Source organism: Cryobacterium sp. MP_3.1, assembly GCF_035984795.1.
GTDB lineage: Bacteria > Actinomycetota > Actinomycetes > Actinomycetales > Microbacteriaceae > Cryobacterium > Cryobacterium zongtaii.
Window position 1 is genome coordinate 229,550 of the sequence record NZ_JAXCHV010000001.1, and the last position, 112,905, is coordinate 342,454.

At 67.5% G+C, this 112,905-nt stretch carries 105 protein-coding genes, 8 tRNA genes and 3 pseudogenes (1 of these 116 running past the window's edge); 29 read left to right on the forward strand and 87 right to left on the reverse strand.

Annotated elements, in window-relative coordinates; translation table 11 throughout:
• Together RCH12_RS01050 and pyrR are read right to left on the reverse strand one after the other, a co-directional pair.
• Window positions 1-142, reverse strand: partial view of an aspartate carbamoyltransferase catalytic subunit gene (locus tag RCH12_RS01050; RefSeq protein WP_103431893.1) — the start only. It extends 809 nt beyond the left edge of the window; 142 of the gene's 951 nt are visible here — the first part of the coding sequence; it begins with the start codon at window positions 140-142; the stop codon falls past the left edge of the window.
• Window positions 139-684 (reverse strand): bifunctional pyr operon transcriptional regulator/uracil phosphoribosyltransferase PyrR, encoded by a 546-nt coding sequence (pyrR, locus tag RCH12_RS01055; protein ID WP_088456286.1) that lies wholly within the window; start codon window positions 682-684, stop codon window positions 139-141. The genes RCH12_RS01050 and pyrR overlap by 4 nt, the downstream gene beginning before the upstream one ends.
• Before the next feature lie 246 nt (window positions 685-930).
• Between pyrR and RCH12_RS01060 the strand changes: the two genes are divergently transcribed.
• Together RCH12_RS01060 and RCH12_RS01065 are read left to right on the forward strand one after the other, a co-directional pair.
• Window positions 931-2,490 carry an HNH endonuclease signature motif containing protein gene (locus RCH12_RS01060; RefSeq protein WP_327015786.1) on the forward strand — a complete coding sequence of 520 codons (1,560 nt, stop codon included), beginning with the start codon at window positions 931-933 and terminating at the stop codon, window positions 2,488-2,490.
• Between the two features lie 143 nt (window positions 2,491-2,633).
• The gene (locus tag RCH12_RS01065) at window positions 2,634-3,725 is read left to right on the forward strand and encodes a hypothetical protein (protein WP_327015787.1); all 1,092 of its coding nucleotides are present in this window, start codon (window positions 2,634-2,636) and stop codon (window positions 3,723-3,725) included.
• Between the two features lie 24 nt (window positions 3,726-3,749).
• Here the strand turns inward: RCH12_RS01065 and RCH12_RS01070 are convergent, their stop codons facing one another.
• The 8 genes from RCH12_RS01070 to deoD form a co-directional block, all read right to left on the reverse strand.
• Window positions 3,750-4,748, reverse strand: coding sequence for a DUF4190 domain-containing protein (locus RCH12_RS01070; RefSeq protein WP_327015788.1), 999 nt, complete (start codon window positions 4,746-4,748; stop codon window positions 3,750-3,752).
• A gap of 82 nt (window positions 4,749-4,830) precedes the next feature.
• The gene (gene nusB, locus RCH12_RS01075; protein ID WP_327015789.1) at window positions 4,831-5,250 is read right to left on the reverse strand and encodes a transcription antitermination factor NusB; all 420 of its coding nucleotides are present in this window, start codon (window positions 5,248-5,250) and stop codon (window positions 4,831-4,833) included.
• On the reverse strand, window positions 5,250-5,810 hold the full coding sequence (efp, locus tag RCH12_RS01080) for an elongation factor P (protein WP_088456291.1): 561 nt from the start codon (window positions 5,808-5,810) through the stop codon (window positions 5,250-5,252). The genes nusB and efp overlap by 1 nt, the downstream gene beginning before the upstream one ends.
• A gap of 114 nt (window positions 5,811-5,924) precedes the next feature.
• Complete coding sequence (aroQ, locus tag RCH12_RS01085) at window positions 5,925-6,362, reverse strand: type II 3-dehydroquinate dehydratase (protein WP_088456292.1); 438 nt, start codon at window positions 6,360-6,362, stop codon at window positions 5,925-5,927.
• Window positions 6,363-6,440: 78 nt separating this feature from the next.
• Complete coding sequence (locus RCH12_RS01090) at window positions 6,441-6,770, reverse strand: GNAT family N-acetyltransferase (RefSeq protein WP_327015790.1); 330 nt, start codon at window positions 6,768-6,770, stop codon at window positions 6,441-6,443.
• A complete protein-coding gene (gene murJ / locus RCH12_RS01095; protein WP_327015791.1) occupies window positions 6,767-8,398 on the reverse strand; it encodes a murein biosynthesis integral membrane protein MurJ in 1,632 nt (543 codons plus the stop codon). The genes RCH12_RS01090 and murJ overlap by 4 nt, the downstream gene beginning before the upstream one ends.
• Before the next feature lie 81 nt (window positions 8,399-8,479).
• Entirely contained in the window at window positions 8,480-9,895 is a 1,416-nt protein-coding gene (locus RCH12_RS01100) for an MFS transporter (RefSeq protein WP_327015792.1), read from the reverse strand.
• A complete protein-coding gene (gene deoD, locus RCH12_RS01105; protein WP_103431901.1) occupies window positions 9,895-10,614 on the reverse strand; it encodes a purine-nucleoside phosphorylase in 720 nt (239 codons plus the stop codon). Before deoD ends, RCH12_RS01100 begins: the two co-directional genes overlap by 1 nt.
• A 174-nt stretch (window positions 10,615-10,788) precedes the next feature.
• On the opposite strand from deoD, the gene RCH12_RS01110 reads away from it, so the two are divergent.
• Together RCH12_RS01110 and RCH12_RS01115 are read left to right on the forward strand one after the other, a co-directional pair.
• Window positions 10,789-11,580: a GntR family transcriptional regulator gene (locus RCH12_RS01110; RefSeq protein WP_194088219.1), complete on the forward strand. Its 792-nt coding sequence runs from the start codon at window positions 10,789-10,791 to the stop codon at window positions 11,578-11,580.
• 78 nt (window positions 11,581-11,658) lie between these two features.
• The gene (locus RCH12_RS01115; protein ID WP_327015793.1) at window positions 11,659-12,258 is read left to right on the forward strand and encodes a hypothetical protein; all 600 of its coding nucleotides are present in this window, start codon (window positions 11,659-11,661) and stop codon (window positions 12,256-12,258) included.
• Window positions 12,259-12,289: 31 nt separating this feature from the next.
• Here the strand turns inward: RCH12_RS01115 and RCH12_RS01120 are convergent, their stop codons facing one another.
• Together RCH12_RS01120 and exaC are read right to left on the reverse strand one after the other, a co-directional pair.
• Window positions 12,290-12,751 carry a DUF779 domain-containing protein gene (locus RCH12_RS01120; RefSeq protein ID WP_327015794.1) on the reverse strand — a complete coding sequence of 154 codons (462 nt, stop codon included), beginning with the start codon at window positions 12,749-12,751 and terminating at the stop codon, window positions 12,290-12,292.
• A 104-nt stretch (window positions 12,752-12,855) separates the two neighbouring features.
• Window positions 12,856-14,379 carry an acetaldehyde dehydrogenase ExaC gene (gene exaC / locus RCH12_RS01125; protein ID WP_327015795.1) on the reverse strand — a complete coding sequence of 508 codons (1,524 nt, stop codon included), beginning with the start codon at window positions 14,377-14,379 and terminating at the stop codon, window positions 12,856-12,858.
• Window positions 14,380-14,574: 195 nt separating this feature from the next.
• Here exaC and RCH12_RS01130 point away from each other — a divergent pair, with 195 nt between their 5' ends.
• Complete coding sequence (locus tag RCH12_RS01130; protein ID WP_103431905.1) at window positions 14,575-15,261, forward strand: DUF6518 family protein; 687 nt, start codon at window positions 14,575-14,577, stop codon at window positions 15,259-15,261.
• Between the two features lie 15 nt (window positions 15,262-15,276).
• Here RCH12_RS01130 and RCH12_RS01135 read toward each other — a convergent pair whose 3' ends face one another.
• From RCH12_RS01135 to RCH12_RS01190, 12 genes are all read right to left on the reverse strand, one after another.
• The gene (locus tag RCH12_RS01135; RefSeq protein ID WP_327015796.1) at window positions 15,277-16,602 is read right to left on the reverse strand and encodes a transcriptional regulator; all 1,326 of its coding nucleotides are present in this window, start codon (window positions 16,600-16,602) and stop codon (window positions 15,277-15,279) included.
• 129 nt (window positions 16,603-16,731) lie between these two features.
• Window positions 16,732-17,820 (reverse strand): 3-dehydroquinate synthase, encoded by a 1,089-nt coding sequence (aroB, locus tag RCH12_RS01140; protein ID WP_103432137.1) that lies wholly within the window; start codon window positions 17,818-17,820, stop codon window positions 16,732-16,734.
• Window positions 17,821-17,825: 5 nt separating this feature from the next.
• Entirely contained in the window at window positions 17,826-18,452 is a 627-nt protein-coding gene (locus tag RCH12_RS01145; RefSeq protein WP_327015797.1) for a shikimate kinase, read from the reverse strand.
• A 1-nt stretch (window position 18,453) separates the two neighbouring features.
• Entirely contained in the window at window positions 18,454-19,662 is a 1,209-nt protein-coding gene (gene aroC / locus RCH12_RS01150) for a chorismate synthase (RefSeq protein ID WP_088456302.1), read from the reverse strand.
• A gap of 5 nt (window positions 19,663-19,667) precedes the next feature.
• Window positions 19,668-20,630 carry a shikimate dehydrogenase family protein gene (locus RCH12_RS01155; protein WP_327015798.1) on the reverse strand — a complete coding sequence of 321 codons (963 nt, stop codon included), beginning with the start codon at window positions 20,628-20,630 and terminating at the stop codon, window positions 19,668-19,670.
• A complete protein-coding gene (gene mltG / locus RCH12_RS01160; protein WP_327015799.1) occupies window positions 20,608-22,095 on the reverse strand; it encodes an endolytic transglycosylase MltG in 1,488 nt (495 codons plus the stop codon). The genes RCH12_RS01155 and mltG overlap by 23 nt, the downstream gene beginning before the upstream one ends.
• Before the next feature lie 2 nt (window positions 22,096-22,097).
• Entirely contained in the window at window positions 22,098-22,565 is a 468-nt protein-coding gene (gene ruvX / locus RCH12_RS01165) for a Holliday junction resolvase RuvX (RefSeq protein ID WP_207795526.1), read from the reverse strand.
• A 3-nt stretch (window positions 22,566-22,568) separates the two neighbouring features.
• Window positions 22,569-25,223 (reverse strand): alanine--tRNA ligase, encoded by a 2,655-nt coding sequence (gene alaS / locus RCH12_RS01170; RefSeq protein ID WP_327015800.1) that lies wholly within the window; start codon window positions 25,221-25,223, stop codon window positions 22,569-22,571.
• A 64-nt stretch (window positions 25,224-25,287) separates the two neighbouring features.
• Window positions 25,288-25,509: a hypothetical protein gene (locus RCH12_RS01175; RefSeq protein WP_088456305.1), complete on the reverse strand. Its 222-nt coding sequence runs from the start codon at window positions 25,507-25,509 to the stop codon at window positions 25,288-25,290.
• A gap of 102 nt (window positions 25,510-25,611) precedes the next feature.
• Window positions 25,612-25,977: a DUF948 domain-containing protein gene (locus RCH12_RS01180; RefSeq protein WP_103431909.1), complete on the reverse strand. Its 366-nt coding sequence runs from the start codon at window positions 25,975-25,977 to the stop codon at window positions 25,612-25,614.
• A 109-nt stretch (window positions 25,978-26,086) separates the two neighbouring features.
• Window positions 26,087-26,716 (reverse strand): 30S ribosomal protein S4, encoded by a 630-nt coding sequence (rpsD, locus tag RCH12_RS01185; RefSeq protein WP_088456307.1) that lies wholly within the window; start codon window positions 26,714-26,716, stop codon window positions 26,087-26,089.
• A gap of 232 nt (window positions 26,717-26,948) precedes the next feature.
• Window positions 26,949-28,286, reverse strand: a complete 1,338-nt coding sequence (locus tag RCH12_RS01190) for a replication-associated recombination protein A (RefSeq protein WP_103431910.1) — start codon at window positions 28,284-28,286, stop codon at window positions 26,949-26,951.
• A 132-nt stretch (window positions 28,287-28,418) separates the two neighbouring features.
• Here RCH12_RS01190 and RCH12_RS01195 point away from each other — a divergent pair, with 132 nt between their 5' ends.
• The 3 genes from RCH12_RS01195 to RCH12_RS01205 all read left to right on the forward strand — a co-directional run bounded on the left by RCH12_RS01195 (window position 28,419) and on the right by RCH12_RS01205 (window position 31,311).
• Window positions 28,419-29,225, forward strand: coding sequence for a peptidylprolyl isomerase (locus tag RCH12_RS01195; RefSeq protein ID WP_327015801.1), 807 nt, complete (start codon window positions 28,419-28,421; stop codon window positions 29,223-29,225).
• Between the two features lie 174 nt (window positions 29,226-29,399).
• Window positions 29,400-30,632 carry a DUF349 domain-containing protein gene (locus tag RCH12_RS01200; protein ID WP_327015802.1) on the forward strand — a complete coding sequence of 411 codons (1,233 nt, stop codon included), beginning with the start codon at window positions 29,400-29,402 and terminating at the stop codon, window positions 30,630-30,632.
• Window positions 30,633-30,741: 109 nt separating this feature from the next.
• Window positions 30,742-31,311 (forward strand): hypothetical protein, encoded by a 570-nt coding sequence (locus RCH12_RS01205; protein ID WP_327015803.1) that lies wholly within the window; start codon window positions 30,742-30,744, stop codon window positions 31,309-31,311.
• Here RCH12_RS01205 and RCH12_RS01210 read toward each other — a convergent pair.
• The 19 genes from RCH12_RS01210 to RCH12_RS01300 all read right to left on the reverse strand — a co-directional run bounded on the left by RCH12_RS01210 (window position 31,298) and on the right by RCH12_RS01300 (window position 46,183).
• Complete coding sequence (locus RCH12_RS01210) at window positions 31,298-33,550, reverse strand: RelA/SpoT family protein (protein WP_088456312.1); 2,253 nt, start codon at window positions 33,548-33,550, stop codon at window positions 31,298-31,300. The genes RCH12_RS01205 and RCH12_RS01210 overlap by 14 nt on opposite strands.
• 96 nt (window positions 33,551-33,646) lie before the next feature.
• Window positions 33,647-34,681, reverse strand: a complete 1,035-nt coding sequence (gene secF / locus RCH12_RS01215) for a protein translocase subunit SecF (protein WP_327015804.1) — start codon at window positions 34,679-34,681, stop codon at window positions 33,647-33,649.
• The gene (gene secD, locus RCH12_RS01220; RefSeq protein ID WP_327015805.1) at window positions 34,681-36,456 is read right to left on the reverse strand and encodes a protein translocase subunit SecD; all 1,776 of its coding nucleotides are present in this window, start codon (window positions 36,454-36,456) and stop codon (window positions 34,681-34,683) included. Before secD ends, secF begins: the two co-directional genes overlap by 1 nt.
• A 65-nt stretch (window positions 36,457-36,521) precedes the next feature.
• Window positions 36,522-36,923, reverse strand: a complete 402-nt coding sequence (yajC, locus tag RCH12_RS01225) for a preprotein translocase subunit YajC (RefSeq protein WP_327015806.1) — start codon at window positions 36,921-36,923, stop codon at window positions 36,522-36,524.
• Between the two features lie 123 nt (window positions 36,924-37,046).
• Window positions 37,047-38,081: a Holliday junction branch migration DNA helicase RuvB gene (ruvB, locus tag RCH12_RS01230; protein WP_103431917.1), complete on the reverse strand. Its 1,035-nt coding sequence runs from the start codon at window positions 38,079-38,081 to the stop codon at window positions 37,047-37,049.
• Window positions 38,078-38,731 (reverse strand): Holliday junction branch migration protein RuvA, encoded by a 654-nt coding sequence (gene ruvA / locus RCH12_RS01235; RefSeq protein WP_103431918.1) that lies wholly within the window; start codon window positions 38,729-38,731, stop codon window positions 38,078-38,080. The genes ruvB and ruvA overlap by 4 nt, the downstream gene beginning before the upstream one ends.
• Window positions 38,728-39,381 carry a crossover junction endodeoxyribonuclease RuvC gene (gene ruvC / locus RCH12_RS01240; protein WP_088456318.1) on the reverse strand — a complete coding sequence of 218 codons (654 nt, stop codon included), beginning with the start codon at window positions 39,379-39,381 and terminating at the stop codon, window positions 38,728-38,730. The genes ruvA and ruvC overlap by 4 nt, the downstream gene beginning before the upstream one ends.
• 7 nt (window positions 39,382-39,388) lie before the next feature.
• Window positions 39,389-40,150, reverse strand: a complete 762-nt coding sequence (locus RCH12_RS01245; RefSeq protein ID WP_327015807.1) for a YebC/PmpR family DNA-binding transcriptional regulator — start codon at window positions 40,148-40,150, stop codon at window positions 39,389-39,391.
• A 139-nt stretch (window positions 40,151-40,289) separates the two neighbouring features.
• On the reverse strand, window positions 40,290-40,826 hold the full coding sequence (locus RCH12_RS01250) for a DUF1697 domain-containing protein (RefSeq protein ID WP_103431920.1): 537 nt from the start codon (window positions 40,824-40,826) through the stop codon (window positions 40,290-40,292).
• Between the two features lie 52 nt (window positions 40,827-40,878).
• Window positions 40,879-41,526, reverse strand: a complete 648-nt coding sequence (gene pdxT, locus RCH12_RS01255; protein WP_442784544.1) for a pyridoxal 5'-phosphate synthase glutaminase subunit PdxT — start codon at window positions 41,524-41,526, stop codon at window positions 40,879-40,881.
• The gene (pdxS, locus tag RCH12_RS01260) at window positions 41,483-42,403 is read right to left on the reverse strand and encodes a pyridoxal 5'-phosphate synthase lyase subunit PdxS (protein WP_327015809.1); all 921 of its coding nucleotides are present in this window, start codon (window positions 42,401-42,403) and stop codon (window positions 41,483-41,485) included. The genes pdxT and pdxS overlap by 44 nt, the downstream gene beginning before the upstream one ends.
• A 121-nt stretch (window positions 42,404-42,524) precedes the next feature.
• Window positions 42,525-43,160, reverse strand: a complete 636-nt coding sequence (locus RCH12_RS01265) for an HIT family protein (protein WP_103431922.1) — start codon at window positions 43,158-43,160, stop codon at window positions 42,525-42,527.
• Between the two features lie 2 nt (window positions 43,161-43,162).
• Entirely contained in the window at window positions 43,163-45,208 is a 2,046-nt protein-coding gene (thrS, locus tag RCH12_RS01270; RefSeq protein ID WP_442784541.1) for a threonine--tRNA ligase, read from the reverse strand.
• 147 nt (window positions 45,209-45,355) lie between these two features.
• Window positions 45,356-45,430, reverse strand: a tRNA-Val gene (locus RCH12_RS01275).
• A gap of 25 nt (window positions 45,431-45,455) precedes the next feature.
• Window positions 45,456-45,529 (reverse strand) — tRNA-Cys (locus tag RCH12_RS01280).
• A gap of 57 nt (window positions 45,530-45,586) precedes the next feature.
• Window positions 45,587-45,658, reverse strand: a tRNA-Gly gene (locus tag RCH12_RS01285).
• A gap of 197 nt (window positions 45,659-45,855) precedes the next feature.
• Window positions 45,856-45,927: transfer RNA gene (locus tag RCH12_RS01290), tRNA-Val, on the reverse strand.
• A 36-nt stretch (window positions 45,928-45,963) separates the two neighbouring features.
• Window positions 45,964-46,037: transfer RNA gene (locus tag RCH12_RS01295), tRNA-Cys, on the reverse strand.
• A 74-nt stretch (window positions 46,038-46,111) separates the two neighbouring features.
• Window positions 46,112-46,183, reverse strand: a tRNA-Gly gene (locus RCH12_RS01300).
• A 159-nt stretch (window positions 46,184-46,342) separates the two neighbouring features.
• On the opposite strand from RCH12_RS01300, the gene RCH12_RS01305 reads away from it, so the two are divergent.
• Window positions 46,343-46,415: transfer RNA gene (locus RCH12_RS01305), tRNA-Val, on the forward strand.
• Between the two features lie 111 nt (window positions 46,416-46,526).
• Here the strand turns inward: RCH12_RS01305 and glpX are convergent.
• Window positions 46,527-47,456, reverse strand: a complete 930-nt coding sequence (gene glpX, locus RCH12_RS01310) for a class II fructose-bisphosphatase (protein WP_327015810.1) — start codon at window positions 47,454-47,456, stop codon at window positions 46,527-46,529.
• A 53-nt stretch (window positions 47,457-47,509) separates the two neighbouring features.
• Here glpX and RCH12_RS01315 point away from each other — a divergent pair, with 53 nt between their 5' ends.
• The 4 genes from RCH12_RS01315 (at window position 47,510) to RCH12_RS01330 (ending at window position 49,674) form a co-directional block, all read left to right on the forward strand.
• Window positions 47,510-47,800 (forward strand): antibiotic biosynthesis monooxygenase family protein, encoded by a 291-nt coding sequence (locus RCH12_RS01315; protein WP_103431925.1) that lies wholly within the window; start codon window positions 47,510-47,512, stop codon window positions 47,798-47,800.
• 17 nt (window positions 47,801-47,817) lie between these two features.
• Window positions 47,818-48,057: a hypothetical protein gene (locus tag RCH12_RS01320; protein ID WP_327015811.1), complete on the forward strand. Its 240-nt coding sequence runs from the start codon at window positions 47,818-47,820 to the stop codon at window positions 48,055-48,057.
• Entirely contained in the window at window positions 48,054-48,422 is a 369-nt protein-coding gene (locus tag RCH12_RS01325) for an HNH endonuclease signature motif containing protein (RefSeq protein WP_442784542.1), read from the forward strand. The genes RCH12_RS01320 and RCH12_RS01325 overlap by 4 nt, the downstream gene beginning before the upstream one ends.
• A 97-nt stretch (window positions 48,423-48,519) precedes the next feature.
• Window positions 48,520-49,674, forward strand: coding sequence for an NAD(P)/FAD-dependent oxidoreductase (locus RCH12_RS01330; RefSeq protein WP_327015812.1), 1,155 nt, complete (start codon window positions 48,520-48,522; stop codon window positions 49,672-49,674).
• Between the two features lie 50 nt (window positions 49,675-49,724).
• Here the strand turns inward: RCH12_RS01330 and RCH12_RS01335 are convergent, their stop codons facing one another.
• The 8 genes and pseudogenes from RCH12_RS01335 to zapE all read right to left on the reverse strand — a co-directional run bounded on the left by RCH12_RS01335 (window position 49,725) and on the right by zapE (window position 59,025).
• Window positions 49,725-50,453 carry a YqjF family protein gene (locus RCH12_RS01335; protein WP_327015813.1) on the reverse strand — a complete coding sequence of 243 codons (729 nt, stop codon included), beginning with the start codon at window positions 50,451-50,453 and terminating at the stop codon, window positions 49,725-49,727.
• A 7-nt stretch (window positions 50,454-50,460) separates the two neighbouring features.
• Complete coding sequence (locus RCH12_RS01340) at window positions 50,461-51,930, reverse strand: flotillin family protein (RefSeq protein WP_103431929.1); 1,470 nt, start codon at window positions 51,928-51,930, stop codon at window positions 50,461-50,463.
• Between the two features lie 122 nt (window positions 51,931-52,052).
• A complete protein-coding gene (locus RCH12_RS01345; protein WP_103431930.1) occupies window positions 52,053-52,373 on the reverse strand; it encodes an SHOCT domain-containing protein in 321 nt (106 codons plus the stop codon).
• Between the two features lie 102 nt (window positions 52,374-52,475).
• A complete protein-coding gene (locus tag RCH12_RS01350; protein WP_103431931.1) occupies window positions 52,476-52,898 on the reverse strand; it encodes a DUF6325 family protein in 423 nt (140 codons plus the stop codon).
• A gap of 117 nt (window positions 52,899-53,015) precedes the next feature.
• Window positions 53,016-55,652 (reverse strand): LuxR C-terminal-related transcriptional regulator, encoded by a 2,637-nt coding sequence (locus tag RCH12_RS01355; protein WP_327015814.1) that lies wholly within the window; start codon window positions 55,650-55,652, stop codon window positions 53,016-53,018.
• A 343-nt stretch (window positions 55,653-55,995) separates the two neighbouring features.
• Window positions 55,996-56,502 (reverse strand): type II toxin-antitoxin system PemK/MazF family toxin, encoded by a 507-nt coding sequence (locus RCH12_RS01360; RefSeq protein WP_327015815.1) that lies wholly within the window; start codon window positions 56,500-56,502, stop codon window positions 55,996-55,998.
• Window positions 56,503-56,576: 74 nt separating this feature from the next.
• Window positions 56,577-57,796: pseudogene (locus tag RCH12_RS01365) on the reverse strand (ammonium transporter).
• Window positions 57,797-57,978: 182 nt separating this feature from the next.
• Window positions 57,979-59,025 (reverse strand): cell division protein ZapE, encoded by a 1,047-nt coding sequence (zapE, locus tag RCH12_RS01370; protein WP_442784545.1) that lies wholly within the window; start codon window positions 59,023-59,025, stop codon window positions 57,979-57,981.
• Between the two features lie 164 nt (window positions 59,026-59,189).
• Between zapE and RCH12_RS01375 the strand changes: the two genes are divergently transcribed.
• Together RCH12_RS01375 and RCH12_RS01380 are read left to right on the forward strand one after the other, a co-directional pair.
• Window positions 59,190-60,092: a sulfurtransferase gene (locus RCH12_RS01375; RefSeq protein WP_327015817.1), complete on the forward strand. Its 903-nt coding sequence runs from the start codon at window positions 59,190-59,192 to the stop codon at window positions 60,090-60,092.
• Window positions 60,089-60,535 carry a SufE family protein gene (locus RCH12_RS01380; RefSeq protein ID WP_088456336.1) on the forward strand — a complete coding sequence of 149 codons (447 nt, stop codon included), beginning with the start codon at window positions 60,089-60,091 and terminating at the stop codon, window positions 60,533-60,535. The genes RCH12_RS01375 and RCH12_RS01380 overlap by 4 nt, the downstream gene beginning before the upstream one ends.
• Window positions 60,536-60,564: 29 nt before the next feature.
• Here the strand turns inward: RCH12_RS01380 and RCH12_RS01385 are convergent, their stop codons facing one another.
• Complete coding sequence (locus tag RCH12_RS01385) at window positions 60,565-61,800, reverse strand: alpha/beta hydrolase family protein (RefSeq protein WP_327015818.1); 1,236 nt, start codon at window positions 61,798-61,800, stop codon at window positions 60,565-60,567.
• A gap of 65 nt (window positions 61,801-61,865) precedes the next feature.
• Here RCH12_RS01385 and RCH12_RS01390 point away from each other — a divergent pair.
• From RCH12_RS01390 to RCH12_RS01405, 4 genes and pseudogenes are all read left to right on the forward strand, one after another.
• Window positions 61,866-62,420, forward strand: a pseudogene (locus tag RCH12_RS01390) (DUF3000 domain-containing protein); the annotation flags it as partial.
• A 547-nt stretch (window positions 62,421-62,967) separates the two neighbouring features.
• Entirely contained in the window at window positions 62,968-64,179 is a 1,212-nt protein-coding gene (locus RCH12_RS01395; protein WP_442784543.1) for an HRDC domain-containing protein, read from the forward strand.
• 77 nt (window positions 64,180-64,256) lie between these two features.
• Window positions 64,257-65,462 carry a thiolase family protein gene (locus RCH12_RS01400; RefSeq protein ID WP_103431937.1) on the forward strand — a complete coding sequence of 402 codons (1,206 nt, stop codon included), beginning with the start codon at window positions 64,257-64,259 and terminating at the stop codon, window positions 65,460-65,462.
• On the forward strand, window positions 65,459-67,651 hold the full coding sequence (locus RCH12_RS01405) for a 3-hydroxyacyl-CoA dehydrogenase NAD-binding domain-containing protein (protein ID WP_103431938.1): 2,193 nt from the start codon (window positions 65,459-65,461) through the stop codon (window positions 67,649-67,651). Before RCH12_RS01400 ends, RCH12_RS01405 begins: the two co-directional genes overlap by 4 nt.
• Before the next feature lie 87 nt (window positions 67,652-67,738).
• Here the strand turns inward: RCH12_RS01405 and RCH12_RS01410 are convergent, their stop codons facing one another.
• From RCH12_RS01410 to dut, 7 genes are all read right to left on the reverse strand, one after another.
• Window positions 67,739-68,719, reverse strand: a complete 981-nt coding sequence (locus RCH12_RS01410) for an aldo/keto reductase (protein ID WP_103431939.1) — start codon at window positions 68,717-68,719, stop codon at window positions 67,739-67,741.
• A complete protein-coding gene (locus tag RCH12_RS01415; protein WP_327015819.1) occupies window positions 68,716-69,096 on the reverse strand; it encodes a MerR family transcriptional regulator in 381 nt (126 codons plus the stop codon). The genes RCH12_RS01410 and RCH12_RS01415 overlap by 4 nt, the downstream gene beginning before the upstream one ends.
• An 86-nt stretch (window positions 69,097-69,182) precedes the next feature.
• Window positions 69,183-71,144 carry a 1-deoxy-D-xylulose-5-phosphate synthase gene (gene dxs / locus RCH12_RS01420; RefSeq protein WP_103431941.1) on the reverse strand — a complete coding sequence of 654 codons (1,962 nt, stop codon included), beginning with the start codon at window positions 71,142-71,144 and terminating at the stop codon, window positions 69,183-69,185.
• Window positions 71,145-71,259: 115 nt separating this feature from the next.
• A complete protein-coding gene (gene acnA / locus RCH12_RS01425) occupies window positions 71,260-74,079 on the reverse strand; it encodes an aconitate hydratase AcnA (protein ID WP_103431942.1) in 2,820 nt (939 codons plus the stop codon).
• A 121-nt stretch (window positions 74,080-74,200) separates the two neighbouring features.
• Window positions 74,201-74,998: a DUF3159 domain-containing protein gene (locus tag RCH12_RS01430; protein ID WP_327015820.1), complete on the reverse strand. Its 798-nt coding sequence runs from the start codon at window positions 74,996-74,998 to the stop codon at window positions 74,201-74,203.
• Window positions 74,999-75,029: 31 nt separating this feature from the next.
• On the reverse strand, window positions 75,030-75,623 hold the full coding sequence (locus tag RCH12_RS01435; protein ID WP_103432142.1) for a DUF3710 domain-containing protein: 594 nt from the start codon (window positions 75,621-75,623) through the stop codon (window positions 75,030-75,032).
• 95 nt (window positions 75,624-75,718) lie between these two features.
• Complete coding sequence (dut, locus tag RCH12_RS01440) at window positions 75,719-76,231, reverse strand: dUTP diphosphatase (RefSeq protein ID WP_327015821.1); 513 nt, start codon at window positions 76,229-76,231, stop codon at window positions 75,719-75,721.
• A 38-nt stretch (window positions 76,232-76,269) separates the two neighbouring features.
• Here dut and RCH12_RS01445 point away from each other — a divergent pair, with 38 nt between their 5' ends.
• A complete protein-coding gene (locus RCH12_RS01445; RefSeq protein WP_088456346.1) occupies window positions 76,270-76,725 on the forward strand; it encodes a DUF3093 domain-containing protein in 456 nt (151 codons plus the stop codon).
• A 6-nt stretch (window positions 76,726-76,731) separates the two neighbouring features.
• On the opposite strand, the gene RCH12_RS01450 is transcribed toward RCH12_RS01445, so the two are convergent.
• Window positions 76,732-77,025 carry a DUF4193 domain-containing protein gene (locus RCH12_RS01450; RefSeq protein ID WP_066599570.1) on the reverse strand — a complete coding sequence of 98 codons (294 nt, stop codon included), beginning with the start codon at window positions 77,023-77,025 and terminating at the stop codon, window positions 76,732-76,734.
• Window positions 77,026-77,221: 196 nt separating this feature from the next.
• On the opposite strand from RCH12_RS01450, the gene sepH reads away from it, so the two are divergent.
• The 4 genes from sepH to RCH12_RS01470 are packed head-to-tail and all read left to right on the forward strand — an operon-like array spanning window position 77,222 to window position 81,297.
• On the forward strand, window positions 77,222-78,337 hold the full coding sequence (gene sepH / locus RCH12_RS01455) for a septation protein SepH (RefSeq protein ID WP_103431945.1): 1,116 nt from the start codon (window positions 77,222-77,224) through the stop codon (window positions 78,335-78,337).
• Window positions 78,338-78,366: 29 nt separating this feature from the next.
• Window positions 78,367-79,500, forward strand: coding sequence for a winged helix DNA-binding domain-containing protein (locus tag RCH12_RS01460; RefSeq protein WP_327015822.1), 1,134 nt, complete (start codon window positions 78,367-78,369; stop codon window positions 79,498-79,500).
• A gap of 51 nt (window positions 79,501-79,551) precedes the next feature.
• Entirely contained in the window at window positions 79,552-80,595 is a 1,044-nt protein-coding gene (locus tag RCH12_RS01465) for an FUSC family protein (RefSeq protein ID WP_327015823.1), read from the forward strand.
• 9 nt (window positions 80,596-80,604) lie between these two features.
• Entirely contained in the window at window positions 80,605-81,297 is a 693-nt protein-coding gene (locus RCH12_RS01470) for a TMEM175 family protein (RefSeq protein ID WP_327015824.1), read from the forward strand.
• Between the two features lie 88 nt (window positions 81,298-81,385).
• Here the strand turns inward: RCH12_RS01470 and RCH12_RS01475 are convergent, their stop codons facing one another.
• A complete protein-coding gene (locus tag RCH12_RS01475) occupies window positions 81,386-81,946 on the reverse strand; it encodes a YceI family protein (RefSeq protein WP_103431948.1) in 561 nt (186 codons plus the stop codon).
• 174 nt (window positions 81,947-82,120) lie between these two features.
• Between RCH12_RS01475 and RCH12_RS01480 the strand changes: the two genes are divergently transcribed.
• Complete coding sequence (locus RCH12_RS01480) at window positions 82,121-82,957, forward strand: oxygenase MpaB family protein (RefSeq protein ID WP_327015825.1); 837 nt, start codon at window positions 82,121-82,123, stop codon at window positions 82,955-82,957.
• A gap of 36 nt (window positions 82,958-82,993) precedes the next feature.
• Here the strand turns inward: RCH12_RS01480 and RCH12_RS01485 are convergent, their stop codons facing one another.
• The 11 genes from RCH12_RS01485 to RCH12_RS01535 all read right to left on the reverse strand — a co-directional run bounded on the left by RCH12_RS01485 (window position 82,994) and on the right by RCH12_RS01535 (window position 96,466).
• On the reverse strand, window positions 82,994-83,566 hold the full coding sequence (locus RCH12_RS01485) for a hypothetical protein (protein ID WP_327015826.1): 573 nt from the start codon (window positions 83,564-83,566) through the stop codon (window positions 82,994-82,996).
• A gap of 70 nt (window positions 83,567-83,636) precedes the next feature.
• Window positions 83,637-84,161: a hypothetical protein gene (locus RCH12_RS01490; protein ID WP_103431951.1), complete on the reverse strand. Its 525-nt coding sequence runs from the start codon at window positions 84,159-84,161 to the stop codon at window positions 83,637-83,639.
• 81 nt (window positions 84,162-84,242) lie between these two features.
• Window positions 84,243-86,009 carry a malto-oligosyltrehalose trehalohydrolase gene (treZ, locus tag RCH12_RS01495; RefSeq protein ID WP_327015827.1) on the reverse strand — a complete coding sequence of 589 codons (1,767 nt, stop codon included), beginning with the start codon at window positions 86,007-86,009 and terminating at the stop codon, window positions 84,243-84,245.
• Window positions 86,006-88,327, reverse strand: a complete 2,322-nt coding sequence (gene treY, locus RCH12_RS01500) for a malto-oligosyltrehalose synthase (protein WP_327015828.1) — start codon at window positions 88,325-88,327, stop codon at window positions 86,006-86,008. The genes treZ and treY overlap by 4 nt, the downstream gene beginning before the upstream one ends.
• Before the next feature lie 5 nt (window positions 88,328-88,332).
• Window positions 88,333-90,561: a glycogen debranching protein GlgX gene (glgX, locus tag RCH12_RS01505; RefSeq protein WP_103432145.1), complete on the reverse strand. Its 2,229-nt coding sequence runs from the start codon at window positions 90,559-90,561 to the stop codon at window positions 88,333-88,335.
• Between the two features lie 106 nt (window positions 90,562-90,667).
• Window positions 90,668-91,702, reverse strand: a complete 1,035-nt coding sequence (locus tag RCH12_RS01510; RefSeq protein WP_103431953.1) for an LLM class flavin-dependent oxidoreductase — start codon at window positions 91,700-91,702, stop codon at window positions 90,668-90,670.
• 82 nt (window positions 91,703-91,784) lie between these two features.
• Window positions 91,785-93,248 (reverse strand): FAD-binding oxidoreductase, encoded by a 1,464-nt coding sequence (locus tag RCH12_RS01515; protein WP_103431954.1) that lies wholly within the window; start codon window positions 93,246-93,248, stop codon window positions 91,785-91,787.
• Between the two features lie 86 nt (window positions 93,249-93,334).
• Window positions 93,335-94,999 (reverse strand): ABC-F family ATP-binding cassette domain-containing protein, encoded by a 1,665-nt coding sequence (locus RCH12_RS01520; protein ID WP_327015829.1) that lies wholly within the window; start codon window positions 94,997-94,999, stop codon window positions 93,335-93,337.
• A 55-nt stretch (window positions 95,000-95,054) separates the two neighbouring features.
• The gene (locus RCH12_RS01525) at window positions 95,055-95,483 is read right to left on the reverse strand and encodes a YchJ family protein (RefSeq protein WP_327015830.1); all 429 of its coding nucleotides are present in this window, start codon (window positions 95,481-95,483) and stop codon (window positions 95,055-95,057) included.
• Window positions 95,484-95,502: 19 nt separating this feature from the next.
• Window positions 95,503-96,018, reverse strand: coding sequence for an SOUL family heme-binding protein (locus RCH12_RS01530; RefSeq protein WP_327015831.1), 516 nt, complete (start codon window positions 96,016-96,018; stop codon window positions 95,503-95,505).
• A 97-nt stretch (window positions 96,019-96,115) separates the two neighbouring features.
• Complete coding sequence (locus tag RCH12_RS01535; protein WP_103431958.1) at window positions 96,116-96,466, reverse strand: zinc ribbon domain-containing protein YjdM; 351 nt, start codon at window positions 96,464-96,466, stop codon at window positions 96,116-96,118.
• 257 nt (window positions 96,467-96,723) lie between these two features.
• Between RCH12_RS01535 and RCH12_RS01540 the strand changes: the two genes are divergently transcribed.
• Complete coding sequence (locus tag RCH12_RS01540; RefSeq protein ID WP_327015832.1) at window positions 96,724-97,350, forward strand: hypothetical protein; 627 nt, start codon at window positions 96,724-96,726, stop codon at window positions 97,348-97,350.
• Window positions 97,347-98,141, forward strand: a complete 795-nt coding sequence (locus RCH12_RS01545; protein ID WP_327015833.1) for a PspA/IM30 family protein — start codon at window positions 97,347-97,349, stop codon at window positions 98,139-98,141. The genes RCH12_RS01540 and RCH12_RS01545 overlap by 4 nt, the downstream gene beginning before the upstream one ends.
• Before the next feature lie 145 nt (window positions 98,142-98,286).
• Here the strand turns inward: RCH12_RS01545 and RCH12_RS01550 are convergent.
• The 10 genes and pseudogenes from RCH12_RS01550 to rplU form a co-directional block, all read right to left on the reverse strand.
• Window positions 98,287-98,362 (reverse strand) — tRNA-Ala (locus RCH12_RS01550).
• A 208-nt stretch (window positions 98,363-98,570) separates the two neighbouring features.
• A pseudogene (gene rsfS / locus RCH12_RS01555) lies at window positions 98,571-98,921 on the reverse strand (ribosome silencing factor); the annotation flags it as partial.
• Window positions 98,922-98,994: 73 nt separating this feature from the next.
• Window positions 98,995-99,837: a hypothetical protein gene (locus RCH12_RS01560; RefSeq protein ID WP_327015834.1), complete on the reverse strand. Its 843-nt coding sequence runs from the start codon at window positions 99,835-99,837 to the stop codon at window positions 98,995-98,997.
• A gap of 125 nt (window positions 99,838-99,962) precedes the next feature.
• The gene (gene nadD / locus RCH12_RS01565; RefSeq protein WP_279326950.1) at window positions 99,963-100,565 is read right to left on the reverse strand and encodes a nicotinate-nucleotide adenylyltransferase; all 603 of its coding nucleotides are present in this window, start codon (window positions 100,563-100,565) and stop codon (window positions 99,963-99,965) included.
• A gap of 2 nt (window positions 100,566-100,567) precedes the next feature.
• Window positions 100,568-100,774: a hypothetical protein gene (locus tag RCH12_RS01570; protein WP_103431964.1), complete on the reverse strand. Its 207-nt coding sequence runs from the start codon at window positions 100,772-100,774 to the stop codon at window positions 100,568-100,570.
• 106 nt (window positions 100,775-100,880) lie between these two features.
• Entirely contained in the window at window positions 100,881-102,170 is a 1,290-nt protein-coding gene (locus tag RCH12_RS01575) for a glutamate-5-semialdehyde dehydrogenase (RefSeq protein ID WP_327015835.1), read from the reverse strand.
• 4 nt (window positions 102,171-102,174) lie between these two features.
• Window positions 102,175-102,975, reverse strand: coding sequence for a glutamate 5-kinase (gene proB, locus RCH12_RS01580; protein WP_103432146.1), 801 nt, complete (start codon window positions 102,973-102,975; stop codon window positions 102,175-102,177).
• A 20-nt stretch (window positions 102,976-102,995) separates the two neighbouring features.
• Entirely contained in the window at window positions 102,996-104,579 is a 1,584-nt protein-coding gene (gene obgE, locus RCH12_RS01585; protein ID WP_088456367.1) for a GTPase ObgE, read from the reverse strand.
• 84 nt (window positions 104,580-104,663) lie between these two features.
• Window positions 104,664-104,921 (reverse strand): 50S ribosomal protein L27, encoded by a 258-nt coding sequence (gene rpmA / locus RCH12_RS01590; RefSeq protein WP_066595878.1) that lies wholly within the window; start codon window positions 104,919-104,921, stop codon window positions 104,664-104,666.
• Between the two features lie 18 nt (window positions 104,922-104,939).
• On the reverse strand, window positions 104,940-105,248 hold the full coding sequence (gene rplU / locus RCH12_RS01595; protein ID WP_066595881.1) for a 50S ribosomal protein L21: 309 nt from the start codon (window positions 105,246-105,248) through the stop codon (window positions 104,940-104,942).
• Window positions 105,249-105,508: 260 nt separating this feature from the next.
• Between rplU and RCH12_RS01600 the strand changes: the two genes are divergently transcribed.
• Complete coding sequence (locus RCH12_RS01600) at window positions 105,509-105,772, forward strand: DUF4031 domain-containing protein (RefSeq protein WP_088456368.1); 264 nt, start codon at window positions 105,509-105,511, stop codon at window positions 105,770-105,772.
• Window positions 105,773-105,779: 7 nt separating this feature from the next.
• Here the strand turns inward: RCH12_RS01600 and RCH12_RS01605 are convergent, their stop codons facing one another.
• The 4 genes from RCH12_RS01605 to RCH12_RS01620 form a co-directional block, all read right to left on the reverse strand.
• Window positions 105,780-107,234, reverse strand: coding sequence for a hypothetical protein (locus RCH12_RS01605; protein WP_327015836.1), 1,455 nt, complete (start codon window positions 107,232-107,234; stop codon window positions 105,780-105,782).
• The gene (locus tag RCH12_RS01610) at window positions 107,224-108,021 is read right to left on the reverse strand and encodes a TIGR03943 family putative permease subunit (protein ID WP_327015837.1); all 798 of its coding nucleotides are present in this window, start codon (window positions 108,019-108,021) and stop codon (window positions 107,224-107,226) included. Before RCH12_RS01610 ends, RCH12_RS01605 begins: the two co-directional genes overlap by 11 nt.
• Window positions 108,022-108,025: 4 nt before the next feature.
• Window positions 108,026-109,057, reverse strand: a complete 1,032-nt coding sequence (locus tag RCH12_RS01615; protein ID WP_327015838.1) for a permease — start codon at window positions 109,055-109,057, stop codon at window positions 108,026-108,028.
• A gap of 163 nt (window positions 109,058-109,220) precedes the next feature.
• On the reverse strand, window positions 109,221-111,887 hold the full coding sequence (locus tag RCH12_RS01620) for an Rne/Rng family ribonuclease (RefSeq protein WP_327015844.1): 2,667 nt from the start codon (window positions 111,885-111,887) through the stop codon (window positions 109,221-109,223).
• 278 nt (window positions 111,888-112,165) lie between these two features.
• Between RCH12_RS01620 and RCH12_RS01625 the strand changes: the two genes are divergently transcribed.
• Entirely contained in the window at window positions 112,166-112,765 is a 600-nt protein-coding gene (locus tag RCH12_RS01625) for a vitamin K epoxide reductase family protein (protein WP_327015839.1), read from the forward strand.
• The last annotated feature ends 140 nt before the right edge of the window (window positions 112,766-112,905 follow it).

The following is a 112,905-nucleotide window of genomic DNA, read 5'->3' on the forward strand; positions in this document are numbered from 1 at the left end:
AGAGGTTCACCACGGTCTTGCCGCGCAGGGTCGGGAGTTTCTTGACCTCCCGGTTGGCCACATCGGCCATGTCTTCGGCGATGTCGAGCAGGCTGATGGCCTCGTCGCGGCTGAGCGCCTTGGTGGAGAGCAGGTGCCTCATGACTCCATTCCTCCCTCAATGCTGACGAACTCGTCACCGTCGACCTCGGTGACGTGCACGTTGATGCGTTCGTGCGTGGCGCTGGGCAGGTTCTTGCCCACGAAGTCGGCGCGGATCGGCAGCTCACGGTGGCCGCGGTCCACCAGGACGGCCAGCCGCACGACGCTGGGGCGGCCGTGGTCGCCGAGGGCGTCCAGGGCGGCGCGGATGGTGCGGCCGGAGTAGAGCACGTCGTCGACCAGGACCACGGTGGCACCGTCGATGCTGCCCGGCACCTGCGTGGGCGCGGGGGTACGGGTGCGGGTATGCGCGAGGTCGTCACGGTACATGGTCACGTCGAGAGAGCCGACGCGCACGGCGGCGGATGCCGGTTCGATGCGCTGGATGATCTCGGCTATCCGCTGGGCGAGGGCCACTCCCCTGGTGGGGATGCCCAGAATGACCAGGTTCTCGCTTCCACGATTGGACTCCAGGATCTCGTGCGAGATCCGAGTCAACGCTCGGGTGATGTCAGCCTGGGTGAGCACGGTGCGCTCCGTCAAACCGACCTCCTTTCCCGTCTCACAGGACGGCTCTTAAAGTAGGTCATTAGTACCCTTAGACCCTAGCATCCCCGCCCCGCCCCTCTCCCTCCCCTGCCTCGCAACGCGTGAGCGTGGTCCCGCGAACTGTGAGTCAAGCCCCAGGATTTCGCGATTTTTGGGGCTTTTCTCACGGTTCGCGGATGTCTTCGCCCGGGGTCGTGATCGGGCGGATGCAGTGTCAGTGGTAGGTGAGACGATCTCACTATGAGTAGCCCTGCTGTGGCACCACCGCCCGCTCCGGACGATGACGACTACTCTCCGGAGCCCACCCTGGACGACCGTGTCCAGACCGATCTGATCAGGCACACCGAACGGATCGCGGCCGATGACCGCCTCATCGCCCAGGCCCAGGCCCGCCGCATCGCACACCTGGTGGACCTGCAGGACTGGAGCGAACAACCCCAGGTCGCCTCCCGGCTGCACGGCAACCCGGAGAACATCCGCCTCTCCGACCACAACGCGGCCACCATGACCGACGACCAGGCCCGCGCGGCCGCCCACAACCGGTGGGACGACCACGAGGTCGCCCGGCGCACCATCGTGAGCGAAACCGCCTGCCTGACCCGGGTGGCCGAACACACCATCGACCGGCAACTGGACGAGGCCCGCTACCTCTGCTCCTACGCACCGGCCACCTTCGAGGCGTTCTCCCACGGCGAGATCAGCTACCGGCACGCCACCACCCTGCTCGACCAGATCCGCACCCTGCCCGACGAGGACCAGGCCGCGTTCGAGGAGAAGGTCCTGCCGGAGGCGAAGCGACTACCGGTGGGCCGGTTCCGCGACAGGGCCCGACGGCTGCGGGAGCGGCTGCACCCGGAGTCCATCGTGATCCGCACGAAGAACGCCCTCGCCGAGCGGCACAGCCGCTGGGAGGCCGCTGCGGATGGGATGGGCTGGTTGCACTGGTACGGCACCGCCCCCGACACCAAAGCCGCCTACGACCGGATCAACTCGATGGCCGTGAGCCTGAAGAGACTCGGTGACCCCGCCCGGACGGAAGCCGGCGCTGACACGAGCGCTGAAGCTCGAGCTGGCGCTGGCGGGGACTCGGAAGTGGACGAGGAGCAGAATACGCGCACCCTGGACCAGCTCCGCGCCGACATCACCCGGGCACTGCTGCTGGACGGCATCACCCCCGACGGGATGGGTGCCGGGATCCGCGGCACGGTGATGGTGGCCGTGCCGGTGCTCACGCTGTTGGGCCTGGACGAGGAACCCGCCACCCTCGAAGGCTACGGGCCCATCTCCCCCGAGGCCGCGCGGGAGATCGCCGGGCACGCGCCGAGCTTCACCCGTCTGCTCACCCACCCGGAAACCGGGGTGGTGCTCTCGCTGGGCAAAACCCAGCACAAGAACACCAAGGCCATGAAGAAATGGCTGCGAGTGCGCGACGAAACCCGCCGGTTCCCCGGCTGCTCCCGCCCGGCGGTGACAAGCGACGTCGACCACACCACCCCCTGGGCCGGCGGCGGCACCACCGACAGTGACAACCTCGCCCACCTCTGCGAACCCCACCACCGGCTCAAACACCTCTCCCAGTGGCGGGTCACCCAGGAACCCGGCGGCATCTTGCTGTGGACCTCACCCGGGAAACGCAGCTACCGCACCGACCCCGCCAACCCGATGGCACCACCCCGGCCCCGGCCACCGGTGGTGGGGCCGAAAACCCGGAAGCGGCCCGCCGACGAGAGCTACCTGACGCCCAGGCACCGGCCGACCCGGAAGCCCACACCACCGGCACCCGAAAACCCACCGTTCTGACGCCGACACAGGCCCGCGCTCGTTGGATGTCTCTCTCGATGCGTTGCAGACCTCGCGTAACCACATCGGGGTGACTACCCTGCCTTGCGACACAACTCCCCGATCTGCCATGCAGCGCGCCCGTGGCGCCAGGAGGTGATTTGATGAGCCCCGCCGACAACGACCGGCCCCAGGATCGGCACGGTGACCCGCCCGACGACCAGCGCCCGGTTCCGGCTGACGACCCGGCGAACGATGTGCCCGTCGACCCGACGGTGGACGCAGCCGCTGACGTCCCAAACGCCGAACCTGAACCTGCCGGCACCCACCGTCAGAACCGGCGCGAAGCCACCGGGGACGCATCGACGGCGAGGTCCGAGTCGCGTGAACCCTCGAACGTCGACTCGGAGGTCGGCGCGCCGGCCGGACCCATCAGCTTCGTGCGGCGACGCGAGATCGAGGCCGTGCACGATGAGATCGAGCTCACCACGGGCGACGCGGCCCGCACCCTTGTCGGCGTGAAGAAATATCGTGAGGCCCTGTTCGCGAACTATTTCCGTGCGCGTGCGCCCTTCGTCGTCACCTGGCCAGACAACCTGTACATCCCGGCCGACGCCGACTATCGCACCTATTGGAGTTCACCGGCCCCCGACGATCATCGCTTTCGGTATCGGTGGGCGAACGGCCGCGACGGGCAGCCGGATGGCAGCGACGCGTCGGAGAAGACCGGACGACTGTTCAGCTGGGTGAACACCTCCGCGATGGACTCCGGTGATATCGGATTCGCCGGAACCGGGGTGACGCTCGTGCCCCGGGCCAGCCTCTCCTCGGTGACGGTCACGGCCTCGGTGGACCTGGTCGCCGAGAGCCGGTGGTGGTTCCTGCCCGCCGGACCGATCGGGTTCGCGGCCTTCTCGTACCGGGGCACCGCATATGTCGCCGGTTGGGAGATCGACCCGATCACCGGGGCCTGGGAGTTGCTGAGCCCGTTCGGCTCTCGGACCCTCTTTGCTTTCGACGAGAGCGGCAAGGGTGGTTCGGCGATCAGTTCACAACGCCATGCCTTCACCGACCTCTCGGTGACCCTCCAATTGCGCGGGTCCCGGACCTACGCGATCGGCGTGGCCCTGGAGGCGCAGATCTCGTTGGAGTGCCGCGACAAGTCGGGGACGCCCTATCGGCCCCAGCCCGGCGACGACGTGAAACTCTGGGCGTCGATCGCCGGTATGGTTCCGAGCATCACGCTGGCCACCTGAACGCCTGGCCACCTGAACGGCAGGCTAGCTGGTCACGCCCAGGATGGCGTCGGCGAGAGCCTGCGGGTCGCCGATCGGGCCGTCGTACTGGATTCCGTCGATCAGGACGGTGGGCGTGCCCTGGATCGACGAGATCTCAGCGCCGGGGATCGGGCCCGTCAGCGCGGCATCCGTGTTCTGCTGCGACCAGGCGTGGTACTGCTCGCCCGTGACGCACTCGGCGATGGACGAGCCGCCGGCGGACAACGCCACGAGTTCATCGTCGCTGAGGCCGGTGGTGCCCTCGGTCGGCTGATTCGCGAACAGTGCAGCCAGGTAGTCGAGGGTGGACTCGGGGTTGATCGAGGCTTCGCAGGTCAGTGCGGCGGACGCCCGCGTGGAGTACTCGGTGCCCTGTGAGGCTTCGTCGAGGAAGGTCAACGAGTGCAGCCGCAGGGTGATGGTGCCGTCCGCGACCAGTGCAGCCAGGGTGTCGCCGTTGGCGATATCGAACTGGCCGCAGTACGGGCACATCGGATCGATGTACAGGTCGACGACGGTGCTTCCGGTGCCGACGAGGAGGTAACCCTCGTCGAAATAGGCGGCACCGATCTGACCGGTCGGCCCCGAGGTCGACTCGGATGTCACCGACGAGGTGGCGCCGGCGACGGCGCTGACGAACGCACCCATCGCCGCCGTGAAGAACACGAGCACCACGAGCAGCACCGCCGTGAGGCCGATGCTCGCGTAGCCGAGTACGAGCCCAGCGATGGCGAGGCCCTTGCCGGCCTCGCCGGTGCGCTTGATCTGGCTCAGCGCGATGTGCCCGGTGATCACGGCTGCGATGTTGCAGCAGAATCCGGTCACCAACGCCACGATCGCGAGGGTGTTCGTGCGCGGCGCGACGGGTCCGGCGTACGGGGCGGTGGGCGCCATGGTGGACGCAGCCTTGTACGGCGCAGGCGCCGCGGGCTGGTCTCCCGGGTTACCGGCCGGGTACTCGCCAGTGTTTGAGTCGGTGGTCCCGTCGATGCGTTCCGTCATGTTCTCCCCCTCATGGATCCGGTCCCGAGCGATGCGCCCGGGACCGGTACTACGTGCTGCTCAAGCCGACGATGCGGTCGGCTCAGGCGGATGGCGCCGTCTGGGCGATGCGCCCGAGGAGTCCATTGACGAACCCGGCCGAGTCATCGGTCGAGAGCACCTTGGCGGCCTCGACGGCCTCGTCGATCGCGACCGCGTGCGGCACGGCGTCGTTGTACAGGATCTCCCAGATGCCGATGCGCAGGATGGCCCGGTCGATCGTGGGCATCCGCGAGAGCGTCCAGCCCTGCGAGTAGGTCTCGATCAATTCGTCGATCTCCTCGCGGTGATCGACGACGCCGTCCACAATGTCCCGGGCGTACAGCCAGGACACCATGCGGGCCGGTTCGTTGGCGGCGCGCTCGGCCTCCATGGCCAGCGACTGCGGGATCGTGGTGTGACGGATGTCGGCGGCGTACAGGATGTCGATGGCGCGCTTGCGCGCCTTGGTGCGGGCGCTCACTAGTTGACGCGGCCGAGGTAGTCACCGTTGCGGGTGTCAACCTTGACCTTGGTGCCCTGCTCGAGGAACAGCGGCACCTGGATCTGGTAGCCGGTTTCAACGGTCGCGGGCTTGGTGCCGCCGGTGGAGCGGTCGCCCTGCAGGCCCGGCTCGGTGTAGGTGATTTCAAGCACGACGGATGCCGGCAGTTCGACGTAGAGCGGGTTGCCGTCGTGCAGAGCGACGGTCACGGCCTGGTTCTCGAGCATGAAGTTGGCGGCATCGCCGACGACGGCGGCGGACACCGTGAGCTGGTCGTAGTCCGAGACGTCCATGAAGACGTACGATTCGCCATCCGCGTAGAGGTACTGGAAGTCGCGACGGTCGACGTTCTCGGTCTCGATCTTGGCGCCGGCGTTGAAGGTGCGGTCGACGGTCTTGCCCGTGACGACGTTCTTCAGCTTGGTCCGCACGAACGCGCCGCCCTTTCCGGGCTTGACGTGCTGGAATTCGATGACGGCCCACAGCTGCTTGTCGATGTTGAGGACGACGCCATTTCTAATGTCGGCGGTAGATGCCATGAAGAGGTGTTCCGTTCGATTCAATTGGGAAGGTGCGCGACCAAAGGTCTCAGACGAGTGTAGCCGACACGCCGCGACGGATCGATTCGGTGCGCCCAGGGACCCGGGAGGAGGTCAGCCCAGGCGCACGATGTGGTCGAGGGCGAGGCGGTAGGAGTCGAAGCCGAATCCGGCGATGACTCCGGTCGCCACGGCGCTGACCACACTGGTGTGGCGGAAGGTCTCGCGGGCGTGCGGGTTGGAGATGTGGACCTCGACGAGCGGGATGCCGGCTTTGGTGACGAGGGCAGCGGCGTCGCGCAGCGCGTAGCTGTAGTGCGTGAAGGCGGCAGGATTGAGCACCACCGGGGTTGTCGTGTCCACGGCTTCGTAGAGCCAGTGGATGAGCTCGGCCTCGTCGTCGGTCTGACGCACATCGACGGTGACGTCCTCCGGTGCGGAATCGGTGAGCAGCGTCCATAGGTCGTCGAGGTCGGCTGAGCCGTAGACGTCAGGCTCCCGGCTGCCGAGGCGTCCGAGGTTCGGGCCGTTCAAAACGAGGACTGTGCGCATGGACCCAGCCTAGGCCCGGCCGGGTCGCGGCCGGCCCGGCGAGACCATCCGGCTTCCCCTGCCGGCAGGGTGCGCCGGCTACGGGCCGAGGGCTACGACAGCTGTCGCGACGCCTCGTCGGCCGAACCGAGGCGACACGAACATCATGTCGATGTATCCGTCAGCGTTGACGTCCGAGAACCCGGCCACGTCTCCTTCGACGACCGCAACCACCGTTCCTCGCCCGGCCCTGGCCAGGTTCCATTCTTCGACATCGCGCTCCTCGGCCGCGGACCATGCCGCAATCTGTTCGGGTGAGTAGTGCTGGGACGCCGTTGTTGTCACGGCGTCCAGAAAGACCGCGAGAGTGCTCGGCGCGTCTTCAGGGGCGTAGGCGCGGACCGTCACGGATTCACCGGGGGTCGTCATCGACCCATCCGCCCGGTCGGGCGACCCAGTTCGCTCACGGTTCGATCCCCGAATACGTGGCTGACCACGATGAACACCCCCAGAGATGCTGCTCCGGCGGCGCCCAGGAGGAGCGCCTTGCCACCGAAATCAGACGGAGTCCCGATGAATACCACCGCCATCCACCCGACCGTGAAACTCGCGAGCCCCGCGCCGAGCAGCCGGACGTAGCCGAGAGACGCGCGGTGTCCCCGAACGGGTACGTGGCCGAGACGCCGAAAAGTTCGTTGTAGCGCCCGATATGCGGTGAACCAGCCGGCAAAGTTGGCGAGAGTGACACCCGCCGCGATACCGATCACGGTGAGAGTCGGCGGCAGCAACAGCGCGGATGCGGCGGCCCCCGCCGCGGAGAGCACCGCGATGACGAGCTGAGTGAGGAACGGGCCGCGGGCGTCCTGGAGAGCGAACGAGGTTCGGTTGATCACGTAGGCCTGGCTGAAGCCGACGAGCCCGATCGAGAGGACCTGCAGCACCTGTCCGATGCCCGGGTTGCCGAACAGCACCGTGGTGATGAGCGGTCCCAGCGCGGCGAACACGGCACTCGCGGCGATCGAGACATAGGCGACAGGCTTCGTGGCCAGGGTCGAGAGTGATTCGGTCGCCGTGAAGTCCTGGCGTGCGGCATACCCGCTCATCCGGGTGTACAGGGCTGTGGTCAGGGACACCGTGACGATTCCATGCGGCAGCAGCATCAGGAGGTATGCGAGTGACAGCGAGTTCAGGCTCGGCCCATCGATGCCGAGTCGATGCAGCGTCTCGCCGGCGTCGTTGGCGACGTTGGCGGTGACCAGGTAGGTGACCTGGCCGGCAACCACGCCCAGGAGCGTCCAGCCGGCCACGGCCGACATCTGCCCCAGACCGCTGACACCCCAGCGCAGGCGCAGCCGAAACCCCATGGCGCGAAGGGGGACCGCGAGAAGAAGACTTTGGACGGCGATGGCGAGGGTGGCAGAACCGCTGAGGACCGCGATCATCGATGGACTCCACGTGCCGACGTCCCCCAACCCGGACGGCAGAACGAGGAGGAACACCAGGATCCCTCCGATCCCCACCAGGTTCGAGATCGCGGGCGCCCAGGCCGGGGCACCGAATACTCCCCGCGCGTTGAGGACCTGCGACAGAACGGCGAAGGCGATAAGGAAGAAGATCTGAGGCAGGCACCAGTACGCCATCGACGTTGCCAGACCTCGCCATTCCGGCGACCAGGTCGTTGCGTAGAGCCAAACGATGCCCGGGGCGCACAGGGTAAGGACGACCGTGGCCACGGCCCCACCGACCAGAACCGTGGTCAGGAGCCGGTCGGTATTGTCCTGCCCGACCGAGCCGGCGTTCAGGTTCCGGACGATCTGCGGAACGAGCACGGCGCCGAGCACTCCCCCGGCGATCAGGGCGAACAGATAGGTGGGTGCCGAGTTGGCGATCTCAAACGTCTGCCCGCCGACGCCGGCGCTGGTTCCGCCGATGGCAGCCACCAGGAAGATCGCCTTGACGAAACCCAGCGCTCGCGACACCAGCGTGGCGGTCATCATCGATCCGGCCGAGCCCCGCACGCTCACACGCACGCCCCCGGCCACGGTGCGACCTGACACCCAGCCGATCCAGAATCCCCCATTTGCCAAGACTCCCACAGGTCAGGCAACTTTTCCCCGTTGCCTGGGGCACCCGATGTCCTAGTCCGCCACAGCCTTCCGCGCCGCGGCCACCTCGGTGCCCTGGCGCTCGATGATGACGATGAAGACGCGGTACAGCACGAGGCCGAGGGCAGCGACTCCCGTGAGGATCAACAACACCGATCCGTAGGAGGAGGCCTGGGCGCCGTCGGTGATGCCGCCCAACAGGTTGGGCTGCAGCTTCATCAGCGTTGCGGTGTAGGCGATGCCGACCGGAACGGCAATGTTGATGGTGAGGTTGTAGAAGCCGATGGCGATACCGGAGTTTGCGACCGGCACCCGCTCAATGGCGGTCGACACGAGCGGGCCGTACATCAGCGCGAAGGCCATCGGGAACAGGCTCATCGAGATCACGAAGATCCAGACTCCCTTATCCACCAGCAGGGCCGGGATCAGCAGCGAGATGACGATCGCGACCAGCGCGATGGTGATGGCTTGCTTGGAGGAGAGGTACGTGGCGATCTTGCCGGTCAGCGTGCCCACGATCACAGCGGCGACGTAGCCGGGGATCAGCAGCAGGGCGACCTCGCCGAGGTTATAGCCGTACACGTCGGAGATCAGGAACGAGAACAGGAACGTGTAGCCCAGCTGTACGGAGTAGGTGATGAACACCACGATGATCATGAACGAGTACTGAGCGTTGGCGAAGAACGCGCTGGTAATCACGGCGTTGTCGTGGGTGCGGATGTGCCAGATGAAGAGAGCCAGCCCGGCAGCAACCGGCAACAGGTACCACGGGTTGAAGTTCTGCATGAACATGATCAGGCCGGTGGCGAAGACCGCGATCAGGAACAGGCCGAATACGTCCACATGGCCGCCGCCCGTCGCCTCCTGGGGCACCGTGCGCAGAACCACCGGGATGGCCAGCAGTGAAAGCAGTGCGACCAGGAAGAAGGCAGCCCAGCCGATGTAGGTGGCGATGAAGCCGCTTCCGACGGTGCCGATCAGCAGCGACAGCTGGAAGGCCGCGGTACTGAAGCCCAGGTACTTCTTCTGCTCGTCGCCCCTGAAGTGCTTGGTCACGTAGATCACGTAGAGCGTCTCGGCGGCCGCCAGGCCGGCGCTCTGAAGCAGCCGGCCGACCAGGATCATCGAGAAGTTGCCCTGGAAGACGAAGCCGACGAGCGACCCGACGGTCATCAAGGTGATCGCGAAGATGATGAGTTTGCGGATGCTGATCGAGTCGGCAAGCGCGGCGTAGACCACGGCGCCGATACCGATCAGGATGCCGGCCAGAGTGGCCTGCAGGCTGACGGTGGTGACCGGAAGGTTGAGACTATCCGCCAACGCCGGCGACAGGAATTTGAAGCCGTTGTCCAGCACCAGCGAGAACACGAAGAGGATCAGCAGGATGGGGATGGCCCGGCTCGGCTTGACGGCCTGGGTGAGAACGGAGGGGCGGGTTGCGGTGCTCATCAGGCGAGTTCCAGTGCGATCTCGATCATGGAGGTGAAGGCGGTCTGCCGTTCCTCCGGGGTGGTCTTGGCGTGAGTGAGGATGTGGTCGCTGACGGTGAAGATGCCCAATGCATCGACGCCCGCGGCCGCGGCGTTGGCGAACAGACCCGCCGACTCCATCTCAACGGCCAGAATGCCCATCTTCATCCACTTGCCCATGGCGTCGGGGTCCGCGCCGTAGAACACGTCGGATGAGAGAACGTTGCCAACGTGGGTGCGTTGGCCGCGCTCGTCGGCGGCCCGCTTGGCCTGCTCCAGCAGCCGGTACGACGACAGTGGTGCCCACTGACCGGGCAGGTTGAACTGGTGCAGGTAGTTGGAGTCGGTCGAGGCGCCCTGCGCGATGACCACGTCGTAGAGCTCCATGCCTTCCTGCATGGCGCCGCAGCTACCCACCCGGATCAGGTTCTTGACGCCGAAGTGGTGGATCAGCTCGTAGCTGTAGAGCGAGATTGAGGGAATGCCCATTCCCGTGCCCATGACGGACACGGGGCGTCCGCGGTAGGTGCCGGTGAAACCCAGCATGTTGCGAACCTCGTTGAAACAACGGATGTCGTCCAAGTAGGTCTCGGCGATGAACTTGGCTCGCAGCGGGTCGCCGGGAAGCAGGATCGTCTCGGCAATATCCACCCCCTTCGGATCGATGTGGGGCGTGCTGGTCGTGGTGGGTGTACTCATGGGGACTCCATTGTCTGAACTGCGGCATTGTCTGAACTGAGGAATTGCCTGAACTGAGGCATTGCCTGAACTGCGGCGCGTGGACTACAACGCTCGGATTGCACTTGCAGTATGAGGTTATACCTCTGCGGGCACATGTCGAACGTGATAGCGTCGGGCACACAAGGAGGTCTCGTGACGACCAGTCTGGAATCCCACACGTTCCTGCAGCAGCAGCTCCAGCTCGCCGTCGGCCAGCCCATTCGAGTTGCGGTCTACACGCGGCTGGCTGAAGGCATCCGCTCTGGCGTGTTCAGGCTCGGCGAGATGCTGCCACGGGAAATCGAACTCTCGGCAACGCTCGGGGTGAGCCGCACTCCGGTGCGCGAGGCGCTGATGCTCCTCGAGGAAGACGGGTTGCTGGTCACCCGGCGCGGTGTCGGGCGGTTCGTCACCGAGTCCATCCCGCACGGCGGACTCGAGCAGCTACGGCCGTTCGAGATCGCCCTCGCCGACCCGAACATGACAATTACCGTGCAGCCGGTGCGCTTCGAGCTCGAAGGGGCTACCGACTTCGTGTCCCACCGGCTCGCGCTCGACCCGGCTGCGAACGCCTGGATCCGCGAGAGCGTCTTGCTGCACGATGGCCGGCCCGTTGCAACGGTTCAGGAACACCTCCCCGCTGGGCGCTACCTCAGTGATGTGAGCGCGCGGATCGCCTCCGAACTCGTGGAACTCGCCGCTCAACCACGAACCCTTCTCGCCTCCATGCAGGCCAACGGCCACGTCTTCACCAACGGTGTGTGCCAGATCGTCGCCACCGACGCCGGCCCCACGCGGGCGAAGCTGCTGAACATCGATCCGTCAGCGGCGGTCCTCATCCTCACCCAGACTGCCGACCACAGCGGAGTGCCGCTGTACGCCGCCAAGTGTGTCATCGCGCCCGGTCACGGGTCGCTGTCGGTCATGCAGCACAACCCGAACTGAACCGTCAACCACCTCCAGGATTCGAGGGCACGCATGCGATCAAGCGAACCGATACCGGGCGAGCCGTGGCCGCACGACATGGTCATCACCGTGGACGATCAACCTGGTTCACTCCTGGATCTGCTCTGGGTCAGAGAGGCGCACCAGCTTCAGCCTGGTGGGGATGATCTCCCGCCGCTGCTGTCGGAAACGCCCCTGGTGGTTCGCGATTCCGCGGTCGATGCCGAAACTCACGCGGCCTGGGCGGAGGCCTGGCCACGCGTCTGGGACGCCGCCGCAGCGCATGCGGGTGAGGAAAGGGACCCGGGGCTGTTCGAGGAGATTCAGCGCACCGTCGTCGGATCGACCGAGCGGGCCGACCTTCTCCACCGCATCGTCGGCCCGAACTGGCGCGCCCTTTTTGGCGATACGGCATTCAACAGCGCGTCGTACCGAACGTGGTCGGACGCGGCCGCACACACCCAGCTGGTGGCATTTCCGGCCAGACTTGAGGACAGCCCCGAGCGGCGCAGCCTCCCCGGGCTCATCCGCGCCTGGCAGGCGGGCCTGACGAAGATCGTCAGCATCCCCTGCCGGGGCGAGTTCACGCGAACAGTCGGCCGGACCGGCCTTCTCCTGACCAACACGACCAGAGAGGACAGTGACGGTTACCAGCGGGCACTGCGCACCTTCATCTGACCCTCGGAACCCGGAGGTCGCCCGATTATCCCTACTCGGTGAATGAATCCATCAACTCCGAGCGGATGATGAAGCGCACGCCGCGTGGAGCCTCGGCCGAGAAGCCACCGCCGCGACCCTTGACGGTGTCGATGAGCAGGGCGGTGTGACTCCAGTACTCGAACTGTTCGGCTGAGATCCAGAAGTCGATCCCCTGTTCGGGCTCTCCCGCCGGCGCGATGTCGAGCCGGCCGAGCAGCACGTCTTGGTCGGAGGTGATGAACTCCCCCGCCGGAAAGCACATCGGCGAACTGCCGTCGCAGCAGCCGCCGGACTGGTGGAACATGAGCGGCCCGTGCTCCTCCCAGAGGCTTCGCAACAGGTCGACGGTGGCCTGCGCCAGCGCCACCCTGGACCGGGTCTCCCCCGGGATGGTGATGGACGCTTCGACCGCGGGCGCGACGGGCGCATCCGGGACGGGCACATCCGGTGCGGGCGTGATGAGGTCGGTCATGGGTTTCTCCAACTGCGGGTGGAGCGCTACGGGCGTTTGTGGGAGGCGGTGCCGGCCGGGGCAGTTTTCGGGTAACCGCCCCGGCCGGCACCTCCTGTGCGCGGTTAGAAGAAGCCCAACGCGTCTTCGGAGTACGACACCAGCAGGTTCTTGGTCTGCTGGTAGTGGCCGAGCGCCAGCTTGTTGTTCTCCCGGCCGATACCCGAGCTCTTGTAGCCGCCGAAAGCGGCTCCAGCCGGGTAGTTGTGGTAGTTGTTCACCCACACGCGCCCGGCGTGCAGGTCCCGCCCCGCGCGGTAGGCCGTGGTGCCGTTCCGCGACCACACCCCGGCCCCGAGGCCGTACAGGGTGTCGTTGGCGATCGAGATGGCGTCGTCGTAGTCGTCGAAGCTGGTCACCGCCACGACGGGTCCGAAAATCTCCTCCTGGAAGATGCGCATCTTGTTCTGGCCCTCGAAGATGGTCGGCTGCACGTAGTAGCCGCCGCTGAGGTCTCCGCCGAGGTCGGCCTGCTCGCCGCCGAGCAGGAGCTTGGCGCCCTCCTTCTTCCCGATATCGATGTAGGAGAGGATCTTCTCGAGCTGGTCATTGCTGGCCTGGGCGCCCACCTGGGTGTCGGTGTCGAGCGGGTTGCCCTGCTTGGCCAGCTTGGTGCGCTCGATGGCGCCGCCGAGGAAGCTGTCGTAGATGGGCTTGTGCAACAGCGCGCGGCTGGGGCAGGTGCACACCTCGCCCTGGTTGAAGGCGAACAGCACAAAACCTTCCTGTGCCTTGTCGTAGTAGCTGTCGTCCTTCTGCGCCACATCGTCAAAGAAGATGTTGGCGCTCTTGCCGCCCAGCTCAACGGTGGACGGGATGATGTTGGCGCTGGCGTACTGCAGGATCAGCCGTCCCGTCGTGGTCTCGCCGGTGAACGCGATCTTGCGGATACGGTTCGAGGAGGCGAGCGGCTTGCCCGCTTCGATGCCGAAGCCGTTGACGATGTTGAGCACCCCCGGAGGCAGGATGTCGCCGATCAGTTCGATCAGCACCAGGATCGATGCGGGGGTCTGCTCCGCGGGCTTGAGCACGACCGCATTCCCGGCAGCGAGAGCCGGTGCCAGCTTCCACACCGCCATCAGGATCGGGAAGTTCCACGGGATGATCTGGCCGACCACGCCCAGCGGTTCGTGGAACTGGTACGACATGGTGTCGTTGTCGAGCTCGGCGTGGTCGCCGTCCTGGGCGCGGATGGCGGAGGCGAAGTACCTGAAGTGGTCGGCAGCCAGTGGCAGGTCGGCGTTCAGCGGCTCCCGGATGGGCTTGCCGTTGTCCCAGGTCTCGGCGACCGCGAGCTGTTCACGGTTCGCGTCGATGACATCCGCGATCTTGTTGAGCACGGCGGCCCGGTGTGTGGCCGTGGTCTTGCCCCAGGCCGGTGCGGCCTTGTGGGCGGCGTCGAGGGCCAGGTCGATGTCTTCGTGGGTGCTGCGGGCGACCTCGGTGAACGGTTTGCCGTTGACCGGGGAGATGTCTTCGAAGTATTGGCCCTTCACCGGCGGCACCCATTCGCCTCCGATCCAGTTCTCGTAGCGGGGCTTGAAGGTGACTTTCGCATCCGGTGTGCCCGGGGCGGCGTAAACGGTCATTTCACTCCTTGTTCGACGGCTCTGTCGATGGAGTCCGCGTTCTCGCGGTCCATGGGGAGAGCCTAGGAACACCGAGGTTGCGAAACATTGCGGTGGCCTCCCGGTCCGGCGGCCGGACCGAGGTCATCCTCCGGTATTCCCCGGTCAGTCTCTGGGTGGATGCCCGGCCGGACCGGCTTGCCTAGCGTGGACGACATGGAAACCCTGGAAAGTTCTCGCATCGTCGAGCCGCCGCCCGCGCGCAGCGGCTGGTGGCACGCCGACACCCGGTCGTCGGCGGTGCGGGCGACGGTCGTGGCGGTCGGCGGAGCGGTGTTGATCGGCGGGCTGACCAGTGTCGCCCAGCAGTACCTGCCGCCCGGGGTCAATTCGCTGGGCAACTCCGCCGGCGGCTGGACGATGTTCGCCTTCCTGATCGTCTGGCTCGGCCGTGCCCGGCCGTTGCTGGCGGGAGTCCTCGGCATCGTGGTCTTCCAGCTTCTCGTCGAGTCCTACAGCGTCGTATCCGAGTGGCGAGGGTTCGATGACGGCGATCCGTTCACCTCGATCTGGACCCTCGTGGGCCTGGTCAGCGGACCGCTGCTGGGCGTTGCCGCCGGCCTCGCGCGGTACGCCCCTCCGCAGTGGGGCGCACTGTGGGGTGCGCTGGCGGTCACGCCGCTGAGCGCTGTTCTGCTGGGCGAGGGTATCTGGGCGCTCAACACCATCACAGACACCACCAGCCCGGTCTATTGGACGCTCGAGATCGTGCTGTCAGCGATCTTTCTACTCGCGGCCGTCCTGCACGGCCGGCTCGCGCCGCGCTCCATCTCGTTGGTGGTCAGCGTGTGGCTGGTGGGGACTCTCGCCTTCGTATATGTGCTCGTCTTCGTCCTGAATTGAACCCGGGCTCGTCGACTACGCGCTGAGCTCGGCTTCGATGCGGGCCAGGCTCGCCACCACTGCGGCTCGCTGTGGTGACCGGGCGGGCAGCAGCTGAAGGCAGGCCCGCCATACCTCGGAGTCCCAGGCGGCCTCCTCGGTGCGGGCGTAGTCGAGCAGCACTTCCACCGAGGCATCGCTGAGCAGCGTCTGGCGCAGGCGCTGGCTCACCTCTGCGCGGATCGCTGCGACGCCCGGCGCTGCGGAGCCAGGCAGCACGGTGCCGCGATAGGCGGCGAGGGCCATTCGGTGGGCACCGCGGCCGAGGAGGCGCAGGACCCGGCCCGCATCCGTGTCGACGCCGGTGTCCAGACGGTATGGGCGGGAGCCGATCCGCAGCTGCGGATGGCTGACCGCCAGCGCCCGGCGCAGCCGCACCATCTCGGCGCGGAGGTTCTCGACGGCGTGCGGTTGCTCGTCGCTGAGGAGGCTTGCGAGCCTGTCGGCGGACAGGCCCTGCCGGTGCCAGGCGAGCAGGAGCAGGATCTCGGCGTGCCGGGGACTGAGGCCGACGCTGTGCCGATCAGTGCTGTGCCGATCAGTGCTGTGCCGATCAGCGCTGGGAGCCCCGTGCAGGGCGCCGTGTTCGGTACCCAGAACGGTCAGCAGAATGCCGGGGGCGGTGAAGCCCGAAGGTCGCGCCGGTGCCGGCCGTGGGGCGCTGAGGCTCCGGATGCGCAACTCCGCCTCGAGCGCCGCGACGGCGGCCTCCACAAGCGGCAGGGTCTGTGGGGCAACGGCGGCGTCTCCCCCGGTGATATCGATGACACCGAGCACCGCACCGGTGACCGGGTCGTGGATGGGCACGGCGGTGCAGCTGAACGGGTGGGCGAGCTGACTGAAGTGTTCGGCGCGCTGGATCTGGATGCCGTGGTTCAGAGCCAGGGCGGTGCCCGGTGCGCTGGTGCCGACCCGGGCCTCAGACCAGTCGGCGCCGACGACGAAGTGCATGTCCTCGGCACGGGTGCGCACCGAGCTGTCACCGTCGATCCAGAGCAGCCGGCCGGTCTCGTCGGCCACCGCCACGATCAGCCCGAATTCGGCGGCGTGCCGCACCAACAGGGTGTTGATCACCGGCAGCACCCCGGCCAGCGGATTGCGGGCCCTCAGCCGGTTGAGCTCGTCGGCGGCGAGAGTTGGTGCCGCCTGCGCCGTCAGCGGGTCTAGGCGGAGTGACAGAGACCGTTGCCAGGATTCCCGCACGAGTCGACGCACGCCGGCCTGCACGGCACCGGAGCGCAGATCGGTGCGGTCCCCGATGGCGGCCTCATGGAGTCTTTCCTGCCGGGAAAACGTCCCCACAGGTGAATCGGTCGGAGCTATCGTCCACGGACTGCTCACAACACCTCCGATCAACGCTGGTCGTAGGCGACCTGCGCAGAGCGGCCGGTCGGGTGCTTCATTCTAGGCACAGACCGCGAAAAAGGGGTGTTAGGAGCCGATCTCCTGGTACGCCGCGAACAGCAGCGACGCATCCGGGCCCTCGAGCACCGTGGGCTTGCCGATGTCGTCGAGCACGATGAAGCGCAACATTCCGCTGCGGGTCTTCTTGTCCCGCTGCATGGTGGCCAGCAGGGTGGACCAGCGGCCTACCGGGTAGGTCGTCGGCAGGGTGAGCGACTCCAGGATCCGGCGGTGCCGGTCGACGGCCTCGTCGGAGAGCCGCCCGCTGAGCCTGGCAAGTTCGGCGGCGAACATCATGCCGACGGCGACAGCAGCGCCGTGGCGCCAGCCGTAGCGTTCGGCGTGCTCGACGGCGTGGCCGAGGGTGTGCCCGTAGTTGAGAATTTCGCGGAGGCCCGCCTCCTTGAAATCCGCGCCGACGACGCGGGCCTTCATGGCGATGGAGAGCTCGAGCACCCGGCGGAACTCTGGCGTGGTCGGATCGGTGACCCTGGCGACATCCGCTTCGACGATGTCGAGGATCTCCGGGATCTGGATGAACCCGGCCTTCACGATCTCGGCGAAGCCGGCCAGGATCTCGTTACGGGGCAGGTCGGCGAGGATGTCGAGGTCGCAGACCACGGCGGCGGGCGCATAGAAGGTGCCGACGAGGTTCTTGCCCTCCGCGGTGTTGATCCCGTTTTTACCGCCGACGGCGGCATCGACCATACCGAGCACACTGGTGGGAATCTGCACCAGCTTGACGCCGCGCAGCCAGGTGGCGGCCACGAAACCGGCCAGGTCGGTCACGGCGCCGCCGCCGAAGCCGATCACGGCGTCGGTGCGGGTGAAGTCGGCCTGACCCATCACCTGCCAGCAGAACGCGGCGACCTCAACCCGTTTGGCGGGCTCGGCGTCGGGGACCTCCGCGATGAGGACCTCGTACCGGTCCAGCAGGCTCTCCCGCAGCGCCACGGCGCGGGCCCCGAGGTGCGAGGTGTGCACGATGAGTACTTTTTTGACGGTGTCGCCGAGCTGCTCGGCGACATCGGCGACGATGCCCCGCCCGATGAGGACCGGGTAGCTGTCGACACCGCTGACGGTGATGGTGGTGGTTCCGGTCTCTTCGGGCTGCATGTCGGTCACGATTGTTCTCTTACCCATTTCACGATGTCGGCGGCGATGGCGTCGACCGGCCTGGTCGACGTGTCGAAGTGGATGCTGGCCAGCGCGTCGTACAGCGGGCGGCGCTCGTCGTAGATGCGCTGCCAGGCGTCCGGCCCGTCGGCCAGGAGCGGACGTTTGGCGTTCCTGGTGCGGTTGCGCACAGCCTCAGCGGTCGTGCTCAGGGAGATCACCGTGGCGCGCCGCAGGTCCGCCCGGGTGGCCGGGTCGAGCACCGCTCCCCCACCGAGCGACACGACGGCCCGCTTCTGACGTAGCGCGTCGGCGACGGCCGCGCGTTCGAGGTCCCGGAAGTGGCTCTCGCCGTGAGTGGCGAAGATCTCGGTGATCGGGCCGTGTTCGGTGACGATGAGTTTGTCGGTGTCCAGGAACGGCACCCGCAGGGTGCGCGCGACCCGGCGACCGATCTTGGACTTGCCCGACGCCATCGGCCCGATGAACACCAACGGGTACAGCGGCACATCCGCGTCCCGGTGCGGCTCCGCGCCCTCCGGCGACACCTCGTCGCGGCCGGCGCGCGCCGGTCCGGGTGCGGCCGGCCAGCCGTCGGCGGGACGAGAAGCCTCCGGGCTCAGGAACAGCACGCTAGAGCGTGGCGTCGCTGGACGCCCCGGTGCGCAGGTTGGCCGGGATGTTGGCGAGGTAGGAGTCCAGGTTGCGCTTGGTTTCGCCCAACGAGTCACCGCCGAACTTCTCCAGCACCGAGTTGGCCAGGACCAGGGCCACCATGGCTTCGGCGACGACGCCGGCGGCCGGCACCGCACAGACATCGGAGCGCTGGTGGTGGGCGGGTGCGGCTTCGCTCGTGGTGATGTCGACGGTGCGGAGCGCGCGCGGGATCGTCGCGATGGGCTTCATGCCGGCCCGTACGCGCAGCACGGTCCCGGTGCTCATGCCGCCCTCGGTGCCGCCGGCCTTGTCGCTGGCGCGCAGGATCTGGTCATCGACCTGAACCAGTTCATCGTGGGCGTCCGAACCGCGGCGGGTGGTGGTGAGGAAGCCGTCACCGACCTCGACGCCCTTGATCGCCTGGATGCCCATCAGCGCGGCGGCGAGCTGAGAATCCAGCCGGCGGTCCCAGTGCACGAACGAACCCAGACCGGGTGGCAGGTTGTAGGCGAGGACCTCGACGATGCCGCCGAGAGTGTCGCCGTCCTTGTGCGCGGCATCCACCTCGGCGACCATGAGCGCGCTGGTGGCCGTGTCGAAGCAGCGCAGCGGGTCGGCGTCGAGGGTGTCGACATCACCGGGACGGGGCAGCGCGGATCCCTCGGGCACACGAACCGGGCCGATGGACAGGGTGTGGCTGACCAACTCGATACCGAGGCCGGCGAGGAAGGCACGGGCGACGGCGCCGAGGGCCACGCGGGCGGCGGTCTCCCGGGCGCTGGCGCGCTCGAGCACCGGGCGGGCCTCGTCAAAGTCGTACTTCTGCATGCCCACCAGGTCGGCGTGGCCGGGCCGGGGGCGCACCAGTGGGGCGCCTCGGCCGCGGGCGAGCAGGGCGGGGTCAACGGGTTCCGGGCTCATCACGTCGGCCCACTTGGGCCATTCGGTGTTCCCGATCCGCAGGGCCACCGGGCCGCCGAGGGTGAGACCGTGGCGGACGCCACCGGAGATGTTCAGTTCGTCCTGTTCGAACTTCATGCGGGCACCCCGGCCGTAGCCGAGTTTGCGGCGCGCAAGGTCGAGACGGATCGCATCTAGTGTGACCGGGATCCCAGCGGGCAAACCCTCGACAATGGCGAGGAGTTCGGGGCCGTGGGACTCTCCGGCGGTGAGCCAACGAAGCATGCTCCCTATCCTTCCACAGCGCGGCCGGGCGCCGTCCCGTCGGCGGCGTCCAGTGCGACACGCATGGCCTCCAGCACGGCCTCTTCGTCGGGGAGCGGCAGGAAAGGGTCGTTGGCCAGGAAGATCCTGATCTGAACGACGGCCTGGTGCAGCAGCATGGTGCGGCCGGACAGGGCTCGGCCGCCGCCAGCCACCCAGGAGCGGGCCAGGGCGGTGGGCCAGGGCGCGTAGCCCACGTCGAAGAGCAGGGTGTTCGCCCGCAGCGCCGCCGGGAACTCGTACTGCAGCGCGGCATCGCCGGGCATGGTGCTGATCACCAGGTCACTGACGCGATCGGCGGCGGCCATGGCCGGCAGGCCCGCTACCTCGACGACGAGCCCGAGCTTGCGGCCGAGGTCCAGGAGCGGGTCGGCCCGGCCCGGCGTGCGGGCGATGATCTGCACGGTTTCGGCGCCGAGTTCGGCGGCGGCGACGAGGGCGGATGCCGCGGTCGCGCCGGCCCCGAGCAGGGTGACGTGGGTGGCCCGGTCCATGCCGGCCTCGGCCAGGGCACGCACCAGCCCGGCTACGTCGGTGTTGTAGCCGAAGAACGGCCGTGGCGCGGTCACCGCCGTGCTGTCGTCGCGCTCCCCCACCGGTGCGTCGCCGAACCGCACAGTGTTCACGGCTCCGGTCAGGGTCGCGACACGGTCCAGGGTGTCCAGGCGCGGCTGGATCTCGTGCTTGAGCGGCATGGTCAAGGACAGCCCCAGCCACTCCGGGGCGAGGCCGTCCACGAAGCCGTCGAGCTCACCCTCGCCGATCTGGACCGCCGTGTATTCCCAGTTCAGGCCGAGCACCCGATAGGCGGCAGCGTGCAGGGCCGGCGACAGTGAGTGCGCGATGGGCGAACCGAGCACCGCCAACCGGCGCCGCGGCGGCGTGCTGACTGAGGCTTGCGTCGGATCAACCATATTCGGGGTGCTCATCCATCCAGTCCAGCCACTTGGCGACGCCGGCGTCGTGTTCGTCCACGGTCGTTGAGAAGATGGTCTCGCCGGTATCCAGGTTCCACGTCACGAAGAATAGCCAGGTTCCGTCTGCGGGGTGCAGGGCCGCATCAATGGCCAGATCGCCGGGATTGCTGATCGGTCCGACCGGCAGACCGGGATGCACGTAGGTGTTGTAGGCGTTGTCTACGTCCGCCCGCTCGGCGTCGGTCGTCGTGACCAGGTGCGTCTTTCCGGTGCCGTAGGCGACGGTGGCATCGGACTGCAGCAGCCCGGTGTCCCACTGCGCAGGGTCGAGCCGGTTGTAGAACACCCGGGCGACCTTGTAGTAGTCGTCCTTCAGACCGGCCTCACGCTGGATCAGCGACGCCATCACGATGGTCTTCCACCGATCGGCCGGGGCGACTCCGGCAGTGTCGAGGGCCTCGAACTGGCGGTCGACGAGGGTCTTGAGTGCGTCGTGGGCGCTCGTCGCCGGCTGGAATGTGTACGTGGCCGGAAAGAGGAAACCCTCGAGGCTGGTGGCCTCGGCAGGGAGCCCGAACCCGGACAGGTCGGCGGCCGCTGCCTGCAGGTCCTCGAGGGGGATGTCGGTACCCTCTGACATCGAGGTGAGCACGTCGACGGCAGCGGTTCCCTCAGGGATCACCACGGTGAGATCCTGGCGGCTGTCCGGGTCCTGCAGGGCCTCGAGTGCGGCCTGGGCGCTCATCTGCGAGGCCAGCTGGTAGGCGCCGGGCTGGAAGACCGGGTCGGTCGACTGGGCCAGCAACAGGTCGTAGAAGGCGTCATAGCTCTTCACCACATCCTGGTCCACCAGGGTGTTGGCGATATCGGAACCGGTGTCGCCGTCGTGGATCATGACGAGCACCTCACCGCTGCCGGAGCCCTCGTAGTCCTCGGGAGCCTGCGTGGCGGCGACGAGCTGGCTGATCGGCCCCTGCAGGGCCAGGGCAGCGGCGCCCATCAGGGCAACGAGGACGAGGATGACGACCAGGCAGCCCCAGCCGCCCTTGCGCGACTTCTTCTCCACCAGCGTCGGGTGGTCGGCAAGCCGGGCGCGTCGATTCGCCCGGGAGCCGGGGCGTCCGGCCTGCGCCGGGACATCCGGGGCGCCCGTCAGCTGACCGTCGGATGCGGGGGCCGGGTCGGGCGCAGTGCCGAACCCGAGCCCCGCGAAGGGATTGTGGTCGCTGGCGCTCACCGCGGCGGGCTCCTCTGGGGCAGGCTGCTCGTCAGGGTCGGGCTGGACGGGTGCGGTCCAATACGACAGAGGTGCCGGCGGCGCTGCCGGTTCAGAAGCAGCCGGGCCCGCATCCTTCGGCGCCGCCCGGGCCTCGCGGGCCGCCTGGGCTTCCCGCAGGGCCCGGCGGGAGGGCAGCGGCGTGTCGCCAGTGCCGCCCGAAGGGTTCGGGTCGGGGTTTTCCGGCGGACTTTTCGCCACGGTTACGGCCTTCCGGTCAGGTCAACGGACGTGCCGGCTGGTTTGCCCGAGGCACGTTCGGTATCGAGAGCATGCTGCAGAATAATAGTCGCGGCCACCTGATCGACCACTGGACGCTGCGTGCGGGTGCTGCGGCCGACGGTTCGCAGGGCGGCCTGAGCCGACACCGTCGACAGTCGCTCGTCGACGAGCCGAACCGGCACCGACACCGTCGCGGCGAGAGTTTCGGCGAAGGAGACGGCATCATCGGTCGACGCGGTGTGCCGCCCGGACAGCGCCAGGGGCAACCCGACGATCACTTCGACGGCATCCAGCTCGGTGACGATCCCGGCGATCCTACCCAGGTCGGCAGCGCCCTTGTCCCGTGGCACGGTCTCCACCGGGGTGGCGAGCATGCCGTGGAAATCGCTGCGGGCAACGCCGATCCGCACAGTGCCGACATCGATTCCCACTCGCACGCCCGATCGCATGGTTTAGCGGGCCACCAGCGTACGCAGCGTGCTGAGCGCCTCGGGGATCAACTCCACCTTCGTGCCGCCGCCCTGGGCCAGGTCGTCCTTGCCGCCGCCGCCGCCGCCGAGGATGCCGGCGAGCTGCTTGGCCAGCGCACCGGCCTTCTGGCCGGCGTCACGAGCCGCAGCGTTGGTCGCCACGATCACGACGGGCTTGTCGCCCACGGTCGCCGCGAGGGCGACGACGGCGGGGTCATTGCCCAGCCGTTCCCGGGTGCCGGTGACGAGCATCCGCACGTCGTCGGCGGAGTTCAAGGTGCCGAGGTCTTCGGCCACCACGGTGAGGTCGCCGATCCTGGTGGCCTGGGCCACGAGGGCGGGCACCCGGTCGCTGAGTGCACGGGCTTCAAACGAGGCGATCTTCTTCTCGGCCGCCTTCAGGCTCTGCATGAGATCCATGATCTTGGCGGGAAGCTGCTCACGCGGCGTCTTGAGGTTGCTGGTGAGCTGGGAAACGATGGCCCGCTCGGCGGCGAGGTCGCGGAACGCCTCGAGCCCGACGAGCGACTCGACACGGCGGTTGGTTGAGCCGACCGAGGCCTCACTGACGAGGTTGATCATGCCGATCTCAGCGCTGGAGGCCACGTGGGTGCCCGCGCAGAGTTCGCGCGACCACGGGCCGCCGATGTCGACCACCCGCACGGTCTCGCCGTACTTCTCGCCGAACAGCGCCATCGCGCCGAGCGCCTTGGCCTCGGTCAGCGGCAGTTCTCGGGTGCTCACCTCGAGGTTGTCGCGGATGGCGTTGTTGGAGATCTCCTCGATCTCGCTGCGTGTCGCCGGCGACAGGGCCTGGTTCCAGGAGAAGTCCAGGCGGAAGAAGCCGGCCTTGTTGTAGGAACCGGACTGGTGTGCGTTCGGGCCGAGCACCTGGCGGAGCGCCGCGTGCAGGATGTGGGTACCGGAGTGCGCCTGGCGGGCGCCGCGGCGCCAATCGGGATCGACGACGCTGGTCGCGGGGTCGCCCACACCGACCTCGCCGCTGGTGACCTGCACCTTGTGGCTGATCAGGCCCTTGACGGGCTTCTGCACGTCGAGAACCTCGAGTTCGTAGCCGGGGCCCACGATGAGGCCGGCGTCGGCCTCCTGGCCGCCGGATTCGGCGTAGAGGGCCGTCTCGGCGAGGATGACCTCGGCGATGTCGCCGGCGACAGCACGATTCACCGACGCGCCGTCGACGATCAGGCCCAGAATGCTGGATTCGGTCTGCAGCATGTCGTAGCCGGTGAACACGGTCTCGCCGTGTGCGCGGAAGGCGCTGTAGACCGACAGGTCGGCCAGGTGCGTCTTCTTGGCCTTGGCGTCGGCCTTGGCCATGGCGCGCTGCTTCGCCATCAGGGTGTCGAAAGCCTCACGGTTGACGCTGAGGCCGGCCTCTTCGGCCATTTCCAGGGTGATCTCGATCGGGAACCCGTAGGTGTCGTGCAGCAGGAACGCGGTGTCGCCGGGCAGTTCCGCCTTCTGGGCACTCTTTGTTTTGGCCACGGCGAGGTCGAGCACGCTCGAGCCGCTGGCGAGGGTGCGCAGGAAGGTCTCTTCCTCGGCGTATGCGGCCTGGCTGATCCGGTCGTAGTCGGTGGCGACCTCGGGGTACGCGGCGCTCATGGCGTCGCGGGAGGCCGGGAACAGCTCGGTGAACGAGGCGGCGTCCACCCCGAGCAGGCGCATTGCCCGAACGCTGCGACGCATCAGGCGGCGCAGGATGTAGCCGCGGCCCTCATTGGACGGCATGACACCGTCGCTCATCAGCATCAGGGAGGACCGCACGTGGTCGGCGACGATGCGCATCCGCACGTCGTCCTCGTGGTCGGCGCCGTAGCGGCGGCCGGAGAGGGCCGCGGCACGGTCGAGGACCGGGCGCACCTGGTCGATCTCGTACATGTTCTGCACGCCCTGCTTGAGGAACGCGACGCGCTCCAGGCCCATGCCGGTGTCGATGTTCTTCTTGGGCAGGTCGCCGAGGATCTGGAAGTCGTTCTTGCCGGTGCCCTCTCCGCGAAGGTACTGCATGAAGACCAGGTTCCAGATCTCCACGTAGCGGTCGTCGTCGGTGGCGGGACCGCCGTCGATGCCGAAGGCGGGGCCGCGGTCGAAGAAGATCTCACTGCACGGGCCGGCGGGGCCGGGCTGGCCGGTGGACCAGTAGTTGGTGTCCATACCGAGCCGCTGGATGCGGTTCTCCGGCAGGCCGAGCGCGCGCCAGTAGCCGAAGGCCTCGTCGTCGTTCTCGTAGACCGTGACCCAGAGGTCCTTCTCGGCGAAGCCGTAGCCGCCGTCGGCCTCGCTCGAGGTGAGCAGCTCCCAGGCGTAGCTGATCGCCTGCTCCTTGAAGTAGTCGCCGAAAGAGAAGTTGCCGCTCATCTGGAAGAAGGTGCCGTGCCTGGGCGTCTTGCCGACCTCTTCGATGTCGTTGGTGCGGATGCACTTCTGCACGCTGGTGGCCCTGGGGAACGGGGCGGGTACCAGACCGGTGAGGTAGGGCACGAACGGCACCATGCCGGCCACGGTGAAGAGGAGGGAGGGGTCATCGCTCACGAGCGACGCCGACGGGACAACAGTGTGTCCACGGTCGGCGAAGAAGTCGAGCCAGCGCCCGCGAATGTCGGCAGTCTGCATGGGGTCCGTACTGTTACTGGATCGGTAATCCGACCGGGGGAATTGCGGTGGGAAGGGAAGTGGTTTAGGGCTTTGACAGCTCTTCGATGGTCTCTTCTGCCTCGCCGAGTGCGGCGTGCAGTTCGGCTTCGCGTTTGCGGTAGCCCTCGGAGATGGCCTCGCCGAATTCGCGGGTCTTGGCGTCAAGATCGGTGAAGAACCGCTTGCCCTGCTGGGTCTTGTTCACCTCGTGGGCGGCAACAAATCCGATTCCGACGCCGACGACTAACCAGATGAAATTCTTCATGGCATGTGCTCCCTGAGTTTGAGGAATGGGTGGCTGTGGGCCGGGGCACCCGCTGGTCCAACGGGCCGAGGTCCTGACAGGCTGCTTTCCAGCGTAGTGGACTTACTTCGTGCCTCGACGGGGCTTGGCGGCCCTGAAGGCCGCCCTGACACCGGCGGAGAATCCGGCGAGCTTGATCAGGGGGCCGCCGACGGTGGCCGCGAACAGCGCGACCATGGCGGACACGTTTCCGGTGACCTCGGCCACGTTCGTGGTGATGGTGTCGATCGTGGCCAGCTGGTGGTTGGTCTGGGCGACGGTGCTCGTCGTCTCCTCGAGCAGCGGGGTCACGTTGTGGCTGAGGTCACGGATGGCGAGAGTGGTCTCGTCGAACACCCGGCCCAGCTTGATCAACGGGATGGCGAGGAACGCCACCAGAACAGCGAAAACGCCAGCGGCAATCAGGCCGGCGATATCTCCACCAGTCATTCGGCACCATCCATTTCGATTCGGCACAGCACGCAAAAGGGCGGATCACCTAGGTGATCCGCCCTCAAGCGTAGTTCAGTTCCGGCGAATCGAGACGCGCCGGGAGTGACTAACGTGCTGCGTAGTACTCAACGACGAGCTGGACTTCACAGGTCACGGGGATCTCGATGCGCTTCGGGGCGCGAACGAGGCGGGCCTGCAGCTTGTCGAGTTCGACCTCGAGGTACGGCGGGAGCTTGGGCAGCAGGTCGACGTGACCGCCGGCCGCGGCAACCTGGAAGGGCTCGGTGCCCTCGCTCTTGGCCTTGACGTGGATGAGCTGACCCGGCTTCACGCGGAAGGAGGGACGGTCGACCAGCTGGCCGTCGACGAGGATGTGGCGGTGCACAACCATCTGACGGGCCTGGGCGGTGGTGCGGGCGATGGCCGAACGCACGAGGAGGGCGTCGAGACGGGTCTCGAGGATCTCGACGAGGTTTTCACCGGTCAGGCCCTGGCGGCGACGCGCTTCTTCGAAGGCGATCTTGAGCTGGGCTTCGCGGATGCCGTACTGGGCACGTAAGCGCTGCTTTTCGCGCAGACGCACGGCGTAGTCCGAATCGGTCTTGCGCTTGGTGCGGCCGTGCTCGCCCGGAGCGTAGGGACGCTTCTCGAGGTACTTGGCGGCCTTCGGGGTCAGGGCGATGCCCAGGGCCCGCGAGAGGCGGGTCTTGCTACGGGTACGTGACTTGGTAGACACAGTGTCCTTTCGGATGGATCTGAAAAATGGATACCAGGGCGCCGGGCCGGCCGCGAACGGCAGCACGAGGCGTCATGGGAGATCAGAGGGGTGGGTGCCACGGGCCGCCCGGCTACAGGGCGAATCCACTCCAACTTAGGTTTGTACGCAGCCGCATGACAAAACCAGTTGTAGGCGAGGTCAAGGCTAGCACACGGGTGCCCCCGTGGCCTGGCTTTCGACACGCCCCGGTCTACTGGCCGCGGATGATCTTGCGGAGCTTGGCCAGGCGCGCGGAGACGTCACGTTCATTGCCGTGTTCGGTGGGTGTGTAGTACTGCTTCCGGCGCAGTTCGGTGGGCAGATAGTCCTGCGCGAGAACGCCGAGCGCATCGTCGTGCGGGTACTTGTAACCCTTGCCGTGGCCGAGGCGTTTGGCCCCCGGGTAGTGTGCGTCACGAAGGTGCTTGGGCACCCGGCCGGTGTTGCCGTTGCGCACGTCGGCGATGGCGGCGTCGAGGGCCATGTAGGCGGCATTGGACTTGGGTGCGCAGGCCAGGTGCACCACGGCCTGGGCCAGGGGGATGCGGCCTTCCGGCATGCCGATGTACTGCACGGCGTCGGCGGCGGCTATCGCGATGACCAGCGACTGCGGGTCGGCCATGCCGATGTCTTCGGAGGCGAGCACGATGATCCGACGGCAGATGAAACGGGGATCCTCCCCGGCCTCGATCATCCGGGCCAGGTAGTGCAGGGACGCGTCGACATCCGACCCGCGTACCGACTTGATGAAGGCACTGATCACGTCGTAATGTTCGTCACCGTTGCGGTCGTAGCGCAGCAGCGCCCGGTCGACCGCGAGCGACACGATCTCGGTCGTGATGACGGGCTTGTCGCCGTCAGCGGTCTCCGTGGTCGCGGCCGACACCGATGCGGCCTCGAGCGCCGTGAGCGCCCGGCGGGCGTCGCCGGACGCAAGCCGGATGATCGCCCCGCGGGCCTCAGGGTCGAGCACGAACCTATCGGCCAGGCCCCGCGCGTCGGTGACGGCGCGGTCCACGACGGTACCGAGGTCGTCGTCGCTGAGGGTCTCCAGCGTGAGCAGTAGTGACCTGGACAGCAGCGGCGAGATCACCGAGAAGGACGGGTTCTCGGTCGTGGCGGCCACGAGGATGATGATGCCGTTCTCCACTCCCGGCAACAGGGCGTCCTGCTGCGCCTTGCTGAACCGGTGGATCTCGTCGAGGAACAGCACGGTGGACAGCCCGTAGAGGTCCCGGCTCGTGCGGGCCTCGTCCATCACCTGGCGCACGTCTCGCACGCCGGCGGAGACGGCGGAGAGCTCAACGAAGCGGCGTCCGGAACTGTGCGCGATGGTCTGAGCCAGGGTGGTCTTGCCGGTTCCCGGAGGGCCCCAGAGGATGACGGAGACCGAGCCCTGCTCCCCCGTCTTGTCGTTGGCCAGGCTGACCAGCGGCGACCCCGGGGTCAGCAGGTGACGCTGCCCGGCAACCTCGGCCAGACTCTTGGGGCGCATGCGCACCGCGAGCGGCGTCGCGCCGGTACGGAGGCCTGGTTGGACGGAAGACATGCGTCCAGCGTAGTTTGTGCCGCCGACGCCAATTTTCGCCGCCGCCCCCGCATGCGTAGAGTTCACAGTGACCCGGGCCGTGTTGCCCGACACGCCCGATTTCCCGCCGCAGGCGGCACCTGGAGGATTCCCGTGGCACCTAACACCAAGCAGGAACGCGAGGCCCGCGGCCGCGCTCGCGCCTACCAGGCCCGGAAGGCCGTGAACGAGCACCAGGTCAAGCGGCGCGTGCGCGACAACATCGTGGCCGGCAGCGTGCTCGTGGTCGCTCTCATCGTGCTGGTCGGCGCCCAGGTGTTCTACTTCGGCGGCGGCCCCGGCACTCCTGAACCCAGCGCTCCGACTTCCGCGACGCCCACGGCCGCGCCCTCAGACTCGGTGACTCCGACCCCCGGCGCGAATGCGGGCGACGTTCCCTCGAGCGATCTGGCCGAGGGACGAACCTGGACCGGCACGCTCACCCTCAACGACATCGCACTCGGCGTCTCCCTCGACGGCGCGGCGGCGCCGCAAGCGGTTTCCTCGACCATCAGCCTCGCCGGATCCGGTTTCTACGATGACGTCACCTGCCACCGCCTGACCACGGGCGAAGGCTTTTCGGTATTGCAGTGCGGTGACCCCACCGGCGACGGAACCGGTGGGCCCAATTACTACTACGGCCCGGTCGAGAATGCTCCGGCCGACAACGTCTATCCGGCAGGCACCATCGCCATGGCGAGGTCCAGCGATCCGTACAGCATGGGCAGCCAGTTCTTCATCGTCTACGGCGATACGGAAATTCCCGCTGGAGCGGACGGTTCCGGGTACTCGGTCATCGGCACTGTCACCTCCGGACTGGACCAGCTCGTCAGCCAGATCGCCGAGGCCGGGGTCGAGGACGGCTCGGCGGACGGCGCTCCCGTGGTTCCGACCACCATCACCTCTTTTACCGTTCAGTAACCACGGTAGAAACCTGCTCGGAATGACCAGTTCGGTCGTTTCCGCCGAACGACGGGCACGCTTGCAATAAGCTTGTGCGCGTATTGGCTTGTGCCAGTACTGGCTCGTTCAGGGATTCGCCCGCTGCAGTACTTCACTGCACGGGGAATCAACCAGATCATTAAGGTGAGGCTCTTGACTACGACAGATCAGCAACCATGGGGTCGCGTAGACGAAACCGGCACGGTTTACGTGCGCGAAGCAGACGGCGAACGTGCCGTCGGCCAGTATCCCGACGCGACGCCTGAAGAGGCACTCGCCTACTTCGAACGCAAGTACGTGGAGCTGAACGGACAGGTCACCCTGCTCGAACAGCGCGCGAAGGGAGGAGCGCCGGCCGCGGATATCGCCAAGTCGGTCGCGAACCTGTCGAAGTCGGTCGCAACGGCAAACGCCGTCGGCAACCTCGCCGCCCTCGCCGAGCGCCTCGGCGCTCTGGGTGGCACGGTCACCGAGCTCACCGAGCAGCAGGGTGTCGAGGCCAAGGCCGCCAGCGCTGCGGCCGTCGCGGAGCGCGCTGCCATCGTTGAAGAGGCCGAACGCCTCGCCGCCGAAGACCCGGCCAAGACGCAGTGGAAGCAGACCAGCGCTGCACTCGACGCGCTGTTCGCCAAGTGGCAGGCCCACCAGCACGACGCACCGCGTATCCCCAAGGGCGAGGCGAACGAGCTCTGGAAGCGATTCCGTGCCGCTCGCACCACCATTGAGCAGAACCGCAAGGCGTTCTTCGCCGAGCTCGACAGCGCTCACAAGGATGTGCGGAACCGCAAGCAGCAGCTCATCGAGAAGGCCGAGGCGCTGGCACCCCAGGGTGCCGACGGCATCCCCGCCTACCGCAACCTGCTCGAGGACTGGAAGGCCGCCGGCCGCTCCGGCAAGAAGCAGGACGACGCCATGTGGGCCAAGTTCAAGGCCGCCGGCGACGTGCTCTACTCGGTGAAGAGCGAGATCGACGCGCAGGACAACGAAGAGTTCTCCGCCAACCTGGTCGTCAAGCTCGACCTGCTCACCGAGGCCGAAACCCTGCTCACCGAGACCGACCGGGTCAAGGCCCGCGAAGTGCTCAGCTCGGTGCAGCGCCGCTGGGACGCCGCAGGCAAGGTCCCCCGCGACCAGGTCAAGCCCGTCGAGGAGCGCATGCGCAAGGTGGAAGCGGCCGTGCGGAAGCTCGACGACGACCACTGGAAGCGAAACAACCCCGAGACCAAGGCCCGCGCCGAAGGCCTCGCCGGTCAGCTGCACGACGCGATCGCCAAGCTCGAGGCCGAGCTGGCCGCCGCGCAGGAGACCAAGGACGCCCGCAAGATCAAGGACGCGACCGAAGCGCTCGAGACCCGCAAGGCCTGGCTGAAGGCCATCGGCCAGTAACGACTCGCTGCGCGGGAGTAACTGCCCACACCCGAAACGGGATCGGGAATCTGTCCACAGATTCCCGGTCCCGTTTCGGCGTCCGCCGGCGACTCCGCAGGCTGGAATCATGACTCCCCTGCTTCCTGCCGCGCTCACCCCGGCCGACCTTCCGCTCGCCGAACTGAACTGTGCCCGCCTCGACGGTGAGCTGTTCCGGCTAGCCGGGGCGTGGTGTCCGGTCGACGCTCCCGACGGCCCGGAGACCCGGGGCGAGGCGCTCACCTCAGTCTCGCCGAGCCGGGCCGCCGCCGAGCGGATGAGCGCCGCCTGGATCTATGGCCTGGCCGCTGAACCTGACCCCCATCAGTTCTGCATCGACATGACCGCGCGGGCCCGCAAGCCTGCCGAGACGACAACACAGCTCCGCGAGGTCCGTCTAGGCCGCCACGATACGAGGGTGCTGGGTCGACAACTCGTCACCACTCCCCTGCGGACAGCTATCGACCTTGCCCGTTGGGGCCGCTCACCCGGGTGCCGCGCAGACACGGCGCTGCTGGCGGCGTTGCTGGCCTATGACGGACCAATCGATCTGCACGCCGACGAACAGACGCTCACCGGTCAACGAGGAATCTCGTTCAGCCGCAGAGCGGCCGCCCAGCTACGGGAAGCGCGCCGGCTGAACCTCAGCCGTCGCTGACCCTGTAGACGTCGTACACGGCGTCGATGCGGCGCACCGCATTCAGCACCCTGTCGAGGTGGGTTGTGTCGCCCATCTCGAACACGAACCGGCTGATCGCCAGCCGATCGCTGGAGGTGTGCACCGTCGCCGAGAGGATGTTCACGTGGTGTTCCGACAACACTCTGGTGACATCCGAGAGCAAGCCGGAACGGTCGAGGGCCTCGATCTGGATTTGCACGAGGAACAGGCTCTTCGAGGTCGGCGCCCAGTCGACGTCGATCATCCGCTCGGGTTCCTTGAGCAGTTCCTGCACGTTGTGGCAGTCGAACTGGTGCACAGACACACCGGAACCGCGGGTGATGAAGCCCACGATCTTGTCGCCGGGAACCGGTGTGCAGCAGCGTGCCAGCTTGACGAGGATGTCGGGGGCGCCGCGCACCAGGATCCCGGAGTCGTTGTTGCGCAGCGTCTGGGTACGGCCGTTGGGGGTGAACGGCAGGTCCGTTGCGTCGCTCTCCTCCACGCTCTGCAGCGTGGCGACGACCTTCTCCAGCACGGACTGCGTCGACACGTGGCCTTCACCGACGGCAGCGTAGAGCGCCGAGACGTCTTCGTAGCGCATCACGGCGGCGACCTCGGCGAAGGAGTCCTGGTTCATCAGCTTCTGCAGCGGCAGGTTCTGCTTGCGCATGGCCCTGGCGATGGCGTCGCGGCCCTGTTCGATGGCCTCGTCGCGGCGTTCCTTGGTGAACCACTGGCGAATCTTGTTGCGCGCCCTGGGGCTCTTGACGAAGTTCAGCCAGTCCTGGCTCGGACCCGAGTCCGGGTTCTTGGAGGTGAAGACCTCCACGACGTCGCCGGTGCTGAGCGAGCTCTCCAGCGGTACGAGCCGTCCGTTGACCTTGGCGCCCATGGTGCGGTGGCCCACCTCGGTGTGCACGGCGTAGGCGAAGTCCACTGGGGTCGCGTCGGCGGGCAGGCCGATCACGCGGCCCTTGGGCGTGAAGACGTAGACCTCCTTGGCGCCGATCTCGTAGCGCAGGGAGTCGAGGAACTCGTTGGGGTCGGCCGTTTCGGCCTGCCAATCGGAGATATGTGCCAGCCAGGCCATATCGGTGTCGCTCTGTGGGCCGGGGCCGGAGCTCTTGCCGTTGACCTGTTCCTTGTACTTCCAGTGCGAGGCGACGCCGTACTCGGCACGCTCGTGCATCTCCTGGGTACGGATCTGGATCTCGACCGGGCGGCCACTCGGGCCGAGCACGGTGGTGTGCAGCGACTGGTACAGGTTGAATTTGGGGGTGGCGATGTAGTCCTTGAAGCGACCGGGCAGCGGGGTCCACCGCGCGTGGATGGCGCCGAGGACCGCGTAACAGTCCCGCACCGAGTTCACCAGGACCCGGATGCCGACGAGGTCGTAGATCTCGTCGAACTCGCGGCCGCGCACGACCATCTTCTGGTAGATCGAGTAGTACTGCTTGGGCCGTCCGGCCACCTTGCCGCGGATGCGCGCGGCCTTGAGATCGTCGTTGATCGCGTCGATGACGTACTGTACGAATTCTTCGCGCTGCGGGGTGCGCTGCTTGACGAGGCTCTCGATCTCGGCGTACAGCTTCGGGTAGAGCACCCCGAAAGAGAGGTCCTCGAGTTCCCACTTGATGGTCTGGATTCCCAGGCGGTGGGCCAGCGGGGCGTAGATCTCGAGGGTTTCGGTAGCCTTGCGGGTCGCGGACTCGGCCGGCACGAAGCCCCAGGTGCGGGCATTGTGCAGACGGTCGGCCAGTTTGATGATCAGCACCCGGATGTCCTTGGACATCGCGACGATCATCTTGCGGACAGTCTCGGCCTGAGTGCTGTCACCGTACTTCACCTTGTCGAGCTTGGTGACGCCGTCCACGAGCATGGTGATCTCGTCGCCGAAGTCGGCGCGTAACTGGTCGAGGGTGTAGTCGGTGTCCTCGACGGTGTCGTGCAACAGGGCAGCTGCGACGGTCTTGGGACCGATCCCGAGGTCGGCCAGGATCTGGGCGACCGCCACGGGATGGGTGATATACGGCTCGCCGCTGCGGCGTTTCTGGCCCTCGTGGGCCCGCTCAGCGGCCGCGTACGCCCGTTCGATGATCGACAGATCCACCTTGGGATGGTGCGTGCGCACCGTCTTCAGCAGCGTGTCGACGGCACCGACGGGCTGCGCCCTGGAGAAAATGCGGGGCACCAGACGACGCAGTGACGCGGCGGATGGCGTGGTGGTTTCTGTCATCTCGTTACCTCACTCCCTGGCGCCAATTATCCCTGTACTAACGGATAAACGGTAGACCGGGGCACGCTGTCGGATATTCCCGGCGGGCGGACCGGCTCACGCGGGAACGTCCGCGCGGGCCGCATCCGTGCCGGCGACCGACGAGGTGGCGGTGGCCTTGGCCCGCAGGGCCAGGGCCTTCTTGTCGCGCTTGCGGATCTCCGGCTCGTTCTCGCGCAGCTGAGCGTAGAGCGGGGCGGCGATGAAGATCGTGGAGTATGTACCCACGATCATTCCGATCAGCAGGGCCAGCGAGATGTCCTGCAGGGTTCCCGCACCCAGCACGAACGCACCGATGACGAGGATCGAGGCGACCGGAAGGACCGCGACGATCGAGGTGTTGATCGAGCGCACCAGGGTCTGGTTGACCGCGAGGTTGACCGAGTCAGCGAACGTGCGCCGGGATTCTGGCCCGTCTTCGGTCGTGTTCTCGCGGATCTTGTCGAACACCACAACGGTGTCGTACAGCGAGTAGCCCAGGATCGTGAGGAAGCCGATCACGGCCGCCGGAGTGATCTCGAAGCCGGTGATGCCGTAGAAGCCCGCGGTGATGACGAGGTCGTGCAGCAGGGCGACCATGGCGGCGGCGGCCATTTTCCAGGTGCGGAAGTACAGGGCCATCACCGCGCCGGCGAGCACCAGGAAGGTGAGCAGAGCGCGGATGGCGGAGCCGGTGATGTCCTGGCCCCAGGACGGGCCGATGAACGAGGACGTTACCTGCGCCGCGTCGACGCTGTAGGCGGTGGCGAGAGCGGCGCGTACTTCCCGGCTCTCGGTGTCGCTGAGCTGGTCGGTCTGCACGCGGATGCTGTCGCTGCCGACGACGGACACCTTGGGCACTGCTTCGGGCACCACCTCGGTGACCGCGGTGGATGCCGCGTCCTGGTCCTTGGTGGAGATCTCGGAGAGGACGAACTCGGAGCCGCCGGTGAACTCGATGCCGAAGGTGAACCCACCGCGGAGGACCGGACCGAGGATCGCGATCAGGATCATGACCGCGGCGACCGAGTACCAGACCTTACGCCGACCGACGATGTTGTACGAGAGCTTGCCGGTGTGCAGATCGTTGCCGAACTGGTTGAAGCTGGCCATTAGGAATCCTTCCCATCGGTCGACTTACTGGAGCCGGAACCGACGAGCTCAGCCGCCTTGCGTTCGGCGATGGTCTGGCGCTTTGCGGCCTCCTTGCTGGAGGACGGTGACTTGCGTGACGCCACCTCCACGGAGGGCTGGAACCGGGCGCGTCCGCGGTAGACGGCGCCGAGTGCCCGCGGGTCGAGTCCGCTGAGCTTGTGCCCGTCGCCGAAGAACTTGGTGCGGGCGAGCAGCTGCAGCATCGGATGGGTGAACATCGCCACGACTAAGAGGTCGACCAGGGTGGTCAGTCCCAGGGTCAGGGCGAAACCGCGCACGTTACCGACGGCCAGGATGAACAGAACCGCGGCGGCGAGGAAGTTGACGGTGTCGGAGGCGATGATGGTGCGGATCGCGCGGCGCCAGCCGGATTCGACAGAGGACACCAGTCCCCTGCCGTCGCGGAGCTCGTCGCGCACCCGCTCGAAGTAGACGATGAACGAGTCAGCGGTGATACCGATGGCCACGATGAGACCGGCCACACCGGCCAGGGAGAGGCGGTAGCCCTCCCGCCAGGACAGCAGAGTGATCAGCAGGTAGGTGATCACGCCAGCCACGATGAGCGACGCGACAGTGACCAGCCCGAGGAGGCGGTACTGGATGAGGGAGTAGAGCACGACCAGGATCAGGCCGATCAGGCCCGCGATGAGGCCGCTCTGCAGCTGGGTCGAACCGAGGGTTGCCGAGATGGTGTCCTGGCTCTGCACGGTGAAGCTGATCGGCAGGGCGCCGAACTTGAGCTGGTCGGCGAGGGCCTTGGAGGTGTCCTGGTCGAACGAGCCGGTGATCTGGGGCTTGCCGTCGGTGATCACGGCCAGCGTGCGCGGAGCGGAGATGACGCTGCCGTCCAGCACGATGGCGAACTGGTTCTGCGCGCCCTGGAGGCCGCTCAGCCGAGTCGTCACGTCGGCGAACGACGCGGTGCCGGTGCGGTCGAAGACGATGTTGACGGCCCATTCGCCGGTGGTTGCACCGCTCTGCGTGGTGACCTGCCCATTGGTGGCGTCGGAGATGTTCTCGCCGCTCACCTCGACCGGGCCGAGGATGTACTTGATCGAACCATCGCTCTCGCAGGTGATCAGCGGCTGATCGGCCGGTGCCACATTGCTGGTGTCGATGTCGCTGCACTGGAAGGAATCGAACTGCGCCTGCAGGTCGGGGGTGATGTTGTTCAGGTCGCTGGCGTCGGTGGGCGCGACGGCCGGAGTCTCAGCGGCCGGAGTCTCGGCGGCCGGGGTCTCGGCGGCCGGGGTCTCGGCGGCCGGATCTGCCGCGGCATCCGTCGCCGGGTCGGTGGCCCCGTCGGTTGAACCGTCTGTGCCGACACTGTCTTCAGTGGGCGCTGACGCAACCAGGACCGGTCGGAACTCGAGCTTTGCCGACGACTCGATGCGGTTCAGGGTGGCGTCGTCAGGCGTTCCGGGAATGGAGACGACGATGTTCTGTCCACCCTGGGTGTTGATCTCCGACTCGGAGACTCCGGCGGAGTCGATCCGCTGCCGGATGATCGACACCGCCTGGTTGAGCTGTTCAGACGAAACCGTCTGGCCGGACTCGAGCTTGGGCGCCAGGATGATCTGGGTGCCACCCTCGAGGTCGAGCGCCAGCTTCGGCGTCCACGAACCGCCGCCGGTGAGAACGCCGGCTCCGTTCAGAGCGATGAGACCGACGATGATCACGCCAAGCCAGGTCAGGGAGCGCCAGGCCTTCTTGGTCGGAGACGACTTAGCCACCTATTGAACTCAGCTTTCTTTTGCTCGTGCTGCGCGACCGAAGCCGCGCAGCCGGAGTGGGTGTGTTACGCGTCGCCCTTTTTGGGTTCGGTGTCGGTGTCGGGCGCGACCTCGTCGGTCGTCGGCTTGAATTCGGTGCGCTGGCCGTACTCGGGCTCGCCGGCAACGGCGGGCGTGCCCGCGTCGGTGTCAACGGTCTGGTCGAGGACGACGTCATCGCCGGCAACGGTGGGCTCGACGACGCGGGCGATCGTCTGGCGGTGGATCTGCACGATGGTGCCGGGTGCGATCTCGAGGGCGACCTTGTTCTCTTCCTCATCGATCGACACAATGGTGCCGTAGAGGCCGAAGTTGGTCATCACGTCTGCTCCGGCGACCATCTTCGACTGCAGGGCCAAGGTGTCCTTCTGGCGCTTGCGGCCGTTGCGAAACATGAAGAACACAAGCAACGCCAAAACGGCGAGCATGACTAGAGTCAACGGATCCATAGAACTGTGAAACCTTCCCGTGCGAGCGTGGTGTCGCGACGAAGTTTTTTGTGGGAGTGGCTGGGGGAAGCCGGCAGAAGGTGCGTGCCTGACCAGCTTGAATTATAGAACATCCAAGGTGAGCGCAGCCTGAGGATTGCTCAAGCCGAAATGCCGCCACGCTGCGGCAGTGGCAACCCGCCCGCGCGGGGTACGCGTGAGGAAGCCTATCCGCACCAGGAAGGGCTCGACGACCGATTCGATGGTTTCGGGTTCCTCCCCCACCGAGACGGCCAGTGTATTCAGCCCAACCGGCCCACCCCCAAAACGGGTGAGGACGATGTTCATGACCTCGCGGTCGAGCCGGTCCAGTCCGATTTCGTCGACGTCGTAGAGTTCCAGCGCCGCGTGCACGGCCGCCAGGTCGGCGTCTCCGCCGTGAACGAGCGCGTAGTCGCGCACCCGGCGCAACAGCCGGTTGGCGATTCGCGGGGTCCCCCGGCACCGGCCGGCGATCTCGGCGATGGCCTCCCGGTCGATGACCAGTCCGAGGAGGCGTGCGGCGCGCACCAGCACCAGTTCGAGTTCGGCGTCGGCGTAGAACTCCAGGTGGGCCGTGAATCCGAACCTGTCGCGGAGCGGGTTCGGCAGCATGCCGGAACGTGTGGTGGCCCCGACCAGGGTGAACGGCGCCAGGTCCAACGGTACCGAGGTGGCTCCGGCCCCCTTGCCGACCATGATGTCGATGCGGAAGTCCTCCATCGCCAGGTAGAGCATCTCTTCGGCGGAGCGAGCCATCCGGTGGATCTCGTCGATGAAGAGCACCTCGCCGGGCACGAGGGAGGAGAGCACGGCGGCCAGGTCACCGGCGTGCTGAATCGCGGGGCCGCTTGACATGCGCAGCGGCCGATTGCCCTCGTAGGCGATGATCATGGCGAGGGTCGTCTTGCCGAGGCCTGGCGGGCCGGCCAGCAGGATGTGGTCTGGGGTGCGCTGCTGCATCGATGCCGCGGTCAGCAGCAGCTGCAACTGGCCGCGCACCTTCTGCTGGCCGACGAACTCGGTGAGGCTCTTGGGGCGCAGGGCGCCCTCGAAGGCCAGCTCCGCGTCGCCCTCGAGGGCCGGGTTGGTCAGGTCGACGCCGGGATCCTGGGTCATGAGTTGCGCCCAGCGGCGTTGGCGGCACCCGAATGCTGGGCAGGACCGAGCCGGGCCAAGGCCAGGCGGAGCACGGCCCCGACCCCGGCTTCCTCGGCGTCGAACTCGGCTGTGCTGCCGGCGAGGATCTCCTCAACGGCCTGGACGGCGACACGCTCCGACCAGCCGAGGCCGATCAGCGCTGCTTGCACGCTGGCGCCGACGGTGGCCGTGGCGACGCCGGCGCGTCCGGGGGCAACGGCGGCGCTGGTGACGGCGACCTTGCCGACCAGTGACAGCACTATGAGCTTGGCGGTCTTCGGCCCGATCCCGCTGACCTTGCGGAACACGGCATCATCCTCGGCATTGACGGCGAGTGCGATCTGGTTGGGGGTGAGCACGGCGAGCACGCCGAGCGCGGACTTGGGACCGACGCCGGTGACGCCGACGAGAAGCTCGAACACGGCGAGTTCTTCGGCGCTGGGGAAGCCGTAGAGGGTCAAGGAGTCTTCGCGAACGATCAGGGTGGTGGCAAGGCGGGTTTCGGTGCCGATCCTCGCGGCCAGGGCCGTGGACGGCGTGACCTGCACGGCGAGTCCGACTCCGCCGACCTCGATCACGACGGTTGAGCCCAGGGCTGAAAGGACTGGGCCACGCACTGAAGAGATCACCTAGCCAGCCTACGGTGCGCCGCAGACACTGCTGCCGCCGACCCCGGCGCGTTGCCGCGCTCGGCGTCGCGCCAGGCCTTCTGCGCCGGAGTGAGCGAGCCGGGACTGAGCGCGGGCGTGGACCGGTTGCCCGCTGCGACCGTACCGCTGGTGGGGAGTACACCGCCGGCGGCGCCCGTTCGCCAGGCGTGGCAGATGGCCAGCGCGAGCGCGTCGGCGGCATCCGCCGGTTTCGGGATCTCGGCCAGGCCCAGCACCCGGGCGACCATGGTGCCGACCTGTTTTTTGTCCGCGGAGCCGTACCCGGTGATCGCGGCCTTGACCTCGCTCGGGGTGTGCAGGGTCACCGTCAGTCCGCGCTTGGCGGCGAGCATGAGGGCCACTCCGCTGATTTGGGCGGTGCCCATGACCGTGCTCACGTTCTGCTGCGCGAAGACCCGCTCAATGGCCACGAAGTGCGGTTGGTGCCGGTCGAGGAGCTCTTCGAGGCCCTCACTGATCAGCAGCAGGCGGCGTTCGAGGGGCAGGTCGGGAGAGCTGCGGAGCACCTGCACGTCGACCAGGGTCGCCGAACGGTTCGCTGCGACGTCGACGATCCCGACGCCGCAGCGGGTCAGGCCCGGGTCGATGCCCAGCACCCTGACCGTCATCGGTGGGCTATTCGCTGTCTGCTTCGAGCTCGGCCTGGACCTCGGCCGAGACGTCGTAGTTGCTGTAGATGTTCTGCACGTCGTCGAGTTCCTCGAGTGCGTCGATGAGCCTGAACACCTTGCGGGCGGTCTCGGCGTCGACCTCGATCTTGAGCTGCGGGACGAAGGCGATGTCGGCGGAGTCGTAGTCGATTCCAGCGGTCTGCAGGGCGGTGCGGGTGGCGACCAGATCGTGCGCCTCGCTGAAGACCTCGAACTTCTCGCCGTCGTCGACGACCTCTTCCGCGCCGGCGTCGAGCACCGCAGCGAGAACGTCGTCTTCGGTTGCGTCTCCCTTGGGCACCACGACGATGCCCTTGCGGTGGAAGTTGTAGGCGACACTGCCCGGGTCGGCCATGTTGCCGCCGTTGCGGCTGACCGTGGTGCGCACCTCGGCCGCGGCACGGTTCTTGTTGTCGGTGAGGCACTCGATCATGATGGCGACACCGTTGGCGGCGTAGCCCTCATACATGATGGTGGTGTAGTCGACGGCTTCACCGGACAGCCCAGCGCCGCGCTTGACGGCGCGGTCGATGTTGTCGTTGGGGACCGAGGTCTTCTTCGCCTTCTGGATGGCGTCGACGAGCGTCGGGTTGCCGGAGAGGTCGGCTCCGCCCATACGGGCGGCGACCTCGATGTTCTTGATCAGCTTGGCGAAAGCCTTCGCCCGACGCGAGTCGGTGACGGCCTTCTGGTGCTTGGTGGTCGCCCACTTGGAATGCCCGGACATGAATCTCCCGATTTTCGTTGCGTTGTCGTTGCGCTAACTCGTGCGACGCGCTTGGGGCGTCGTCTGCTGGCACCGCGACCGTTCCGACCGCTCAGTGCGCTCTCAGTCTAGCCCGGGCACCCTCTGACTGCCCTTCGGCTCACCGGGTGGTGGGCACGCCGAGTATCTTGTGCAGGGTGCGCAGGTTGCGGTTCGTGGTGGTGGATTTGTACCGGGGTTTGGCAGCCAGGACGCTGAAGGGGCTCTTGATGCCCACAGCCCGACGCACCTGCCAGTACAGGAGTCCGTCGCCGGGTTGAACGCTCTCGTCGGCCGGATCGAGCGGGGGCGCGCTGACCAGGAGCTCGTCGAGCCGGGCCGGGTCTGAGCCGAAGAGGATGTACGAGTGCCAGCCGTCCCGGTCGTCGAACGGGTAGCCGGCGACGGCTGCGACGAGGTCGTCTCTGGGAAGGAGCACCACGAACGCCGTGTACCCGAATCGCTCGGACAGGGCTCGTTCCAAGCCCGTCTTGACGGCGGCGGCATCCGCCTCGTCGCTCGTGAAGAGCACATTGCCGCTGGCCAGGATGGTCGCGACACCGCTGTGGCCGAGCCTGCTGACGGTGTCGGCCAGGTCGGCCATCTTGATGGTAATGCCGCCGACGTTGATGCCGCGCAGCAGGGCGACGTATCTCATGGGCTGGCCTGGGTCATGCCCCCATTGTGCCGGACTGCGTGGTGCAGCCGGGCTAGACGCCGAAACCGGCCGTCCGCACCTTCTGCAGGAAGTACTCGTGGAAGCGGTACTCCCCCGTGATCTCCGGGTGGAAGGACGTGCCGAGCAGGTTGCCCTGCTCGACGGCCACGCATCGACCGTCGGCGATCGTGGCCAACGCCGTGGCGCGCGGTCCGACGGTCTCGACCACCGGGGCGCGGATGAAGACGGCGTGCACCGGGGCCTCGCCGAGGGCCGGCACCTCCAGGTCGGTCTCGAACGAGGCGGTCTGCGAGCCGAACGCGTTGCGGCGCACGCTGATGTCCAGGCCGCCGATGCTCTGCTGGCCCGAAATCCCGTCCAACACCGTGTCGGCCAGCATGATCAGTCCCGCGCAGGTGCCGTAGACCGGCATCCCGCCCTGGACGGCCGCTCGCAGGGGGTCGGCGAGGCCGAACATGCGAGTCAGCTTGTCCATCACGCTGGACTCGCCGCCCGGGATCACCAGGCCGGTGACGCTGGCCAGTTCCTCCGGGCGGCGCACGAGAGTGACCTCGCTGCCGAGCGAGCGCAGGACGTCGGCGTGCTCGCGAAAGTCGCCCTGAAGGGCGAGTACTCCAACGCTCATGAAGCGGGTGTTACCAGCCGCGCTCGGAAAGGCGGTGCGGGGCGGCAAGGTCAGACACGTTGATGCCGACCATCGCTTCGCCGAGGCCGCGCGAGACATCCGCGATGATCTTGGCGTCGTCGTAGAAGGCGACGGCCTTGACGATGGCGTTGGCGCGTTCCTGCGGGTTGCCGGACTTGAAGATGCCCGAACCCACGAAGACGCCGTCGGCGCCGAGCTGCATCATCATGGCCGCGTCGGCCGGGGTGGCCACGCCGCCGGCGGTGAACAGCACGACGGGCAGCTTGGCGGTCGCGGCGATCTCGGCGACGAGTTCGTACGGGGCCTGCAGGTCCTTGGCGGCCACGTACAGCTCGTCCTTGGTGAGCGAGGACAGCCGGGCGATCTCGCCCTTGATGGTGCGGATGTGCTTGGTGGCCTCAGAGACGTCGCCGGTGCCGGCCTCGCCCTTGGAGCGGATCATCGCGGCGCCCTCGGTGATGCGACGCAGCGCCTCGCCCAGGTTGGTGGCACCGCAGACGAACGGAATCGTGAAGTTCCACTTGTCGATGTGGTTGACGTAGTCGGCGGGGCTCAGCACCTCTGACTCGTCGATGTAGTCGACCTCGAGGGCCTGCAGCACCTGGGCTTCGACGAAGTGGCCGATGCGGGCCTTCGCCATGACCGGGATGGAGACCTCGGCGCGGATGCTGTCGATCAGGTCGGGGTCGCTCATGCGGGCGACACCACCCTGGGAGCGGATGTCGGCCGGGACGCGCTCGAGCGCCATGACGGCGACGGCGCCTGCGTCTTCGGCGATGCGGGCCTGCTCGGCGTTGACGACGTCCATGATGACGCCGCCCTTCAGCATCTCAGCGAGTCCGCGCTTGACGCGGCTCGAGCCGAACTGTGCGGCGCTGTCGACCTGCTCGGGGGAAGTGGTGTCAGTCATAGCTACGATTCTATTCCTTGCGTCTGGTGCCGCTGGTCGGGGCGAGGGGCACGGGTGATGAGAACTGGGTCAAGAGACGGGTGTTACTGCAAGCCGTGCCAGCGAGGTGGGAAAGCGGGGGTCAGACGGTGGAAACCGGCCAACCCTCCGCGACCTCGCGGCGCACCTCGCCGAGCAGCTTCGGGATCGCCTTGGTGCCGGCGATGATCGGGAAGAAGTTCGAGTCGAGCGCCCAGCGCGGCACGATGTGCTGGTGCAGGTGCTCGGCGATCCCGGCGCCCGCGATGCGGCCCTGGTTCATTCCGAGGTTGAACCCGTCGCAGCCCGAGGTGGCCTTGAGTACCCGCATTGCCACCTGGGTCAGGCTACCGATCTCGGCGACTTCCTCCGGGGTGGCTTCGTCATACGTCGCAACATGCCGGTAGGGGCAGACGAGCAGGTGGCCGCTGTTGTACGGGAACAGGTTCAGCAGCACGTAGGCGTACTTCCCGCGGGCCACGATGAGAGCCTTCTCGTCGTCCATCGACGGCGCGATGCAGAACGGGCAGTCGTCGGGGTGCGGCTGCTGGCCGTCTTGGATGTAGACCATCCGGTGCGGCGTCCACAGCCGCTGGAAGGCATCCGGAACGGCGGCGAAGTCGCCCGAATTCTCCACCCGGATGCCCTCGGCGACGTCCTGCGGGCTGCCGGACAGGCGGTCCCAGGGCGTGTCTCGCGGCACGTCCTTCTCGGGACCCGCCGGAGTGGCTTCGGTCATCGTCAGGCCTGGTCCGCGCCGGCCGTACCGACCAGGGCGACAGGTGCACCGTCCTGGGCGAAGTCGGCGGCGCCGTTGACCTGAGCGCGGGTGGTGATGGACGCGATGATCCGGCGGATGGCGTCGTCGACGGGAACCCCGTTTTCCTGGGTTCCGTCACGGAACCGGAAGCTGACCGCGCCGTTCGCGCGGTCATCCTCGCCGACGATGAGCTGGAACGGGATCCTCTGCAGCGTGGCGTTGCGGATCTTCTTCTGCATCCGGTCGCTGGAGGAGTCGAGCTCGACCCGGACGCCCGCCGTCTTGAGCTTGGCCAGGACTTCCCAGAGGAAGTCTTCGTACTGCTCGGACACTGGGATGCCGATGACCTGCACCGGCGAGAGCCAGACCGGGAACGCACCGGCGTAGTGCTCGAGCAGGATGGCGAAGAACCGCTCGATCGACCCGAGCAGCGCGCGGTGGATCATGACCGGCTGCTGGCGGGTGCCGTCCGGCGCCGTGTACTCCAGGTCGAACAGTTCCGGCTGGTTGAAGTCGAGTTGCACCGTCGACAGCTGCCAGGTGCGGCCGATGGCGTCCCGTGCCTGCACCGAGATCTTCGGACCATAAAAGGCCGCTCCACCCGGATCCGCCACGAGTTCGAGTCCCGAATCCTCGCCGACCTGGCGGAGGGTGTCGGTCGCGGCATCCCACTGCTCGTCGGTACCGACGGACTTCTTGGGATCGCGGGTCGACAGTTCCAGGTAGAAATCGGTGAGGCCGTAACCACGGAGGGTCTCGAAGACGAACTCGAGCTGGCTGGTGACCTCGGCCTTGACCTGGTCCTGGGTGACGTAGATGTGCGCATCGTCCTGGGTGAGGCCGCGCACGCGAGTGAGGCCCTGCAGCGTGCCGCTCTTCTCATAGCGGTAGACGGTGCCGAACTCCGCCAGGCGTAACGGAAGCTCGCGGTAGCTGCGGCCGCGGGCCTTGAAGATGAGGTTGTGCATCGGGCAGTTCATGGGCTTCAGGTAGTAGTCCTGGCCCTGGCGGGTGACGTGGCCCTCGGCGTCGACCTCTTCGTCAAGGTGCATGGGCGGGAACATGCCCTCGCGGTACCAGTTGAGGTGCTGGCTGGTCTCGAACAGGTGACCCTTGGTGATGTGCGGGGTGTTGACCAGGTCGTAGCCGTTCGCGAGCAGGCGCTCGCGCATGAAGTTCTCGATCTCCGAACGGATGATGCCGCCCTTGGGGTGGAACACGGCCAGTCCCGAGCCGATCTCTTCGGGGAAGGAGAACAGGTCCAGTTCCTGACCGAGCTTGCGATGGTCGCGCTTGGCGGCCTCTTCCAGGCGGGCCTTGTAGGCGCGCAGTTCGTCCTTGGTGGGCCAGGCGGTGCCGTAGATGCGCTGCAGCTGCGGGTTCTTCTCCGAACCGCGCCAATACGCTGCGGCCAGGCGAGTGAGCGAGTAGCCGTTGCCGATCATGCGGGTGTTGGGCAGGTGCGGACCGCGGCAGAGGTCCTTCCACACGGTCTCACCGGTCTTGGGGTCGACGTTGTCGTAGATGGTCAGTTCCGCGCCGCCGACCTCGACGGACTCGTCGGCCTGGTTCGGGGTGCCTGCCTCGTCGGACGAGCCTGTCGAGACCCCCTTCAGGCCGATGAGTTCCAGCTTGTACGGCTCTGCCGCGAGTTCGGCGCGGGCCTCGTCATCGGTGACGACGCGGCGCACGAAGCGCTGGCCCTGACGGATGATGCGGTCCATGGCCTTCTCGAGCGCCTTGATGTCTTCGGGGGTGAACGGTTCGGCCACGTCGAAGTCGTAGTAGAAGCCGTCGGTGACGGGCGGACCGATTCCCAGGCGCGCCGCGGGGTTCACGGTCTGCACGGCCTGAGCGAGCACGTGAGCAGCCGAGTGGCGCAGAATACTGAGGCCGTCGGGCGAGTCGATGGTCACCGGGGTGACGTCATCCGTTTCGGTCACCGCAGTGGCGAGGTCCCTGAGCTCGCCGTTGACGCGCATGGCGACAACGGATCGGTCGGTGAAAAGCTCAAAACCGTCAACCACGTGTATTACTCCCTTGAGTTGCGAACCCTTCAACTTTAGCGGGCGCCGGTGGGCTCAGTGACGGGCCCCGGGCACAGAAAAGCGCTGCCGGCGATGCCCGTGTGGACTCTGCCGACAGCGCTTGGCTGTGCTGCCTCTTGTGCTATCTGGTGGGCGATACTGGGATCGAACCAGTGACCTCTTCCGTGTCAGGGAAGCGCGCTACCGCTGCGCCAATCGCCCAGGACCGCGGATGGTACTCACGGGCTGGAGGTGGATACGGGATTCGAACCCGTGTAGACGGCTTTGCAGGCCGTTGCCTCGCCTCTCGGCCAATCCACCGTGTTCTTTGTTACCTGTATACCCAAAGAAAATCGGCCTCTCGGCCGATTTGCTTCGAGCGGATGACGAGATTCGAACTCGCGACCCTCACCTTGGCAAGGTGATGCGCTACCACTGCGCCACATCCGCAACTGCTCGCATTTCTGCGTGCTTGGAAGACTCTACTCGATCCTGGGGACCTCGTGTGCACATCACGCGCCCGTGGGCGCCCTGGCCGGTCGAAATGAGCCGCTGTGCCGCGGAATTACGCGGAAAAACAAAAAAACCCCCGAGTTTATCGGGGGTTTTCTTCGGTGCTTCTCGTGCGTGGTGCTGCCATTTCTCTGTGGGCGATACTGGGATCGAACCAGTGACCTCTTCCGTGTCAGGGAAGCGCGCTACCGCTGCGCCAATCGCCCAAATCCTTCGCAGTGCACAATGCACACTGTTGTGGTTGGAGGTGGATACGGGATTCGAACCCGTGTATACGGCTTTGCAGGCCGCTGCCTCGCCTCTCGGCCAATCCACCGTGCTTGATGCCGTATTCACTACAACCGTGCTGGGTTTACCAAAGAGAATCGGCCTTTCGGCCGATTCAATTCGAGCGGATGACGAGATTCGAACTCGCGACCCTCACCTTGGCAAGGTGATGCGCTACCACTGCGCCACATCCGCAACTGCTCGCATTTCTGCGTGCGTTGAAGACTCTAGCCGATAGTGCGAGACAAATTCAAACCGAGCGATTGCCGCGTGTCGCGGCCCCTCGATGTGCACTCAGGCCCCGGTCTGGTCTAGTATCAGATGTCGCAGTCGAGAGGTTTTCGAGTGTGGTTCGGGCGATTGGCGCAGTTGGTAGCGCGCTTCCTTCACACGGAAGAGGTCGTGGGTTCGAGTCCCGCATCGCCCACCGAAACGGCCCCCGGAGAACCCGGGGGCCTCGTTGGTTAACGATCAGAATTCGGTCCGGAACAGGCTGGCCGGTGCGGTGGACTCAGCGTTTGTCCGGCGCGGCCCCGCCCTAGCTTGACTCCCCAGAACCCACGGGTGTCGACGCGAACAGCACTCTGTCGCTGGCCACGAGGTCGTCGAGGGTCAATACCCGCTGGAGATCGTGCCCGGCGGCCAGGGCCAGGCGCAGTTGGTCATCGCTTTGGGGGGCGAGCCGGGCCTCCATGAATCCGCCCAATGCTCGAATCGCGCAGGCGGTGAGAACCCCCTCGGGCGTGCCGCCGATCCCCATGGCCAGATCGATTCGCCCACCGGGTGTGGCAGCGTCGATCGCGGCGGACACGTCGCCCTCCCCCGCGAGCACGACCCGTGCACCGACCCCGCGCAGTTCGGCCACCAGGCGCACGTGCCGCGGTTTGTCGAGCACCGCTACGGTGATCTCGGTCATCGGCTTCCCGAGCGCTTCGGCCAGCCGGCGCACGTTCTGGCTCGGGGTGGCCCGAAGGTCGAGGATGCCGCGGGCCGGCGCCGAGGAGATGAGCTTGTCCATGTAGAACACGTCCCGGGGATCGAACAGCGTGCCGCGTGGAGCAAGGGCGATGACACAGACGGATCCAGGCAGCCCTTCCTGCACGAGTCGAGTGCCGTCGAGCGGGTCGACGGCAATGTCGCAGGCCGGTCCGTCGCCGGAGCCGAGTTCCTCGCCGTTGGCCAGCATCGGGGCTTCGTCCTTCTCCCCCTCCCCGATCACCACGTACCCGGCGAATGGCGCCGGCAGCAGTTCGGCGCGCATGGCGGCGACTGCCGCGGCATCCGCCGCATTCTTGTCACCGCGTCCGAACCAGACTTGGGCGGCCAGTGCCGCCGCTACCGTCGCCGCGCGTACCGCGGCGACCAAGTCCGCCGCATAGTGTTCGCCGCCGAGAACGGTGCTGGTGCTGGTGCCCGCACTGGGGCTTGTGCTCGGTCTGGCGGCGTCGGCCGTCGTGTTGCTGCTCATGGGACTCGATGGTACCCGCAGGGCCGGGCCGCCAGCCGGGATAGTGTCAACGGGTGATCAGAGAACACGCCATCCTGCCCGTGCGAACCGGCCGTGAAGACGCCTTCCTTGCTGCGTTCCAGACGGCTCGGCCGCTCATCGAGTCGATGCCCGGTTTCCGTGGGCTCAGCCTGTCCAGATCGGTTGAGGATCCAACGTCCTTCCTGCTGCTGGTGGACTGGGAACGCTTGGAGGACCACACCGAGGGGTTCAGGCGCTCCCCTGAATACGCCGACTGGAAAGCTCTGCTGCACAGCTTTTACGACCCCTTCCCCGACGTGCAGCACTTCATCTCCGTGCCCTGATCTGTGCCCTGCTTCGGTTGACCAGCATCGCCCAAGCCACCCAGAACCAGGAGCGGCAGGACCCATCGATTCCCGAGAGGGGGCGGCGCACGATCGGCCAGATCTGCGCCGACGCCATGGCCGACCTGGTCCTGGACGGCGTCGCCCAGGGTGAAGACCGGGACGGTGACCATCACGCTGCTACGGATGCCGCCGCCGGTGCTGGCGGTCCCGTAACCCCAACCACCGACGTGTGTCGGTCGGGACCCGGTACTTGATCCTTACCGACCGAGAGCACTGCCCCGGTTTCCGTGGAACCTGCCGCTTCCCGGGCTGCACCAGACCCGCCTCCCGCAGGGATATCGACCACACCACCGCGTGGGAACACGGCGGACCCACCGACTACCACAACCTGGCCCACCTCTGCCGCGCCCACCACCGCCTCAAACACCACACCCTGTGGACCGTGGTGCACGAACCCGGCGGGGTGCTCGTGTGGACCTCCCCGGCCGGGGAAACCCACCGCACCTACCCCGAAACCACCCTCGGACCACCACCCACCCCGCCACCGGCTCTCGAACGACCGGCAGCACCGGCCCGGCCACAGGCGAACAACCGGCCTGAAGATCCACCGACCTTCTAGCGCTCCCCCAACCGTCTCGGAGGACGCGCAGCAGCGGGCACTTGCTAATTCGGCAATTCTGTTTGTCAATCTTGGAGCGGCGCTTCAGCATGGTCATATGACCAGCAACGGCACGCCTCCCTCTATCCCCCGTCTTCCACATCCGCAGACACTTTCACAGACACAGACACACGACGTCGTCATCATCGGCGGTGGAGCGGCCGGACTCAGCGCCGCAGTTGTGCTCGGGCGGGCACGACGTTCGGTGATCGTCGTCGATGACGGACATCCACGAAACGCGCCCGCCGACGGCGTGCACAGCTTCCTCACCCGCGACGGCCTGCGCCCCGCCGAGCTGGTGCGCCTCGGCCAGGACGAGGCCCGCTCGTACGGCGCTGAATTCATCATGGGCCGGGCCGTCAACAGCCGACGCTCGGCGCAGGGCTTCACGGTGACCCTCGATGACGGCAGCACGGTGTCGGGGCGCCGCCTGCTGGTGGCGACCGGGCTCGTCGATGAGCTTCCCGATGTTCCCGGCGTCGCCGAGCGGTGGGGACGGGACGTACTGCACTGCCCGTACTGCCATGGCTGGGAGGTCAGGGATCAGACCATCGGCATCCTCGGCACCGGGCCGAAGTCGGTTCACCAGGCGCTGCTCTTTCGCCAGTGGAGCAGGAACATCACCCTGTTCCTGCACGGGGACATGATCGACACCGACGGCACGATTTCGGAGCAGCACGGACCGACCGATGCAGAGTGGGAGCAACTCGCCGCCCGCGGCGTGAGCGTCGTGATCGGCCCGGTTGCGGGTCTCGACGTGCGGGACGACGCCCTGGCCGGGGTTCGCCTGGCCAGCGGTCGCCTGTTCCCCCTGCAGGCGCTCGTGGTCGCCCCGATGTTCACGGCTCGCACCGACTTCCTCGACGGACTCGGGCTGGCCTCGACACCGCATCCGCTCGGCGTTGGAACCCAGTTGGACAGCGACGAGACCGGGCGCGTACTCAACGATGGTGCCGTGGTGCCCGGAGTCTGGGCGGCCGGCAACGCCACCAACCTGATGGCGCAGGTCGTCGTGTCCGCCGCCGCCGGACTCGGCGTTGCCACGATGATCAACTCCGACCTCATAGCGGCGGAGGTGGAGAGCGCCGTGACGGCCTACCGCAGTCCGTTCTCGGCCGCCAACGAGGCCAGCAACAGCGACTCGGTGCTCGGCGATCGCCGACACGGGGTTCATCCAGAGCACACACCGGCTCGGGAAGGACAGAGCCGATAACGTCCACGTCGGCTCGTCCAACGGGACGCTGTGGTCGCTCTCGCGGCCGGTCAGTCCCTGGTGCCGAACCAGGTCGTGATTCCGGGTGAGTAGAGCACCGAATCAGGTGCCCGGGATCCTGCCAGCCCCGGGAAACCGGCCACCGAAAGCAGGCTGTCGTGCAGTGAGATCAGCTGCGCCGTGAACAGCCGCCACGGCTGGTGGTGGTTGCGCAGCCGGATGGTGCGGCCGCGCACCCGGGTGAACAGCGCCCAGCGCGCGGTGAGGAAGTCGGCCAGCGGATCGTCTACGACCGGATGACCCGTCGAGCGCACGACGATCTGAGTGTGCGCGTGCGCGGCGAGGTGGCGGGTGGACGAGTAGCGGTACTCGCCGGCCTCCACTTCCACCCGTGTGCGTGACCACATGTAGGGCAGCGCGAAGAGCGCGCGGGCGGCCAGCACGGCGGCGAGCCTGGACGCCTCGAGCGACACGAACACCACACCCCGCCGCCCGCGGTCGTCGACCGCGTAGAGACGCACATTCACCTCGACGAACGCGCCGAAGTACGGGATCGGCGCACTGCCGAACACCGTCGCTCGGTCCAGGACGAACGGGATCAGGCCGACCCAGCTGGAGCCGTCGTACACGTCGGGCCGGAGGCCGTCCGGGAGCAGCGGCGCCACCTGGTCGGCGTCGACCCGCCAATGCAGGAAAACCAGATCCGACCAGCGCTGGCTGGCCGTCGCCCGGCCGACCAGCGGCGGGGCGACGGCCGTGATCGGCCAGGGTTCTGACACGGGGTGGCTAAACGGCGTCGGTGTGAACGGCGCCGCTGTGAACCGTGCCGCTGTGAACGGTGTCAGCGTCGGCAGAAACCGGCACCTGCGCGGGCACAAACCCGTCGCCGGCCTGGGCCTTCGCCAGGGCCGTACCGGCAGCAGTTCCACCGATCAGGCCGCCGAGCAGGTCCTTGATGCCCACGCCCATGGTGGAGTTGAGCACGGCGTCGACCTCGGAGAAGCCGGAGGCGACGTTCTTGCTGAGCTGGCTGGCACCGTCGGTGGAGATCACCGTGAGCTGGTCGATGTTGCCCATCGGGGCGGCCAGCTCGTGCGCGATCTTCGGCAGCATCTCGACAAGGCGCAACTGGATGAGCGCCTCGGACTGCTCGGCCACGGCCTGGGCGCTGAGGCGGGTAGCCTCGGCCTCTGCCGAACCGCGGGCCAGGATCGCATCGGCGTTGGCCTGACCCTCGGCCCGGATGGCCTCGGCGGACGCCACCCGGCTGTCGCGGTCGGCGTTGGCCGCCGCGACCCGGGCCTCGGCGGCTGCGGCGGCGGAGACCCGCACGCGGTATGCGTCGGCGTCGGCCACGGCGTTGACCTCGGAGTCAAGCTCGGCCTTTCGCAGGCTGGCGCGACGCTTGGCGGTCAGCTCCTGCTCCTGAACGATGTTCTGCTGGGCCTTCGCCTCGGCCAGCGGCTTGGCCGCAGCAGCCTCGGCGGAGGCCTTGTCGGTGTCGAGCTGGAGCGCCGCCTTGCGCAGCGCCAGGGTGTTCTGGGCTTCGGCCACGGCCTGTTCGGCGATGATCGACGCTTCCTGCGCTTCGCGGTTGGCCTGGTGCTCGGCCACCTCGGCCTGACGGCGCACCTTGGCCTGTTCGGCACGACCCAGGTCGCGGATGTAGTCGTTCGCGTCGGTGATGCCCTTGATCTCGAACGAGTCGACGTCGACGCCCTGGTTGGCGAGGGATTCCCGGGCGGTGGCGAGCACCGACGTGCCGAGCTCATCACGCTTCTGGATGATGGTCATCACGTCGGTGGCGCCGATCGAGGAACGCAGGGAACCGCTGAGCACCTCCTGGGCGAAGTTGTCGATGTTCTTGTCCTGGCCGGTGAAGCGCTGGGCAGCGGCGCGGATCGCGGTCGGGTCGTCGCCGACCTTGACGATCGCGACGGCTTCGACGGTGAGAGTGATTCCGTTGCGGTCCTGGGCGACGGCCGTGATCTCGATGGCCCGGCTGCGCAGGCTGATCTTGAACGCCTTCTGGAAGAAGGGGGTGATGAACACGCCCTGGCCGTGCACCACCCGCTGGCCGGATTCCTCGAGCGTGGCGCCGTCGACGATGGTCTTCTTGGACTTCTTGCCGGTGATGACGAGGGCTTCGTCCGGCCCGGCGTTCTTGTACACCGAGCGGGCGTAGACGAGCACGATCACACCCACCACAATGACGAGGAAGACGATACCGATAATCGGACTGAGGAGTTCTAACATGTGTACCTTCCGGTCCGCGCCAGGCGAACATCACGTCGCGCAGCCAGAAGGGCCCCGCTCCCTCCACGTAGGCTAGCGCTCCCGCGCCCCGGCGTGCGGGGTCAGAAGGGTCGATTGTCTTCTCAGGCCAGCAATTTTGCCTTCGCCGCCGTGAACTCAGTGTCACTGAGCACCCCGGCATTGTGGAGTTGGGACAGCTGGTTCAGCTGGTCGAGCAGGGCGGAATCTCCCGAGGCCGCTGGCGCAGCTGCCTGCTGCGGCTGCTGCTGCTGGGCGTCGTACTCGGCCTGGGCTTGGGCATCGGCCTGTGCCTGGGCATCCTGGGCCCTGCCCTGTTGCCGCCGCTGCACATTGCCGCTCACGGCTGTGGCGGTGCCGGCGACGACCGCTGTGCGCGCGGCCATGCCCAGGAGTCCGGGGCGACCCCGTCGAAGTGGTGACATGATCTGGTCCTTACGGTTCGTGGCTGACTGTTCGTGACTGACTGTTCGTGGTTGAACGCGTCGATGGTTCTGGTCGGGTGTGCGGATCCGGTGTCGGCGAGGTCAAACCGCGGCGTCGAGTACCGCGTTCACGACGGCCGCGGGAATCCGCTCCTGATGGAGCACCGCTCCCCCCGATGCCGACAGGACGGAAGCGAAGTGCCGGGCCCAGGTCAGTTCCACGACCAGGACCGCGGCTGAGGTACCAGGCGGCAGGTCCACCGCGAGTTCCTCGACATCGTCCAGTCCGGCGAGGCCGAGTTCGCCCAGTGCCAGGTCCGGCAATTGCGCCTTCTCGGGCAGATCCTCCACCTCGACGATCCGCAGGTCGCCCTCGACGCTGCGAGAGACGAAGATCAGGTCGAGGAGGGTGACGGTTTTCTCATCGATCAGGGCTCGCAGTGCCTCACTCAGAGGGGCACCGGGCCTTTCGCCGTCAAAGGAGATCAGGAGAATCTCCACGGGTCCGTACGTGAATTCCGCCATCGGGTGTCCCTTCGTCAGACCTGCGGGCAGGCGCACCGCCACCCGGTTCGGGCTCAGTGTCGCCGTGCACCCGCGGGGTCGAGTCACCCGGAAAGGGTGAATCTGGACCTGACCCGGTCAGAGCAGCCCGCGATCCTGGGCGATCGCCACCGCGTCCGCCCGGTTCGTGGCCTCGAGCTTCTGGTAAATGTTGCGCAGGTGGGTCTTCACGGTGTTGGGGCTGACGTTGCGCTTGCCCGCGATGTCGGCCACGGACTGGTGGAACGGCAGCTCCCGCAGGATCTCTCGCTCTCGTTGGGTGAGCGCAGGACTGTTCCGGCCGTGGTCGAGCGCGGGCGGACGCTCGTGCAGGTGCAGCGCGTCAGCGGCGCGGAGAATGTGCCGGGCGAAGTCGTCGAGATCACCGAGTCGGCCGAGGCGACCGCGGATGAGAGCGGTGCCCTGCCCACCGACGGCCAGGAACGCCCGTTCACAGCCGATCCTGCTCGCGAGCCGCAGGGCTCGAAGCAGCCGGGCGTCCGCCTCGACGTGTCGGCCAGACACATCCGCCACGTGGGCCAGGGCTATCCAGGCGCTGACGATCGTCGCACCGCGCCATGCGGTGCGTTCCTCGAGAGCCGCCCCGCGGAGCCGTTCCTCAGCGGGGTGGCCGGCCCTGGTGGGTGGGACGAGGAGGAACCTGATCAGCATCGACTCCAGAGAGTCCTCCCCCAGCGCCCGTTCGATCAGGCGAACAAGCAACTGGGTTTCCAGCCGTCCGTCGAGTGCGCCGCTCAGCTCGATCAACGGTATGCAGCACAGGCTGAGGGCTCGCGGATGCTCAGAGCCGACCTCACGCATCAGGAGCATCAGCCTGTCGAGGGCCTGGCGTGACCGTGCCGCATTGTCCAGCTGGCTCAAGAGCAACAGCACCTCTGCGGGTACGCTGATGCCGGCATCGGAGCCCCTGTCCTCGCTTGCTGCCAAGGCCTCGAGAGCTACCGGGTCGACCGGCTGGCAGGCTTCGTACCGGTGAATTATCGCGTAGAGCAGCGCCCTGCCGGCGGCGTGGTCGACGGGCCGCTCGGCTCCCACGAGAGCTCCCATCTCTGACGCCGTCGTGGCCATCTGGCCTTCGAGCATCGCCACGTGCACCCAGTTACCGGCATGCCCCGCCGCCGTCGCCGCCAGGTCACAGGCCAAGAGGAACAACCAGTCCAAACCAACGTCCCTGGCCGAGTCCGCAACCTCTCTGAGAATGTCCTCCGCCGGACCGGGCTCACCGAGCTTGTCCCGGCAGCGGCCCTGGGCCGTTGCGGCCAACAGGTCGACGGCCAGGACCTGTCGCGCCGCCGATGGCACACCGCCCTGCAGGGCTGCCAAGCGGTTCTCGATGTCGGGCCGCTCAGTGGCGTGGAACGCCTGCAGAATGGCGACCACAAACGTCCATCGAGTCGAGGTCGCATCGGTGCGGTCGTGCTCGGGAAAGTCCCGGGCGGCCGCAGCGGCGGCCACCAGGAGTTGCTGCACCCGCCGCCGGGCCGGGACGTACGGGGGCTCGAGGAGTAGCCGCAGGCACAGCGTTGCGGTGGACACCACGCGGCCCTCGATCTCGTCCAGGGCGCGACCCACAAGATCCGTCGCACCGGATAAGACCAATACGAGGCCGAACCGTTCGAGCAACGCGCCCACGAGTTCTGGATCGTGCGCCACAAGCGACTGCTCCACCGCTGCCGGCGCGCAGGCCCGGTCCGCGAACCACTGACAGGCCAGGAGATGCCTGGCGGTCGCGGCGCCGGCGGCCAACCTGCGTCCCTCTCCCTGCAGGTAGGCGAGCAGGATCGGGTGGTATCGGTAGCCGGCCCCGCCCGGCGCAGCAGGCTCCCGCCCGATCAGCATGTTGTGGCGGGCCAGCCGCTCGAGCACCTCGCCGGCATCGGCGCGCTCTGTCACGGCCACCGCCAGGTCGAGGGGCACCACCTCGCTCAGCGCTGACGCCAACAGGACCTCCCGATCGCCGGTGTCGAGACCCGTGACCACCTCTGCCGCGAGATAGTCCGCCACCGCCGGGTTGTCGCCGTCGAAGCGCCTGAGGTCCAGTGCGGCTCCCTCGGATTCTCGCCAGGTGAGAGCGAGCGCAAGGCCGGTCGCCCAGCCTCCGGTCCGGCGCCTGAGGATGGCACCATCCTCGGCGGGCAGGTCGATGTGGTGCTGCGCAGCCAGGTTGAAGGTCTCCTCGAGTGTGAAGGCCAGGCTGTCGCCGGCGCACTCGATGAGCACACCGGCGGCCTCCAGGGGTGCTATCCCCGCCACGGGCCGGTGACGGCCGGACACGACGATGCGGACGCCCGGGGACATATCGACCAGCGCCTCGAGGATGCCGTCAAGATTCGTGCGGTTCGGGGACGACGGCCGCTCGGCAAGGTGCAGGTCGTCGACGAACACGAACGTCCGGCCCGGCCCCGAGGCGTCAGGTCCGTCCCCGCCCGCCAGCAGCCGCTGCCGGATCTCGTCAGGGTCCCTGGCGTCGCGGAGCGCAGCACCGTTGAACCACCGCACAGTCTGGGTTTCAGCTCTGAGCCGCCGCGCCCAGCCCGCCATCAGTGTTGTTTTGCCGGACCCCGCGGAGTCCCAGAGGACGAGGACCCTGGCATCAGGCCCGGTGAGCCGCTCAAGCACGGAATCCAGTCGCGGGCGGTGCAGGTACCACGCCGGTTCGGCAGCGAGCCCGGCGGGCAACGAGGAGGCCTGCGGTATCGCGAGGTCGACAGCCAAGGACAGTGCCGTGGAGAGGCTTGACGCGACCGACGCGGTTGGAGCTGCCGGAGTGCGGGGCGGGACCGGATTCAGAGGCGGGACCGGAGTGAGTGGGGGGGCCATCGGGAAACGTCCTCGATTTGCATCCATCGCGCTACGTCAGCCACAACATCAGCCGCGGCGACAGGGATTGCGGCGCAGCAGCTGCGTGGGACATGGCTACCCCGTCAAGGCCCCGGCGAACCGGGACCTTGACGGAGTTCTCGCGGTGTTCGGGTCACCGCCAGTGAGGTGATAATGCCGCGGTGGCCGGCCCTGGTCAAGGGGCGGCCCCGGCTCAGTGGCGCAACACCGAGCGCGGTCAGCGCCAGCCGTACCGAGTCCGCAGCGCCCGCTCGATCATCCGGTACCGTGCGGCATCCACGACGGTTCCTTCACGGCGGACCCCGCCCTGGCGTACCTGGAACACCCGGGCGAGCCCCGCCCAGCTCGGCCGCCGTGCGGGATCCCACGGCCCCTCACCGAGCGGCAGGTAGTCTGCGTTGCCTGAACGGTCAGTGCTCGTCAGCTGCACCGCCAGCATGTTGCCCTCGGACAGAGTCGCCATGACCACCACCGGCCGGTCCTTACCCCTACCGTCCAGTTCCTCGTAGGGAACCCACGTCCAGACGATCTCGCCCGGGTCCAGGGCGCCGTCGGTTTCGGGCGCGTAGCCCCAGCCCGCGCGTCGCACCGTCGTCGGATCGAGCTCGATCGTGGCGTCAGGACCGGATTGGCCGGGGGCGGTTCCCGTGCGCGGCACTCCGACGGTCCGGGCGCCGAAGAGGGCAGACCGAAGGGCGGTGAGGAGCTGCCGGGTGCGGAACACACCCGAACACTACCCCACCGCCCGGTCCCCCAGATGCCTCAGCTCTGCTGCCTCAGTGGTCTGTCGTCCAAGCGTTAGACAGTGGCGAGGGCGTAGCCCTCTTCGCCGTGCACCGAGGTGTCGATGCCGGCAACTTCGTCTTCATTCTTGACCCGGAAGCCGATGGTCTTTTCGATGGCGAGACCGAGCAGGTAGGCGACGACGAACGAGTAAATGAGGACCGCGAAGGCCGCGATGGCCTGGACGGCGAGCTGGCCGAGGTCGCCACCGACGAAGAGGCCGGTGCCGATCGCGAAGAAGCCCAGATACAGGGTGCCGATGAGGCCACCGACGAGGTGGATGCCCACGACGTCGAGCGAGTCATCGAAGCCGAAGGTGAACTTCATCTCGATGGCCATGGCGCAGACGGCACCGGCGACGACACCGAGGAGGAGGGCCCAACCGGGTTCGAGGTTGGCGCAGCCCGGCGTGATGGCGACGAGGCCGGCGACGGCACCGGACGCGGCGCCGACCGAGGTCGCCTTGCCGTCCTTGATCTTCTCGACGATGAGCCAGCCGAGGATGGCGGCGGCGGTCGCACCGAGGGTGTTGACCACGATCAGGCCGACATTGGCGAGGCCGTTCAGCCACTCGGCCCCGGCGTTGAAGCCGAACCAGCCGAACCACAGGATCGAGGCACCGAGCAGACCAGCGGAACGTTGTGCGGCTTGGTGATGCCCTTTTGGAAGCCGATGCGCTTGCCGAGGACGAGGGCAAGGGCCAGGGCAGCAGCGCCGGCGTTGATGTGCACGGCGGTACCGCCGGCGTAGTCGATGACGCCGGGCAGGCCGAGCCCCTCGCCGAGGCTCATGATCCAGCCGCCGCCCCAGACCCAGGCCGCGACCGGGAAATAGACCAGGGTGGCCCAGACACCGGCGAAGATCATCCAGGAACCGAACTTGGCACGGTCGGCCACGGCTCCGGAGATCAGGGCGACAGTGATGATCGCGAAGGTCGCCCCGTAGGTGGCGCCGAGGAGATCGAGATTGCCGGTCTCACCCGTGGCCAGCGAGCCGAGTCCGAAGTCGCTGAACGGGTTGCCCGCGAAGTGGCTGGCTCCGTCGACCACGCTCATGTTGAATCCGTACAGGATCCAGAGGACGGTGATCAGCCCGAGTGCGCCGAAGCTCATCATCATCATGCTGACGACGCTCTTGGCCTTGACCAGGCCGCCGTAGAAGAACGCGACTCCTGGAGTCATGAACAGAACCAGCGCGGTTGCCGTCAACCCCCATGCAATGCTGCCAGTGTCCATCATCTGTCCTCACACCTCTCGAGTTGACCGGGTGTACCGCGAAAGCCGCAGACGAGTGCGCCGGGCAGTCCCGGGTACGCCACTCAGTCTCCGACCCAGACGTTTCACCAGCCGCACCGGCATGTTTCGGGGAGGTTACGCAATCGGTGAGAACGTTAAGAGCGTGTTTCGCTGCAGCCCGCTCACTCCGCGTGCGGCGGCAGCTCGCCCGTGGTGAGAGCCACCATCCGGGACTGGGAGCGTTGATACTTCTTGCGGTAGCCGCCCTCCAGCATCTCGGCATCGAAGACGTCGTGGAGCGGCAGTCCGCTGGCGATGATCGGGATCTCGGCATCGTAGACCCGGTCGATGAAGGCCACGAGGCGCAACGCATCGGTCTGGTCGGTGAGCAGGTAGACGTTGCGCAGAGCGATTACGTCGACGTCGGCGATCATCTTGATGTACTTCGACGGATGCACGGTGCTGAGATGGCGCATCAGCGCACCGAAATCGTCACAGGTCACCCTGGAGCCCCGCTCGACGAGTGCCTCGTTCAGGCGGTCGAACTCCTCGGGCAGAACGGCCTCGGCATGCCCGGACGCATCCCGGCGGCGGTAGTCGAGGCCGTCGATGCGCACTGTCTCGAAGTTCGCGGACATGGCCTGAATCTCCCGGAGGAAGTCTGCCGCCGCGAACCGGCCCTCGCCGAGCGAGTTCGGCGGGGTGTTCGAGGTGGCGGCGACCCGGGTGCCGGAGGCGATCAGCTCGCCCAGCAGCCGAGTCATCAGCATGGTGTCCCCCGGATCGTCGAGCTCGAACTCGTCGATGCAGATGAGCTTCGCGCCGGAGAGCTGGGTCACGGTCTCGGCATAGCCCAGGGCGCCGACCAGCGCCGTGTACTCGATGAAGGTGCCGAAGTACTTGGGACCGGGTGCACCGTGCCAGAGCGCCGCCAGGAGGTGGGTCTTGCCCACGCCGAAGCCGCCGTCGAGGTAGATGCCGGGCAACTCGGCCTTGGCTTTGCGGGTGCGGGAGAAGAAACCGCCCGGTCGGGCCCGCCACGCTGCGAAGGCGTTCAGCCGCTCCACCGCCTCGAGCTGGGAGGGATAGTCCAGGTCAGGGCGGTAGGAGTCGAATGAGGCGTGTTCGAATTGCGGTGGCGGCACCAGCTCCGAGACGATCTCCGCACCGGTTATAGATGGCGACCTGTCGACGAGTCGAAGGGGCAACTTTTGGGTCGCACTGACCATGTTTGACATCCGGTTCCTGTCTGTCCCCGACATCCTGGTGGAATTTCGGTGTGGGGTTCTGCCTTGTACCTTGGAGACCTGCGCGCAGGTTGTCCACCAGCCTAAATGCACGCACACCAGGGCCGCGCCGTCGTCCAGGTTCACGAGCCCTCCGGGAGGAAACCATGACCGTCGAAACAGATCCGTCAGCCACGTTCGCGGCGTACGCGCATCCCGAACGCCTGGTGTCAACCGACTGGCTGCAGGCGCACCTCGGCGACCCCGGTTTGGTCGTGGTCGAATCCGACGAAGACGTGATCCTGTACGAGACCGGCCACATTCCCGGTGCCGTCAAGATCGACTGGCACACCGACCTCAACGACCCCGTGGAGCGCGACTACATCGACGGGGCCGGCTTCGCCGCCCTGCTGGGCCGCAAGGGAATCAGCCGCGACAGCACCGTGGTGATTTACGGAGACAAGAGCAACTGGTGGGCGGCATACGCGCTCTGGGTGTTCACCCTGTTCGGCCACGACGACGTGCGCCTGCTCGACGGCGGCCGGGCGAAGTGGATCGCCGAGGGCCGCGAGCTGAGCACGGACCGTGAGGCGGCCGAACCTACCGAATACCCCGTCGTCGAGCGGGCAGACGCGCCCATCCGCGCGTTCAAGGACGACGTACTCGCCCACTTCGGCCACCCGCTCATCGACGTGCGCTCGCCGGAGGAATACAGCGGCGAACGCACCACAGCGCCCGCCTACCCCGAGGAGGGATCCCTCCGGGCCGGCCACATCCCTTCGGCGGTGTCGGTGCCGTGGGCCCGCGCCGCGGCCGAGGACGCCACCTTCCGGCCCCGTGCCGAGCTCGACGCCATCTACCGCGACGAGGCCGGGCTCACCGGCGACGAGCCCGTGATCGCCTACTGCCGCATCGGCGAGCGATCCAGCCACACCTGGTTCGTGCTGACCCACCTGCTCGGACTCGAGAACGTGCGCAACTACGACGGCTCCTGGACCGAGTGGGGCAGCGCGGTGCGGGTCCCGATCGTGCAGGGCACAGCCCCCGGAACCGCCCCGGCACCCCGATGAGCACCGTCGACCTTCCCAGCCAGCTTGCCGAGATCCGCGAGGACTTCCTCGCGCTCGAACAACCGGATCGCCTGATGCTGCTGCTGGAGTTCTCCAACGAGCTACCGGACCTTCCCGAGAAGTACCGGGACCATCCCGACCTGTTCGAACGTGTCGTGGAGTGCCAGTCGCCGGTGTTCATTTTCGTCGAGGTGGATGACGACCGCTCTGTGCATCTCTATGCCACGGCGCCGGCGGAGTCGCCCACCACCCGTGGCTTCGCCTCGATCCTCGCCCAGGGCCTTGACGGCCTCAGCGTCGACGAGGTCCTGGCCGTTCCGGATGACTATCCGCAGTCGATCGGCCTCACCCAGGCCGTTTCGCCGCTCCGGCTGCGTGGCATGACCGCCATGCTGGGTCGAACCAAGCGTCAGCTGCGCGAACGACAAGCCGCCCTGGGCTAGCGCGGCGTGCGTCCGCCGAGGGCCGAGGCCTACCGGTCGCCGGTGTGTCCGGCCGCCGTCACGGCGGGGTGTGCCGAGCCGAGCGTGCCGAGCCAGCCGAGGATGGCCCCGTTCCAGGCGGCCGGATCGTAGTTCCACAGTTTGGTGTGCCTGGCCACCTCGAACGGCACCAGGGTGACGATGTCTGGTCGCCGTTCGGCCAGGGCCCGGGACGGCGCTGACGGCACGTAGCCGTCGTCGTCGCTGTGCAGGATGAGAATCGGCAGGCTCAGATCGTTCGACCGGGACACGAAGTCCAGTCGGGGGAAGTCAATGGGGAGATGCATCCCCGTGACCAGACGTCCCCAGCGGCGCCCCATCACCACCAGTGCGCCGCGAACCACCGCCCGCGGCAGCCGGAGGGTGAGCGCCTGGTAGGCCACAACATCCGCCCAATCGATCACGGGCGAATCGAGCACGATGCCGGTGAGCCGACCGTCGTGCTTCGCGCGGGTCGCCGCCTGCAGGGCGATCGCCCCGCCCATCGACCAGCCCATCAGCACGATCTGGGTCGCTCCGTTCTCCACGGCGAACTGGATGGCCGCCTCAACGTCCCGCCATTCGGTGTCGCCGAGCCCGAACCGGCCGTCGGCGCTCGGCGGCGCCTCACCATCGTTGCGATAGGAGACCAGCAGACAGGTGTATCCGGCGGCGTTGAACACGGGAACGGCCCGAAGCGTCTCGTGCCGACGGACCCCCCGGCCGTGCACCTGGATCACCCAGTGCCCGGAGGGTTCTGACGCGGGGATCAGCCAGGCGGGAGCATCACCCAGCTCGGTCGGCACCGTCACGTTGGAGAACTCGAGCCCGAGGTCCCACGGTCCAAGGAAGGAGTAGCCGCCCAGCCGTCCCGAGGTCACCGAGCCGAGGTCACCGAAGTCCACGGTCAGGATGCGGCGGGTCACGGTCTTCGCCGCGCGAGACTCGATGGCACCCAGGCGCGCGTGTCCGGAGTCACCGGCGAACCAGAAACTGTAGTCACCGGGAAGGACCGCGTCCTTGGTCGCTTCGAGGGTGATGGTGCCGGCGTCGAGGTCGACGTCGAACACCCTCGTATCGTCGGCTCGTTTGGTGGGCGGGGTCACGATGCGGCGCGCCATGACACCGGCCAGCACACCCACCGCCAGGGCTGCGGCGGCGCTCACCGCAACGGCGCCGCCCGCGATCACCAGCCCCGCCGACGCCAGGCCGCGCGTGGTTTCCGCTCGTGTACCGATCCCTGTCATGCCTACCTCTTCGCTGTTCGGCGTGCCTCGCACCAGCCCCACGGAAAAAACTCTAGTCTGCAGACGTGCCCGATTCAGAGGATCAGCCCCAGCGCCCTGCGCAGTTTGCCGCGGCGCTCAACGCGATCCGTTCTTCCAGCCCGCGCCCGGAGCTGGTGGTCACTGAGATTTCGGCCCCCGGAAACCTCGCTCCGTATGCCGTGGCACTGTCTGCGGATGTCACGCCGGTGCGACACGGCAGCGACTCCGACTTCGGTACCGGACGCTTCATCCTGCTCTACGACCCCGACGAACCCGAGAGTTGGGGCGGACCTTTCCGCGTCGTCTGCTTCGCCCAGGCACCTCTCGAGAACGACATCGGAGTCGATCCGTTCCTCGCGGAGGTCGCCTGGGCCTGGTTGGTGGATGCCCTGGACACCCGAGGTGCGAACTACACCGCCGCCTCGGGCACCGCCACCAAGATTCTCTCCTCGGGCTTCGGTGAGCTCGCCGCTCAGGGCGATGGCGCTCAGATCGAGCTGCGGGCGTCATGGAGTCCGTTGGACAACGACCTCGCCGCACACGTCGAAGGCTGGGGTGAACTGCTCTGCATGCTCGCCGGCCTCCCGCCCGCCAGCGAGCTGCCCGCCCCGCCCCGTCACGGCCACCCTTCTTCCTCCCGTTCCGCGTCCTCTTCATCCTCCTCCGCTCGGCATGGGCGTCCCCCCGGCGCTGAGGGACATGGCTCCTCTGAACCGGGTCCTGACCTTGGCACGTCAGGACCGGGCTCGACAGCACCGGGCTCGACAGCACTGGGCTCGACAGGACAGGGCAGCTCAGGAATCACGTTGGGCCCCGTGGACCAGATCGGGCCGTCAGCCTCGTCCGTTCTGCGAACAGGCCCGGGATTGCATACGCTGGGAGTGGCCGCCGGCGGCCGCGAGTCTGCCGGCAGGGAAACGGCCGGTGGCGACTTCGCCGGCCTCGACGCGCCGGGCGCTGAACGCGCCGGCAGGGAGACCGCGGGAATGAACGTCATGGCAGGAAATGCAGTCGTTACCGAAACCGGCCCGGGGATGAACCCCGGGGCGTTGAGCAACACGGCGTCAGGCATGAGCAACACGCGTCTGACCAGCACGGCGCCGAACCTCACCAGCGTCGCGTATCTCTCGGCACATCGTGCGTCCCGTGGTTGACCGACCCGTGGTCGCCCACCAGGTCATCGACTCCCGCGCAGCCTATCTCGCGGCACGCGACGTGCTCGCCCAGGGAACCGGGCCGATCGGCATCGATGCGGAACGGGCCTCGGGTTTCACCTACTCCCAGCGTGCCTACCTGATCCAGATCTTCCGCCGGGATGCGGGCACGTTCCTGTTCGATCCGCCGGCCATCGGCGACTTCAGCGAACTCAACGACGCCCTCGCCGACGAGGAGTGGATCCTGCACGCGGCAAGTCAGGATCTCGCCTGCCTCCGCGAGGTCGGCCTCGACCCCACCCGCATCTTCGACACCGAGCTCGCTGCCCGCCTGCTCGGCCTGCCCCGCGTGGGACTCGGCACCGTGGTCGAAGAACTCCTCGGCATCCACCTCGCCAAGGAACACTCAGCGGCGAACTGGTCGACCCGGCCGTTGCCCGAAAGCTGGCTGGTCTACGCAGCCCTGGACGTGGAGCTGCTCCCGGACCTCCGTGACAGCATGGTCGACCTGCTCGTGGAATCCGGCAAGACCGAGATCGCCGACCAGGAGTTCGCCGCGGTACTCGCCAAGGAAGCGAAGCCGGCCCGTGCTGAGCCCTGGCGCCGCCTGTCCGGCCTGCACGCCGTGCGCGGCCAGCGCAACCTGGCCGTGGCCCGCGAGCTGTGGGTCGCCAGGGACGCCCTTGCCCAGGAGCTCGACGTCTCCCCCGGCCGGTTGGTTCCCGACGCGTCGCTCGTGGCCGCAGCACGTCTGCTGCCCGCGAACCGGAACGCCCTCGCCGAGCTCCGCGAGTTCAACGGTCGCGCCAGCCGAACCGAGCTCGACAGGTGGTGGCAGGCCATCCTGCGTGGGCTCGCCAGCGTTGACCTGCCCTCGGTGAAGGCGAACGGCGACGCACTGCCGCCGCCCCGCGCCTGGGCTGACCGCAATCCCGACGCCGACCTGCGGTACAAGGCTGCGAGGGCCGCCCTGACGGCCGCCTCGGAGGAGCGCGCGGTTCCATTGGAGAACCTCCTCACCCCCGACCATCTGCGTCGCGTGGCCTGGCAGCCGCCGGAGCCGGCTGGTGCCGATGCCGTGGGCGAGGCCCTCGCCGGTCTCGGTGCGAGATCCTGGCAGATTGAGGCCACTGCACAACTAATCGCTGATGCCTTTGTGGAAGTCCACCAAAGCGCCTCCGTTGCCGCGGACGCACAGTCGTAGGAACAATCAAAGGATTCACACCGGTTAATCCGTCACCCTAGGATCGTGCGATACCTGTTTTGAGTGATGGAGGCAAAGTGGCCGAGAGAACTGAAGTCGTCTTCGTGGACGGGGTTCGCACCCCGTTCGGTCGTGCCGGCGAGAAGGGTATGTATTGGAATACCCGCGCCGACGACCTGGTCGTCAAGGCGATCACCGGACTGATGGAACGCAACCCGAACGTTCCGGGCGAACGCATCGATGATGTCGCCATCGCGGCGACCACCCAGGCCGGTGACCAGGGGCTGACCCTCGGTCGCACGGCAGCCCTGCTGGCGGGCCTGCCCGTCTCGGTGCCGGGCTTCGCCATCGACCGCATGTGCGCGGGGGCGATGACCTCGGTCACCACCATGGGCGCCGCGATCGGTTTCGGCGCATACGACCTCGCCATCGCCGGCGGTGTCGAACACATGGGTCGCCACCCGATGGGCGCCGGGGTCGACCCGAACCCCCGGTTCCTCAGCGAACGCCTGGTCAGTGAGGACGCCCTCAACATGGGCGCGACCGCCGAGCGCATCCACGACCGGTTCCCCGAGTACACCAAAGACCGTTCTGACCGGTATGCCCTGCGCAGCCAGCAGAAGGTCGCGGCCGCGTACGAAGCGGGCAAGATTCAGCCGGACCTGGTGTCCGTGGCAACCCGCAGCGCCGCGGGCTGGGGCCTCGCCACCCGCGACGAGGCGCCGCGCCCCGAGACCACCCTCGAGGGCCTCGCCGGCCTGAAGACGCCGTTCCGGCCGCACGGCCGCATCACCGCCGGCAACGCGTCCGGCCTGAACGACGGCGCCACCGCCTGCCTTCTGGCCAGCGGCGCCGCAGCCAAGGAGCTCGGCCTCAGCGTGAAGATGAAGCTCGTGAGCTTCGCTTTCGCCGGTGTCGAGCCTGAGGTGATGGGGCTGGGCCCCGTGCCATCCACCGAGAAGGCGCTGCGCAAGGCGGGTCTGTCGATCACCGACATCGGCCTGTTCGAACTCAACGAGGCGTTCGCGGTGCAGGTGATCTCCTTCCTCGACCACTTCGGCATCGACGACGACGATCCCCGCGTCAACGAGTACGGCGGTGCCATCGCCATCGGGCATCCGCTCGCATCGTCGGGCGTGCGCCTGATGAACCAGCTCGCCAGCCAGTTCGCCGAACACCCCGAGGTGCGTTACGGTCTCACGGCCATGTGCATCGGCCTCGGCCAGGGCGGCACCGTGATCTGGGAAAACCCGCACTTCAACAAGAAGGCAGCCAAGCGATGACCGACAAGACCAGCACCCCCATCGACTACGCCACCGTGGACTTCTCCCCGCTCATCGTGGTGTCCGGTGATGAAGTCGTCACCCACTCGCTCGTCCGGGACGTCCCGCTTTCCGGTGGCCGCACCCTCGCCCTCGTGACTCTCGACAACGGGCGGGACCACACCAGGCCCAACACGCTCGGCCCGGTCACTCTCCTGGAATTCAGCGCCGTCATGGACGAGCTCACCGCTCGCGCCGGGCGCGGTGAGATCCACGGCGTGGCCGTCACGGGCAAACCGTTCATCCTCGCCGCTGGAGCCGACCTGAGCAAAGTCAGCGAGATCCCGTCCCGCGAGGTAGGCAAGCTGCTCGCTCAGCTCGGTCACTTCGCCCTGGGCAAGCTGAGCACCCTCGGGGTGCCGTCGTTCGTGTTCATCAACGGTCTCGCCCTGGGCGGCGGCCTCGAGGTGGCCCTGAACGCCGACTACCGCACCGTCGACGCGAGCGTACCGGCCATAGCGCTGCCCGAGGTCTTCCTCGGCCTGATCCCCGGCTGGGGCGGCTCCTACCTGCTGCCCAACCTGATCGGCATCGAGAACGCCCTCAAGGTCATCGTTGAGAACCCGCTGAAGAACAACCGCACCCTGACCGGCGCGGACGCGCTCAAGCTGGGCATCGCCGACAGAATGTTCGGGTCCGTGACCTTCCTGGAGGACTCCATCCGGTGGGCAGACGGTGTCATCGCCGGCAGCGTTTCGGTGAGCCGGCCCAACGCGCCCGGCAAGATCGAGCGCATGGTCAAGTGGGATGCGGCCGTCGGTATCGCCCGCAAGATGCTCGAGTCCCGCATCGGCACCGTCGCGGCGTCGCCGTACGCGGCACTGGATTTGATCAAGGCGGCCCGCACCGGCACCAAGGCCGAGGCCTTCGCCCGGGAGGACGAAGCCCTCGCCGACCTCATCTCCGGCGACCAGCTGCCCGCGAGCATCTACTCATTCAACCTGGTGCAGAAGCGCGCCAAGCGGCCGGCCGGCGCCCCGGACAAGGCCCTGGCACGCCCCATCGGCAAGGTCGGTGTCATCGGCGCCGGCCTGATGGCCAGCCAGTTCGCCCTGCTGTTCGTGCGCCGGCTGAAGGTACCCGTCGTGATCACCGACCTCGACCAGGCCAGGGTCGACAAGGGAGTGGCCTACATCCACGCTGAGATCCAGACCCTGCAGGACAAGGGCCGGATCAGCTCCGACGAGGCGAACCGGCTGCGCGCCCTGGTGACAGGCACCACCGACAAGGCCGACTTCGCCGACGCGGATTGGGTCATCGAAGCGGTCTTCGAGGAGCTCGGGGTAAAACAGGACGTCTTCGCCGAGATCGAGAAGCACATCTCCCCCACCGCGGTGCTGGCCACCAACACATCCTCGCTGTCGGTGGAGCAGATCGGCGCGAAGCTGGACCACCCCGAACGGCTGGTCGGTTTCCACTTCTTCAATCCCGTCGCCGTGATGCCGCTCATCGAGGTCGTGAACACCCCCGCGACCGATGACGCCACCCTCTCAACCGCGATGGTGATCGCCGCCAAACTCCGGAAGAACGCCGTCATCACCCGCGACACCCCGGGCTTCGTGGTCAACCGGGTGCTGGCCAAGCTGCTCGGCGAGGCCATGCACGCCGTCGACACCGGCACACCGTTCGAGGTCGTCAACGGCGCCCTGGCGTCGTTCGGCCTGCCGATGACCCCGTTCGAGCTGCTCGAGCTGGTCGGCCTCAAGGTCGGCGCGCACGTGTTGGACACCCACCACGCGGCATTCCCGGACCGGTTCTTCGAGAGCACCAACCTGCACCGTCTGGCCGAGCACGGAAAGATCCTCGAGCGCAACTCCAGCGGCAAGGTCACCGGTTTCGACAAGGGTGCAGTGAAGATCGTCGCCGGCGGCACGACGCCCATCACGGCGGAGCAGATCCTGCGCCGGGTGGAGGACGGCCTCGCCGACGAGATCAAGCGGATGCTCGACGACGATGTGGTGCACGCGCCGGAGGACATCGATCTGTGCATGCTCCTCGGTGCCGGCTGGCCCTTCCAGATGGGCGGGATCACCCCGTACCTCGACAGGGTCGGCGCCAGCGAGCGGGTTTTCGGCGGCACGTTCCACACCCCGATGGTGCGCGGCGTCGGTTCCGCGGCGCCGGCTAGCAGCACTCCCGTGCTGAGCTAGTCGGCCAGGGCAGAACAACTGTTGCCCGAGCGGACAATTGTGGCCGGTGCGCCGGCCACAATTGTCCGTTTCGGGAACAGATACGGGCTACCGGTTCAGCGGGCTCATGTCGGCGTACCGGTCGCCGACCGGGGCGTCGATCGCGGACAGGGTTGCGAGCTGGGCAGCGCTGAGCACAAGCGCATCCGCCGCGACGTTCTCCTCGAGCCGGCCGACCCTCTTGGTCCCGGGGATCGGGGCGATGTCGGTGCCCTGAGCGAGCAGCCAGGCCAGGGCCACTTGGGCCGGCGTCGCATCGAGTTCCGTCGCGACAGCGTCGACCTGCTCCACGATGCGGATGTTGGCGGCGAGGTTGGCGCCGGCGAACCGGGGATTGCTGCGCCGGAAGTCGTCCTCGTCGAGCTGGTCGAGTGTGCGGATGGCCCCGGTCAGGAAGCCCCGACCGAGCGGCGAGTACGGCACAAAGCCAATCCCGAGCTCGCGCACCAGGGGCAGCAGTTCCGTCTCGGGTTCGCGGCTCCACAGCGAGTACTCGGTCTGCAGCGCCGTGACCGGGTGAACGGCGTGGGCCCGCCTGATGGTGTCCGGCGCGGCCTCGGACAGGCCGTAGTGGCCGATCAGGCCGGCGCTGATGAGCTCGGCCAGGGCACCGACGGTGTCCTCGACGGGCACGCCCGGATCCATCCGGTGCTGGTAGTACAGGTCGATGTGATCGGTACCGAGGCGGGTCAGCGACCCTTCGACGGACAGGCGCACGTTCTCCGGGCTGCCGTCCAGTCCCCTGGAGCCGTCGGTGCGGTGCTGGATGGTACCGAACTTGGTGGCGATGACCACGTCGTCGCGGCGGCCGGCCAGCGCCCGGCCGAGGAGTTCCTCGTTGAGGTACGGGCCGTAGATTTCGGCGGTGTCGAACAGGGTGACACCGAGGTCGATGGCTCTGCGGATGGTGCGGATCGACTCGGCATCGTCGGTGCCGGCGCCGGAGTAGAACGCTGACATTCCCATGCAGCCCAGGCCGAGACGGCCGACCTCGAGTGGAGTGCTGGTGCCCAGGGTGATGTGCTTCATGCTGTGGTCCTTTCGGCGTAGAGGGAGATCTTGTGGTCGATGGCGGCGAGGCTCGCCTGCATCTCGGCGAGCTGGGCCACGACGGCGATCCGGTGCCGTTGAAGCAGCTCGAGGCGCTCCGGCGTGGAGTCCTCACCGCGCCGGGCGAGGTCGGCGTACTCCTTCACCTGCGCGATCGGCAGGGCGGTGCTGCGTAGCCGGGTCAGGAAGATGATCCAGGTCACGTCCCGCGCCGTGTACGCCCGGTGGGTGGACGCAGCCCGGTGGATGGGTGCGAGCATCAGGCCCGCTCGCTCGTAGTACCGCAGCGTATGGGCGCTCAGCCCGGTACGCTCGGCGACCTCGGAGATCGAAAGCTGTTCGTCGGGTGGGGTCATGCTGCAACCCTAAAACCTCGAGCGCACTCTAAGTCAAGCGGTGTCCCGATCCGGCCACCACCATCCGCCAGGCGGCGGGTGAGGGGTTAGTCGCGGGGGGCGCGCTGCAGGGGGACGGTGCCGGTTTCGGTGCGGTCGGCGTCCGCCGGCAGGGGGCGGGCGTGCGGCAGCTTGCTGCCGAGGACCATCGCGACGACGTCCCTGGCGATGTGCTGCGGCGTGAGGCCGACCCGCTCGAGGATCTCGGCGCGGGTGCCGTGGTCCAGGAACTCGTCAGGCAGACCCAGCTCGGTGACGGCGGTGTCGACGCCGGCCTCGCGCAGGTCCTGGCGGATGCGGGTGCCGATGCCGCCCACCCGGATACCGTCCTCGATGCTCACCACGATGCGGTGCTGGGCGGCGAGTTCGATGATGCTCTGGGGCACCGGGACCACCCAGCGGGGATCGACGACGGTCGCACCGATGCCCTGGGCGGCGAGCCGCTCCGCGACCTCGAGGCCCATTCCGGCCATCGGACCGACGGTGACGATGAGCACGTCCTGCTGGCTGCTGCGGAGGAGCACGTCGACACCGTCGGACAGACGCTCGAGGGCGTCGAACTCGACGCCGGTGCTGCCCTTGGGGAACCGCAGCACCGTGGGCGCGTCATCCACGAGGACGGCCTCGGCGAGCTCTTCGCGCAGTCGGGTGGAGTCGCGCGGTGCGGCGAGTCGGATGTGCGGGATGACCTGCAGGATCGCGAGGTCCCACATGCCGTGGTGGCTGGGACCGTCCGGCCCGGTGACCCCGGCCCGGTCGAGCACGAAAGTGACGCCGGCCCGGTGCAGGGCGACATCCATCAGAACCTGGTCGAATGCACGGTTGATGAAGGTGGCGTAGAGGGCGACGACGGGGTGCAGGCCACCGAAGGCGAGTCCGGCAGCGCTGGTCACCGCGTGCTGCTCGGCGATGCCGACGTCGTGCACCCGCTCGGGGAACCGCTCGGCCATCTTGTGCAGACCGGTGGGGCGCAGCATGGCCGCGGTGATCGCCACCAGCTTCGGGTTGTCGGTGGCCAGGCTCAGCAGCTCATCGGCGAAGACCGAGGTCCATGACGGTGCTCCCGCGGATTCGGTGGGCTCACCGGTCTCAGGGTCGATGACGCCGACGGCGTGGAACTGGTCGGCGACGTCCTGCACGGCGGGGTCGTAACCCTTGCCCTTCTGGGTGATGGTGTGCACGATCACGGGAGCGCCGTAGTCCTTGGCCTGGCGCAGCGCCTCGAGCATGGCCTCCATGTCGTGGCCGTCGACCGGCCCGATGTACTTGATGTCGAGGTTGGAATACAGCGCCTCGTTGTTGGAGAACCGGCTGAGGAAGCCGTGCAGACCGCCGCGCACGCCACGGAAGATGGCGCGCGCCGGCGCGCCCATGTGGTCGAAGGCCTCCCGGCTGGAGAGGTACGCGGCCCGGTAGCTGCGGCGCAGGCGCACGGTGTTGAGGAACCTGGCCATGCCGCCGATGGTGGGCGCGTACGAGCGGCCGTTGTCGTTGATCACGATGATCAGGCGCCGGTTGTTGTCGTCGCTGATGTTGTTCAGCGCTTCCCAGGTCATGCCGCCGGTGAGCGAGCCGTCGCCGACGACGGCTATCACGTGCCGGTCGCTCTGCCCGGTCATCTCGAAGGCGCGGGAGATCCCGTCGGCCCAGGACAACGAGCTCGACGCGTGGGAGCTCTCGACGATGTCGTGCACGGATTCGCTGCGCTGCGGGTAGCCGGCCAGACCATCGGACTGGCGCAACCGGCTGAAGTCCTGCCGACCGGTCAGCATCTTGTGCACATAGGACTGGTGACCGGTGTCGAAGACGATCGCGTCACGCGGCGAATCGAAGATCCGGTGGATGGCGATGGTCATCTCGACCACGCCGAGGTTGGGGCCCAGATGCCCGCCGGTCTTCGAGATCTCCGCCACCAGAAAGGCGCGGACCTCCGCAGCCAGCTCTTCCAGCTGGTCCTTCGTGAGGCCGTCAAGGTCCCGGGGACCGTGGATCGTCTCCAGAAGGGTCATGGGCACTACCTTTCACGTTTGTTGCAACGAACGGCTCACGCCGACGCAGAACTGGCGCGCAGTTCGGTTTCCCCGAGTCTACGCGCCAGTCTGCGGCGATTCTGCGAATTCCCGGTTAGACGACGAGCGAGCGCAGCACGTACTGCAGGATGCCGCCGTTGCGGTAGTAGTCCGCCTCACCTGGGGTGTCGATGCGCACGACGGCGTCGAACTCCACAACGGCCTTGCCCGGAGCGGAGTGCTCGGTCGGGGTGGCGACAACGTGCACGGTCTTGGGCGTGCGGCCCTCGTTGAGTTCTTCGATACCGGTGATCGAGACGCTCTCGGTGCCGTCCAGGCCCAGGGTCACCCAGGACTCGCCGGCGGGGAACTGCAGCGGGACCACTCCCATACCGATCAGGTTCGAGCGGTGGATCCGCTCGAAGCTCTCGGTGATGACGGCCTTGACGCCCAGCAGGCTGGTGCCCTTGGCCGCCCAGTCCCGAGACGAGCCGGAGCCGTACTCCTTGCCGCCGAAAATCACCAGCGGGGTGCCGGCTGCCTGGTAGTTCTGGCTGGCGTCGTAGATGAACGACTGCGGCGCATCCGGCTTGGTGAAGTCGCGGGTGTAACCACCCTCGACGCCGTCAAGCAGTTGGTTGCGCAGACGGATGTTGGCGAAGGTGCCGCGGATCATGATCTCGTGGTTCCCGCGGCGCGAGCCGTAGGAGTTGAAGTCGCTTCGGTCGACGCCGTGCTCCATCAGGTACGCACCGGCCGGGCTGTCGGCCTTGATGTTGCCTGCCGGGCTGATGTGGTCGGTGGTGACCGAGTCGCCGAGCTTGGCGAGCACCCTGGCGCCGACGATGTCGGCGACCGGGCTGGTCTCCAGCGTCATGCCGTCGAAGTACGGGGGCTTCCGCACGTAGGTGGACTTGGGGTCCCACTCGAAGACCTCGCTGTCGGGCGTGGGCAGTGAACGCCAGCGCTCGTCGCCCTCGAAGACCTCACCGTATTCCTTGGTGAACATGGCCGTGTCGATCGAGCTGTCGATGGTGGACTGCACCTCGGCGGAGTCCGGCCAGATGTCCTTCAGGAACACGTCGTTGCCTTCGGTGTCCTGGCCGAGGGCATCCGTGTCGAAGTCGAAGTTCATCGATCCGGCCAGGGCGTACGCGATGACCAACGGCGGGCTGGCCAGGTAGTTCATCTTGACGTCCGGGCTGATGCGGCCCTCGAAGTTACGGTTTCCGGAGAGCACCGCGGTGACAGCGAGGTCGTTGTCGTTGATCGCGGCGGAGACCTCGTTGATGAGGGGTCCGGTGTTGCCGATGCAGACAGTGCAGCCGTAGCCGACGGTGTAGAAGCCGAGGGCCTCGAGGTCGTCGGTGAGGCCGGCCTTGGCGTAGTAGTCCGTGACGACCTTGGAGCCCGGCGCCAGGGTGGTCTTGACCCAGGGCTTGGACTTCAGGCCCTTCTTCACGGCGTTCCGCGCCAGCAGACCCGCGGCGAGCATGACCGACGGATTCGAGGTGTTGGTGCAGGAGGTGATGGCCGCAACGGCCACGGCTCCGTGGTCGAGCGTGTAGCTCGCCCCGTCGGCGGTGGTGATCGGAACCGGGCTCGACACCGAGACGGGAGCGTGGCTCACGTGCTGGTGCGAAACCTGGTGGGCGCTCTGCTCGTCCTCGGCGGTGAAACCGATCGGGTCAGAGGCGGGGAAGGAGGCCTCGACGGCCGCGTCCACCATGGACAGGTCGTGCGTGGCGTAGTTCTGCAGGTCGATCTCGAACTGGGACTTCGCGTTGCTGAGTTCGACCCGGTCCTGCGGGCGCTTGGGTCCGGCGATCGACGGGACGACGGTGCCCAGGTCGAGTTCGAGGTACTCGCTGAAGACGGGCTCCTGTGCGGGGTCGTGCCACAGGCCCTGCAGCTTCGAGTACGCCTCGACGAGTGCGACCTGCTCTTCGCTGCGGCCGGTGAGACGCAGGTAGCCGAGGGTGACGTCGTCGATCGGGAACATGGCAGCGGTGGAGCCGAACTCCGGGCTCATGTTGCCGATGGTGGCGCGGTTGGCCAGCGGCACCTGGGCGACGCCCTCACCGTAGAATTCGACGAACTTGCCCACAACGCCGTGGCGGCGCAGCATCTGCGTGATCGTGAGCACAACGTCAGTTGCGGTGACGCCGGCGGGGATGGAGCCGTTGAGCTTGAAGCCGACGACCTTGGGGATCAGCATCGACACGGGCTGGCCGAGCATCGCCGCCTCGGCCTCGATGCCGCCGACGCCCCAGCCGAGCACGCCCAGGCCGTTGACCATCGTGGTGTGCGAGTCGGTGCCGACACAGGTGTCGGGGTAGGCGCGGAGGACGCCGCCTACTTCGCGCGTGAAGGTGACGCGGGCCAGGTACTCGATGTTGACCTGGTGCACGATGCCGGTTCCCGGCGGGACGACCTTGAAGTCGTCGAACGCGGTCTGGCCCCAGCGCAGGAACTGGTAGCGCTCACCGTTGCGCTCGTACTCGATCTCGACGTTGCGCTCGAGGGCGTTCTCGCTGCCGAACAGGTCGGCGATGACCGAGTGGTCGATGACGAGCTCGGCCGGGGCGAGCGGGTTGATCTTGTTGGGGTCGCCGCCGAGGTCGGCGACGGCCTCACGCATGGTGGCGAGGTCCACGATGCACGGAACGCCGGTGAAGTCCTGCATGATCACGCGAGCGGGGGTGAACTGGATCTCCGTGTCGGGATCACTGGTGGGAACCCAGGCGCCGAGTGCGCGGATGTGATCCGCGGTGATGTTGGCGCCGTCTTCGGTGCGGAGGAGGTTCTCCAGCAGCACCTTGAGGCTGAACGGCAGCTTCTCGTATCCCTTGACGGCGTCCAGGCGAAAGACTTCGTAGTCCGTCGCACCGACGCGCAGGGTGTCCCGAGCTCCAAAACTATTAACAGCAGACACGATGCCCTCTCCTTTGTGGAAACCGACGGGAACCCGTCCGCGATCCTCAATCCTGACCAACTGACGCCGGGTTCTGCCAGCAAGGGTAGCCTTACCGCAAACTATCTTGACGTCGAGATAACTATAGCACCGGGCGCTGGGCGGCGGTGGCCGCGTACACGGAACGCACCATCAGCCAGGAGACCACAAGAAGGGGCGCATAAAGCGGGATACCCATGAGCAGTTTGGTCGCGCCCAGCCACTCGACGTTGCCGGCGTAGTACAGGGGAAGCTGCACGGCCAGGCGCAGGATGAACAGTCCCGCCCACATGAAGGTGAGGATTGTCAGCACCCGTCGCTTGGACGGGTCGGCCCGCCAGGCGAGCTGCTCCCCCATCAGGAACCCGACGGCCACACCGATAAGCGGCCAGCCGATCAGTGCGGAGACCAGCAGGGCCGCTCCGTACACACCGTTGGTCCAGAAGCCCGGCAGGTAGAAGTCTTCAGCGCGGCCGGTGAACAGGGCGAGCACGGCGCTGAGGCCGATTCCGACGAGTCCGCCGACGGCCTGGGTGACGGTCTGCTTGCGGGCCAGCCGGAGGGCGAAGAAGATCACACCGATGATGACCGGAGCGATCAGGGACGGAATCAGCTCACGGGTGAGGGTGTAGGTGACCAGGAAGACCAGGCCAGGCAGGACGGCCTCGACCAGGCCGCGGATGCCGCCCATGGCAGCCAGCAACGCGTGGCCGCTGATGGGTTCCCCGTCGGCGGCCGGACTGAACCCGGCGCGGCGGGCGGCCGCGGCCATACTGTCGGCGAGGGCGCCGGCGGGCTCTGCCGGACTGCCGGCACTGCCGGCACCGGCTCTGGCGGCACTGTCGGTGCCGTCGGACGTCTTACGCGGTTCGGGTTCTGGCCCGGAGAGGGAATCCGTCATCAGGTGACTTTCGGTGAGTGCACCTGACGGATCAGGCGCCGGTGGGTTCGGGCTTACCGGCCGGGGTGGCCGGCATCCGCAGCGGGATGAGGTCGCGCGGCGGCATCGGGGCCGAACCGCGCACCACGACGATGCTGCGGAACAGGTCTTCGATCTGCGCTGCGGCTTCGGGGTTGATGGCACCCTCGCCGGCGATGACACCGCGGAGGAACCAGCGCGGGCCGTCCACGCCGATGAAACGGGCCAACCGGGTGGTGCCCGCGGGACCCTGGCCGGCTGCGACGGGGATCTCGGCGACGAGTTCGGGCCCGAACGGGCCTTCGCGCGGAGTGGTCGAGCCACCCTGCTTGGCGATCTGGTCGGCGATCTGGCTGCGGATTTCCTGCCACAGGCCGCTGGAGCGCGGTGCCGCAAAGGGCTGCACCTGCAGCGTCGAACCGGCATAGTCCAGGCCGATGGCGACGACCCGCTTGGAGCCCTCTTCGATCTCGAGCCGGAGGTGCAGGCCCTCGCGCGGCAGGATCTTCACGCCACCGAGGTCGACGTATGGGCGGACCGGGTTCGCCTCGGACTCGTCCAGGGGGCCGTCCACGTCACGGTCGACCGGAGCTGACTTGGCGTGCATGTCGGGGACCTGCTGCTCGGCTCCGGTGAGTTCGGTGCTGTCGGTGCCGGCCGGTTCGTCGGTGGCTGAGCGCGTGTCGGGGTTCACTTTGTCACTCACAGGGTTTCTCCGCTTCGGTGGGCGTCCGTCGGGGCGGACGATTCGGTCTGGGGGGCGCGGTCCGCAGGAGCGGCCGGCGCGACGCCGGTCGAGCCGAAGCCGCCCTCGCCACGCATACTGCCGGGGAGTCGTTCGACCGGCACGAAGACCGCCCTGGCCACCGGAACCACGATGAGTTGGGCGATGCGGTCGCCGACGTTGATGGGGAACGGGGTGACGGTGTCGGTGTTGAGCAGGCACACCTTGACCTCGCCCCGGTAGCCCGCGTCAACGGTCCCCGGCGAGTTCACGACGGAGATTCCGTGCTTGACGGCCAGTCCGCTGCGCGGCACCACGAAGGCCGCGTACCCGTCCGGCAACGCTATCGACACGCCGGTGCCGACAAGGGCGCGTTCACCGGGAGCCAGGACCAACGCCTCCGAGGCGTGCAGGTCGGCTCCGGCGTCACCCGGATGGGCGTAGGTCGGGAGAACGGACGCGGTAATCAGGACTTCGACGCTTTCAGCCACGTGTCGAGGGTAGTGCAGTTATCTGGTCGAATAGACCCATGCCCGATTATCGCGAAAAACTCTGGCCATCCCCATGGCTCTTCATCATCACTGCGCTTGTGATTCCCGCGAGCCTCTTGGTCTTCCTGCCGATCTCGGTGTTGGCGGGGATCCTGACCGGCGCCGGCCTCTACCTCGGCAGCGCCCTGCTGCTGGTGCTGGCGTCCCCGACGGTTTCGGTGTCCGACGGTGTCCTCACCGCCGGCCGGGCGCGCATCGAAACCCGCCTGCTCGGTGAGGCCGTCCCTCTGGAGGCTGCGGACGCCACTCTCGAGCGTGGCCAGAAGCTGGATGCCCGCGCATGGCTGTTGATCCGCGGCTGGATCGCACCCGTGGTGCGGATCCCGCTCGAAGACCCGACCGATCCGGCACCGTATTGGCTGGTGTCCAGCCGCCGGCCACAGAAAATGGCCGCCGCGATCAATGGATCGCGACGGCCAGCATCAAGTAACTAAGCGCGCTTAGGCGTCGCACTCCAGGCAGACCGGGCCGAGCTTGGTCTCGTGCGACATCTGCGAACGGTGCTTCACGAGGAAGCACTCCACGCAGGTGAACTCGTCGGCCTGCGGGGGCAGGACGACGACGTCGAGGTCGAGGTCGGACAGATCGGCGCCCGGGAGGTCGAAGCCACCGGGGTTGTCGGAGTCGTCAACATCAACGACACCAGACATCTTGTCGGGTACACGCTCCTTGAGGGCCTCAATCGACTCTGAGTCGTCTTCGGTCTTTCGCGGTGCGTCGTAATCGGTTGCCATGCCCATCCATTTCATTAACGCCGATAAACGAAATCGGCGGCCATAGTTTGCAACAATCCGTGCGGAATAGCAAACCAATCACCAACCTTTCAGGTTGGCAATGGGAGCAACTTCCGGCACGCCCGCAGTATTCCCCGAAAAATGCCGCATCGCATGGCAGGGTGGGGCCATCAGTAATCGCGAGAGGGCTTTCGCCATGCAGGATTTGAAAGTTATCGGAGTCGAGAACGGCGCGCTGCTTGCAGCGTCAGAGGAGGGTGATCGTTTTCGGATCCCCATCGATGCGGTTCTCCAGTCCCGGCTTCGCCAAACCCAAACGGATGCGTCCGTTCGGCCCAAACTGTCGCCCCGGGAGGTGCAGGCGCACATCCGTGCCGGCATGTCAGCGGAGGACGTCGCTGCGGTGACCGGTGCGTCGCTGGACTTCGTCAAGCGGTTCGAGGGACCGGTGGTCGCCGAACGCGAGTACATAGTGTCGAGCGCGCTGAGCGTGCCCGTGCACACCGCGATCGACCCCGATCCCATCGACGAGCAGGCCAACTTCGGCAGCGTCATCCGGGAACGCCTGGCGTCCCTGGGCGCGTCCAACGAACGCTGGGCCAGCTGGAAGGAGCCCGGCGCCGGGTGGATCGTCAAGCTCGCCTTCACGGCCGACGACATCGACCACGACGCCCGGTGGGGCTTCGAACCCAAGAAGAACACCCTCTCGCCGATCGGCAGTGAGGCCATTGCGCTCTCCCAGCAGGGCGAGCTCAAGGGTGCCCTTATCCCCCGGCTGCGTGCCGTTGGCGCCGAAACCAGCCTGGCCGACGTGAGCCGGTTCGACAGCGGCGCCTTCACATTCAAGGAATCCCTGGCCGACGACATCCTCAACGACACGGCCCCGCTGCACGATCCGGTGCCGTACGCCCGTTCCGCCGGTACGACGGAGGCCGTGTCCAAAGCCGCCATCAAGCGTGCGGCGGAACCGCCGCAGAGCCTGAGCGAGACCGCGGACCTGCTCGAGTCGCTCCGCCGCCGCCGCGGCGAACGGGAAGCGGCCGCCGGTGAGACCGAAACGCCCATGACACCGGTGGTGGATACCCGCCGTGCCGAGCGGGCTCCGGCCGAGTCCGGGATCCGCCTGGTCAACGAGGCTCCCCCGGTTGCCGAGCCGGCCACCGCAGCCCCCGAGGAAACCCGTAATGTGTGGGCCACTCAGGCCGCGACCGGCCAACCACGCACCGGACAGACCGGTCGCCGTGGCCGCGCATCGATGCCCAGCTGGGACGAGATAGTCTTCGGCGCACGCACCGACGACGACCTGGCCTGATCCTCACCTGAGTCATAGGCTGCGGTTCCATGACGCGTGCCTCCCGCTCCGACATCACCCGGCGTCGCCTGGCCAGCCAGGCGCTGACCGGGTCGATCACCGAGCCCGCGCAGGTCGTCGACCGCATGCTGGCCGTGCAGGCGCAGGACCTCCGCTGGGCGAAGTGGGCCGTTGCCGTGCGGGCCCCCGGCAGCACCTCCGCCGACATCGACGCGCTGATCGACTCCGCCAGGATCGTGCGCTCCTGGCCGATGCGGGGAACCCTGCACCTGGTGCCGGGGCCGGACCTGGCCTGGCTGCTCGGACTCACCACTCCCAGGCTCTGGGCGGGTGCGGCAACCCGGCGACGGGACCTGGGCCTGGACGAGGCGACCATCGAACGTGCCCGCACCGTGGCCGAGGATGCCCTCAGCGGCGGACGGGAGCTCACCAGGGCAGCCTTCCTGGCATTGCTGGAGCGCCACGGCATCGGCACAGACGGCCAACGGGGCTATCACCTCATCTGGCACCTCGCCCAATCGGGCACCCTCTGCTGGGGCCGGCAGCTCGACGCCCAACAGATGCTCGTGCTGCTCTCGGACTGGGTCCCGCACCCCCGGCAGTTCGAACGCGACCAGGCACTGGGCGAATACCTGCTGCGGTACCTGGCCGGGCACGGGCCGGCTCCCCTGACCGACTTCGCCTGGTGGTCCCAGCTCACCATGACCGACGCCAAGACTGCCCTGGCCGTTGCGGGAGGGCAGCTCGACACCCTCGAGGTCGACGGCGTGAGCCACCTGCTCCCCCAGAGCTCCGATCTCGGACCGCTGGGCCGCGCCGCGCCGGGGCGCGGTCCCAGTGCCGTGCTGGCCCTGCCGGGCTTCGATGAATACCTGCTCGGCTACCGGGACCGCAGCTTCGCCATCGAACCCGAGAACCTGACCAGGGTCGTCCCGGGCAAGAACGGCATCTTCCTGCCCGTCCTGGTTCGCGGCGGCCGTATTTTCGGCACCTGGCGGCGCGACTGGCAGCCCCGGGCGATCACGGTGCACCCCGCGCCGTTCACCCCGCAGGGCGCCGCATCGCTCCCGGCAACCGAGCGGGCCCTGCACGAATACGCCCGCTTCCTCGGCCGCCCGGTGCAGGTGTTCCCGGCCCCACCGGCCGTGCCCGCCGCGCCCTAGCCTGCCGTGGTGAGACCGGTGATCGGTCCGGTCCGTCGGGCCTTGTACCCTATGACAGTGCGAATAACGACCAGCCTGCGAGTATCCAGACGGATCCCGCTGCTGCAGACCCTCAAGACCTCGGTCGCCGTGGTCCTGGCCTGGGTCATCTCGCTGTGGCTCTTGCCCGGCGAGCTGCCCATCTTCGCCGCGATGGCCGCCATCTTCGTCGTGCAGCCCAGCATCAACCAGTCCCTGGGACGGGCCCTGGAACGCAGCCTCGGCGTCGTCGGCGGCGTCCTGGTCGCTCTGGGCATCGGGCTGTGGTTCGGACAGGACAGCTGGATCGTCCTGGCGGCGATCGTGCTCTGCATCCTGCTGGCCTGGGCCCTGAAGCTGTCACCTGGCTCGGCGAATCAGATCCCGATCAGCGCGATGCTCGTCCTCGTGCTGGGTGCCGCGACACCGACCTACGCCAGGGACCGCATCATCGAGACCATCCTGGGCGCCGCGATCGCCGTGATCGTCAACGCGTTGATCGTTCCGCCGGTGCTGCTCACGCCCGCACACGACGCGGTGACCCGGCTCACCCTGGAGGTGGCCGCGACCTTCGACCGGGTGGCCACCGCGCTGCTGAGCCCGCAGAAGTACGCCGATCTGGAGAGCCTGATGATCCAGGCCCGATTACTGCGGCCCATGCTGGCCAAGGCCGAACGGGCCATCAGCCAGGCCGAGGAGAGCCTGACGCTCAATCCCCGTCAAAGCAGGCACCGTGAGGTTCTCGACGCGGACACGGACCTCTACGCCCGCCTGGTGCCCCTGGTCACCCGGGCACTGGGCATGACGAGGGCGCTGCGGGACCACTACGACGACAGCCTGCACCTCGAACCCACCGTGCAGGCCTTCGCCATCGAGCTGGAGCGGGCCGCGCACGATCTGCGTTTGCTCACCGTGCCGGCGGACGGGACACCGGCCGACTCGGCGGTTCCGGGGACCCAGCCGCTCGCCCTGACGGCGCCGCTGATGATCATGACTCCACATCCCCAGCACTGGATCTTGATCGGCGCCCTGATGGAGGACCTGCGACGGGTGCGCGAGGAGATCACCGGCGAGTAGGCTGCCCGCATGTCGAGCAGCCCGGAGCCCGCGCGCCACGGTGCGCCGACCACGGCGATGCCGGCCCGACGAACGGTTCTGTCCACCCGGCGGCTGGAATCGTACACTGACGGCGTCTTCGCCATCGCGGCCACGCTGCTGGTGCTGAACGTCTCCGTCGACAGCATCGGCGTCGTGACGTCGAACGCCGAGTTCCTGCGTCAGGTCAACGCCTTGGCACCGAGCATCCTGAACGTGGTCATCAGCTTTCTGCTGCTCAGCCTGCTGTGGCTCATTCACGTGCGTCAGTTCGAGTTCATCCCCCGTGTGGATACCACCATCATCTGGCTCAACAATTTCCGCCTTCTCGGCGTGGTCCTGGTTCCGTTCACGACGAGTCTCAACGACGAACTCAGCCGGTACCTGCTGGGCCGCACGCTGCTGCCCCTGAATTTCTTCGTGATCCTGCTCTTCAGCACCTGGCAGTGGTTCCACGCCAGCTCTCCCCGCAGGCAGCTCGTGCACGGCGCATCCGCCATAGCCGTTCACAACGCTCGGGTGAACAATGTCAGCGCGCTCGCACAGTCGTTCGCCGTCGTACTGCTGGCGACGCTGGTCGGTTCCCCCGCGTTCTTCCTGTTCGCCCTTGATCCGCTCATCGCCCTGGTGTTGAGACGGATCGGGGTCCTGCAGCCGACGCCGGACGAACCGGTGGCCGGGTGACGGGCGGAACCGCACACAGTGACGGCACAATCCAGACACAACAACGGGGACCCCACCGGTGGGATCCCCGTCGCGCGATACCGAGTGCTTAGGCCTGGAGGGCGCCCTGCAGTTCGAGGGTGATGGTGACCTTGTCGCCCAGCAGCATGCCGCCGGTCTCGAGGGCCGCGTTGTAGGTGAGACCGAAGTCTTCACGGTTGACCTGGGTCGTGGCGGTGGCGCCGAACTTGTAGTTGCCGTAGGGGTCGCCGCCGAAGCCACCGAACTCGAAGTCGAAGGTGACGGGCTTGGTGACGCCCTTGATGGTGAGGTTGCCGTCCACGAGGTAGTCGCCGTCGACGACGCGCACTCCGGTCGACACGAAGTCGATGGTCGGGTAGGTCTCGGCGTCGAAGAAGTCGCCGGTGCGCAGGTGGCCGTCGCGGTTGGCCTCGTTGGTGTTGATGGACGCGACGACGGCGGACGCCGTGACGCTGGTCTCGAGGGGGTTCTCGGTGGTGACGAAGGTGGCGTTGAAGGTCTCGAACGTGCCCTTGACCTTGCTGATCATGATGTGACGGATGCTGAAGCCGACGACGCTGTGCGTGGGGTCGATGGTCCAGGTTCCCGCTTTGTAGCCCGGGATGGTCGTGGTGGTGATGTCGCTCATGGTGCTCCTCAAGTCCGTGGGGGCGGTGGATTCGCTGCCCTCAGGTATATGCAAGCGCATAGGACTACAGGATATTCCATCACCGACCGGAAAAGATGTGAACGATTCAGGAACGCGCGGAGAACCCGTCGCCTCGGCGGGGAAGTAGGCTCGGCCTGTCAAGAGGAGTCCACGATGCCGACAGCGTCCCCGTCCAGTCCGGCGTCCCTGTCGAGCCCGGCACTGGGCATCCGCGATGTGGCCCCGGAAAGCGTTCTGGTTCTCGGCGGCGGTCGCGCAATCCTGCTACAGCTCGCGAACCCCGCCGTCGGGCACGGCGTCGCCAGGCACAGCGACTTCGCGACCCGACCACTGAGTCGCCTGAGCGGCACGCTCTCCTACGTCTACGCCGTCACCTGCGGCTCGCCCATCGACCGGGCCGCGGCCGTGCGCCGGGTCTCTCTGGCCCATCGCCCGGTGCACGGTGCCCGGACCGTCAGCGCCCCGGCGTACAACGCTTTCGATCCACAGTTGCAGCTTTGGGTTGCCGCCACCCTGTACGAATCCGCGACCCGTGTGCATGAGCTGTTCTACGGACCGCTCCCGGATGCCGACGCCGAGTCCGTCTACCGTGACTACGGCGTGCTCGGTACCGCCTTGCAGGTGCCGCCCGGGCTGTGGCCAGCGGACCGGGCGGCTTTCGCGGCGTACTGGAGTCGCGCAACGTCCGGCCTGGCGACCGACGCGACGACCCGATCGGTGGCCAGGCAACTGCTGCATCCCACCACCGGACCGGTCTGGTTGCGCCTGGCGATGCCGCTGGGGCGCCTGGTCACCACGGGGCTCCTGCAGCCCGCCGAACGAGCCCTCTTCGACCTGCCCTGGTCGCCCGGACGCCAGCGCAGGTACAACGCCGTGATCGGCGTCATCCGTCTGGTCTATCCCCGTCTGCCGACGTGGGTGCGGCAGGCCCCCATGCGGCACTACCTACGAGCCGGCCGGGCACTCGCTGCGAGGGATCGGGCGGCCTGACGGCGCCGGCGGGCGTTGACGGCTGAGCTGAACCGCCTAGAAGAAGTCGTCCGGGGTGCCGGCCGCCCGGGTCACCGCGACGGTGGACACACCGGCGCCGTCGAGCTTGGCCATTGCGACCCGAAGCCCGGACTCCATCTGGGAGGCCCACACCTCGGTCTCGCGGGCACCGGCCTCGACGGCCGTGAGCCTGGCGAGGGCCTTCTCCTTGTCGGCACGCTCAGTCGCGACCTGCTGGATGCTCAGGGTGACGGCGTAGTACGCCGCCACCATCGAGGCGATCGGCGTGGCGATGACGGCCAAGGCGATGATGCTCTCGTTGGAGACGTTCACGAAGATCATGATGATGAACGCGATCGTCAGAACGGCGATGCCGACGAGAACCACCAGTGCGGCCCGCTGGGGCGGTCCCGTTCTGAGGTCGGAGAGCAGGGTGCGGTTTCGGGTCTTGGTCCGGTTGGGGGCCGGGGACTCTGCGGGGTCGACCGGCCCGTCACCCGTCGGCCCGTCGCCGGCGGGCTGAGCGCCCGGCATCGGCAGGCGCTCTGTGGTGGTCGAGGTGTCGAGGGGGAACGTTCGGTCGAACGGGTCATAGCTCTGATCGGTCATGGTCACTCCGTGGGTGGGTTTCGGTAGCCCGGGTGATGTCTCAAGGCTCTGTCGTTGCGGGGATCGTCGTCTAGAGGGATGGTTTTTCGGGATCAGTTTCCGCGGATTCTGTCGTCGAGGGTAGCGCGTCCCCGGGAAGGATGACGCGTTTGTAACTGCGGCCATCCGCCAGCTCGACGGTGCGGCTGACCAGTTTACCTCTGCTCACCTGCAGGTACACCGCTTGGACGCTGACGCCGAGCAATCCGGCAGCCTCGGCCACCGAGTGCCCGGGCAGGTCGGTCGGAACGCTGCTGGGCCGCGCGCTGCGTTTGCGTCCGGCGTCCAGGCGGGCAGCGATGTCGGCGTCGGTGCCCTGCCAGCGCCACTTGGCCGCGGTGGGTTTGAGCCCGGCGGCATCCGCGATATCGGGCCAGCCCGCTCCATCGGAAAGGGCGTCGCGTACGCTCGCCAGCGCGGCCGGGTCGGCGTCCAGGTGGTGCAGTACCGCACGAATGGCCCGCATCCGCTCCAGCGGCGGAGCCGTCGCGTCGGCGTCCAGCTCCGTCAGCCGGGCCAGCGCAGCCGCCGTCTCCGGGGATAGGAAATGGCCCATGGGTCCTCCTCGATGGTCAGTGGTACTGGCGAGTGGAGCTGGCGTATGGAGCGGTCGAGTAGAGCTGGCGGGTGGATGGACCTAGGCGAGCACCGCGACCGAGTGCGGCGGCAGCAACACCCGGCCGGCGTCGAGCCGGGGGCTCGCATCGGCGCTGTTCGCGAAGGCGAGCAGGACGCTCTGCCCGGCAACCGGAACGGACCGAGAGGTCGTGGAGAGGTTGATCACGATCTCGGTCTCGCCGCGGGACAGCTGCAGCCAGCCGTCCGCCTCGTCGTAGGCCACCGCGACCCGCGCGAACCGTGGATCGGTCAGGTCGGCGAGCCGGCGACGGAGACCCGCGAGGTCACGGTAGAACGCCAGGAGACGACCGGAATCGCCACCCTGCAGTTCGGACCAGTCCAGTTTTGACCGCTCGAAGGTGGCCGGGTCCTGGGGGTCGGGTACCACGGCCGGGTCCCAGCCCATCCTGGCGAACTCGCCGATGCGGCCCTCTGCGGTGGCGAGGCCGAGTTCGGGCTCCGGGTGCGAGGTGAAGAACTGCCACGGTGTGCGCGCCCCCCACTCTTCGCCCATGAACAGCATCGGGGTGAACGGGCCGAGCAGGGTGAGTGCGGCGGCGATGCCCAGCTGGCCGGTGTCGAGCTGGGCGCTGAGCCTGTCGCCGATGGCCCGGTTGCCGATCTGGTCGTGATTCTGCGAGGCGACGACCAGCCGCCAGGCCGGCATCCGTTCGGTGTCGACAGGGCGGCCGTGGTGGCGGCCGCGGAAGGTGGACAGGGTGCCGTCGTGGAAGAACCCGCGGGTGAGCACCTTCGCCAGGGCGCCGAGGGGGGCGAAGTCGGCGTAGTAGCCGACGGTCTCACCGGTGAGGGCGACGTGCACGGCGTGGTGGAAGTCGTCGCTCCACTGGGCGTCGAGTCCGTATCCGTTCGCTTCACGGGGGGTGATCAGCTTGGGGTCGTTGAGGTCCGATTCGGCGATGAGGGTCAAGGGGCGACCGACCGAGGCGCTGAGCACGGCGACCTCGCCGGCGAGCTGTTCCAGCAGGTGCACCGCGGAGTGGTCCTTGAGGGCGTGCACGGCGTCCAACCGCAGGCCGTCGACGTGATAGTCACGCAGCCACATCAACGCACTGTCGATGATGTACCGGCGAACCTCGTCGGAGTCCTGGCCGTCGAGGTTGACCGAGGCGCCCCAGGTGTTTCCCTCGGCGTCGCTGAGGTAGGGCCCGAAGTTGGGCAGGTAGTTGCCGCTGGGGCCCAGGTGGTTGTGCACGACGTCCTGGATCACGCCGATGCCGGCCGCGTGGCAGGCATCGACGAAGCGCTGGTAGGCCGCGGGGCCGCCGTAGCCCTCGTGCACGGCGTACCAGAGCACACCGTCGTAGCCCCAGTTGTGAGTGCCGTTGAAGCCGTTCACCGGCAGCAGCTCGACGAAGTCCACGCCGAGTGACACGAGGTGGTCGAGCCGGCCTGCCGCGGCCTCCAGGGTGCCCTCGGGGGTGAACGTGCCGATGTGCAGCTCGTAGATGGTGGCACCGGCGAGCTGACGACCGGTCCAGGCGTCGTCCTGCCAGGTGTGCGCGGCCGGGTCGAACGTGCGGGAGAGGGCGTGCACGCCGTGTGGCTGGCGGCGGGATCGCGGGTCGGGGAACGGGCCGGCGCCATCCAGCAGGAAGCCGTAGTCGACACCGTCAGCACTGTCGGACAGGCTGCCGTGCCACCAGCCGGCGTCGCCGCGGGTCATCGGCGCGGTGGCGTCGCCGGCGACCAGCCCGACGGTGTCGGCGGCGGGCGCCCACACGTCGATGGGAACGGCCACGATGTCGGGGTTGTCTGTCGTCACGGGGTGGCCTCCTCGATAGCGGTGGGTGCGGTGCTGCCCGCGGGGATCAACAGCGCAACCGGATAGCGCGACAGCAGGTCGGTCAGACGAACCTGGCCGCCGGCGAAGCGGACGCCGGTGAGCGCATCCTGCCAGTCGTGCCCGGCGAGCATGATCGTGGTGTCGCCCCAGCCGGTGCGGGCGAGCGCGACGGGCAGCCGGGTGGCGACGGTCACGGCGCCGCCGCGGTCGTAGGCCACCACGTGGGCGGCGGCCGGGCCGAACGCCTCGACCGGTTTGTGCCGGACGAATAGCTCCGGCCGATCACGCCGCAGGCGCAGGGCGTTGGTGGTGACGAGCAGTTTCGCGGCGCCGGTTTCATCGATCGGGGGCAGCCAGCCCGCGCTGACGCGGTCCAGGTAGTCCCGGCGAACGGTGTAGTCCACCGGGCGACGGTTGTCGGGGTCCACGAGCGACATCTCCCAGAGTTCGCTGCCCTGGTAGACGTCGGGTACACCGGGCGCGGTGAGCTGGATGAGCTTGAGGGAGAGAGAGTTGCTCCAGCCGGCCTGCTTCACCCTGTCGACGAAGGCGGTGACCGTGCGGGTCAGGGGCCCGTCCTCGGCGAGTTCCCGAACCAGGGCGCGCATCCGGTTTTCAAAGTCGTCGTTCGGCGCGGTCCAGGTGGTGGAGAGGTTCGCTTCCCTGGACGCCTTCTCGGCATAGCCGATGAGACGGTCGGTGGAGGCGGGCCAGGAGCCCACGATGGCCTGCCAGAGCAGGTTCTCGAACGGGGCGTCGCCGAGCGGGGCCAGGGCACGCAGCTCGCCGAGCACAGCGGTCCACTCGTCCGGGATCTCGGCCAGGACCGAGATGCGGGCCCGCACATCTTCGCCGCGCTTGGTGTCGTGGGTCGACAGCGTGGTCTGCGAGGCGGGCGCAACGGCCAGCCGGGTCTGCTGGCGGCGGTGGAATTCCTCCACCGGCACCGCGAACTCGCTCGGGTCAGCGCCGACCTCGTTGAGGGAGGTGAGCCGGCTGTAGCGGTAATAGGCGGTGTCTTCGACACCCTTGGCCATCACCATCCCCGAGGTCTGCTGGAAGCGCACGGCCGCGGGGTGCGCGGGGTCGGTGAGATACGGCAGCAGGGCGGTGATGGTGGCGTCGAGGTCGGGCCGGCGCTGCCGGGCCAGTCGCACGGCGGTGTCGAGTTCGTGGCGGCCGACGGGCAGGTAGGAGCGGTAGACCGGGAACCAGGCGATCAGTTCGGCGAGGGCGTCGGCTGCATCGGGGACCTCGGGGATCAGACGGTCGAGTCGGCGCACCTCGCTCTGCAGGATGCCGTCGGCGATGGCGCGTTTGCCGGTATAGACCAGTTCGGTCCAGGAGACGGCGCCGCCCTGCAGGGTGGCCTCCAGGGTGTCGAGGGCGTCCTGGCCGGCCGGGTCCACCAGGACCCTGTCGAAGTCGGCGAGGGCGTCATAGCCGGTGGTGCCGTGGGTCGACCAGCTGCTGGGCAGCTGTTCGCGGCCCTCCAGGATCTTCTCCACCAGCAGGTAGCCGTCCGGCATGGCGGCGTGCAGCCTGTCGAGGTAGCCGGCCGGGTCGGCGAGGCCGTCCGGGTGGTCGACTCGCAGGCCCTGTACCTGGCCGGTGTGCACCCAGCGCAGGATCTCGCGGTGGGATTCGTCGAAGACCCAGGGCACCTCGACGCGCACACCGGCGAGGGTGTTCACGGCGAAGAAACGGCGGTAGTTCAGGTCGGTGTCGGCCAGGCGCCAGCTGACCAGTTCGTAGTGCTGCCTGTCGTGCACGACGACGGCGGGGGCGCCGTCGTCCGCGGTGCCGGGAGCCAGCGGGAACCGGTTGTCGTAGTAGTGCAGTTCGTCGCCCACCACGGTGAGCTGGTCGAGTTCGGTGTCGCCGTCACCGAGTACGGGGAGCAGCATGCGACCGTTGCCGGCGGGCCAGTCCACGTCGAAGGCCTCGGCATAGCGGGAACCCTGCCCGGCTCGGAGCAGGTCCCACCACCAGGCGTTGCTGTGCGGCGTCTGGACGCCGACGTGGTTGGGGACGATGTCCACCAGGATGCCGCGGCCGGCCGCGGCCACCCGCTCCGACAGTCGGGCGAGCGCCTCGGGGCCGCCGCGGGCCGGGTCGATGCTGCCGTGGTCGATCACGTCGTAGCCGTGGTCGGAGCCCTCCTCGGCCGTGAGCAGCGGCGAGAGGTAGAGCCAGTCCGCGCCGAGCCGGCTGACGTAATCGAGCACACCCGCCGCCGCATCCAGATCGAAGGCCGACGTGATCTGTAGGCGATAGGTGGAGACGGGGATGCTCATATCGGTTACGCGCGTCCTTCGGTCGAGGAATACGGGTCCGGCAGCACCGGCAGGGTCAGCGTGGACGTCGGCGGCGACGGGTGGCTTGCCAGCGACGCGGCGACGGAGTGGTCCGGAGCGACCTCGGGCACGTGGTACTCACGCAGCACGACGAGCGAGCGTCCCATCACGGTGTGGGTGGCACCGGCCGGGCGGGGCTCCGAGTCGGCGCCCTCTCCCCCGGTGTCGATCACGATCTCCCAGGCGGGCGAGTACTCGGCGCTCGGCAGGGTGAATTCGACGTCTTCGGCATCCGCATTGAACAGCAGGATGAAGTTGACGTCGGTGACCTCGCGGCCGCGGGAGTCGCGTTCCCGGATGCCCTGGCCGTTCAGGAACATGCTCACGGTGCGGGACCGGCTTTCGTCCCAGTCCTCCGCGCGCATCTCCTGGCCGTCGGTGTTCAGCCAAACGATATCTGCCAGCGGGTCGCCCTCGCCGCGCTTGCCGGGGTGACCGTCGAAGAACCGGCTGCGACGGAAGGTGGGGTGTTCCTTGCGCAGGCGGACCACGGCGGACGTGAACTCGATCAGGGGCTGGTCCGCCTCGTCCCAGTGGATCCAACTCAGCTCGGAGTCCTGGGCGTAGGTGTTGTTGTTGCCGTGCTGGGTGCGGCCGAGTTCGTCGCCGTGCAGGATCATCGGGACACCCTGGGAGAGCAGCATCGTGGCGATGAAGTTGCGCTGCTGGCGGCCGCGCAGGGTGCGGACGGTGTCGTCGTCGGTGGGGCCCTCCACTCCGGCGTTCCAGGACCGGTTGTGGCTTTCGCCGTCGTTGTTGTCTTCGCCGTTGGCGTCGTTGTGCTTCTCGTTGTACGACACGAGGTCGTTGAGGGTGAAGCCGTCGTGTGCGGTGACGAAGTTGATCGACGCGACGGGGCGGCGGCCGGAGTGCTCGTAGAGGTCGGCGGAGCCGGAGATGCGGGAGGCGAATTCGCCCAGGGTGGAGGGCTCGCCGCGCCAGAAGTCGCGCACGGTGTCGCGGTACTTGCCGTTCCACTCCGTCCACTGCGGCGGGAAGTTGCCGACCTGGTAGCCGCCGGGGCCGACGTCCCAGGGCTCGGCGATCAGCTTGACCTGGGAGACGATCGGGTCCTGCTGCACGAGCTCGAAGAACGTGGACAGCTTGTCGACGTCGTAGAGGTCGCGGGCCAGGGCGCTGGCGAGGTCGAAGCGGAAACCGTCGACGTGCATCTCGATGGCCCAGTAGCGCAGCGAGTCCATGATCAGCTGCAGCGAGTGCGGGTGGCGCACGTTGAGGGTGTTGCCGGTGCCCGTGTAGTCCATGTAGTACCGGCCGTCGTCGTCCATCAGCCGGTAGTAGGCGGCGTTGTCGATGCCCTTGAACGAGATGGTCGGGCCCAGGTGGTTACCCTCCGCGGTGTGGTTGTAGACCACGTCGAGGATGACCTCGATGCCGGCGGCGTGCAGGTTCTTGACCATGCCCTTGAACTCCTGCACCTGCTGACCGAGGTCGCCGCTGGAGGAGTAGGCGTTGTGCGGGGCGAAGAAGCCGATGGTGTTGTAGCCCCAGTAGTTGCTCAGGCCCTGGTCCTGCAGGGTGGAGTCGTTGACGAATTGGTGCACGGGCATCAGTTCGATCGCGGTGACGCCGAGCTTCTGCAGGTGCTCGATGACCGACGGATGCGCGACGGCCGCGTAGGTGCCGCGCTGGGACTCCGGCACTTCCTGCTGCAGCTGGGTAAGGCCCTTGACGTGCGCTTCGTAGATGACCGATTCGCTGTACGGGGTGCGCGGAGAGCGGTCGCCGGTCCAGTCGAAGAACGGGTTGACGACGACGCCGAGCATCATGTGCGGGGCGGAGTCCTCGTCGTTGCGGGAATCGGGTTCGCCGAAGTTGTACGAGAACAGTGCCTGGTCCCAGTCCATGACGCCGCAGGTGGCCTTGGCGTACGGGTCGAGCAGCAGTTTGTTGGGGTTGGCGCGCTTGCCCTCGCTGGGGTTGTATTCGCCGTGCACCCTGTAGCCGTAGCGCTGGCCCGGCTGCACCTCCGGCAGGTAGCAGTGCCACACGAAGGCGCTGGATTCCCGGACTTCGACGGGGGTCTCGGCGCCGTTCTCGTCGAACAGGCAGAGTTCCACCCGCTCGGCGGCCTCACTGAACAGAGCGAAGTTGGTGCCGCTTCCGTCATAGGTTGCGCCAAGCGGGTAGGCAGATCCGGGCCAGGTTTCCACGGTGTACTCCTCGAGGAAGGTCAGAACGAAAGGATGAAGGTGGGTGGTTTGCCCGAGCCGGGCCCACGTGTTCACGCTACCCCGTCCGGGGCACGCCAAATTCCCGTCAGGCCATCATTTCGTGTACCAAAGGGGCTACCTCGGTGCCGTAGAGCTCGATACTGGTCATCAGCTTGTCGTGCGAGAGGGTGCCGAGGCTGTACTTGAGGTCGAAACGGGACAGCGAGAGCCCGGTGGCCATTTTGGCGATCTTGGTGGCGACGGTCTGCGGGGAGCCGACGAAGAGGGCGCCGTCGGGGCCGGCATCCTGCTCGAATCTGGCCTTCGTGGCCGGGCCCCAGCCGCGCTCGCGTCCGATCCGGTCCTGCATGGCGCGGTAGTGCGGCCACATCTCTTCGCGCGCCTGCTCGTCCGTCGCGGCGACGTAGCCGGGTGAGTGCTCGCCGATGGGCTGCGGGTCCTTGCCGAACTGGTCGAGCGCCCGGTGGTACAGGTCGGTGAACTGGGCGAAGGCGAGAGGCTCACCACCGATGATGGCGAGCATCAGCGGCAGGCCGTAGTGGGCGGCGCGCACCACGGACTGCGGGCTGCCGCCGACACCGATCCAGGTGCGGATGGAGCCGGATTCGGTCGGCGGGAACACCCGCTGATCGGTCAGGGCGCCGCGGGTGCTACCCGACCAGGTCACCGGCGCTTCCTTGAGCAGTTCGGCGAACAGCTCGAGCTTCTCTTCGAACAGCTGCTCGTAGTCGCTGAGCTCCAGGCCGAACAGGGGGAACGATTCGGTGAACGACCCACGGCCGAGGATGACCTCCGCGCGACCGTTGGAGACGGCGTCGAGGGTGGCGAAACGTTGGAAGACGCGCACGGGGTCGTCGGAGCTGAGCACGGTGACCGCGGAGCCGAGCTTGATGGTGCTGGTCTGACCGGCAATGGCGGCCAGCACGACCTCGGGGGCGGAGACGGCGAAATCCTCGCGGTGGTGTTCGCCGATACCGAAGAAACTCAGGCCCACCTGGTCGGCGAGCACCGCCTCGGCGACAACGTTGCGCAGCACCTGGGCGTGGCCGAGCAGGCTGCCGTCCGCGGCGTAGGTGACGTCGCCGAACGTGTCGAGACCCAGTTCCAGTGTCGGTGCCATGTGTGGTGCGCCCTTCCGATCAGTTTGTATGCATACGCATACTAGGGCTCAACGGGGCGCACCGGCGTTCTATTCCGGGTCGCTACTCAGTGTCGCCGGTGGCGGTGTCGCCGGGCGACCCAGTGCGGGTGACCGTCGTCGGAATGTTGTGGTTGAGCCTCAGCAGATTCTCGGGGTCATACTCGCGCTTGAGGGCGGCGAGTCGCTCCAGTTTGGCCGGCCCGTAGACGGCCAGAGCTTGGGCCACCGGGTCGGTGCCGGATTCCGCGCCGAGGAAGTTCACATACGTGCCGCCGGAGCCCAGCACCGCCATCTCCGCGCCGAACTCGCGGACGAAGGACACTCGCTCGGCGTCGTCGGCAGGGTCGTTCCAGAATCCGTAGATGTTGAGCCAGAACCGCGCTCCCCGATTCGGGAACGGCGTGTCGTCCTCGGCCACCCTGGCGAAGGCGCCGCCCATGTGGTGGATATCGAAGGCGGTGCCGAGCCAGGTCTGCTCCGCTCCGCGGCGCAGCAGGGTGTCGATCACCGCCGGATCCAGACTGTCGAAGGAGGTGTTCTTCCAGTAGCCGCGCACCCCCTTGGGGAAGACCCCGTCGACGGCGGACTGCCACGCGGTCCAGGGCATCGGCTCGTCGGCCTCGATCGCGGGCGGCGCGGCGCGGCGCATCCGGTCGATGACCTCCCGGGCCCTGTCGGTGTCGGTGCCGGCCCAGGCGAAGCCCAGCAGCATCAGCGGCTCGGCGCCGAGCCCCATGGCCGGCGGCGGCACCAGCACGCTGAGGATGGAGGTCAGCTCGTCTGGCAGGTCCCTGGTCCACTCGTCGTAGGCCGCCAGCGTCGCCGCCCACTGCTCCTTCGGGTAGACGAAATTGCCGGTCACCGGCCGGGCCGGCAACGGATGCGCCCGGAAGGTGAACGAAGACACCACGCCGAAGTTGCCGCCGCCGCCGCGCAGCCCCCAGAACAGCTCGGGGTTCTCGGTCGCGCTGGCCCGCACGCTCGTCCCGGCCACCGTGACGACATCCGCCGCCACCATGGCGTCCAGGGTCAGTCCGTATGCCCTGGTCTGCCAGCCGACGCCGCCGCCGAGGGTGAGGCCGGCGATGCCGGTGGCGGAGACCACGCCCAGGGGCACGGCGAGCCCAAACGGTTCGGTTGCCCGGTCGATGTCGGCCATGGTCGCCCCGGCCAGTGCCCGCACGGTGCGGGCGTCCGGGTCGACCTCGACGGTGTTGAGGGCGGCGAGATCGAGCACGATGCCCGCGTCGACGGTGCCGTTGCCGGCCACGTTGTGCCCGCCGCTGCGCACGGCGAGGGGCAGCCGGTGCCTGGCGGCCAGGGCCAGGGTCGGCGCGATGTCGCCGGTAGCACGGGCACGCACGATCAGCAGGGGCCGGCGGTCGATCATGCCGTTCCACACCCGCCTCGCGTCGTCGTAGCCGGGGTCGGTGGCGACGATCAGGTCGGCGTCTACGTCGGTGCGCAGGTCCTCAACCAGCCGGCGGGGATCTGTGCTGTTCTCGGGGAAGGTGCTCGATGTCATCGGGAGTCCTCCGTTGATCTACGTCACGGGTCGACATCCATGACAGCACCGCCACCGCGCGGCCGCAACGCCTGTCACGGTTTCGATCACACGGACTCGGTCACCCGCCCGTCCTGGACCGCCCAGTGCCGATCGAGGCGCACGGTGGCCAGCATCCGTCGGTCGTGGGTCACCAACAATAGAGTGCCCGTGTAGGACTCAAGTGCCTGTTCCAGCTGTTCGATCGCGGCGAGGTCCAGGTGGTTGGTTGGTTCGTCGAGCACCAGGAGGTTCACGCCGGTGGCCTGCAGCAGGGCGAGACCGGCCCGGGTGCGTTCACCGGGTGACAGGGCGTCGGCGGGACGGCTGACGTGGTCGGCGGTGAGGCCGAACTTGGCGAGCAGGGTGCGGATCTCGCCCGCCGAGAGCTCGGGAAGCCGCTCCTCGAAGATGGCCACCAGGGTCTGCTCGCCCGTGACGCTGGCCCTGGCCTGGTCGATCTCACCGATGGCGACGCTCGCGCCCAGGCTTGTGGAGCCGGAATCGGCCACCAGGCGGCCGAGCAGGGCGCGCAGCAGCGTGGTCTTGCCGGCGCCGTTGGGTCCGGTGATGCCGATGCGCTCCCCCGCGTTGACCTGCAGGGAGACCGGACCGAAGACGAAGTCACCCTGGCGGATGAGCGCTTCGTTCAGCACCGAGACCACGCTGCTCGAGCGCGTCGCGGCGCCGATGGTGAACTCGAGCTGCCATTCCTTGCGCGGTTCGTCGACCTCGTCGAGACGATTGATGCGGCTCTCCATCTGTCGTACCTTCTGCGCCTGCTTCTCGCTGGATTCGGCGGCGGCCTTGCGCCGGATCTTGTCGTTGTCCGGGGACTTCTTCATGGCATTGCGCACACCCTGACTGGACCACTCCCGCTGGGTCCGGGCCCGGCCGACCAGATCGGCCTTTTTGTCGGCGAATTCGTCGTAGTCGGCGCGTTTCTGCCGCCTGGTCGTCTCGCGCTCCTCCAGGTAGGAGTCGTAGCCGCCGCCGAATACCCGGTTGGCGCCCTGGGCGAGGTCCAGTTCGAGGATCTTGGTGACCGAGCGGGCCAGGAACTCCCTGTCGTGGCTGACCAGCACGACGCCACCGCGAAGGCCCGTGACGAAGCCCTCCAGGCGTTCGAGTCCGTCGAGGTCGAGGTCGTTGGTGGGCTCATCGAGCAGCACGATGTCGAATCTGGATAGCAGCAGGGCGGCCAGTCCCACCCTGGCCGCCTGGCCGCCGGAGAGCGATGTCATCAACGCGTCCGCGGCCACGTCGGCGTCGAGGGTCAGACCGAGGTCGTACAGCACGGCAGGGAGCCTGTCATCGAGGTCGGCCGCACCACTGGCAAGCCAGCGGTCCAGGGCCACCGAGTAGACATCGGCCGGGTCAGCCCCGCCCGGTGCGGCAGGTTCGGCCAGGGCTGCAGCAGCGGCGTCCATTTCCCTGGTCGCCTGGGCGCAGCCGGTGCGACGACCGATGTACTCCGCCACGGTCTCCCCCGGCACCCGTTCGTGTTCCTGGGGCAACCAGCCCACGAAGGCATCCGCTGGCGACAGGGCAACCGAACCGCCCTGCGGCTCGTCGAGGCCCGCGAGCAGGCGCAGCAGGGTGGACTTGCCCGCACCGTTCACGCCGACGACACCGACGACATCGCCGGGTGCGACGGTGAGGTCGAGGGAATCGAACAGTGTGCGGTGGGCGTAGCCACCGGCCAGGGCCTTGGCGACGAGTGTTGCGGTCATGGGTCCAGTTTCCCATCTGGACGTGACGCGCCGGACGCCCCGGCGATTCCGTTACTCAGTCGGCCGCGTCGAGGTACAGCCAGGCACCGGACACCTTCACGAATCGGCTGACTTCGTGCTGCTGAGCCCGCCGGCCGTCCTGACGCGAGTGTGCGGTGAATTCCACGACGCCCTCGGTGTCGAACAGGGTTCCCCGCTCGGTCCGGTCGATGTCGAGCCGCATCCACCGCACAGTCCTGTCCAACTCGATGGTGTCGGGCCGAGTTCCCGGATGCCAGGTGCGCAGGAGGTAGCCTGCGTCGCCGACAGCGAAGGCCGAGTAGCGCGATCGCATGAGCTGCTCGGCCGTGGCGGCCCGGGCGTCGCCGTGGTGCAGGCGTCGGCAGCAGTCGTCGAAACTGTTGCCACTGCCGCACGGACAGCGTACGGGAGCCGCCGGGATCGATGGCTGGTCTGATCGGGCTGCGGATTCTGAAGGGGGCATCCAGCCATTATCGACGCCGTCAGGCCGATGTCACTCGCACCAACGCCTCATTGCGCCCCCGGAGTCCGGGCCGGAACGGTGGGTCGAACCGTGCGTAGTAGACCGGCCCGTCCGGCAGCAGATCAGCGGACTCCAGCGACCCGAGTAGGAAACGCCCGTGGTCGGTGAATCTCTTCGTGCTCCAGCCCCCGCCGAACCGCAGGACCGCGGCCTCGTGGGCGGGCAGGACGATTATCCGCAACCTCTCGTCCAGCGGCAGGGGCGCACGGTCCGGGTCCGACTCACCCGGGAGCACGAAGCTGATCAGGTGCGCGGACTCCCCCGCCCGCTCGTGCAGCACCGGAGGGGTCATGGGGATCGTCGTTGCCGACTGGTTGTTGCCGTCGAGATAGTCCTGCAGCGGCCGGAAGCCCCGGCTCGCCGCCCGCGTGAAGTCCCCGTCGACCTGCACCTGCACGAGCACACAGTCCGGGTACCGGCGCACATCGAAGCCAGGGAAGGCCCGCACCACGGTGTACTGCTGCTGCTCGGTCATATCGGGGAGTGTAATCCGAAGGCCCCCACTTGGGGGTGGAATCTGGGGGTGGAATCCGGGGCTGTAATGGTGACCCCCGTGACTGCCGGGCCGAGGACTAGGCCTTCTTGACGACCCCGGACTTGAGCTGCATGCTCACTCCCTCGATTCGACATTCGATGTCGTGATCGCCCACACCCTGGCGCAGGCGGATGCCGCGCACCTTGGTGCCCACCTTGATGACGGTGGAGCTGCCCTTGAGTTTGAGGTCCTTGATGATGGTCACCGAATCGCCGTCGGCGAGCACGCTGCCGTGAGCGTCGGTGATCGCGGCATCCTGCACCGGCTCACCGGCGGAGGCGGCCTCTGCCGCCCACTCGTGCCCGCACAGTGGGCAGACCAGCAGCGCCCCCATCTCGTAGGTCAGTTCGCTGGAGCATTCCGGGCACGGCGGCAGAGTCTCATTCACCTCCCCATCGTAGAGCGGGGGCCCAGAGTCTATGGTCCTGCCCGCGGTGAACCGGTGGCGTCGCCGCGGGGTGACGAGAGCGTTCAGACAAGAACAGGGCATTCCCCGACAACTCCACGCTAATGAGCGTATTTTGCCCGGTAGAGCGCGCCGTCGTTCGGGACGGCACCGCACCAGCCCTGGGATGAAGGTGGAGACATGACCCTGCACGTCCTTAAGAATTCGCCACTGACGACCGGACGAGGCGGGTGGGTGACGTGAGCGTCCTCGCTGAGATCCTGATCGCCCTCGCTGCGATCATGGTCGTGTCCACCGTCACGGTCATCGTCATTGCACGCGTGCTGTACAGGCGGATACGGCGAAGTCGGGCCCTCAACGGTGCCGTGCTGCGTGTGCGCACGCGGGTGAGTGTCGGCCGGAACCACGAAATCCTCCGCCTTCGGTTGCGTCTGAGGGAATCGCTCGCCAGCGGACAGGCCGCGGTTGACCTCGCCGTGCAGAGCGGAGGCCCGCATGGTGAGTTGCAGAGGCTCGTCGGACGGTTGCAGAACGAGGGCATCAGAGTGGAGTCGCAATTGCTGTTGCTGGCCACCGAACGGGACCCTGTCGTGCTCCGAGAGACTCTCCCGGTGGCGGCTCGGCGCGTCGACCAGATCACCGGGTTGGTGGGGCGGGTCCGTTCCGTCGTTGCCGCCGGTCTCGGTGTGCGCACCGATGACACCCTCACGACTCTGGGCGCCGACGTGGACCGTGAGATCGCCGCCGTCGACGCCGGTGTCGCGGAGTTGCACGCCCTCACCCTGCTGGACGGGTTGCCCGCGCCGGAGCGGACCTCGATGGCGCAAACCTCGGCGCACCGGCTAGACAAAAGGAGCACCCCATGACCTTCACCAACCGACTCCGTGTCATCTTCCGCAGCAAGACCTCCCGTACCCTGGACCGGCTGGAGGACCCGCGTGAAGCTCTTGACGACAGCTATGAGCAGCTGGTGCGGATGCTGCAGGACGTGAGGTTGGGACTGGCCGAGGTTGCCACCGCGAAGAAGCGGATCGAGCTGCAGGGCCAGGAGATGGGCGCCAGGCACCAACGGCTGGCCGACCAGGCCGAGTCCGCCCTGAACCAGGGCCGGGAAGACCTGGCCAGGACCGCTCTGGAACGCCGCTCCCTGCTGGAGGGCCAGGTGGCCGCGATCCGTGACCAGTACACCCTCCTGCAGAAGCAGCAGGGGCAGCTGCAGGACAACGAACGGCGCCTGGCCGAAAGGGTAGCCGCGTTCCGCACCGAGAAGGAGAGCATCAAGGCCAGCTACGCCGCCTCGCAGGCGCAGGTGAAGGCGAACGAGGCCGCGGCCGGCCTCGGCTCGCAGATGAGCGAGGTCGGCGTCAGCCTCGACAGGGCCAAGGACCGGATCGTTCAGATGCAGGCCCGCGCCGCCGCTACCGACGAACTGCTCGCCAGCGGCGCTCTCACCGACCTCACTGCCCCACCGGATGCCGACCTGGAGCGCCAGCTGTCGTCCGGGGCGACCTCGGCAGAGGTTGAGCGGCAACTGCGAGCCATGAAGGATGCCAGGACGGCACGCCAGGGCCGGCCGGCCGGGTCTCGGGGAGCGGGGCCGGACGCGTGGCTCAGTATCGGGAACGGTCCGACCCAGGCAGGTGATGACGCCCCCTGAATCGTGCCGCCAACTCGCCGACGCCGGGTGGAGAGAGCCGGTGAAAATTCCCCAGAAGAATTTTCCGGAAATTCTTTTCTCCGGGGTTTGCAACACGACGAAAAAACCCCCGATGACTACTGTCATCGGGGGTTTTTCTTATGCTTGGTGGATCCGAGGGGATTCGAACCCCTGACCCCCTGCATGCCATGCAGGTGCGCTACCAGCTGCGCCACGGACCCAGACTTTGTTTCGAATTCCTCCGAAACAACTTCATTAGGTTACTACATGTTTTGAGTGCTCGCGAACCAAACGCTAGTCCGCGGCGTCAATTTCCACGGTGGATTCGACATCCGCGGCGTCGACGGTCGTCTTTGCGGCGCTGTCTGCGGAGGTGTCGACAGACTCGTCGGACGAGCCGGCCTCATCGATGGCACGGGCACTGGCCTGGTCGATGGGGATGACCGGGCAGTCTTTCCAGAGGCGCTCGAGCGAGTAGTAGACGCGCTCTTCCTCGTGGAACACGTGGACGACGAGGTCGCCGAAGTCGACGAGAATCCAGCGCCCCTCGGCGCGTCCCTCGCGGCGAAGCGGCTTGTAGCCGGCCTCGATCAGCTTGTCCTCGATTTCGCCGGCGATCGCGACGACGTTGCGTTCGGAGCGTCCCGTGACAATGAGGAAGATGTCGGCCAACGGCAACGGGTTGGAAACGTCAATGGCAACGAGGTCCTCCCCCGCTTTCGAGTCGGCGGCGGCGGCAGCCACCTTGAGGAGCTCGAGAGCGTGGGCAGAAGCGGTCATCGATTGAATCCCTGAGTTAGTAAAAGCGAAAAAGATGGCATGAGGAGATGTGGGGGTTGGTGGATATTCGGGGTTAGTAGATATTGAGGGCGTAGCCGACGACGAACAGCGACAGCACACCGATGGCGAGCACCGCGGCGGTGATCGCGAGAACCGTTGGCAGGGAGGCACCGCGTTTGCGAGGCGGTGTCATCACGCCCCGGGTGGAGGTGTGGGTACTCACGGCGCGGCTGGCGCTCACGGGTGCCACATCGTTGTGGTGACCGCCCTCGTCGAGCTGGTCGAGCATGCGGTCCATTTCGGACGAGTCGAACAGGTTCGGGTGCTGACCGGTGGCGCCCAGGCTTCTCGGGAGATCGATCGATCCGGTGATCATGATCTCGCCGGTGCTGGTGATGGGGCCGCCGGGGCCTTGACGCGGTATGGACGGCAGGATCAGGGCGTTGGTGGTCGTCGGCATGCCGCCGGCGCCGACGCCGCGGCCCACGAGGTCGTCGAAGGTCGCGTCGTCGCGGCGCCCGATGGTCTCGATGTGGCTCTCATCCTCGCGGTCCATCGACCAGTGGCCGATCGGCGGGTGCAGGGAGTTGACCGCGGCCGGCGCATCGGTTCGGGGCTGGTCGTCGGCGGGGGCGGAGCGGGGTGCGGAGACCGGGGACGGTGCGGCCTGGGACGGTGCGGCCTGCGCCTGGCCGGAGACCTCGTCGGCGGCACTCGCGGATGAGGCGGCCTGCAGGGCGCGGAGCTCACGGCGGGTGAGGGTGCGACCGGCGTCGGCAACGGCCGGAGCCTCGGGGATCGGCAGTGGGGCGGGAGCCACGGAGGTGTGCCGCGAGTGGTGCGGCTCGGACCCGACAGGCTCGGACTCGACAGGCTTGGGTTCGCCAGGCTTGGGCTCGACCGGCTTGGGTTCCACGGGCGCAACGATGCTGCCTTCGGCGGTCTCCTCCGCAGATGGCGTCTCTGTGCCAGCCGGTTCGTGCTCCCGAGCCAACTCGCGCAACTGTCGTCGCGTCAGTGGCTGCGGGCTATTACCCAACGTCATGCCACACTCCGATACAGATGGTGCTTTGAGATGTACTGGACAACCCCGTCGGGGACCAAGTACCAGACCGGGAAACCCCGGTTCACGCGTGCCCGGCAGTCAGTAGACGAGATCGCCAGAGCCGGAACCTCCAGCAAGCTTACGTCCTGGTTAGGCAATCCTGAAATGCTCAGGTCGTGTCCCGGGCGACTCACAGCCACGAAGTGGGCAAGTTTCCATAGTTCGGCGACGTCTTTCCAACCCAGGATCTGGGTTATCGCGTCTGCGCCGGTGATGAAGAACAGCTCGGCATCCGGGCGTTCGGCGTGCAGGTCGCGGAGGGTGTCGATAGTGAAGGTCGGGCCTGTCCGGTCCACGTCGACGCGGCTGACGGTGAAACGGGGGTTGGACGCCGTGGCGATGACGGTCATCAGGTACCGGTGTTCGGCCCGCGTGACGTCGGTCTTCTGCCAGGGCTGCCCGGTGGGCACAAAAATGACCTCGTCGAGGTCGAAGCTCTGCGCAACCTCGCTCGCTGCGACGAGGTGCCCGTGGTGGATGGGGTCGAAGGTGCCGCCCATCACGCCGATGCGCGGGCGGTCCCGGGTCACGGCGCCGATTGTCAGTGGCCGCTGTGGCTGGCTGCGCCACCGTGAGCCGCGGCGTAGGCGTTGGCCTTGGCGCTGTGGCGGTTCGCGACGTCACGGAAGCTCCAGACGACGAACCCGAGGGCGGCGAACACGATGAGGGCCACGAGGCCGTAGACCCAGGTCGCGACGGGCAGCTGGGTGTGCTCGACCTCGGCAAGGACAGCGGTCACGAACAACATGGAATCTCCGTTCAGAAATACTTTTTCGCGCTGCATCGGCGGGCGGCAGCGGTACCGCGACCAGTCTAGCGGGACGCTCTGCCCGTGCCGGTGAGCGGCACCGGCGTCAGTCGCGGATCTGGCCGGTACCGCGCACGATCCATTTGGTGCTGGTGAGCTCCGGCAGGCCCATCGGTCCGCGGGCGTGCAGCTTCTGGGTCGAGATCCCGACCTCAGCGCCGAACCCGAACTCACCGCCGTCGGTGAACCGGGTGGACGCGTTGACCATCACCGCGGCCGAGTCGACCTCGTTGAGGAAGCGCTCCGCGTTGACGATGTCGTTGGTGATGATCGATTCGGTGTGCCCGGTCGAATACCGACGAATGTGTGCGATCGCGGCGTCAAGGTCGGCCACCACCTTGACGGACAGGTCCAGGCTCATGTATTCGGTCGCCCAGTCCTCGACGGTCGCGGGAACCGCCGTCGGGTAGAGTGCTCGCACCGCGGCGTCGCCGTGGATGGTGACGCCCGCGCCGGCCAGCTTGGCGAGCACGCCTGGCAGCACCCGCTCGGCGGCCTGCTCGTGCACGAGCACGGTCTCGACGGCGTTGCAGACGCTGGGTCGTTGAACCTTGGCGTTGTGCACGATGTCCGCGGCCCACTGCTCGTTGGCGGACGCATCCAGGAAGATGTGCACGACACCGGCGCCGGTCTCGATCACGGGCACCGTCGACTCGGTCACGACGGCCTGGATCAGTCCGGCGCTGCCGCGCGGAATGAGCACGTCGACCAGTCCGCGGGCCTGCATCAGCGCCGTCGCCCCGGCCCGTCCGAACGGGTCGATGGTCTGCACGCACTCCCCCGGCAGGCCGGCGGCGACCAGCGCCTCCTGGATCAGGCCGACGAGTACCCGATTGGAGTTCTCGGCGGCGGACCCGCCACGCAGCACGGCGGCGTTGCCGCTCTTGAGGGCCAGCGCGGCGATGTCCACGGTCACGTTCGGGCGGGCCTCGTAGATGACACCCACGACACCGAAGGGCACGCGTATTTGGCTGATCTTGACGCCGTTGGCCAGGCTGCTGCCGCGCACCACCTGGCCGACAGGGTCGGTCAGCGCTTCGATCTCGTCGACGGCGTCGGCCAACGACCGGATGCGCGCCTCGTCCAGGCGCAGCCGGTCGAGAAGTCCGGCAGTCAGGCCGTTCTCGGCACCGGCGGCCAGGTCGAGGGCATTGGCGGCGACGATCCGCGCCACGTTCTCGCGCAACGCCACGGCGATTCCGTGGAGCGCCGCGTTCTTCAGCCGGGTCGGCGCGGACGCCAGCGCGAGCGAAGCCGTCCGGGCCGTGACGAGCATCTCCGTGAACCCGTCAGGGCTGGAACCGGGCACGGCCGTGGCGGGTAGAGTCTGCGACATGCCGTCAGTTTAGGGCAGAATGCCTCACTGTTGCCGGGTCGGCCGGCTCGAACCAGGTGCCGATCCGGTCGCCGCGGAGGGCCTCGGCGACCAGCGACGTCGACGTGACCAGGACCGCGGTTCCGGCCTCGGCGGCGATCCGGGCTGCGGAGACCTTGGTGCCGGCGCCGCCGGTGCCCACGCCGGACTGGGAGGAACCGAATTCGACGCCGGGGAGGGTATCGCCCTGGGCCACGTACTCGATTCGTTCGGCTCCGGGCAGGTGCGGGGGCCGGGTGTACAGCGCATCAACGTCGCTGAGCAGAACGAGCAGGTCCGCCTTAACGAGGGTGGCGACCAGAGCGGCGAGCCTGTCATTGTCGCCGAACCGGATCTCGTGGGTGGCGACGGTGTCGTTCTCGTTCACGATCGGCAGGATGCGCAGGCCCAGCAGCCGTTCCATGGCGCGCTGGGCGTTGCTGCGCGGCGACGCGTTGTCGAGGTCGCCCGCGGTGAGGAGCACCTGGCCGGCGACGATGTCGTACCGGTCGAGGCTGTCCTGATAGCGGAAGATCAACAGGTTCTGCCCCACGGAGGCTGCTGCCTGCTGGGTGGCGAGGTCGGTGGGACGCTCGTCGAGTTGCAGGTACGGCATCCCGGTGGCGATGGCGCCTGAGGACACCAGCACCACCTCGGCGCCGCGGCCGTGCGCCGACGCCAGGGCGTCGACGAGGGGAGCGATCTGCCCCACGTTGGCACCACTGATCGAGGACGATCCCACCTTCACGACGATCCGTGCCGCAGTGCCGACGCCGCTGCGCTCCAGCGGCCGCCTCGCTCCTCCGGTCACTCGGAGTCGCCCTCCTTGACGCGCCGGCGGGCGGCGTTGTTCTCGGTGACTTCACCTTCGCCGGCGTTGAACTCTTCTTCACCGGTGGACCACATACCGGCCTCGCGCTCACGGATGAGCTCGGCACGCGCGGCGGACTTGGCGTCCATGCGCTTGAGGTATTCCTCACGACGCTCGTTGCTGGTGCGGCGCTTGGAGTCGTCCATCCGGCTGTCGGTACCACGCGGGGCGGTGATCAGCTCGGCTGTGGAGGTGAGGGTGGGCTCCCAGTCGAAGATCATGCCGTCGCCAGGGCCGATGACCACTGTCGAACCGGCGACAGCGCCGGCCTTGAACAGTTCGTCCTCGGTGCCGAGCTTGGCCAGTCTGTCGGCGAGGAAGCCGACGGCCTCGTCGTTCTTGAAGTCGGTCTGCTGCACCCAGCGTTCGGGCTTGGCACCGAGGATGCGGAAGATGTTGCCGAACGAACCGCCCTCGACGCGCACGATGAAACCGCTGTCGTCGACGGGCTTGGGGCGGATGACGATACGCGGCTTGAGGGCCGCGGCTTCGGCGCTGGTGATCCGGCCGGCTTCGACGGTCTCGGCCAGGGCGAAGTTCAGCTGGCGCAGTCCCTCGTGGCTGACCGTGGAGATCTCGAAGACGCGGTAGCCGCGTTCTTCGAGTTCGGCCTTCACAAAGGCGGCGAGTTCGCGGCCTTCCGGGACATCGATCTTGTTCAGCGCGATCAGCTGGGGACGCTCGAGCAGGGGCGTCTGGCCCTCGGGCACCGGGTACGCGGCGAGTTCGCCGAGAATGATGTCCAGGTCGCTGATCGGGTCGCGTCCGGGGTCGAGCGTGGCGCAGTCGAGCACGTGCAGCAATGCGGTGCAGCGCTCGACGTGGCGCAGGAATTCGAGGCCGAGCCCCTTGCCCTCGCTGGCGCCCTCGATGAGACCGGGCACGTCGGCGACGGTGTAACGCACCTCACCGGCATCCACAACGCCGAGGTTGGGCTGCAGGGTGGTGAAGGGGTAGTCGGCGATCTTGGGCCGGGCCGCCGAGATGGCCGCGATCAGGCTGGACTTGCCTGCCGACGGGTAGCCGACGAGCGCGACGTCCGCCACGGTCTTGAGCTCGAGGTAGACATCGCCCTCGAAGCCGTAGGTGCCGAGCAGTGCGAAGCCGGGGGCCTTTCGCTTGGTGGAGGCGAGCGCGGCGTTGCCGAGTCCACCCTGTCCGCCCGCGGCGACGACGATGCGGTAGCCGGGCTCGGTCATGTCGGCGAGCTCGTTGCCCTCCGCATCCTTGACGACGGTGCCCAGCGGCACGCTCAGCTCGATGATGTCGCTGCCGTACCCGTTGCGGTGGTCACCCATGCCGGGGCCGCCGTTCGCGGAACTGCGGTGCGGTGAACGGTGGAACGCGAGCAGGGTGGTCACCTGCGGGTCGGCGACGAGAACGATGTCGCCACCGTTTCCGCCGTTTCCGCCATCGGGGCCGGCGAGAGGCTTGAACTTCTCGCGTTTGACCGAGACACAACCGTTTCCTCCGTTGCCCGCTCGCAGGTGCAGCGTGACTTGGTCAACGAACGTGGCCATGGGAATGCCCCTTTCAGGTGGCGATACAAACAAACATGAGGACGAGCCGAAGCCCGCCCTCATGCTGAAAAGCTGTGTGGATGCCTAAGCGGCAGCTACCACGATGTTGACGACCTTGCGGCCACCCTTGGCACCGAACTCGACCGAGCCGGCTTCGAGGGCGAAGAGGGTGTCGTCGCCGCCACGGCCGACGTTCACGCCGGGGTGGAAGTGGGTGCCACGCTGACGGACGATGATCTCGCCCGCGCCGACAACCTGACCACCGAAGCGCTTCACGCCGAGGCGCTGAGCGTTGGAGTCACGACCGTTGCGAGTGGAACTCGCACCTTTTTTGTGTGCCATTAGTTATTCTCCTCGGGCCTAGGCGATGCCGGTGACCTGAACGCGAGTGAGCTCCTGACGGTGCCCCTGACGCTTCTTGTAACCGGTCTTGTTCTTGAACTTCTGGATGACGATCTTCGGGCCGCGAAGGTCGTTGAGGACCTCGGCGGTGACCTTGACGTTGGCCAGCGACGTCGAGTCAGAGGTGATCTTGTCGCCGTCGACGAGAAGCACGGCGGCCAGCTCGACGTTGCCGTCCTTGTCAGCCTTGATTCGGTCCATCGTTACGATGGTCCCGACCTCTACCTTCTCCTGCCGCCCACCGGCGCGCACAACTGCGTAAACCACTTTACGTACCTATCTCTGGGGAACCCCGGGGGCTCCGATTCCTATGATGGAAAGTTACCGAGTGCACATGGACCAAGTCGGACCATGTCACGTCAGAAAACCTTGGGCGCTACGTGGACAGAGTCCTTCGCACACCAACACTCGACTTTAGCTGATCGGAATGCCCCGGTCAAACCACCTCGAGAGGGCGTGTCGCGCCCTCGGTTCGATGGCGCCGCCGTGGACAAGCTTAGGGCCGGAATTGTCCATACACTTTCAGCATGGGCATACTGATCGACCAGCCGGCCTGGGCGGCCCATGGCACGCTCTGGTCTCACCTGGTGAGCGACTCCTCTCTGGCGGAGCTGCACGCCTTCGCGGCCGCGCAGGGCATCCCCCGGCGCGGCTTCGATCTGGACCACTACGACGTGCCCCAGGACCGCTACGACTCCCTGGTCGCGGCCGGAGCGGAGCCGGTCGACTTTCGCGGTCTCGTCACCCGGCTGCGGGCCAGCGGCTTGCGGGTCAAGGCCAGGGACCGCTGACCTCTGCTCACCAGGTGGCGTCGATGCCCACGATGCTGCGAGTGATGGCCCCGGTTGCCAGGTCGACGAAGAGTGTCGTCGCCGTGGTGGCCTGCGGGTCGACGGGGTAACCATCCGTCACCTGGGTCTGGCTGTTCGGCACGGTCTGGATCGCCAAGTACTGGTCGTTGGGTGAGATGGCGAAGCCCACGATGGTCTCATTGGGCAGCACCGGCTCGTACACCACCCGCGTCGTCGGAGTCGCGGGGTCGCCCGTGACCAGGATCAGCGACTGTCCCACGCGCCCGGTCGCCTGGTCGAATTCGGCCACCCGCTGCACGTACCCCTCTCCCCCGGTGAGGAAGCGCAGTTCGGCGGTATACGGCGTGGTCCCGGCGACATCCTGCGGCACGATCGCCGCCTCGGCCCCCGTGGACAGGTCGAGGATGTACTGGCTGTCCTGGTCCGACACGGCGATGCGCAGCCCGTCCGGGGCAAACGCGTTGAGGTTGGGGAACTGTCCGATGGGGATGGGCACGGTTTCGGCACCTGCTCGGGGGTCGATCAGCAGCAGGGTGGTGTCGAAGAGCTGAGCCACGACCTCGGCGCGGTTGGCCATGAACCCCCAGGCGATGGCCTGCACGGGCTCACCATCGAGCCCGGCCACGGTGTCGACGGTGCCGCGGGTGAGGTCGAGCAGGAACAGGGTGTTGTCGTAGACGTGGCCACCCGCACCTGCCGCGCTGGTGAAGCGGAATCCGATGGTGCTCGAGGACGCGGAGGCCTGCAGGTCGTGCACGGTCCCGGTGCCGGGCATGGTGAGTTCGGCGGCGCGGCCGTCGCGATCCACCAGACTGAGCGTGTTGGTGAGGTCCTCGGTGAGGGTGACCACCACGAGTTCGTCGCCGACCGGAACGAACGACTGGATGTATGGGGCGCTGAACGCGACGCTGGTCTCGGCAGATCCGACGGTGGTGCGTACGATCCGGTCGGGCGCCTTGGTCGGCTCGTTCGGCTGCGCCGGGGACCGGCTGAGCAGGTAGAGCGGCGCTTCGTCGGTGCGGAAGGAGACGGCCAGGTCGCTCGACCTGTCGGCGAACGGGCCGGTCACGTCATTGACGGTCACCGTGTATTCGGTGTCGTAGGCGAGCGGCTGGGGGAAGACGATCACGATCGAATCGTTCCTGGTCCGCACGTCGGCGACGCCGGCCGGGCTGACGGTGACCTGGTCCGTGCTCACCTCGGCGAGCTGCTGGTTCGTGTCGAGGACGAGCCGTTGGTTGGCCGTGGTGACGACGGCGCTCGTGTCGACCTGGAAACCGGTCAGCCGGGGCCCGTTGAGCACGTTGACGGCCACCAGGGCCAGGCACAGCACGATCAGGCCGGTGAGGAGGGCGGCGAGGGTGCGGCGGAACCGTCGGCCACCGGCTGCGGCGTCCGGGTCGGCTATCGAAGACTGCCCAGACGTGAGGTCAGTAGACATACGGGTCGCTCGGCTGGTCGACAGCCTCGATGGTGGTGGGCAGCACGGCGAGGGTGTCTGCGGATCGGGCGCTCGGGTTGCTCACGAAGGTGCCGGTCACCTGCACCCAGTCGTCGGTGTCGTAGCTGGCCTGCCAGCCGGGCTGGTAGACGGCAACGCCGATGGGCTGGGCGTCGACGGCGCAGCAGGTGACCACGAACCGGGCGGCGTAGAAGACGTTGTCGGGGTCTGCGGTGTCCGGCAGGACGAAGCCGGTGATGCTGGCCGTTTTGTCGGCGTAGAGGGCGGGATCCTCGGACTGGGCCAGGAGCGACACCCACTCCTTCACGCTCAGGCGTTCGTAGTCGCCGGTGCCCACCAGGGCGGCCGCCTCATCCGCTGCGGCCTCGCTGTCCAGCCCGCCGGAATTGACCTCCCGTTGGGTGGCCGTGGCGCTGGTCAGGGTGGCCGGGGGCAGGGCCAGCACCGTGACCGTCGCGATGGCCAGAAGCAGGGCGCTGCCGCCCAATGCCCAGGTCCGCCGGCCGGCGGACCTGCGGCCGGACGGCTCCGGCTCCCCTGCTGCCGGGGTGCGAAACACGAAGCTGGCCACCACGAAGACGAGGCCGACCACGGCCATCACGGTGGTGAAGATGAAGTAGCGCGGGTGGATGTACAACCCGAGCTGCCCGGTGGCGCCGAGCCAGATGGTGGCCACCACGATCACCAGGCTCAGGCCGATGCCGCGCCAGCGCTCGGCCAGGTAGCCGGCCAACGCGCCCTTACGCGACCTTTCCTTAAGCGACATTTCCTTAAGCGACATAGTTCACCAACAGGCCGGCGGCCGCGCTCATCAGGGCCACCAACGCGGTGATCTGAACGAGGGTGCGGGTGGTGAAGGTGGTGCGCATCAGGGCGAGCATCTTGACGTCGATCATGGCTCCGAAGGTGAGGAAGGCGGCGATGCCGCCGGGCATGAAGGTGCTGCCGAACGACAGCACGAAGAAGGCGTCGACGTTGGAGCACACCGCGACGATGAAGGCCAGGGCGATCATGGCCAGCACCGACCAGACCGGGTTGCTGCCGAGCGCCAGCAGCACCGAGCGGGGCACAAAAACCTGGACGAGGGCCGCGATCAGCGAGCCGACGAACAGTGCGGGCATGATCACCGCGGTCTCGCGGGTGAACAGGTCGACTGACCGTTCGATACGACCCGGCCGGGAACCGTGCGGGTGAGTGTGCCCCTCGTGCAACCCGCCGTCATGCCCGCCAGCGCTCACCGGCGCATCCGGCCGTGCGCAGGACGCTGAGAAGGTGCGGGTCAGGAGGCTGTCCGGGTCCGGGTGCCGGCTGAAGAGCCACCCGATCACGTTGGCTATCACGAAGCCGGCCACGATGCGGGTGATCAGGATCCCGTCTCCCCAGCCGAACGCCTGGTGGGTGGTGATGATCGTGATCGGGTTCAGGATGGGCGCGGCGAGCAGGAATGTGATCGATTCCGGCACCGTGAAGCCGCCCACCATGAACCCGCGGGCCAGGGGCACGTTGCCGCATTCGCAGACCGGGAAGAACATGCCCAGCAGCGAGATGCAGGCGCGGCGGAGCACTGGTTGGCGGGGCAGGAATCGGGTGATGAAGCCGTGTGGGAGCCACACCTGCACCACCGTGGACAGCAGGATGCCGAGGAACACAAAAGGCGCTGACTCGATGATCACGCTCAGGGCGAGGGTGACGGTGTCCTGGACGCGGTCCGGGACTCCCCAGCCGGGCAACGCCGGGCTGACGGCACGGAGCGCGAACGCGGCGGCGACCAGGACCACACCGAGAATGAGTCCGGTGGGCACGCGCCGCACCGTCCCCCGATCCCTGTGCATCCGTCGATCTTACCGGAGTGCAGCAACCGGACCGGTCAGGTGGACCGGCCCCCGCCGACCAGCCCCGGACGACAACAGCGGTGGCGCCCGAATCGGGCGGCACCGCTGCAAGGGCCGATGAGGCCGCCGACCGTTAGGCGTTGTCCTGCGTGGGAGCCACGATCGGCTGCACGGTGGCGGTCGGACCGCCGGCGGTGGTGACCCGACGGCTGCGCGAACGGCCCTGGCCGGGCTGCTTGGGCTCCGGCAGGGCTTCAAGCACCGAATCCAGCAGCTGGTCGGTGACCTGCTTGCTCACCTGACGGCGGCTGCGCGGCGACTTCTGCACGGGGATGTCGAGAATAGCGACACCCTCGGCCGAGTCGGCCGGCACGGCCTCCGCAGCCAGGAGAGGCGCCTGAACCGCCGGGGCGGCGGTCTCGGGCTCTGCGGCGGCCGGGACGGTGGACGCCAGGTCGGGCTGCACGGCGGGCGCACTGTCGGTCGACTGGCCGGTGCGGCCCCCCGAACGACTGCCCGAACGGTTGCCGCGAGAGTTCGAACGGGCCGTGGGTGCGGTGTCGACGCTCTCGGCCGCGGTCGGGGCGTCGGCCTCAGCAGCCGGGGCGGCGGCCGGGGCAGCCGTCTCGGTCGGCGCGATCACCGGGATCGAACCGGTCAGTGAGCGGCTGATGGTGCGCGCGGCGATCAGCGCGAGGGCGTGCTTGGCGTCCTCGGTGATTCCGTGCGTGCCGTGGCCGGCCTTGGCGGCATCCGTCTGCACGGGCGCACCGTGCGCCTGACCGGAGTTCTGGTTGCCGTTGCCGCGCTGGCCCGAGTTGCCGGTGTCGTGGCCGGAGCCGCCGTTTCCGTTGGACTTGCTGCGGGGGCGGCGCTCCTGAGTGGGCTGAGCGGTCTGGCGGTGCTTGACGACGGGGTCGTGGTGGATGACGATTCCGCGTCCGGCGCAGGCCTCGCAGTTTTCGCTGAACGACTCGAGCAGGCCCAGGCCGAGCTTCTTGCGAGTCATCTGGACGAGCCCGAGCGAGGTGACCTCGGCCACCTGGTGCTTGGTGCGGTCGCGGCTGAGGCACTCGACCAGGCGACGGAGCACCAGGTCTCGGTTGGACTCGAGGACCATGTCGATGAAGTCGACAACGATGATGCCGCCGATGTCCCGCAGGCGCAGCTGCCGCACGATCTCGTCGGCCGCTTCGAGGTTGTTCTTGGTGACGGTCTCCTCAAGGTTTCCGCCGGATCCGACGAACTTGCCGGTGTTGACGTCGACGACGGTCATCGCCTCGGTGCGGTCGATCACGAGCGATCCGCCCGACGGCAGCCAGACCTTGCGGTCCAGGGCCTTCTCGATCTGCTCCGAGATGCGGTATTCGTCGAACGCGTCGCGCTCGCCCTCGTACCGCTGGACGCGCTCGACGAGATCGGGAGCGACCTGGCGCAGGTAGGACTCGATGACCTCCTGGGCGTCGTCGCCGGAGATGACCATTTTGTGGAAGTCCTCGTTGAAGACGTCACGCACGATCTTGATCAGCAGGTCAGGCTCGCTATGCAGCAGGGCCGGACCGGACACCGTTTCGACCTGCTTGGCGATGGAGGCCCACTGCGCGGTGAGGCGGTTGACGTCGAGGGTGAGCTGTTCGTCGGTCGCGCCCTCGGCCGCGGTGCGCACGATGACGCCCACGTTGTCCGGAAGGACCTCCTTGAGGATCTTCTTCAGTCTGGCGCGCTCAGTGTCGGGCAGCTTGCGGCTGATGCCGTTCATCGACCCGTTCGGCACGTAGACGAGGTAGCGGCCGGGCAGCGACACCTGGCTGGTGAGCCGGGCGCCCTTGTGGCCGATCGGGTCCTTGGTGACCTGCACCAGCACCTTGTCGCCGGGCTTGAGCGCCAGCTCGATGCGGCGAGTCTGGCTGGCACCCGGGGAGTTCACCGCGGCGGCGTCCCAGTCGACCTCACCGGAGTAGAGCACGGCGTTGCGGCCGCGTCCGATGTCGACGAAGGCGGCTTCCATGCTCGGCAACACGTTCTGCACGCGACCGAGGTAGACGTTGCCGATGAGCGACGCATCCTGGTTCTTGGCCACGTAGTGCTCGACGAGCACGCCGTCTTCGAGAACGCCGATCTGGATCTTGTTGTGCTTGGCCCGCACGACCATGGCGCGGTCGACCGACTCGCGGCGGGCGAGGAACTCGGCCTCCGTGATGACAGGGCGGCGCCGGCCGGCGTCGCGGCCGTCGCGGCGGCGCTGCTTCTTGGCCTCCAGGCGGGTGGAGCCCTTGATCCGCTGGGGCTCGGTGATCAGCTCGGGTTCGCGGGGGGTCCGAACCCGCACCACGGTGTTCGCGGGGTCGTCGCTGCGGCCTTCTTCGCCGGTGCGACGGCGTGCGCGCCGGCGCACCGTCGAGCCCTCTTCGGGGTCGTCATCCTCGTCGTCGAGCTGACGGCCACCGGACCGGACCGGGGCCGGCAGAATCGCCGGGGCCTGGAAGATCAGGGACGTCGTCGGCCGGCGGACGACCTCGACGGTCTCGTCGAACGGTGTCGGCAGGGCAGGGAATGCCACCGGCTGGTCCACCGCGGCTGGCGCCTGGTCGGACGAGGCCTGGCCGAACGCCACCTGGTCGGAGGCCACTCGGTCGGCCGATGCCGACGGTGACTCCGGCGTCACGGCCGGGTCGTCCTGAGCGGGTACACGGGACGTGTCACCGATCGGTTCGAGCTGCTTGGCCGGTGCCGCCTTCCTGGTTGTTTTGCGAGTGCCGAACAGGCCCTTGCGCTTCTTGTTGTCGTTGTCTTCCACCATCACTGGTGCGCTCCTTGACCGCTGTGGATGACCGCGCCACCCACTCGGTTACTCTCTCGTGCGATGCTCTCGCTTGCGCGAAAACCCCGCGAATCCTATTGCGTGCCGCAACCGGCTCTTGGCTCTGGTTGCAAATACCTTTGGTCTAGGACCAATGAATCTGGGCGAATGCCGCCCATTAAGCCTTATGGCATCGGTTTGAGCGCGGCTCAAACGACTGTTTCGATTATCGCACGCATTCCCAGGGACGCGCACGCGACACATGGCATAATCCGAATGTGCCATTCACCACCTCAAAAAAGCCTCCGATCGGTCTCGCCGTTTTCCTGATTCTCGCGGGGGCAATCGGTTTCGCGGCAGCATTCGCGCTCACCCTGGACAAGTTCACGATGCTGGAGGATCCCGCGGCGCAACTGTCCTGCAACTTCAGCGTCCTGGTGGGCTGCAGCACCAACCTCGGCTCCTGGCAGGGCGCGGTGTTCGGCTTCCCGAACCCGCTGATCGGGGTGGCGGGCTGGAGCGTGGTGATCACCATCGGGGCGGCGATCTTCTCGGGCGCCCGGTTTGCGCGGTGGTTCTGGCTGGGCCTGAACCTGGGGGTCGCGGGTGCGCTGGCCTTCGTCATCTGGCTGATGGGCCAGAGCTTCTTCGTCCTCGACGTGCTGTGCCCGTGGTGCATGGTCACCTGGACCGTGACGATCCCGGTGTTCCTCGCCGTGACCCTGTACAACCTCAAGACCGGCATCATTCCGGGTTCGGCGCGGGTGCGGCGCCTCGCGACGGGCGCCTACTCATGGATCTTCGTGATCACGATCGCCTGCTACCTCGTCGCCGCGACGATCGCCCAACTCCAGATGGACTTCCTTCACCGCCTCTGAGGCGTAACCAGCCCGCACGACGTGAGAAAGGCCCCGAAAACTCGAGGCGGTTTCTAGCGGTCGTTGCAACACCTGATGGTTTAGGTGCTTTGAATTAGATCACGTAAACGCTCGGCTGGGGTATCCCAGTCGAGCGTTTT

Bases quoted from the DNA above. Each gene is read 5' to 3' on its own strand.
- treY (WP_327015828.1), bottom strand. From the start codon at position 88,327: ATGAGCATCCCCGTCTCCACCTATCGCCTACAGATCACGTCGGCCTTC.
- RCH12_RS01385 (WP_327015818.1), bottom strand. From the start codon at position 61,800: ATGACAGGGATCGGTACACGAGCGGAAACCACGCGCGGCCTGGCGTCG.
- ruvC (WP_088456318.1), bottom strand. From the start codon at position 39,381: ATGACGGTCAGGGTGCTGGGCATCGACCCGGGCCTGACCCGCTGCGGC.
- RCH12_RS01620 (WP_327015844.1), bottom strand. From the start codon at position 111,887: ATGGTGGAAGACAACGACAACAAGAAGCGCAAGGGCCTGTTCGGCACT.
- RCH12_RS01570 (WP_103431964.1), bottom strand. From the start codon at position 100,774: ATGTTGTTCGTGACCGCTGTCCTTGCCGAGGTCGAGCACACCCAGCTG.
- RCH12_RS01115 (WP_327015793.1), top strand. From the start codon at position 11,659: ATGGTCATCACCGTGGACGATCAACCTGGTTCACTCCTGGATCTGCTC.
- obgE (WP_088456367.1), bottom strand. From the start codon at position 104,579: ATGGCCACGTTCGTTGACCAAGTCACGCTGCACCTGCGAGCGGGCAAC.
- RCH12_RS01070 (WP_327015788.1), bottom strand. From the start codon at position 4,748: ATGACGGAACGCATCGACGGGACCACCGACTCAAACACTGGCGAGTAC.
- RCH12_RS01065 (WP_327015787.1), top strand. From the start codon at position 2,634: ATGAGCCCCGCCGACAACGACCGGCCCCAGGATCGGCACGGTGACCCG.
- RCH12_RS01475 (WP_103431948.1), bottom strand. From the start codon at position 81,946: ATGAGCGACATCACCACCACGACCATCCCGGGCTACAAAGCGGGAACC.
- deoD (WP_103431901.1), bottom strand. From the start codon at position 10,614: ATGAGTACACCCACCACGACCAGCACGCCCCACATCGATCCGAAGGGG.
- RCH12_RS01180 (WP_103431909.1), bottom strand. From the start codon at position 25,977: ATGACTGGTGGAGATATCGCCGGCCTGATTGCCGCTGGCGTTTTCGCT.
- RCH12_RS01175 (WP_088456305.1), bottom strand. From the start codon at position 25,509: ATGAAGAATTTCATCTGGTTAGTCGTCGGCGTCGGAATCGGATTTGTT.
- aroC (WP_088456302.1), bottom strand. From the start codon at position 19,662: ATGCTTCGTTGGCTCACCGCCGGAGAGTCCCACGGCCCCGAACTCCTC.
- RCH12_RS01250 (WP_103431920.1), bottom strand. From the start codon at position 40,826: ATGAGATACGTCGCCCTGCTGCGCGGCATCAACGTCGGCGGCATTACC.
- alaS (WP_327015800.1), bottom strand. From the start codon at position 25,223: ATGCAGACTGCCGACATTCGCGGGCGCTGGCTCGACTTCTTCGCCGAC.
- RCH12_RS01265 (WP_103431922.1), bottom strand. From the start codon at position 43,160: ATGACCGAAGCCACTCCGGCGGGTCCCGAGAAGGACGTGCCGCGAGAC.
- RCH12_RS01600 (WP_088456368.1), top strand. From the start codon at position 105,509: ATGGGCATACTGATCGACCAGCCGGCCTGGGCGGCCCATGGCACGCTC.
- RCH12_RS01410 (WP_103431939.1), bottom strand. From the start codon at position 68,719: ATGAAGCACATCACCCTGGGCACCAGCACTCCACTCGAGGTCGGCCGT.
- RCH12_RS01330 (WP_327015812.1), top strand. From the start codon at position 48,520: ATGACCAGCAACGGCACGCCTCCCTCTATCCCCCGTCTTCCACATCCG.
- efp (WP_088456291.1), bottom strand. From the start codon at position 5,810: ATGGCATCTACCGCCGACATTAGAAATGGCGTCGTCCTCAACATCGAC.
- RCH12_RS01510 (WP_103431953.1), bottom strand. From the start codon at position 91,702: ATGGCACCGACACTGGAACTGGGTCTCGACACGTTCGGCGACGTCACC.
- RCH12_RS01345 (WP_103431930.1), bottom strand. From the start codon at position 52,373: ATGTCACCACTTCGACGGGGTCGCCCCGGACTCCTGGGCATGGCCGCG.
- RCH12_RS01190 (WP_103431910.1), bottom strand. From the start codon at position 28,286: ATGTCTTCCGTCCAACCAGGCCTCCGTACCGGCGCGACGCCGCTCGCG.
- RCH12_RS01430 (WP_327015820.1), bottom strand. From the start codon at position 74,998: ATGACGGATTCCCTCTCCGGGCCAGAACCCGAACCGCGTAAGACGTCC.
- ruvX (WP_207795526.1), bottom strand. From the start codon at position 22,565: ATGCGATCGGGCGTGCGAGTGGGAATCGATGTCGGCACTGTGCGGATC.
- RCH12_RS01520 (WP_327015829.1), bottom strand. From the start codon at position 94,999: ATGACCGCAACACTCGTCGCCAAGGCCCTGGCCGGTGGCTACGCCCAC.
- RCH12_RS01100 (WP_327015792.1), bottom strand. From the start codon at position 9,895: ATGAGCACCGCAACCCGCCCCTCCGTTCTCACCCAGGCCGTCAAGCCG.
- RCH12_RS01130 (WP_103431905.1), top strand. From the start codon at position 14,575: ATGGAAACCCTGGAAAGTTCTCGCATCGTCGAGCCGCCGCCCGCGCGC.
- RCH12_RS01415 (WP_327015819.1), bottom strand. From the start codon at position 69,096: ATGACCCCACCCGACGAACAGCTTTCGATCTCCGAGGTCGCCGAGCGT.
- RCH12_RS01605 (WP_327015836.1), bottom strand. From the start codon at position 107,234: ATGTCTACTGACCTCACGTCTGGGCAGTCTTCGATAGCCGACCCGGAC.
- RCH12_RS01245 (WP_327015807.1), bottom strand. From the start codon at position 40,150: ATGTCCGGGCATTCCAAGTGGGCGACCACCAAGCACCAGAAGGCCGTC.
- aroQ (WP_088456292.1), bottom strand. From the start codon at position 6,362: ATGCGCACAGTCCTCGTTTTGAACGGCCCGAACCTCGGACGCCTCGGC.
- aroB (WP_103432137.1), bottom strand. From the start codon at position 17,820: ATGCAGCCCGAAGAGACCGGAACCACCACCATCACCGTCAGCGGTGTC.
- pdxS (WP_327015809.1), bottom strand. From the start codon at position 42,403: ATGACTGACACCACTTCCCCCGAGCAGGTCGACAGCGCCGCACAGTTC.
- zapE (WP_442784545.1), bottom strand. From the start codon at position 59,025: ATGGTCAGTGCGACCCAAAAGTTGCCCCTTCGACTCGTCGACAGGTCG.
- RCH12_RS01450 (WP_066599570.1), bottom strand. From the start codon at position 77,025: ATGGCAACCGATTACGACGCACCGCGAAAGACCGAAGACGACTCAGAG.
- RCH12_RS01610 (WP_327015837.1), bottom strand. From the start codon at position 108,021: ATGTCGCTTAAGGAAAGGTCGCGTAAGGGCGCGTTGGCCGGCTACCTG.
- RCH12_RS01460 (WP_327015822.1), top strand. From the start codon at position 78,367: ATGACGCGTGCCTCCCGCTCCGACATCACCCGGCGTCGCCTGGCCAGC.
- ruvB (WP_103431917.1), bottom strand. From the start codon at position 38,081: ATGACCCAGGATCCCGGCGTCGACCTGACCAACCCGGCCCTCGAGGGC.
- RCH12_RS01120 (WP_327015794.1), bottom strand. From the start codon at position 12,751: ATGACCGACCTCATCACGCCCGCACCGGATGTGCCCGTCCCGGATGCG.
- RCH12_RS01480 (WP_327015825.1), top strand. From the start codon at position 82,121: ATGCCGACAGCGTCCCCGTCCAGTCCGGCGTCCCTGTCGAGCCCGGCA.
- RCH12_RS01435 (WP_103432142.1), bottom strand. From the start codon at position 75,623: ATGCACGCCAAGTCAGCTCCGGTCGACCGTGACGTGGACGGCCCCCTG.
- RCH12_RS01380 (WP_088456336.1), top strand. From the start codon at position 60,089: ATGAGCACCGTCGACCTTCCCAGCCAGCTTGCCGAGATCCGCGAGGAC.
- yajC (WP_327015806.1), bottom strand. From the start codon at position 36,923: ATGCTCGCCGTTTTGGCGTTGCTTGTGTTCTTCATGTTTCGCAACGGC.
- glpX (WP_327015810.1), bottom strand. From the start codon at position 47,456: ATGAGCAGCAACACGACGGCCGACGCCGCCAGACCGAGCACAAGCCCC.
- RCH12_RS01515 (WP_103431954.1), bottom strand. From the start codon at position 93,248: ATGACATCGAGCACCTTCCCCGAGAACAGCACAGATCCCCGCCGGCTG.
- RCH12_RS01485 (WP_327015826.1), bottom strand. From the start codon at position 83,566: ATGACCGATCAGAGCTATGACCCGTTCGACCGAACGTTCCCCCTCGAC.
- RCH12_RS01375 (WP_327015817.1), top strand. From the start codon at position 59,190: ATGACCGTCGAAACAGATCCGTCAGCCACGTTCGCGGCGTACGCGCAT.
- rpmA (WP_066595878.1), bottom strand. From the start codon at position 104,921: ATGGCACACAAAAAAGGTGCGAGTTCCACTCGCAACGGTCGTGACTCC.
- dxs (WP_103431941.1), bottom strand. From the start codon at position 71,144: ATGACCCTTCTGGAGACGATCCACGGTCCCCGGGACCTTGACGGCCTC.
- RCH12_RS01340 (WP_103431929.1), bottom strand. From the start codon at position 51,930: ATGTTAGAACTCCTCAGTCCGATTATCGGTATCGTCTTCCTCGTCATT.
- RCH12_RS01545 (WP_327015833.1), top strand. From the start codon at position 97,347: ATGACCTTCACCAACCGACTCCGTGTCATCTTCCGCAGCAAGACCTCC.
- sepH (WP_103431945.1), top strand. From the start codon at position 77,222: ATGCAGGATTTGAAAGTTATCGGAGTCGAGAACGGCGCGCTGCTTGCA.
- RCH12_RS01405 (WP_103431938.1), top strand. From the start codon at position 65,459: ATGACCGACAAGACCAGCACCCCCATCGACTACGCCACCGTGGACTTC.
- RCH12_RS01470 (WP_327015824.1), top strand. From the start codon at position 80,605: ATGTCGAGCAGCCCGGAGCCCGCGCGCCACGGTGCGCCGACCACGGCG.
- RCH12_RS01155 (WP_327015798.1), bottom strand. From the start codon at position 20,630: ATGAGCACCCCGAATATGGTTGATCCGACGCAAGCCTCAGTCAGCACG.
- RCH12_RS01530 (WP_327015831.1), bottom strand. From the start codon at position 96,018: ATGACCGAGCAGCAGCAGTACACCGTGGTGCGGGCCTTCCCTGGCTTC.
- RCH12_RS01210 (WP_088456312.1), bottom strand. From the start codon at position 33,550: ATGACAGAAACCACCACGCCATCCGCCGCGTCACTGCGTCGTCTGGTG.
- RCH12_RS01090 (WP_327015790.1), bottom strand. From the start codon at position 6,770: ATGACGACCCCCGGTGAATCCGTGACGGTCCGCGCCTACGCCCCTGAA.
- RCH12_RS01465 (WP_327015823.1), top strand. From the start codon at position 79,552: ATGACAGTGCGAATAACGACCAGCCTGCGAGTATCCAGACGGATCCCG.
- RCH12_RS01060 (WP_327015786.1), top strand. From the start codon at position 931: ATGAGTAGCCCTGCTGTGGCACCACCGCCCGCTCCGGACGATGACGAC.
- RCH12_RS01350 (WP_103431931.1), bottom strand. From the start codon at position 52,898: ATGGCGGAATTCACGTACGGACCCGTGGAGATTCTCCTGATCTCCTTT.
- RCH12_RS01525 (WP_327015830.1), bottom strand. From the start codon at position 95,483: ATGCCCCCTTCAGAATCCGCAGCCCGATCAGACCAGCCATCGATCCCG.
- RCH12_RS01575 (WP_327015835.1), bottom strand. From the start codon at position 102,170: ATGTCGCAGACTCTACCCGCCACGGCCGTGCCCGGTTCCAGCCCTGAC.
- RCH12_RS01205 (WP_327015803.1), top strand. From the start codon at position 30,742: ATGACTCCCCTGCTTCCTGCCGCGCTCACCCCGGCCGACCTTCCGCTC.
- RCH12_RS01445 (WP_088456346.1), top strand. From the start codon at position 76,270: ATGCCCGATTATCGCGAAAAACTCTGGCCATCCCCATGGCTCTTCATC.
- RCH12_RS01490 (WP_103431951.1), bottom strand. From the start codon at position 84,161: ATGGGCCATTTCCTATCCCCGGAGACGGCGGCTGCGCTGGCCCGGCTG.
- exaC (WP_327015795.1), bottom strand. From the start codon at position 14,379: ATGACCGTTTACGCCGCCCCGGGCACACCGGATGCGAAAGTCACCTTC.
- secF (WP_327015804.1), bottom strand. From the start codon at position 34,681: ATGGCCAGCTTCAACCAGTTCGGCAACGATCTGCACACCGGCAAGCTC.